At 51.4% G+C, this 115343-nt stretch carries 105 protein-coding genes, 1 tRNA gene and 4 pseudogenes (2 of these 110 running past the window's edge); 54 read left to right on the forward strand and 56 right to left on the reverse strand.

The features are described from left to right. The 4 genes from LIX00_RS25055 to LIX00_RS25070 form a co-directional block, all read right to left on the reverse strand. Window positions 1-895 carry the 5' portion of a Gfo/Idh/MocA family protein gene (locus LIX00_RS25055; protein WP_227357405.1) on the reverse strand. It extends 104 nt beyond the left edge of the window, so only the first 895 of its 999 coding nucleotides appear in the window; it begins with the start codon at window positions 893-895; its stop codon lies off the left edge, out of view. A 103-nt stretch (window positions 896-998) separates the two neighbouring features. After that, the gene (locus LIX00_RS25060) at window positions 999-2276 is read right to left on the reverse strand and encodes a Cdc6/Cdc18 family protein (protein WP_227357406.1); all 1278 of its coding nucleotides are present in this window, start codon (window positions 2274-2276) and stop codon (window positions 999-1001) included. Between the two features lie 277 nt (window positions 2277-2553). Beyond that, window positions 2554-3258: a PIG-L deacetylase family protein gene (locus LIX00_RS25065; RefSeq protein WP_227357407.1), complete on the reverse strand. Its 705-nt coding sequence runs from the start codon at window positions 3256-3258 to the stop codon at window positions 2554-2556. A gap of 123 nt (window positions 3259-3381) precedes the next feature. Continuing rightward, window positions 3382-4185: a sugar phosphate isomerase/epimerase family protein gene (locus LIX00_RS25070; RefSeq protein WP_227357408.1), complete on the reverse strand. Its 804-nt coding sequence runs from the start codon at window positions 4183-4185 to the stop codon at window positions 3382-3384. A 106-nt stretch (window positions 4186-4291) separates the two neighbouring features. Between LIX00_RS25070 and LIX00_RS25075 the strand changes: the two genes are divergently transcribed. From LIX00_RS25075 to LIX00_RS25105, 7 genes are all read left to right on the forward strand, one after another. Further along, on the forward strand, window positions 4292-5299 hold the full coding sequence (locus LIX00_RS25075; RefSeq protein ID WP_227357409.1) for a Gfo/Idh/MocA family protein: 1008 nt from the start codon (window positions 4292-4294) through the stop codon (window positions 5297-5299). Window positions 5300-5396: 97 nt separating this feature from the next. Beyond that, window positions 5397-6533 (forward strand): ABC transporter ATP-binding protein, encoded by a 1137-nt coding sequence (locus tag LIX00_RS25080; protein ID WP_227357410.1) that lies wholly within the window; start codon window positions 5397-5399, stop codon window positions 6531-6533. A gap of 165 nt (window positions 6534-6698) precedes the next feature. Continuing rightward, window positions 6699-7943 carry a sugar ABC transporter substrate-binding protein gene (locus LIX00_RS25085; RefSeq protein WP_227357411.1) on the forward strand — a complete coding sequence of 415 codons (1245 nt, stop codon included), beginning with the start codon at window positions 6699-6701 and terminating at the stop codon, window positions 7941-7943. Between the two features lie 2 nt (window positions 7944-7945). Next, the gene (locus tag LIX00_RS25090; protein ID WP_227357412.1) at window positions 7946-8884 is read left to right on the forward strand and encodes a carbohydrate ABC transporter permease; all 939 of its coding nucleotides are present in this window, start codon (window positions 7946-7948) and stop codon (window positions 8882-8884) included. After that, complete coding sequence (locus LIX00_RS25095; RefSeq protein ID WP_227357413.1) at window positions 8865-9755, forward strand: carbohydrate ABC transporter permease; 891 nt, start codon at window positions 8865-8867, stop codon at window positions 9753-9755. The genes LIX00_RS25090 and LIX00_RS25095 overlap by 20 nt, the downstream gene beginning before the upstream one ends. Further along, window positions 9756-9983 (forward strand): hypothetical protein, encoded by a 228-nt coding sequence (locus tag LIX00_RS25100; protein WP_227357414.1) that lies wholly within the window; start codon window positions 9756-9758, stop codon window positions 9981-9983. It begins immediately after the preceding gene. Between the two features lie 177 nt (window positions 9984-10160). After that, window positions 10161-11594 carry a M81 family metallopeptidase gene (locus LIX00_RS25105; protein WP_227357415.1) on the forward strand — a complete coding sequence of 478 codons (1434 nt, stop codon included), beginning with the start codon at window positions 10161-10163 and terminating at the stop codon, window positions 11592-11594. Window positions 11595-13249: 1655 nt separating this feature from the next. Here LIX00_RS25105 and LIX00_RS25115 read toward each other — a convergent pair. Continuing rightward, on the reverse strand, window positions 13250-14368 hold the full coding sequence (locus LIX00_RS25115; protein WP_227357416.1) for a mechanosensitive ion channel family protein: 1119 nt from the start codon (window positions 14366-14368) through the stop codon (window positions 13250-13252). Window positions 14369-14754: 386 nt separating this feature from the next. On the opposite strand from LIX00_RS25115, the gene LIX00_RS25120 reads away from it, so the two are divergent. The 4 genes and pseudogenes from LIX00_RS25120 (at window position 14755) to LIX00_RS25140 (ending at window position 19584) form a co-directional block, all read left to right on the forward strand. Continuing rightward, complete coding sequence (locus LIX00_RS25120; protein WP_227357417.1) at window positions 14755-15810, forward strand: LEA/WHy family protein; 1056 nt, start codon at window positions 14755-14757, stop codon at window positions 15808-15810. 560 nt (window positions 15811-16370) lie between these two features. Beyond that, window positions 16371-16973: a hypothetical protein gene (locus LIX00_RS25130; protein ID WP_227357418.1), complete on the forward strand. Its 603-nt coding sequence runs from the start codon at window positions 16371-16373 to the stop codon at window positions 16971-16973. Between the two features lie 200 nt (window positions 16974-17173). Next, a complete protein-coding gene (locus LIX00_RS25135; protein WP_227357419.1) occupies window positions 17174-18013 on the forward strand; it encodes a M14 family metallopeptidase in 840 nt (279 codons plus the stop codon). Window positions 18014-18320: 307 nt separating this feature from the next. Then, window positions 18321-19584: pseudogene (locus LIX00_RS25140) on the forward strand (RNA-guided endonuclease InsQ/TnpB family protein). Between the two features lies 1 nt (window position 19585). On the opposite strand, the gene LIX00_RS25145 reads toward LIX00_RS25140, so the two are convergent. Next, window positions 19586-20392, reverse strand: coding sequence for a DsbA family protein (locus tag LIX00_RS25145; protein ID WP_227357420.1), 807 nt, complete (start codon window positions 20390-20392; stop codon window positions 19586-19588). Window positions 20393-21616: 1224 nt separating this feature from the next. Here LIX00_RS25145 and LIX00_RS25150 point away from each other — a divergent pair. From LIX00_RS25150 to LIX00_RS25160, 3 genes are all read left to right on the forward strand, one after another. After that, window positions 21617-21865 (forward strand): hypothetical protein, encoded by a 249-nt coding sequence (locus LIX00_RS25150; protein WP_227357421.1) that lies wholly within the window; start codon window positions 21617-21619, stop codon window positions 21863-21865. Between the two features lie 261 nt (window positions 21866-22126). Then, on the forward strand, window positions 22127-22696 hold the full coding sequence (locus tag LIX00_RS25155; RefSeq protein WP_227357422.1) for a hypothetical protein: 570 nt from the start codon (window positions 22127-22129) through the stop codon (window positions 22694-22696). Window positions 22697-23043: 347 nt separating this feature from the next. Beyond that, window positions 23044-23802: a M99 family carboxypeptidase catalytic domain-containing protein gene (locus LIX00_RS25160; protein WP_227357423.1), complete on the forward strand. Its 759-nt coding sequence runs from the start codon at window positions 23044-23046 to the stop codon at window positions 23800-23802. A 336-nt stretch (window positions 23803-24138) separates the two neighbouring features. On the opposite strand, the gene LIX00_RS25165 is transcribed toward LIX00_RS25160, so the two are convergent. Continuing rightward, window positions 24139-25104, reverse strand: coding sequence for a DsbA family protein (locus LIX00_RS25165; protein ID WP_227357424.1), 966 nt, complete (start codon window positions 25102-25104; stop codon window positions 24139-24141). Between the two features lie 811 nt (window positions 25105-25915). Here LIX00_RS25165 and LIX00_RS25170 point away from each other — a divergent pair. The 3 genes from LIX00_RS25170 (at window position 25916) to LIX00_RS25180 (ending at window position 28382) form a co-directional block, all read left to right on the forward strand. Next, a complete protein-coding gene (locus LIX00_RS25170; RefSeq protein WP_227357425.1) occupies window positions 25916-26191 on the forward strand; it encodes a DUF8044 family membrane protein in 276 nt (91 codons plus the stop codon). 51 nt (window positions 26192-26242) lie between these two features. Continuing rightward, the gene (locus LIX00_RS25175; protein WP_227357426.1) at window positions 26243-27256 is read left to right on the forward strand and encodes a DUF4350 domain-containing protein; all 1014 of its coding nucleotides are present in this window, start codon (window positions 26243-26245) and stop codon (window positions 27254-27256) included. A gap of 118 nt (window positions 27257-27374) precedes the next feature. Next, window positions 27375-28382, forward strand: coding sequence for an AAA family ATPase (locus tag LIX00_RS25180; protein ID WP_227357427.1), 1008 nt, complete (start codon window positions 27375-27377; stop codon window positions 28380-28382). A gap of 413 nt (window positions 28383-28795) precedes the next feature. Here LIX00_RS25180 and LIX00_RS25185 read toward each other — a convergent pair whose 3' ends face one another. Beyond that, window positions 28796-31921, reverse strand: coding sequence for a hypothetical protein (locus LIX00_RS25185; RefSeq protein WP_227357428.1), 3126 nt, complete (start codon window positions 31919-31921; stop codon window positions 28796-28798). A gap of 427 nt (window positions 31922-32348) precedes the next feature. Between LIX00_RS25185 and LIX00_RS25190 the strand changes: the two genes are divergently transcribed. The 8 genes from LIX00_RS25190 to LIX00_RS25225 all read left to right on the forward strand — a co-directional run bounded on the left by LIX00_RS25190 (window position 32349) and on the right by LIX00_RS25225 (window position 43532). Continuing rightward, a complete protein-coding gene (locus LIX00_RS25190) occupies window positions 32349-33647 on the forward strand; it encodes an outer membrane protein assembly factor BamB family protein (protein WP_227357429.1) in 1299 nt (432 codons plus the stop codon). Window positions 33648-34610: 963 nt separating this feature from the next. Then, window positions 34611-36236: an ABC transporter substrate-binding protein gene (locus LIX00_RS25195; RefSeq protein WP_227357430.1), complete on the forward strand. Its 1626-nt coding sequence runs from the start codon at window positions 34611-34613 to the stop codon at window positions 36234-36236. Between the two features lie 33 nt (window positions 36237-36269). Further along, on the forward strand, window positions 36270-37268 hold the full coding sequence (locus tag LIX00_RS25200) for an ABC transporter permease (RefSeq protein WP_227357431.1): 999 nt from the start codon (window positions 36270-36272) through the stop codon (window positions 37266-37268). Between the two features lie 2 nt (window positions 37269-37270). Next, window positions 37271-38260 (forward strand): ABC transporter permease, encoded by a 990-nt coding sequence (locus LIX00_RS25205; RefSeq protein ID WP_227357432.1) that lies wholly within the window; start codon window positions 37271-37273, stop codon window positions 38258-38260. A gap of 1 nt (window position 38261) precedes the next feature. Beyond that, window positions 38262-39386, forward strand: coding sequence for an ABC transporter ATP-binding protein (locus LIX00_RS25210; protein WP_227357433.1), 1125 nt, complete (start codon window positions 38262-38264; stop codon window positions 39384-39386). 1 nt (window position 39387) lies between these two features. Beyond that, the gene (locus LIX00_RS25215; protein WP_227357434.1) at window positions 39388-40689 is read left to right on the forward strand and encodes an ABC transporter ATP-binding protein; all 1302 of its coding nucleotides are present in this window, start codon (window positions 39388-39390) and stop codon (window positions 40687-40689) included. A gap of 1035 nt (window positions 40690-41724) precedes the next feature. Beyond that, on the forward strand, window positions 41725-42735 hold the full coding sequence (locus LIX00_RS25220) for an MSCRAMM family adhesin SdrC (RefSeq protein WP_227357435.1): 1011 nt from the start codon (window positions 41725-41727) through the stop codon (window positions 42733-42735). Window positions 42736-43139: 404 nt separating this feature from the next. Continuing rightward, window positions 43140-43532 (forward strand): protein kinase domain-containing protein, encoded by a 393-nt coding sequence (locus LIX00_RS25225; protein ID WP_227357436.1) that lies wholly within the window; start codon window positions 43140-43142, stop codon window positions 43530-43532. A gap of 124 nt (window positions 43533-43656) precedes the next feature. Here the strand turns inward: LIX00_RS25225 and LIX00_RS26595 are convergent, their stop codons facing one another. Together LIX00_RS26595 and LIX00_RS25230 are read right to left on the reverse strand one after the other, a co-directional pair. Further along, on the reverse strand, window positions 43657-43791 hold the full coding sequence (locus LIX00_RS26595) for a DUF8070 family membrane protein (protein WP_497007359.1): 135 nt from the start codon (window positions 43789-43791) through the stop codon (window positions 43657-43659). Between the two features lie 96 nt (window positions 43792-43887). Further along, on the reverse strand, window positions 43888-44064 hold the full coding sequence (locus LIX00_RS25230) for a DUF8156 family protein (protein ID WP_227357437.1): 177 nt from the start codon (window positions 44062-44064) through the stop codon (window positions 43888-43890). A gap of 549 nt (window positions 44065-44613) precedes the next feature. On the opposite strand from LIX00_RS25230, the gene LIX00_RS25235 reads away from it, so the two are divergent. From LIX00_RS25235 to LIX00_RS25255, 5 genes are all read left to right on the forward strand, one after another. Further along, window positions 44614-45150: a DsbA family protein gene (locus LIX00_RS25235; protein WP_227357438.1), complete on the forward strand. Its 537-nt coding sequence runs from the start codon at window positions 44614-44616 to the stop codon at window positions 45148-45150. A 470-nt stretch (window positions 45151-45620) separates the two neighbouring features. After that, entirely contained in the window at window positions 45621-46103 is a 483-nt protein-coding gene (locus LIX00_RS25240; protein WP_227357439.1) for a DUF3995 domain-containing protein, read from the forward strand. An 862-nt stretch (window positions 46104-46965) separates the two neighbouring features. Beyond that, entirely contained in the window at window positions 46966-47610 is a 645-nt protein-coding gene (locus tag LIX00_RS25245; RefSeq protein ID WP_227357440.1) for an SDR family oxidoreductase, read from the forward strand. Window positions 47611-48098: 488 nt separating this feature from the next. Then, window positions 48099-48374: a hypothetical protein gene (locus LIX00_RS25250; protein ID WP_227357441.1), complete on the forward strand. Its 276-nt coding sequence runs from the start codon at window positions 48099-48101 to the stop codon at window positions 48372-48374. Beyond that, window positions 48371-48811, forward strand: coding sequence for a type II toxin-antitoxin system VapC family toxin (locus LIX00_RS25255; protein ID WP_227357442.1), 441 nt, complete (start codon window positions 48371-48373; stop codon window positions 48809-48811). Before LIX00_RS25250 ends, LIX00_RS25255 begins: the two co-directional genes overlap by 4 nt. 15 nt (window positions 48812-48826) lie before the next feature. On the opposite strand, the gene LIX00_RS25260 is transcribed toward LIX00_RS25255, so the two are convergent. Next, window positions 48827-48979 carry a hypothetical protein gene (locus LIX00_RS25260; RefSeq protein WP_227357443.1) on the reverse strand — a complete coding sequence of 51 codons (153 nt, stop codon included), beginning with the start codon at window positions 48977-48979 and terminating at the stop codon, window positions 48827-48829. 649 nt (window positions 48980-49628) lie between these two features. Between LIX00_RS25260 and LIX00_RS25265 the strand changes: the two genes are divergently transcribed. From LIX00_RS25265 to LIX00_RS25285, 5 genes and pseudogenes are all read left to right on the forward strand, one after another. Continuing rightward, window positions 49629-50078 (forward strand): TRAM domain-containing protein, encoded by a 450-nt coding sequence (locus tag LIX00_RS25265; protein WP_227357444.1) that lies wholly within the window; start codon window positions 49629-49631, stop codon window positions 50076-50078. Between the two features lie 420 nt (window positions 50079-50498). Beyond that, window positions 50499-50728 (forward strand): annotated as a pseudogene (locus tag LIX00_RS25270) (ferritin-like domain-containing protein); the annotation flags it as partial. 305 nt (window positions 50729-51033) lie between these two features. Next, the gene (locus LIX00_RS25275; RefSeq protein WP_227357445.1) at window positions 51034-52218 is read left to right on the forward strand and encodes an extracellular solute-binding protein; all 1185 of its coding nucleotides are present in this window, start codon (window positions 51034-51036) and stop codon (window positions 52216-52218) included. Window positions 52219-52230: 12 nt separating this feature from the next. Next, window positions 52231-53865: an ABC transporter permease gene (locus LIX00_RS25280; protein WP_227357446.1), complete on the forward strand. Its 1635-nt coding sequence runs from the start codon at window positions 52231-52233 to the stop codon at window positions 53863-53865. Then, complete coding sequence (locus tag LIX00_RS25285; RefSeq protein ID WP_227357447.1) at window positions 53855-54991, forward strand: ABC transporter ATP-binding protein; 1137 nt, start codon at window positions 53855-53857, stop codon at window positions 54989-54991. The genes LIX00_RS25280 and LIX00_RS25285 overlap by 11 nt, the downstream gene beginning before the upstream one ends. Before the next feature lie 713 nt (window positions 54992-55704). Here LIX00_RS25285 and LIX00_RS25290 read toward each other — a convergent pair. The 5 genes and pseudogenes from LIX00_RS25290 to LIX00_RS25310 form a co-directional block, all read right to left on the reverse strand. Beyond that, window positions 55705-56493: a DUF7260 family protein gene (locus tag LIX00_RS25290; RefSeq protein ID WP_227357448.1), complete on the reverse strand. Its 789-nt coding sequence runs from the start codon at window positions 56491-56493 to the stop codon at window positions 55705-55707. A 1-nt stretch (window position 56494) separates the two neighbouring features. After that, window positions 56495-57415 (reverse strand): DUF7551 domain-containing protein, encoded by a 921-nt coding sequence (locus LIX00_RS25295; protein ID WP_227357449.1) that lies wholly within the window; start codon window positions 57413-57415, stop codon window positions 56495-56497. 65 nt (window positions 57416-57480) lie between these two features. Then, complete coding sequence (locus LIX00_RS25300; protein ID WP_227357450.1) at window positions 57481-58215, reverse strand: dolichyl-phosphate hexose transferase; 735 nt, start codon at window positions 58213-58215, stop codon at window positions 57481-57483. A gap of 121 nt (window positions 58216-58336) precedes the next feature. After that, window positions 58337-58663, reverse strand: a pseudogene (locus tag LIX00_RS25305) (GMC oxidoreductase); the annotation flags it as partial. An 861-nt stretch (window positions 58664-59524) separates the two neighbouring features. Beyond that, on the reverse strand, window positions 59525-60169 hold the full coding sequence (locus tag LIX00_RS25310; protein WP_227357451.1) for a helix-turn-helix domain-containing protein: 645 nt from the start codon (window positions 60167-60169) through the stop codon (window positions 59525-59527). 323 nt (window positions 60170-60492) lie between these two features. Between LIX00_RS25310 and LIX00_RS25315 the strand changes: the two genes are divergently transcribed. Next, window positions 60493-60906 (forward strand): SRPBCC domain-containing protein, encoded by a 414-nt coding sequence (locus LIX00_RS25315; protein ID WP_438267126.1) that lies wholly within the window; start codon window positions 60493-60495, stop codon window positions 60904-60906. Between the two features lie 109 nt (window positions 60907-61015). After that, entirely contained in the window at window positions 61016-62128 is a 1113-nt protein-coding gene (locus LIX00_RS25320; RefSeq protein WP_227357452.1) for a flavin-containing monooxygenase, read from the forward strand. A gap of 94 nt (window positions 62129-62222) precedes the next feature. Here LIX00_RS25320 and LIX00_RS26445 read toward each other — a convergent pair whose 3' ends face one another. The 6 genes from LIX00_RS26445 to LIX00_RS26450 are packed head-to-tail and all read right to left on the reverse strand — an operon-like array spanning window position 62223 to window position 64788. Next, window positions 62223-62339 carry an SRPBCC family protein gene (locus tag LIX00_RS26445; protein ID WP_438267127.1) on the reverse strand — a complete coding sequence of 39 codons (117 nt, stop codon included), beginning with the start codon at window positions 62337-62339 and terminating at the stop codon, window positions 62223-62225. Beyond that, window positions 62339-62815: an SRPBCC family protein gene (locus tag LIX00_RS25330; RefSeq protein ID WP_227357453.1), complete on the reverse strand. Its 477-nt coding sequence runs from the start codon at window positions 62813-62815 to the stop codon at window positions 62339-62341. Before LIX00_RS25330 ends, LIX00_RS26445 begins: the two co-directional genes overlap by 1 nt. Next, complete coding sequence (locus tag LIX00_RS25335; protein WP_227357454.1) at window positions 62812-63429, reverse strand: dihydrofolate reductase family protein; 618 nt, start codon at window positions 63427-63429, stop codon at window positions 62812-62814. The genes LIX00_RS25330 and LIX00_RS25335 overlap by 4 nt, the downstream gene beginning before the upstream one ends. Further along, window positions 63422-63991: a dihydrofolate reductase family protein gene (locus LIX00_RS25340; RefSeq protein ID WP_227357455.1), complete on the reverse strand. Its 570-nt coding sequence runs from the start codon at window positions 63989-63991 to the stop codon at window positions 63422-63424. Before LIX00_RS25340 ends, LIX00_RS25335 begins: the two co-directional genes overlap by 8 nt. Window positions 63992-63994: 3 nt before the next feature. Further along, the gene (locus tag LIX00_RS25345; protein ID WP_227357456.1) at window positions 63995-64594 is read right to left on the reverse strand and encodes a dihydrofolate reductase family protein; all 600 of its coding nucleotides are present in this window, start codon (window positions 64592-64594) and stop codon (window positions 63995-63997) included. Beyond that, a complete protein-coding gene (locus tag LIX00_RS26450; protein WP_438267128.1) occupies window positions 64591-64788 on the reverse strand; it encodes an ArsR/SmtB family transcription factor in 198 nt (65 codons plus the stop codon). The genes LIX00_RS25345 and LIX00_RS26450 overlap by 4 nt, the downstream gene beginning before the upstream one ends. Before the next feature lie 835 nt (window positions 64789-65623). On the opposite strand from LIX00_RS26450, the gene LIX00_RS25355 reads away from it, so the two are divergent. Next, complete coding sequence (locus LIX00_RS25355) at window positions 65624-66022, forward strand: hypothetical protein (protein ID WP_227357457.1); 399 nt, start codon at window positions 65624-65626, stop codon at window positions 66020-66022. Window positions 66023-66105: 83 nt separating this feature from the next. Here LIX00_RS25355 and LIX00_RS25360 read toward each other — a convergent pair whose 3' ends face one another. The 4 genes from LIX00_RS25360 to LIX00_RS25375 all read right to left on the reverse strand — a co-directional run bounded on the left by LIX00_RS25360 (window position 66106) and on the right by LIX00_RS25375 (window position 71486). Beyond that, window positions 66106-67113, reverse strand: a complete 1008-nt coding sequence (locus LIX00_RS25360) for a cytochrome b/b6 domain-containing protein (protein WP_227357458.1) — start codon at window positions 67111-67113, stop codon at window positions 66106-66108. Continuing rightward, complete coding sequence (locus tag LIX00_RS25365) at window positions 67110-67562, reverse strand: hypothetical protein (protein WP_227357459.1); 453 nt, start codon at window positions 67560-67562, stop codon at window positions 67110-67112. The genes LIX00_RS25360 and LIX00_RS25365 overlap by 4 nt, the downstream gene beginning before the upstream one ends. Next, window positions 67562-68206 (reverse strand): 4Fe-4S dicluster domain-containing protein, encoded by a 645-nt coding sequence (locus LIX00_RS25370; RefSeq protein WP_227357671.1) that lies wholly within the window; start codon window positions 68204-68206, stop codon window positions 67562-67564. The genes LIX00_RS25365 and LIX00_RS25370 overlap by 1 nt, the downstream gene beginning before the upstream one ends. 61 nt (window positions 68207-68267) lie before the next feature. Next, entirely contained in the window at window positions 68268-71486 is a 3219-nt protein-coding gene (locus tag LIX00_RS25375; protein WP_255679377.1) for a molybdopterin oxidoreductase family protein, read from the reverse strand. A 235-nt stretch (window positions 71487-71721) separates the two neighbouring features. On the opposite strand from LIX00_RS25375, the gene LIX00_RS25380 reads away from it, so the two are divergent. Together LIX00_RS25380 and LIX00_RS25385 are read left to right on the forward strand one after the other, a co-directional pair. Further along, window positions 71722-73839 (forward strand): 4Fe-4S dicluster domain-containing protein, encoded by a 2118-nt coding sequence (locus tag LIX00_RS25380; RefSeq protein WP_227357461.1) that lies wholly within the window; start codon window positions 71722-71724, stop codon window positions 73837-73839. A gap of 1 nt (window position 73840) precedes the next feature. Next, a complete protein-coding gene (locus LIX00_RS25385) occupies window positions 73841-74467 on the forward strand; it encodes a TorD/DmsD family molecular chaperone (protein WP_227357462.1) in 627 nt (208 codons plus the stop codon). A gap of 97 nt (window positions 74468-74564) precedes the next feature. Here LIX00_RS25385 and LIX00_RS25390 read toward each other — a convergent pair whose 3' ends face one another. Together LIX00_RS25390 and LIX00_RS25395 are read right to left on the reverse strand one after the other, a co-directional pair. Further along, window positions 74565-74801 (reverse strand): hypothetical protein, encoded by a 237-nt coding sequence (locus LIX00_RS25390; RefSeq protein WP_227357463.1) that lies wholly within the window; start codon window positions 74799-74801, stop codon window positions 74565-74567. Then, the gene (locus tag LIX00_RS25395; RefSeq protein ID WP_227357464.1) at window positions 74794-75090 is read right to left on the reverse strand and encodes a hypothetical protein; all 297 of its coding nucleotides are present in this window, start codon (window positions 75088-75090) and stop codon (window positions 74794-74796) included. The genes LIX00_RS25390 and LIX00_RS25395 overlap by 8 nt, the downstream gene beginning before the upstream one ends. A gap of 594 nt (window positions 75091-75684) precedes the next feature. On the opposite strand from LIX00_RS25395, the gene LIX00_RS25400 reads away from it, so the two are divergent. Beyond that, entirely contained in the window at window positions 75685-76722 is a 1038-nt protein-coding gene (locus tag LIX00_RS25400) for a DUF7405 family protein (protein WP_227357465.1), read from the forward strand. A 45-nt stretch (window positions 76723-76767) separates the two neighbouring features. Here the strand turns inward: LIX00_RS25400 and LIX00_RS25405 are convergent, their stop codons facing one another. The 7 genes and pseudogenes from LIX00_RS25405 to LIX00_RS25435 all read right to left on the reverse strand — a co-directional run bounded on the left by LIX00_RS25405 (window position 76768) and on the right by LIX00_RS25435 (window position 81995). Continuing rightward, a complete protein-coding gene (locus LIX00_RS25405) occupies window positions 76768-76938 on the reverse strand; it encodes a hypothetical protein (RefSeq protein WP_227357466.1) in 171 nt (56 codons plus the stop codon). Window positions 76939-77081: 143 nt separating this feature from the next. Next, entirely contained in the window at window positions 77082-77363 is a 282-nt protein-coding gene (locus LIX00_RS25410) for a hypothetical protein (protein WP_368410789.1), read from the reverse strand. A 211-nt stretch (window positions 77364-77574) separates the two neighbouring features. Next, window positions 77575-77856: a hypothetical protein gene (locus tag LIX00_RS25415; protein WP_227357468.1), complete on the reverse strand. Its 282-nt coding sequence runs from the start codon at window positions 77854-77856 to the stop codon at window positions 77575-77577. Window positions 77857-77929: 73 nt separating this feature from the next. After that, a complete protein-coding gene (locus LIX00_RS25420; protein WP_368410790.1) occupies window positions 77930-78691 on the reverse strand; it encodes a DUF7124 domain-containing protein in 762 nt (253 codons plus the stop codon). A 23-nt stretch (window positions 78692-78714) separates the two neighbouring features. Continuing rightward, entirely contained in the window at window positions 78715-80493 is a 1779-nt protein-coding gene (locus LIX00_RS25425) for an aldehyde ferredoxin oxidoreductase family protein (protein ID WP_227357470.1), read from the reverse strand. A gap of 61 nt (window positions 80494-80554) precedes the next feature. Beyond that, window positions 80555-80956, reverse strand: a pseudogene (locus tag LIX00_RS25430) (YjiH family protein); the annotation flags it as partial. 490 nt (window positions 80957-81446) lie between these two features. Beyond that, on the reverse strand, window positions 81447-81995 hold the full coding sequence (locus tag LIX00_RS25435) for a DUF8170 family protein (RefSeq protein ID WP_227357472.1): 549 nt from the start codon (window positions 81993-81995) through the stop codon (window positions 81447-81449). A gap of 127 nt (window positions 81996-82122) precedes the next feature. Between LIX00_RS25435 and LIX00_RS25440 the strand changes: the two genes are divergently transcribed. Beyond that, window positions 82123-82554 carry a helix-turn-helix transcriptional regulator gene (locus tag LIX00_RS25440; RefSeq protein ID WP_227357473.1) on the forward strand — a complete coding sequence of 144 codons (432 nt, stop codon included), beginning with the start codon at window positions 82123-82125 and terminating at the stop codon, window positions 82552-82554. A 1137-nt stretch (window positions 82555-83691) separates the two neighbouring features. Here the strand turns inward: LIX00_RS25440 and LIX00_RS25445 are convergent. The 3 genes from LIX00_RS25445 to LIX00_RS25455 form a co-directional block, all read right to left on the reverse strand. Next, the gene (locus LIX00_RS25445; protein WP_227357474.1) at window positions 83692-84081 is read right to left on the reverse strand and encodes a DUF7344 domain-containing protein; all 390 of its coding nucleotides are present in this window, start codon (window positions 84079-84081) and stop codon (window positions 83692-83694) included. 79 nt (window positions 84082-84160) lie between these two features. Then, on the reverse strand, window positions 84161-86680 hold the full coding sequence (locus tag LIX00_RS25450) for a bacterio-opsin activator domain-containing protein (RefSeq protein ID WP_227357475.1): 2520 nt from the start codon (window positions 86678-86680) through the stop codon (window positions 84161-84163). Window positions 86681-87168: 488 nt separating this feature from the next. Beyond that, window positions 87169-87504 carry a hypothetical protein gene (locus LIX00_RS25455; protein ID WP_227357476.1) on the reverse strand — a complete coding sequence of 112 codons (336 nt, stop codon included), beginning with the start codon at window positions 87502-87504 and terminating at the stop codon, window positions 87169-87171. Between the two features lie 744 nt (window positions 87505-88248). On the opposite strand from LIX00_RS25455, the gene LIX00_RS26600 reads away from it, so the two are divergent. Together LIX00_RS26600 and LIX00_RS25460 are read left to right on the forward strand one after the other, a co-directional pair. Continuing rightward, entirely contained in the window at window positions 88249-88638 is a 390-nt protein-coding gene (locus tag LIX00_RS26600; RefSeq protein ID WP_497007360.1) for a DUF8008 family protein, read from the forward strand. A 72-nt stretch (window positions 88639-88710) separates the two neighbouring features. Then, the gene (locus LIX00_RS25460; RefSeq protein ID WP_227357477.1) at window positions 88711-89373 is read left to right on the forward strand and encodes a nucleotidyltransferase domain-containing protein; all 663 of its coding nucleotides are present in this window, start codon (window positions 88711-88713) and stop codon (window positions 89371-89373) included. Between the two features lie 201 nt (window positions 89374-89574). Here the strand turns inward: LIX00_RS25460 and LIX00_RS25465 are convergent, their stop codons facing one another. The 4 genes from LIX00_RS25465 to ddfA all read right to left on the reverse strand — a co-directional run bounded on the left by LIX00_RS25465 (window position 89575) and on the right by ddfA (window position 91801). Continuing rightward, window positions 89575-89727, reverse strand: coding sequence for a DUF1328 domain-containing protein (locus tag LIX00_RS25465; protein WP_227357478.1), 153 nt, complete (start codon window positions 89725-89727; stop codon window positions 89575-89577). A 557-nt stretch (window positions 89728-90284) separates the two neighbouring features. Beyond that, window positions 90285-90614 carry a DUF7344 domain-containing protein gene (locus LIX00_RS25470; RefSeq protein ID WP_227357479.1) on the reverse strand — a complete coding sequence of 110 codons (330 nt, stop codon included), beginning with the start codon at window positions 90612-90614 and terminating at the stop codon, window positions 90285-90287. Window positions 90615-90696: 82 nt separating this feature from the next. Beyond that, complete coding sequence (locus LIX00_RS25475; protein WP_227357480.1) at window positions 90697-91368, reverse strand: helix-turn-helix domain-containing protein; 672 nt, start codon at window positions 91366-91368, stop codon at window positions 90697-90699. 148 nt (window positions 91369-91516) lie between these two features. Continuing rightward, complete coding sequence (ddfA, locus tag LIX00_RS25480; protein WP_227357481.1) at window positions 91517-91801, reverse strand: DdfA family disk-determining factor; 285 nt, start codon at window positions 91799-91801, stop codon at window positions 91517-91519. A gap of 1136 nt (window positions 91802-92937) precedes the next feature. Here ddfA and LIX00_RS26605 point away from each other — a divergent pair. The 4 genes from LIX00_RS26605 to LIX00_RS25495 all read left to right on the forward strand — a co-directional run bounded on the left by LIX00_RS26605 (window position 92938) and on the right by LIX00_RS25495 (window position 95809). Further along, entirely contained in the window at window positions 92938-93303 is a 366-nt protein-coding gene (locus LIX00_RS26605; RefSeq protein WP_497007365.1) for a hypothetical protein, read from the forward strand. A 202-nt stretch (window positions 93304-93505) separates the two neighbouring features. Continuing rightward, complete coding sequence (locus tag LIX00_RS25485) at window positions 93506-93745, forward strand: amphi-Trp domain-containing protein (RefSeq protein ID WP_227357482.1); 240 nt, start codon at window positions 93506-93508, stop codon at window positions 93743-93745. A 54-nt stretch (window positions 93746-93799) separates the two neighbouring features. Next, entirely contained in the window at window positions 93800-94846 is a 1047-nt protein-coding gene (locus tag LIX00_RS25490) for a YihY/virulence factor BrkB family protein (RefSeq protein WP_227357483.1), read from the forward strand. 81 nt (window positions 94847-94927) lie between these two features. Beyond that, complete coding sequence (locus LIX00_RS25495) at window positions 94928-95809, forward strand: mechanosensitive ion channel family protein (RefSeq protein ID WP_227357672.1); 882 nt, start codon at window positions 94928-94930, stop codon at window positions 95807-95809. Between the two features lie 70 nt (window positions 95810-95879). Here LIX00_RS25495 and LIX00_RS26055 read toward each other — a convergent pair whose 3' ends face one another. Beyond that, entirely contained in the window at window positions 95880-96002 is a 123-nt protein-coding gene (locus tag LIX00_RS26055) for a hypothetical protein (RefSeq protein ID WP_255679378.1), read from the reverse strand. A gap of 146 nt (window positions 96003-96148) precedes the next feature. Here LIX00_RS26055 and LIX00_RS25500 point away from each other — a divergent pair, with 146 nt between their 5' ends. After that, window positions 96149-96313 carry a glycine zipper domain-containing protein gene (locus LIX00_RS25500; RefSeq protein ID WP_227357484.1) on the forward strand — a complete coding sequence of 55 codons (165 nt, stop codon included), beginning with the start codon at window positions 96149-96151 and terminating at the stop codon, window positions 96311-96313. A gap of 445 nt (window positions 96314-96758) precedes the next feature. Here the strand turns inward: LIX00_RS25500 and LIX00_RS25505 are convergent, their stop codons facing one another. Both LIX00_RS25505 and LIX00_RS25510 read right to left on the reverse strand, forming a co-directional pair. Then, on the reverse strand, window positions 96759-97037 hold the full coding sequence (locus LIX00_RS25505; protein ID WP_227357485.1) for a helix-turn-helix transcriptional regulator: 279 nt from the start codon (window positions 97035-97037) through the stop codon (window positions 96759-96761). 109 nt (window positions 97038-97146) lie between these two features. Beyond that, a tRNA-Leu gene (locus tag LIX00_RS25510) sits at window positions 97147-97231 on the reverse strand. A gap of 565 nt (window positions 97232-97796) precedes the next feature. Between LIX00_RS25510 and LIX00_RS25515 the strand changes: the two genes are divergently transcribed. The 3 genes from LIX00_RS25515 to LIX00_RS25525 all read left to right on the forward strand — a co-directional run bounded on the left by LIX00_RS25515 (window position 97797) and on the right by LIX00_RS25525 (window position 101374). Next, on the forward strand, window positions 97797-98417 hold the full coding sequence (locus LIX00_RS25515) for a thermonuclease family protein (protein WP_227357486.1): 621 nt from the start codon (window positions 97797-97799) through the stop codon (window positions 98415-98417). Between the two features lie 1719 nt (window positions 98418-100136). Next, window positions 100137-100736: a DUF5789 family protein gene (locus LIX00_RS25520; protein ID WP_227357487.1), complete on the forward strand. Its 600-nt coding sequence runs from the start codon at window positions 100137-100139 to the stop codon at window positions 100734-100736. Window positions 100737-100900: 164 nt separating this feature from the next. Further along, window positions 100901-101374: a DUF7992 family protein gene (locus LIX00_RS25525; RefSeq protein WP_227357488.1), complete on the forward strand. Its 474-nt coding sequence runs from the start codon at window positions 100901-100903 to the stop codon at window positions 101372-101374. 229 nt (window positions 101375-101603) lie between these two features. Here LIX00_RS25525 and LIX00_RS25530 read toward each other — a convergent pair whose 3' ends face one another. From LIX00_RS25530 to LIX00_RS25540, 4 genes are all read right to left on the reverse strand, one after another. Beyond that, entirely contained in the window at window positions 101604-102035 is a 432-nt protein-coding gene (locus tag LIX00_RS25530; protein ID WP_227357489.1) for a DNA polymerase domain-containing protein, read from the reverse strand. A gap of 175 nt (window positions 102036-102210) precedes the next feature. Continuing rightward, window positions 102211-102492: a DUF7344 domain-containing protein gene (locus LIX00_RS26455; protein ID WP_438267131.1), complete on the reverse strand. Its 282-nt coding sequence runs from the start codon at window positions 102490-102492 to the stop codon at window positions 102211-102213. Between the two features lie 107 nt (window positions 102493-102599). Next, entirely contained in the window at window positions 102600-103130 is a 531-nt protein-coding gene (locus LIX00_RS25535; RefSeq protein WP_227357490.1) for a hypothetical protein, read from the reverse strand. Between the two features lie 4 nt (window positions 103131-103134). Continuing rightward, the gene (locus tag LIX00_RS25540; protein ID WP_227357491.1) at window positions 103135-103383 is read right to left on the reverse strand and encodes a DUF8156 family protein; all 249 of its coding nucleotides are present in this window, start codon (window positions 103381-103383) and stop codon (window positions 103135-103137) included. Window positions 103384-104191: 808 nt separating this feature from the next. On the opposite strand from LIX00_RS25540, the gene LIX00_RS25545 reads away from it, so the two are divergent. Next, window positions 104192-104587: a HalOD1 output domain-containing protein gene (locus tag LIX00_RS25545; RefSeq protein WP_227357492.1), complete on the forward strand. Its 396-nt coding sequence runs from the start codon at window positions 104192-104194 to the stop codon at window positions 104585-104587. Window positions 104588-105115: 528 nt separating this feature from the next. Here the strand turns inward: LIX00_RS25545 and LIX00_RS25550 are convergent. The 7 genes from LIX00_RS25550 to LIX00_RS25575 form a co-directional block, all read right to left on the reverse strand. Further along, a complete protein-coding gene (locus LIX00_RS25550) occupies window positions 105116-105412 on the reverse strand; it encodes a HalOD1 output domain-containing protein (RefSeq protein WP_227357493.1) in 297 nt (98 codons plus the stop codon). Window positions 105413-105418: 6 nt separating this feature from the next. Next, entirely contained in the window at window positions 105419-106609 is a 1191-nt protein-coding gene (locus LIX00_RS25555) for a DUF7344 domain-containing protein (protein ID WP_227357494.1), read from the reverse strand. Between the two features lie 771 nt (window positions 106610-107380). Then, the gene (locus LIX00_RS25560; RefSeq protein ID WP_227357495.1) at window positions 107381-108052 is read right to left on the reverse strand and encodes an ABC transporter ATP-binding protein; all 672 of its coding nucleotides are present in this window, start codon (window positions 108050-108052) and stop codon (window positions 107381-107383) included. Window positions 108053-108163: 111 nt separating this feature from the next. Further along, the gene (locus LIX00_RS25565) at window positions 108164-111310 is read right to left on the reverse strand and encodes an ABC transporter permease (protein WP_227357496.1); all 3147 of its coding nucleotides are present in this window, start codon (window positions 111308-111310) and stop codon (window positions 108164-108166) included. Between the two features lie 228 nt (window positions 111311-111538). Next, the gene (locus LIX00_RS25570) at window positions 111539-112432 is read right to left on the reverse strand and encodes a DUF7982 domain-containing protein (RefSeq protein WP_227357497.1); all 894 of its coding nucleotides are present in this window, start codon (window positions 112430-112432) and stop codon (window positions 111539-111541) included. Continuing rightward, window positions 112425-112886 (reverse strand): DUF8163 family membrane protein, encoded by a 462-nt coding sequence (locus LIX00_RS26610; RefSeq protein ID WP_497007361.1) that lies wholly within the window; start codon window positions 112884-112886, stop codon window positions 112425-112427. The genes LIX00_RS25570 and LIX00_RS26610 overlap by 8 nt, the downstream gene beginning before the upstream one ends. Then, on the reverse strand, window positions 112883-114343 hold the full coding sequence (locus LIX00_RS25575) for a DUF58 domain-containing protein (RefSeq protein ID WP_227357498.1): 1461 nt from the start codon (window positions 114341-114343) through the stop codon (window positions 112883-112885). Before LIX00_RS25575 ends, LIX00_RS26610 begins: the two co-directional genes overlap by 4 nt. Window positions 114344-114560: 217 nt before the next feature. On the opposite strand from LIX00_RS25575, the gene LIX00_RS25580 reads away from it, so the two are divergent. Then, window positions 114561-115343 carry the 5' portion of an MSCRAMM family protein gene (locus LIX00_RS25580; protein ID WP_227357499.1) on the forward strand. The gene runs 1344 nt beyond the window's last position, so the window shows 783 of its 2127 coding nt (coding positions 1-783); it begins with the start codon at window positions 114561-114563; the stop codon falls past the right edge of the window.

Genomic DNA, 115343 nt, shown 5'->3' on the forward strand with positions numbered 1-115343 from the left:
TTGGGTCGTATCCGTTCTCAGCACAGTCAATGAAGTGTTCGAGTTCCTTCGTGTACGGACTCTTTGCCAGCGGACTGACAGGGGCATTCGTTCCCTTTGCGCCACCAGAGATACGGACTGCATTCTCATCTCGTGCGTCGAACTCTAACAAGCCCTCGTCTCCGGCGAATTCATAGCTGGTAATAAAGGGTGATCCTTCTGGGTAACCCCATGACGCCTCAACATGAGCAGCCGTTCCATCTTCAAAGCGCAATAGCACCGAAGAATGCTCATTCAGGTGGCCATCGTCCCACTCAACTGTGCGGGCGAACACGTGATCAACCTCCCCAACGACCCAGCGAAGATAGTCGAAGTCATGAATTGCCATGTCAAGTAGTACGCCTCCACTCTGTTCTTTGTCACTGAACCATGAGTTAGTGCCATATCGCGGTGGCGATGAGAGGCGTTCGGTGTGTAGTGTACCTACTGTACCGACTTCACCGGCGTCGATACGTCGTTTCGCCTCAACATACTCGGGAAAGTATCGAAGCACATGGCCGGTCATAAAGGTGATGTTAGTATTGCCCACTATGTCGACGATTGCGTCCGCGTCTTCTGCAGTGCGAGCAAGTGGTTTTTCACAGAACGTATTCAGTTCGTGCTCGACGGCCGCTTCGACGAATGGTCGGTGCGTCGGCGTCGGAGTACAAATATCAACGGCCGTGATGTCGGCTTCGGCCATCATCTTCTCAGCATCGTTGTAGACGTCGGCATCCGCTGTGTTTTCCGCCGCGAAGGTCTCTCGGTCATCATCAAGCGATGCGACCGCAACCACCTCGGCATCCGCGATTTCTTGGTAACTGGTAGCGTGAGTCATGGCCATAAAGCCACTACCCACTAACCCAATTCGTTGCATTCAGCTCTAACGTGCGGAACTATCAGTATTAAAACTTCCCCAGCAAGGAATCGTGTATAAACAACTATAGGTCGGGTGATCCGTTGAACCCTCGCTGTATCCTTTAGATATTCGACCAAGTAGTTGTAGTCGTACCCGACGTAATGCCGATCCGAGCAAACCGGTCGCTATTCTCAAACGCTGAACGGATAACCGATGGGTCTTCAAGGAGGCGATGCCGGAGATAGCTCCCACGGGCCCGTCCACCACCTGTCCGAGTGATTTCGAGCACTTCAAGGAACTCCCACTCTCGCAGGAGGTCGTGGATGCGCCGCTTCGAGAGCGTCTCTAAGCCCGACTCGGCGCAGATATCCTCGTAGGCAGCATACACCTCTGGTGTTTTAAACGTCCGCGTCTTCTCGACAAGTGCTAACGAGACGACTGCGAGTAGCGTCGCTTTTTGCTGAACCGTCGATCCAGCGAGGAGTGCGTTGACTCGGTCACGCTCGGCTAAGTTGTTGGCGCTGTGTACGTGCTGGATAGTGATTTTGTCTGCTTCGTTCATCGTGGCAAGTTCACCAGCGTGGCGAAGCAGGTTAATCGCCTTTCGCGCGTCACCGTGCTCGTCTGCAGCGAGAGCTGCACACTCCGATACCACGTCGTCGGAGAGGACACCGCTGTTGAAGGCGTTTGACCGACTTCGAATTATCGTACGGAGAGCGTCGCGGTCATACGGTGTGAAGATGATTTCGCGCTCTTGGAGGCTACTTTTGACACGCTCTTCGAGCCGATTCCGATATTTGATTTTATTGCTGATGCCGATAATGCCAACTGAACAGCGCTCAAGTTTGTTGGCTTCAGTCGCACGCGATAGCTGCATAAGGAAGTCCGTTCCCTCTAGCCGGTCGAGTTCGTCGAGCACGATAAGCACGGCGTCAAAGCGTGCATCGAGAGCTTCCCAGAGAAGGCTGTAATAGCGCGAGCGTCCAAGTCCAGTTTTAGGAACGACGAATCCAGTCACTTCTGAGTCATTCAGTCCTCGTACTGTTGCTCTAATCGCACGAGTCTCGGTATTCTCTTGGGAACAGTCGACGATAACGCGGCCCACCGAGACATTGTTTTCCGCCGCTTCGACGAGTCGACGCGTCGTGTATCGGGCACACAGTGACTTACCGGTGCCTGTTTTCCCGTATAAAAAAACATTGCTTGGTGCTTCCCCGATGATAGCAGGATTGAGGGAGCTTGCCAGACGGCGAATCTCCTCATTGCGAGCAACAATGTGGTCAGGACCAGGGACATACCCGACATCGAGAAACTGTTTCTTTGAGAAGACGTGATCCTGTACGCTAAATGTATCTCCAAGAGCGCTTGCGTTTTCGATTGGTTCGTTGGTCCCTGTCATACTTTGATGGTACATAGACATCCATGATAAAGTTTGACAAAACAAACATTTCTATGATAAATCTAACGGGATTTCGGTCGTATAAGCCCGCTCCAGCCATTTCAGGATGGTACCCCCGCCCCCCATTTCACCTGTATCGGGTTACAATCCTATGATTGTAAAGAAAACAGAGGGACATTGTCACCTCACTTTAGATACATATTGTGAAAGCTAGGCAAGTCGCTCGCTGACTACATAGAATATACTAGCGCCGAACATTATAGCGAAAAAGGACTAACTATACTGAGCCAAGAAACTCAGTGGCGCTCTTATGGAGCGGAACGAAGCCTTCGGCGAATTTAACGCCTCGAGTACGACCAAGCACTCGGGCCTCGGCGCGTACGTCCTCAATGAGTCCGTCGAACTCTGCATCAATACCACCGTGCTCTTTGAGCCATTCGACCTGGGATTCGTGTTTGAGAATCGCCTCTTCTTTCGTCGACTGATAGTTACCGATGTCAATGTACGTCTCAGGCTCGAACGAGGAGGTCGGCTTGCCGAAATAATAGACGTTCTGTGGTTCCCACGGTTCTGACTCCGTCTCTAGCAGTGGGAGCGAGCACATGTAGTATGCATCGCTTACCAGCCGAGAGGTTGTTCGGTGGTCAGGATGCATATCGTCGCGGAAGTGCGTGAGTACGATGTCTGGTCGGTGTTCTCTGAGCACGTCCACTAATTGAAGTCGGTTTTCCATCGAATATGTGATGCGACCGTCTTCAAAATCGAGAAATAGTGCTTTAGCCCCGAGCGTTTCAGCAGCGGCTTCAGCTTCATCTTCGCGCGTAGCTGCCAGTTGTGCTTCGGTTGTGTCGAAGCCACCATATTCGCCACGGGTCATGTAGACTATCGTCACGTCGTCGCCACGGTCAGCGTGCTTAGCGAGCGTCCCGCCACAGAAGATATCCGCGTCATCAGGATGTGCAACTATTGCTGTGAGATGCATACGCAAGGAAATTCAAGCCAAGTGGATAATAAACATTGCGCCGACTGGTTGCTGGCACAACATTTGATATCATCATGACCCATACATAAACGAGAGGTAGGAGTCGATACCATGCTACTCGCGCTACGAGAACAGATGGTTCAGGTCGGAACAGACGCGCGGTGGCATTCGTTCAGGTGCCGTTCGGTATGGTGGCACTTCGGCGGTCACCCATCCGTCGTAACCAATGGCTGTCAGCGCCTCATTGACGGCCGTCCAGTCGACATCACCTTCCAATGGGTAGGTGAAGGCGTCTATTGTATCGACATCGGTTCGGTAATCCTTTACGTGGATACGCTCGATTCGTTCGCCAAGGATTCGAATCCATTGCTCCGGGTGGCCAAACCGTTTGACGTTTCCTACATCGAAGTACGCTCCGACCGGCCCGGATTCCGATGCTTGGTCGATGAATTCGGCAAACTCCAACGGTGAGAGCAGAAAGTCGTTCCAGACATTTTCTACGCAAACGACCACGTCGTACTTAGACCCAATTACGGCGAGGTGTCGAACTGAGTCTAGTGCACGGTCGTATGCCTTGTCGTACGGTGTCTCTTCATTGACGATAGCTGGAACGATAAGCACGGCTCCAGCATCGAGTGTATCTGCAACTTCGATCATCCGTTCACCAGCTTCGATGCCAGCTTTGCGTGTCTCTTCATTTGTACTTGATAACTGCTGCTCCCAGTGAAGCGTTGTTGAGACGGCAGGCACATCGAGACCCAGTCCAGCAATTTGGTCGGCGAACTCATCGACTGCCTCGTCATCCCATAGCGGTCCGTCGCTGGTTAAGTTCGGTTCAATACCGTCATACCCGGCATCTGCGAGTAGTTCGGCATTTGTTTGGAGACTATTCTCAGGAAACCCCATTTGATTGAGTGCAAATTTCATGTACACCAACGTGGCTTCTACACTGGTTTATAGATTTGTGTGACAACCACTTTCTCCATGCAGAAGCGGATACTTTTAACATCTCCTAAACGAGATATGTGATAACGTGACGCTCTCGATAGGGTTCATTGGCGCCGGAGGTATCGCCTCGGTTCACTTGGAAACGCTTGACAATGCGATAGATGGGGAGTTGAAAACCCACAATGGAGACCCTATCGACGTAGAGCTGGCAGCCATCGCCGACATAGATGAGAGCCGAGCACGGGAGGCTGCTGCCTCTCGCAATGCCGCGACCTATACTGATGGAATAGAACTTCTTCAGTCCGAGTCAATCGACGCAGTCGTGGTGGCTGTTCCGCCGTTTGCCCATGGCGATTATGAACGGACAGCGGCGAAGTACGGCGTCGATCTCTTCGTTGAGAAACCAGTTGACCTTTCCATCGACACAGCACGCGAGACGGCACGACAAATTGAGGAATCGAATATCCTCGCACAGGTTGGCTATGTCTGCCGCTATGGACGGATAACAGAGCAAGCACTGGAGCTGCTCGATGGCCGTCAAATCGGTCACATTGATAGCACGTACTGGGCTCCGATTCCCGAAACATCGTGGTGGCGAGAGCAGACGCGCTCGGGCGGACAGATTGTCGAACAGGCGACACACGTCTACGATCTGCACCGATATCTTGCAGGTGAAGTAACGGACGTGACTGGAAGCGGAACTGAGCAGTTGCTCGCCGACGAAATCGACTTTCAGGACACAACGTCGGTGACGCTCGACCATGAGTCGGGTATCGTCTCACATATTTCCTCGACCTGCACCTCCCCTACCTTCCGTTTCGAGGTGCGTATCGTCGCTGAGGATGCATACCTCGAACTTGACTACTTTGATCACTCGCTTTCGGGCATCGTCGACGGTGACTCAGTTCAATTTGAGACCGATGACGACTGGTATTTTCGAGAGTTCAATGCGTTCATTCGTGCAGTGGCCGAGCGTGACAGAACTCGGAGCAAGACGCCAACAGGTGTTGACGTGCGATCGGACTTCGAAGACGCCGTAAAAACGCTTGATCTCACACTTACCGCACGCGAAGCCGCTGAATCATACGAATGATATTGTACGGATAGTCTATGGTGATGATCGCCTCAACTCATGAAGTCACCTGTAAATTTATAATGGTTGATCGCAATTCGGCATGTAGTGACTTTGCATGGGTAAGTTAGACATCCGCAATTTACGGAAAGAGTTCGCGGACGAGAACCAATCGATCATTGCCGTTGACGATCTGAATATCGACGTTAAAGATGGGGAGTTCCTCATTTTTGTCGGTCCATCAGGATGCGGAAAATCGACGACACTTCGTTGCATTGCCGGACTAGAATCGGTCACCAGCGGCGAGATCATTCTCAACGGTGACTCTATCACGAATCAACCGCCTACCGAGCGCGACATCGCGATGGTCTTTCAGAACTACGCGCTGTACCCGCATATGTCCGCCCGACAAAACATTGGCTTTGGGCTTAAAATGTCGACGAATATGTCGGGAGATGAGATCGAGCAGCGCGTAGAGCAGGTGGCAGAGATGATGGGAATAAATGATTTGCTTGACAAAAAGCCCGGAGAGCTCTCGGGCGGTCAACAACAACGCGTCGCACTTGGACGCGCCATTGTACGGGAACCAGAAGTATTCCTGATGGACGAACCGTTGTCGAACCTTGATGCGAAACTTCGGACGACAATGCGTACTGAGCTTCAGAATCTCCAGCAGGAACTCGGAATCACCACAATCTACGTTACGCACGATCAGACCGAAGCGATGACGATGGGCGATCGAATCGCTATCCTCGACGGTGGTGAGCTTCAGCAACTTGGGACGCCGTTAGAGTGTTATTATGAGCCAGCCAACCGGTTTGTCGCGGGGTTCATTGGCTCGCCGTCGATGAACTTTTTCGAGGTTGAGTACACCGATGGCAAACTGATTCATGATGGCTTCCAGCAAGAACTGTCACAGAAAACCCGCGAAGAACTTGTCGGACACGAAGGCCCATTGACGCTCGGTATTCGTCCCGAAAGCCTTGAAATAGCTTCAAACAACGAACCCGGTTCGATTTCAGCTCCGGTTTCTGTAACGGAACCAATGGGAGAGATTACCTACGTTTACGTCGATATTGGCAACAAACCGTGTACAGTGACGCTCACCGGAGAGCAGATAGTCGAGACCGGAACAACGCTCAACCTTCACATCCCTGAAGAAAAGATGCATCTCTTCGATGCTGAAACCGGCGAGACAATCAAATCGCGAAACGTTTCCGCTGCTACCAACGTCGACATCAACGCTCGCGCCTGAATTCGACAATTCGCACATATTGATGTTATGTGTGCTTTGATCCAAAACTGGCAAGACTCTGTCTAGATATGTTATAACGTACCGAAGGTTTATTGTACAGTACCTATATCTTTCCTCAAGGGTAGCATGAGCAACAGACATCTTACTCGACGACAGATCATCACCATGGCCGGTGCGGCCGGTGCAGCAAGTCTAGCTGGCTGTTCGGGCAGTGGTAATGGTAACGGCAATGGCTCCGGTAATGGAGGCGGAAACGGTGAAGCATCGGCGACGCTATGGGCGTGGAACGATCCTGGGCTTTCACCAATACGTAAAAAACAGGCAAAGGATCTTTCAAAAAAGAGCGACAAAATTGCCGACATCAGCTGGGAGTACTATCCGTTCGAGAACTACCTCGCGAAGGCAACAACGGCCATCCCTGCCGGAAATGCCCCAGATAGCCTGGCGCTTTCGGTCCTCTGGGTTCCACGGTTTGCAGACAAAGGTGTTGCACTCAACCTCGAGGAGAATGGTTTCAAGGCAGACGACTATGTTTCGGCTGCAAGGAGCAACGCCAGTTACAATGATACACTGTGGGCAGTGCCATGGTACGCGGACTGCCGCTTAGTCGCAATTAACAAAAAAATGTTCAAGGAGGCAGGGCTGAAAGTCCCCGACCCAACGCGTCGTCCCAGCTGGGAGGAATTCGGCTCTTGGGTTGATACCCTAGCCAAAAAGCATGGAACCGGTTATTCGATGTCGGCAGGCGAAGGGTTTGACTGCTTCGCGCTTTCAAACGGAAGCGGCTATCTCAACGACGACGGGACGAAGGCGATTATCAACAACGATGCTGCACTTGAGGCAGCGAACTTCCTGCAACCCAAGATTGTCGAGGACAAGTCGATCATTGCACGTAACCCAGGCGGAACGATGGCTATTGAGGACCTCCTCGCTGGAGAGTCGGCGATGTGTTTCGCTGGGTCATGGCACTATCCGCGTCTGCGAGACAGTGGACTTGACTGGCAATATATCCCATACCCCAGTGGCCCGAAGGTAAATAAAAGCCACACGTGGAGTGCTGGAGTGTTCTATAGCGTTCCAAGTCGCGGCGGTGCGAACAAGGACCTCGGACTCGAATGGCTAAACTACATTAACTCGATGGAAGTTCAAAAATCTGTGACAAAATCCATGGGTGGCTTTCCTGGCCGTAAGGACGCATATGAAACGGACACGTTCAAACAATTCATCAAAGACAATCCAAAACTGAAGCCGGTCGCTCAAGAGATGGAGAATACGGTTTCGTTCCCAAGCCATCCGGAAGTGTCGAAGATGTGGGATAGTGTGCATACGCAGGCGCAGGCAATGTGGCAGGGGAAGAATCCAAAACAGGCGCTTGATAAGGCAGCTAAAGACATCAACGCATTGCTCTAACCATGGCACAATCGCAAGGATTACAGCGCATTCGACGCCGCTTTACGGGATATTTGTCAGTCTCTAATATCGGGGCGAATGACACCGACTTATCATGGTATGCCATTGTGCTGCCGAAGGTGATCCTCTTTGCAGCGATCCTCCTCGTGCCGTTTCTCGGGGCGTTCTACATCAGTCTTCATGAATGGGGTCCATTAGCACAATCGCATCCATTCATCGGTCTCGACAACTATGTACGGTTGGTCAATGACCCAATCTTTTGGAACGCAATCATCAACACTGCAGGATACAGCTTCGCGCTGCTTATCTTTGACGTACCTATCGCACTCGGGTTAGCGTTGTTATTGAACATGAATCTCCGTGGGACAAAGTTCTACTCTGGTGCGATTTTCCTTCCTGTCGTAACGTCATGGGTCGTCGTCTCACTTATCTGGTCATGGCTCTACAATCCTGAGTACGGTTTATTGAACACTGCCTTGGGAGCTATCGGACTACCGCAATTGTCATGGCTTCAGAGTTCAGACACGGCGTTGGCATCGATCGCACTCATGAGCATCTGGAAACACATTGGTTTCAACATGGTTATCTTCCTTGCTGGGCTGAAAGGTATCCCTGACGATTTTTATGAAGCAGCGATTGTCGACGGGGCGAATCGCTGGGAGCGGTTCCGTTACATCACACTGCCACTGTTGAAGCCGACGACATTCTTCGTGGTCGTCGTGACACTCATTTTCTCGTTCCGCGTTTATACACAAGTATATGTAATGACGCAGGGCGGGCCGGTGCGATCAACCTACACTATTGTCTATTATTTCTGGCAGACAGGGTTCCAGCAGTTCGAGATGGGATATGCAAGTGCGATCGCAGTTGTGCTTTTCCTCATCGTTTTCGGGTTGAGCACCCTGCAACAGCGTACCTGGGGTGATAACGTTGAGTACTGACGAATTTGAGTTCGACGACAATCGACCAAGCGTTGAACAAGAGAAATCACGGTACGATCTGCTCGCGAAGGGCGTCGCCCATCTGATCCTGATCGCTGCAAGTGCGGTTATGACGATCCCATTCATTTGGGCGTTTCTCACCTCTCTTAAGCCGGAAAACAAGATATTCACCACTATCACGCAAATAATCCCAGCAAATCCGACGTTTGCAAACTACGTCAACGTCTGGATGCAAAACCCACTCGACCGCTGGGTCCTCAATAGTCTCGTGTTAGCAGTCGGTGTCGTGTTCTTTACGTTAGTGCTAGATACGCTCGCAGGATTTGCCCTCGCGAAGGGTGACTTTAAGGGCAAATCACTCGTCTACACTCTCGTCATCGGGACGCTTGTCATTCCACCACAAGTGGTGCTCGTCCCACTGTATTTGGAGATGAACGCGATAAATTGGTCGAACACGTACTGGGCAATTATGGTGTTGTATATCGCTAATCCCTTTGGAACATTCATGATGCGTCAGTTCTTCCTTGGTATTCCAGACTCACTTCTTGAGGCAGCGCGGATGGACGGCTGTAGCACAATTCAAATCTATACGCGCATTATGCTGCCACTGGCGAAGCCGGCACTCTCCTCATTAGGTGTGTTCACCTTTATCTTTGTCTGGGGAGCATTCCTCTGGCCGCTGGTCATTCTCAATGATTCGGCGATGTATCCCCTTCAGGTCGGTATTGGGCTGCTCACCGGACGGTACAGCTCGCAGTGGGGACAGCTACTTGCGGCGGTCATCCTCGCCGCATTGCCCGTCATTGCCGCGTATCTGCTTGCACAGCGGACCTTCATGGAAGGTATCGCCCTCACAGGAGGGAAAGGATAGATGCTCCTTGATATTCTCTCTATCGTGTTGCGTCTCGGCTACGCTGGTAAGAACGAGCCAGTTGTCGGTGGTGCGCTCGTCTTCCTTGTCGCCGCGATCGGTGTGCTATACATGTCCTTTGTTCGTGATGAGATGGATGCTGGTCCGTTGATGAAAATTGGGGGTATCCTCCTCCTTGGGATGGCGGTCTTAGCATACTTCTGGCCGATGCGCCCGTGGCCGCACTAAAAAGTACGGACGTTGTTTTAACAAATATACGTATTAAACCACTGATTTAAATATCTTAATAGCCTATCTTACAGTTAGTAGATGTGCTCCCTTGACGCTACGTCGACAACCGAGATCTATAATTAAGAGGGTTCAGTGAGGGAATTGTTCATAACAATTGGCCGCATAATAACTTTCATGAGAATCGCAGTCGGGACGATGAGCCATGAGACTAACACGTTTGCAGCAGGTTCAACCAAACTCGAAGCGTTTTCGACCGCAATTGATGCCGACCTATTGAAAACCAATGAAGTCGGCCGCTCACTTAGCGGCATCGTTGACACGCTTGAAGAGGAGGCTGTCGAAATAGTGCCAACGGTTGGCGCGAGTGCCCTTCCGTCAGCGACCGTCAAACGAGAAGCATTTGACTGGGTGAAACAACGCCTACTTGATCGACTCACCAGCGAAGACGTAGACGGAGTCTGTCTCGATCTCCACGGTTCAATGTTTGTCGAAGGCGAACCTGATCCGGAGGGGGAACTCCTCTCAGCAGTTCGCAATGCTGTTGGCAATGACGTACCAATAACCTCGGCGCTCGATATGCACGCGACCATCACCGAACGAATGGTCGAACAGCTTGATGGCATCGCAGGCTACCGAACTGCTCCACATACCGATGTCTATGAAACGGGGGTACGAGCGGCAAATCTCCTGCTTGCGGCTGTTCGTGGCGAAGCCTCGCTTGTTATGGGGTGGAAACAACTCCCCATGATATTGGCTGGAGAGAAATCCGAGTCCGAGGCCGAACCGATGCGCACGCTCGTCGATCTGCTTCGTAAGGCGGATAGAATTGACGGTGTATACGATGCAAATTACTTTTTGGGGTTCCCATGGGCCGACACGCCCCATATGGGATGTCACTCGCTCGTAACTGGGGGTGTATCGGCGTCAGCTGTCGTCGACGAGACCGCAGCTGAGCTCGCGCAAGAGTTCTGGCAGCGACGACATGATTTTGCATTCACCACAGAGGCACACACGCCATCTACCGCGTTGGATGAAGCAGCAAAGATAAGCGTGCGACCGGTCGTTATCGCCGATACTGGCGACATCCCCGGCGCGGGTGCAGGCGAGAACACAACAAACCTCCTCTCGGAGATTTTAAACCGAACTGACCTCGGAACACCACTGATCGCTATAATTGCTGACGCCGATAGCTATGACATCTGTTATGAAGCAAGCGTAGGAACCACAATCTCCCTTTCACTTGGTCATGTCTATCCCGACAGAACACCGCTCGAAGTTACGGGAACTGTGGTCAAGCACCTCAAAACTGACGCTGTCAGGACCTCTCTTATATCGCTCGACGGCGGCGCAGACGTGGTAATCAGCGATAGTCGGACAAACGTCCACCGTGACCCTGAATTCGTTCGGCGACTCGGAATTGACTTGACGACGCGAGATGTTGTCGTCCTGAAGAGCGGATATCTGAGCCCGGCTTGGAAAGATGTTGCTGCGAAACGACTCTTCGCGTTGACACCTGGCGAAACCAACCAGCGACTTACTCAACTACCGTATAAGCGTATTCCGCGTCCTATCTATCCATTAGACAATGACACGACATGGCCGTCATGAAGTGAGCGTCCACAGCTAGTTGTGAGCCTTGTAAGAAACCAGCCGATCCAATACCGCTTGGGCGTCTGTTGGAGCTGAGAAGCTAGTGACGAGACTACGGAAGGAGATTCAGAACCCGGATAACTATCAACGCGACGAAAAGAAGTCCGCTAACCGCTAGCGCTGAATTGGAAAGCCAACGGTTCTGATCTTCAACTGGAACTCGGTCGGAATGAAGAAGCAACAGGAGAACAACTGCGAGAAACGGCATAAATACCGCGCCGAGTGAAAAACCATAAGCAAACGCCGTGACCGTCTCTTGCGTAAGGACCTCATACTAATCCCAGTTGCAAACTTTCCTCATTTGGTCAAATAAACGACTAACACGCCATCTGGGTGACAAAGAAACAGAAATAAGGACAAAATGAGAATTAAGCTGTTCGTCCGACTTCTATAAACTTTAACCCTATCTTAGGCAAGGTATAGTGTGATTTAAAATAATTTGACAAAAACCAAATTAACTTGCACCGTAGTACAGAGATATCAGAAGTAATACGCACTAAGGTGGATTTGCTAGGAGAATACTTAGTAGTAAACCGCAATCTAATCAACCGTAGATACGAGTATGTATAAATGAAAAGACAGTCGACAAAGATATTATGATTATTTATATATAATATACCATGTTCCTAATATATTGTCTCTTAAACAGTAAGTAACTGCTTAACAAATCTGGATCGAATTCTCAGAACAAGCGCTTGAGAACCTCACCGAAATATCTGACAAGGCGTCTCTCTGTGGAAATGTAATTGCAGCGAGGGAATCATCTCGAAGAATATGGTTGTCTCGTCTGCACTGACTAGAGTGATGCCTAGCATCGCTAATAATTTTCTAATGTTGAATAAAACTACAATTAATATGCGGTTGATTTTCATATAGCATAATTACCGTTGAGAGACTTACTCGTAGCAGCGTCCTTTACGACTGTGAATACGTATGATAGGGTTCTTTTCTTGCTAAACCATGGCTGCTTTCCATCGATTATTGTTACTCGCTGCAACCAAAAACAAGAATACAGCGCTCACGAATAGTAACATACCATGCCAGATACGCTCAGTACACAAGTCCGAGCTCTCCATGAGGCACAGCCCACGAAATACGGGCTACTCTCTACGTATCATCAGGAGGTGCACCGGGCACTCGAAACATGCCAGCGTAACTATCCATGTGTGAGACAACTCTATGAGGCTCTTGACGAGCCCGAGCTCAACCAACGGATGCTTGGGAATATCCTTTCACTCCTTGTCCAACTCGACATTCTCGGTATCTACAGTGAACGAAATAACAGTAATCGGTATGATCTCACACAGTATGATCAGGCGGCGATGCAAAAACTCACATACGTTCTCGAAACAGAAACCGATCGATAGCCGCGCCTTGCCATGTGAAAAATGATCGAATTATGCTTTGTCGCTGGCTACATATCCATTACAGAACTCGGTCAAAATGGAAATCCCTATGACCAAGTTGAACCGTGGGTCTCTGGGTGTAAGTCAATCATTTGCTATGTATCGTGGCAGTAGGGAAACGGACTCACCGATGCGATGGGCATCTCGTTCTCTACACCGGCGTTGTGGGGATCCCCCGTTTAAAAACGCAGAAAAACTTTAAGATATTCACTCTTGATTCGGGATTTTGATTGATGATCTGCCATCAACTACCCGAAATCCGCCTGACTCCTCTCGAGCCGATACCTCTTGTTGTGGGTATGGTATTTTGATGCCCTCACGGTCATACGCAAGTTTAACTGCTCGAACGACAGCTGTAACTGCACGCCATTTCCGCCGACTACTTGGTTTTTCGATCCAAAATCGTAGCTCAAGGAGTACTGCAGAATCGCCAAATTGCTTTAGCACCACGTCAGGGCTGGGTACAGCCAATATTTCATCGACTTCCTTCATTGCATCGTTCGCAACAGCGATGGCTTGGTCAGGATCGGTCGCATAATCTACCCCCACTTCAATATCGAGTCTAAGCCGTCCCTTCCGTCCAATATTAATAATCGTACCGCTACTCACAACATCATTAGGAAGCATAACATACTTTCCAGCAAACGTCTCTATTCGAGTTGTGAAAATTGTAATATCGGTTACAATTCCCTCATGTTCATCAATTTGTACCCAATCCCCGATTTCAAAGGGTCGAGAGAACATTAGCTGAAAGCCAGCAAGTAGCGCGCTAAGTGTTTCGTTTGCAGCTAACCCAATAGCGGCTCCGAGAAGACCGGCTCCAATAAACAGCCCCTGTAAATTAATTTTCCAAACACTCATCACCGCAAGAACACCAACAACATAAACCGCGATATCGGAAAGTCGTGCGACTACTTCCCCTTGGTGACGGGTGATTTCTTCTGTCTTTTCCAAGAGGCGATCAATGATTCGATTGACCATTCCGGCGCTAACGTACGCTGCTGCACTGACTCCAAGCGTTAGCACTATCCGAATGGCGATTTGCCTGATTTTGTCGAGAGCCTTAACACTCGCTACCGCATTTTGGGTTTGGTCCCAGATAACCACGAAGAGGCTGCCGCCTGTTACCAATAGAAGTAGACTCACAACCAGTAACCCAATATTCACAAGCCGATGTGGATACCTCCGTTTGGCGAGCCGTGAGAATCGCCAAAGCACCCACTCACCAAGGATAATTCCAATTGTAACGATGAGTGAGAGCAGAAACTGCCCTTCTCGACCTAGAAAAATGCTGGTGAACCATTGAGGTAGAGATGTGGGAATCATAACCCTCCCTCTTCCACCAAGAAGCCATTACTATTTTCATCGAAATAACTACCGCTCAATGGTAGTAGTTCTCCCTCAGTGCGTGCCATGTAATAACCTTGGAGGCACTATCACCACAAGAGCGTATCGATAGTATGTTTCAGTATAATTAACTCTGTCTTAACATAATGAGGTAATCATAAATTTAGTGGACTCAGTTTGACCAAGCACAAACACTCAGTTGCCGACGTCATAGTTGTTCATTCCCACTTACTGTCAATAGAGGTCTTGGAGATTGGTAATTATCCAAAAAGGGCCAATGGAATCATATGCCATGAAACTCACCACTCCTCTATCAGTCGAAAATTACCTCTATCCCCGACTAGTTCCACTATAGAATGACACAAATGACGACATATAAGAAATTCATTATTGGGATCATTGTTGTGGTAGTTCTCATTGCTGGAAGTGGCCTTCTAGCGATTAGTAGCGGTCAAGTTCCAAAGCCTTCTGCTGGTGTTCAAGATTTTGGCGATTGGGGAGCCGTCACTGACCAGCAAACCGAGATCATTACGACGTTTTGGACGAATAACCCCTACCCTATTGATCTCACGACTGGAAAAGCACTCCACCTTCGCTATTCACTCACTCTCAATGGAGTTACTGTGGCTGAAGGAACTCGGGACAGAGTCGATCTTCCTAAAGGAAATACGACGCAAACTCAATCCACGTATCTTCAAAATAACCAAATGAAGCTTTGGTGGGTGAATTTTCTCAGAGCAAATGAAACAATCCACGCAACTGGACATGGCCACGTTCGAATTACTACACCGGTTACGGATTGGACCCACCAGAAATCGACGAATCATACTCAATTTGAAAATCAGACCCCGATTTCTGGCTCTCTCACGCAAGCTACTCAGCGACTTAAAGGAAGATACGTACGCACTCAGTATCTCAATATCGGCCCTGTTCGTCAGAATGTCACGGTCGGAGCAGAGGTACAAGAGGCAGAAGCAATGTGGGGTCGTGTGAATCAGAATCAGACGACTTTGTTAGTTCGGTTTCGGGTTCACAATCCAAGCGAGACGATCCCCATTATCGTAGATCCAACAGGGCTTAGAATGCGTGCTAACGTGAATGGTGTGAGGATGTTTCGTTCAGGGAGTGGTGTCCTTTCAGCGAACACGGCTGAACAGACGCTTCTTCTCCCAGGTGAAACTCGCGACATCGTTATTCCCGTCACGATGGACAATGACAATGTTGATGACTGGTTTCGGACACACGTCCAAAACGGCGAACAATCTACTATTGTCGTTCGTCTGCAACTCGTTGTTGACCCACTTGGAGTCGGGAAGCCGATTCGAGTTCCTAGTGGAGACGGTATTACTTATCGATGCCAAATGCAAACCGCAATTCTCGAAGATAACCAAGTGGCAGCAACAACGTGTGGAGAACGTTGATCCTCAATATCGTCAATCTTCTACCTCTGGTAACTCCCACGACGACCGGTGACGCTGAAGACGGAGCTCTCCCGCCTTTGCGTCTTGCGAAAGTAGATCGAACCACAGGAATTCTTGCTCGGAATTGATCTGAAGTGGTATCCAGAAGTTCGTCCTGCGACCTAATTGCGGTGCTTGCCAGACCAAGCCATGTTCGCGCTTGTCGGAGTAGTCGAACTTCGCCGCCCGATTGACGGCACACATCGTGTTTGCACCAGCTTCGGAGGCATCGTGGAGTGCATCTCGGTAGGTGTTCAAGAGCCGCTGGAAACGTTACTCTTTGCTCCTAGTGGGCGTAGCGAGCATGGCTTACTGTGAGAGCCCCCGCGGTCAGCTTTCCTCCCTTCCTTGCCGAAGATGAATAGAGAAAATAGATAATGTCAATCTAATCCACGTTTGATAGTCATATAAAGCGATGTTCTATATTGGAAAACTATTTATTCCTCCACTTTGTAGTTTAATATACGTACGACTGGAAACAAAGACTCGCTCATTGAATGCCAGTCAATGGAGGAATACTTGTGACATTTAATCAAATTCAAAAGCGCTTCCCGACAAAAGTGAGTGATTTGAGAATGGCCGCACGAACTGCTCGTCTTGTTCTTTCTATTCCTCAATACACAATCTGCTTCGTGGTTTCGGCTTTCCTTGGACTCTCAGTCTTTGTCCTCTCACAAAATTTAGAACTAGTACAAACGACGCTATTTGGTGGCTATTTGACAATCAAGCAACAAATTATAGTATTCTCTCAGTTATATCCTATTATAGGGACTGCTTTCACCCCGATAAAAGAGATCTTCCTCTTACTCAGTGCTGGATTATTTGGCATTAATTTCTCAATGGTCGTTTACTACTTTCGAGAACATTCAGCGAACTTACAAAGTGGGACCAGTAGTGCTGTGGGTGTAATTTTTGGAACGCTTGGTGCAGGGTGTGCGGCATGTGGCTCTGTTGTCCTTACAGGGCTACTTTCCTTTGTCGGCGCAACCAGTGTGCTCACTCTTCTACCATTTGACGGACTTTCATTCTCAGCTTTTGCACTGGTCGTATTTTTGCTCTCGATATATTGGCTATCCGCTGGAATGCGAACAAGCAAAATCAACGGCTGTCCGGTCGATATCTGACTCATTTCAGATTTTCCTAATTAATCGGTGAAATCATTACTGAATTGTTCACTTCTATCAACAGTTTACTTCCAGACAATCTATATCGAAAAATTAAAATCACTGATGCTCATTGCTGTTACCGAAGCACACGATAGAAAATCCGTTAATTTCGGAAAATCATGCTAGGAAGTAGATTAACAAATCTGGTGAAGGCGAGAATGAAACAAGACGATCAAGAAACTTCCATTTCAGACCACTCCCGTCGCTCCTTTTTACGGAAAACCGGCACAACGGCTGCTGTATCCGCACTAGGAGTTTCGCAAATCGGTACGGTAATGGGAGATAAGGATGAGTTCTGCCCAATAAGACAATCGCACTCACAGGAAACGATTCTTGAGGGAACAGAGGAAGAAGTCAAGATCTATACCACTGAATCTCGTATTCCGGGACCAACAGCAGTGGTAGTTGGTGGCACCCATGGCATTGAACCAGCAGGCTGGAAAACTGCGCATGCAGTTCAAAATTGGGCAATCGACTCTGGGAAACTCATTGTGCTTCCGGAAATAAATCCGGTTGCCATTCAAAGAGAAACATATGTGAATGAAAATGGGGATTTGAATGATCATTTCCCACCTGGGAGTCAACCAACAACAAAACTTGCACGAGCGCTATGGCAGACTATAGAAGCGGCTGATCCAGATGTCTTCTTCAGTCTTCATAGTTCTCAAGGGATCCTTCATGAGCTTGCGGGTCCCCCTGGTGTTGGCCAAGCAATTTATCCAACATATATTGCTGGAGCACGCGCCAATGCCTATAACACTGTCCAATATATGAATAATCGTTTTAACTCGCATCGATCAATCTACGATTTTAAAGTCGGGAATACGCTCTATGGTATTCGGCCGCGCCTCACGCATAAGGTCGCAGCAGATCTCAAGATACCTGGATTCCTTATCGAAACCACGCGATATGGCACAGCACTAGAGACACGGGTGCAATGGGAGAAGGCGATTGTAGCTCATCTCCTCAGACAAAATGGTATGAAGGTAGATTATTAAATTGACAAACCTCCCTTTTAGCTGAATGCAGGCGCTAAGCTCCCTTCCTCAGGGAGCGCCGAATGGCGCGAGCAGGGAGGGGATACAGCGCCTCATCATATGTTCATACACTGTTCTATTGTTGGGCCCACAGCCCCACGTGATTGGTATGTTTAAGTCGGGACAAATACATATAGTACATACGGTGGAACGAACTACAATCTCAATCTGAGAGGACCAACTCAAATGGGTGCAAAAGCACTATCTTAACCTCTCGTCGTTCATCCGCGAGAAATTGAACAAGCATATCGAGAAGAACGAGTAGCGAATGTACTACGCTCACAAATATCGTCTCGAACCACCAGACGCTCACCGCGAAGAGTTAGACCGTCACCGCGATATTTGTAGGCAACAGTACAATCATTGTCTCTACCGACTTGGCGAGTACCGTGAAAACAACAGAAAACTGCCGTCGATGTCGTCACTTCGGTCTGAACTCCCCGACCTCAAGCAGTGGTGGGACGGCCCTTCCGATGTGTACTCCCAGACGCTCCAAGTCTTCGTAGAGCAGCTATTCGACAACCTGAAAGGACTTTCCAAACTTAAGGATAACGGCTACAGCGTCGGCCAACTCAAGTGGAAGCCCCCTCGGGAATTTCGCAGTTTCACGTACAGTCAGTCACAGTCAGTCTGGCTTCAAGCTCGACAAGAAGGGCGGTCAGATGGTACTGTCACTTTCGAAACTCGCGGATCTTCCGATACGACTCCACCGCGCGATTCCTGACAACGCGGAACTCAAGCAGGTCACGCTCAAGAAAGAGCCAACCGGTGTGTGGTTCGCTACCTTCGGCGTCGAAGCTGACCGTGAACCACCCAAGAAACCCGACGAACTCACCGACGTAGTTGGTATCGACGTTGGAATTTTAACGTACGCCCACGACACTGACGAGACTGCCGTTGAATCGCTCAACCTAACGGGCGAACATGAGCTGTTGGAAAGTGAGCAACGGAAACTCTCGCGGAAGGAACAGAGGTCGGATAACTACGAGAAACAACGCCGTCGCGTTACGGAGTGTCACACCAACCTCTGACGAAAGCGCCGTGGCTTCTTTCACAAGCTCTCGAACTACTATACGAAAGAGTATGACCTCGTAGCCGTTGAAGACTTGAACATCGCTGGAATGATGCAATTTGATTCGAATTCACGCAACTGAGCATCCGTCGCATGGCGAACTTTTCTGCAGATGCTCGAATACAAGTGTGAACATGAAGGAACGCACTACGTTCCAGTGAATCCCCGAGGGACGACCAAAGAATGTACGGCATGCGGTGTCTCGTCTGACAAACCGTTGTGGGTCCGTGAACATTCGAGTCCACCGTGTGGATTCACGGCGGATAGGAATTAGAACGCGGTGTATAACATCCTCGTCCGAGGGTTGAAGAAAGCGGATATAGGAGTAGGATGCTCCGAATCAATGCCTGTGGAGACTGCGCTCCCTACGGGAACTGCTGTAGTTCCTGCAAAGCGCGTCTTGGAAGCAGGAGGCCCACCCTCAAGCGCGCGTCGAATGGCGAGCGGTAGGTTGGGGTAGTTCACAGTCCGAGCATATTTTTGAATACACTGTAGCTCTGTCTTCCAACAATTTTCGTCACATACTCATTCGATCGGAAGGCGACAAACGTTGGCGTTCCCTTAAGGTTTGCGTCCTTTGCAGCTGCATAATCCTCTTTGACCTGTTTCTTTTGCGCTTTCGATTGAGCGTCGTGGATGATTTCCTCTCCGCGTACCTGGGTCTCTTGCTCAAGGAATGCTTTCGTTTTCGAAAATATGTTATCACTATTGAATTGGCTTTGGTTGTCGAAATAATAGGATTTTAGATCCCAGAATGCTTCTTCATCTCGAATATGCGTGGCTTCAAGGGCATAGATCGCGCTAGCTCCCCACTGATCGACGACTGGTATTGTTCGTAAAACGAAGGAGAGCTCACCAGAATCAATGTGGTTCCGCTTGAGTTTTGGATACGTATTTTTCTCAAAATGCACGCAGGTAGGGCAAGAAGGATCCTCAAAAGCAATGAGAGTTGCATTTGCGCTAAATGGAGTAGGTCCACGCGTTGGCTCGTCAAAAATTCCAGTCGTCGTCGGATGGTCTGGTGCTGATTGAGTAGTCGTGGTCGTTTCCTCAGAAGTGGTGGTTGTTTGCTCCGTCTGCTGTTGAGACGTTCTACTTGTTTTTTGCTCTATTGTGGTTTCCGTTGTTGGCGTTGTCGTCGATTCTGTTGGCTGGGATGTAGATGTGTGGGTAGAGCGTGTAGTATCTGACTTATCTGATTGTGAAGTACAACCTGCTAATAAGAGACCTGCAGGGACTGCTGTCCGAAGGAGGGTACGTCGATTCATCGTTGCTAGTTTTTCTCTCTTCGTATTTAGAGCTACTGTTTAGGCGTCCATTATTAGCAAACTAGGAAATTCTAATTATAATGCATGTACTCACATCGACTGCTTACATAAGAAATATCATAAATAAAAATAAAAGCAATAAACTACTCTTAACCACCGTTGTGGGATCATGAATGAGATCTGAGTCAACAGAGCAGAAACGCAGAAAATACGTTTAACGTTGAATCCTCTACTCAAATACATAATAGAAAAATTTTCAATATATCAGCGGTCAGAATGGGCATGAATATGCTTCTCCTGTATGGATCTCAATTGATGAATGTGACACATGAATTTGCTATGAGGGCTGGAGTAATGGCGTCAGAAGGTCTGTTTCTGCCTATCTTGCACGTTGTCCAATTCGATGGCACAGTGTTGTTTTTCTGGCTACCTCTTGTAATTGTTGGATGGGTCAAATTGCAACTGAAGAAACATATCATACGAGGTGTTTCGTCTATGTCTTTCAATTCTACCTGTTCTATTGTGAGACCATTCAGTGATTTCGGTTCAAATTACCTCCATACCAACAACGCTCTTTATTACAAGAGTTTTTTGGCACCAATTTGTGCGGCTCACAATAACTCTGATCACTTCAAACAGGTTTATGCCCCTGCAACTAATCTCAGTCTGTGTTACAATGTTAGGGTTGTCATGCTTTGAGAAAGTAATGAAATTTTGACTAAGATTAATATTTTATTACCTTAGTATATACTATCTGAGCAATCAGCAATATCCGATTTAGAGGAAGAAACCAGATAAATGATGATCACCACAAAGCATTTACCAGCAGCTAATTCATCATCTTTTGACGAGGTTGCCTCTGACAGGATATGGATCCGGCTCTAGAACCACGATCCCCGCCTCGTCACCCTGTTGTCACAAAATGAGCCAAAATTCATGCATAGCGGTGCCCGAAAAACTCGGAGATTCTTTGCCCATCCCGAGCTAGTAAATATCCTGGATTTTCTCTTATGTGACACGGTTTAACCATCTGTGAGTGGCGTTTATGTGGGTGACAGAGCGGAGTACTACGAGTGGAGACCGTTTACGCTCCTTGTGAGAGTAGATTATTTTAACTCCGAATAGAACAGCATGTACTATGTGATTAAAGTACTATGGTACAATAGATAATGAATAAATTCGAGGATAAAAAATTTAAGCATCTAATAGCAACCTATGGATGTGATGCGGACAAACAAAAATCCACCCGGAGAATTATCAGAAAGACAACTGCTAAATGAATTTGTAGAATTAACCAGAGAAACTTCCGAATCACTGGATGGATATGAAGAGGCATTTCGTCAAAAACGTGAAGCAGAATTACTAGCAGAAATTGGAGAACGCCTTGAAACTCTAGAAGCAATTAAAGCATTACTTGACGTCGATTCGGAAAACGTAGCGAATAGGAGAAAAAGCTCAGAAAACCCTGTATGATAGCATGGTTACATAAATCTAAATAGTCCAATAGTTTCCATCTAGAGGTGAAAATAATGTTACGATGAAGGATAACGTTTTTATCCCTCTGGCGTTTATCTACCTTCGTAATTAAGGTCAAAAAGAGGTGCTGATCAAATTTTGACTCGGAAATATACCAGAAAAAATTTGAAACAATGCCACCCCGATAAAATAAATATATCTTATACTAATAAATAAAAACCTAGTCTAACGATCGGGTTCATCAAACCTAACCAGAAAATGATCGAAGAAGATGGGTTCTGTCCACGAACGGGAGCAAAACTTTCGCAATCCGCTCACTATACTGAAAACGGTAAACAACGAGTTGCAGTAGCTGATGCGTTTGGTGTGAGTGGTACAGATGAGGGTGAACTTACGAAGGGTGCGGTTCGATCATCAAAAGTAGCCTTATTCAATTATTTTCGCCGTTGCCATCAAGAACACTGTGATGATAATAAGACATTATATCGAAAAACAGCTTTGGTACTGAATCGACTTAAAAAGGCAGCGACAGGATCTCAACATAAAGACCTTTTTATATGGTACGCACTGCAGCTTCGGCTCTATCGCCGTGGATTTTCTGTCGAGTGGATGCATACCCATTCGGCGCTTCGCTGTCCCCATTGTCATAGCCCACTCAAATATACGAAAACTGAGAGCGATATCATAGAAGGTTATTGCCTTTCAAACTGCACCAATGAGAAAGAAAACAAAATCGAGGATATCAGACAAATCATCGCTGATCTTTATAATAATGCCTTCGACGAACCAATTACGTCTGAACAAATCCTTCAGTTCAAACGCGATTGAAACCGAAGATAGTAAAATTAACTCACTAATTCCTCTTCAGTATCATGATAGTATGTAACTCAATAATTATTCTTGATTGCTAATTTGCGTGGCTATTCCCCTTCGCCAGATTTATTCTCATCCACCTTTAGTAGGCGATTTATACTTTGGTCGTAAGTGGAGTCTGACGAAGAAATAGCTCTCTTTCATATATTGTATATTCTATATTCACCCCCAGAATCTGTATCATCCCCCCCATAACAAAATGGGGACTTGGATATTGATTAATTGCAATGCCAAGTATGAAGTCTGGTAAGAATACCAGTGAAAGAAGCGACTCGAGTTCACGACGTTCCTTCCTTCGACAAATGGGTGGAGCATTGGCTATTACTCCACTAGCAGTGACGACTCAGGGGAAAAGCCGAGCCGAAACGCGAACAACATACAAAATCCGTGAGGGAACCCCTGACGAAACAACCGTCTATAAGATTGATTCTGGTAAACCCGGGCCAACGGGCGTTGTTGTGGGCGGTCTTCACGGGATTGAAGAAGCAGGGTATATTGCTGCAAACGATGTTACTGAGTGGTCGATTGATCAAGGTAGCTTAGTGGTCATCCCGGAAGCGAATCAAACCGCCATCAAACAAGACACATATTCAAATGACAATGGGAACCTGAATCGGAAATTCCCCCCTGGAAAAGAACCTACAACCCCACTTGCGCGTGAAATCTGGAATGTGGTCGCCGGTTCAGATCCCGATATCGTACTTTCGTTACACAGCTCGAAAGGGATTTATCGGTCTGATGTTGGACCGGACGGTGTGGGACAGGCGATTTACCCAACAATTGCTCATGGAGCAAAAGAAGATGCTGTAATGACTGCTAAGTATATGAATCGGTATCACCTTGACCAGTCATTGCCTGACCACTATCGATTCCGACGTGGTAATTTGATTGACGCTGACCGGCCTCTTCTTACACATAAGGTTGCAGGGGATCTACACGAGGTCGGATTTATTGTGGAAGTAACGCGATACGGAACTTCTACAGATTTGCGAGTCCGATGGACGCTTAATATTATCCGTCACCTTCTCCGTCGACATGGAATTAATCGGGTCTATCGATAGTCCGCAGAAGATCAACTTTCGGTTGTGGTACTGGAACCCTCTTTTTGGGGAAGTGGTCCAATCCCGTGTTAGAATTTTCATAGTATTTTCATTGTTTACTATTTCTGATCATGGGCGAGGTAGTTAGAAAGCTAGTGACGGCAGTGGTGATAGGATTCAAGAACCTTGGTATGCAACCAGTTTTACAAACGAGTCGGTTATTAATATGGAGAGTAATTGACAACTCAATGTAATCACTCTGTAGTTAATGTCCACTATGCAATAAAAATCTAAAATTCTCTGTGACTTGGAAACTCTACCGTTCTGGGCGAGAAAGGACTTTCAGCCTTTTTATTTCTAACCTAGATTCGCAGGATCTACTTTTTCACCATTTAGATAGATCTCTGCACCTTTCGTCACATTGAAGGAGGTGATATCTCCAGTGAAGGTATAGCTGTCTTTCCATGGGCCTACGCCACCGTTCACTTCTGACCCAGAGACAGTATCAGCCGGATTTATAGAAGCACCGTTTGCCTCGCTTTTTTCAACTGATCCTGAAACAACGAAGTCATAGTTTGTCCAGGTTTCCGTTTTGCTTCCGTCAATGGTGATTGTCGACGTTGACGATGTGGATGACAACCGAGATTCAATCCAATTGAGGAGGGTTTCCGGTTCATGGTGTGGGGGAGTTGTCTCACCGTTTAGTTCAAGGGTAGGTGTAAACGAGACACCGACACTTCCCGCATCATTCGCGGTCTCTTTGACAGCAGTATCGTACTGGCCGTCCTTTGCCCGATCGATAATCGTAGATCGGTTACTGACATTGGCTTCTTGGAGATGATTTTCCATCTCGCTATGTGTGACCGTCCCCGAAACGAGACTATCGAACATCATCTCAAAGAATCCCCAATAGTCGGTGGGTTGGACGTCCCAAGCACTCAACGCTACCTCCGAAATACGTGGGTCACTACTCGAGATATAGTATGTCGAGGATCCGTGAGACGTAGTTCCTGGTGGCTGATACGCAAGCGCGCGGAATTCCAAATTTAGCCTACCGGAATCCACGAACTTGTCCAATACATCCTTGAGATTGTTGTTCACAAAGTCCTGAGTGTATGGGCACTTGAAGTTCCCATACAACGTTGCAGTTGGGTTGCTCGCATCCGTCCCCATCGTCGCATATTCAAGGTCGCTTGTTTGGTCTGGTATAGGTGCCTCACTCACAGAACGAGTGGCACTTGCATTCCCAGCCAAACTGATCCCCAGTGCTGAGGCAGAGATTGTTTTTATGAATGTTCGCCGTGTTGAGGTCTGTCGCGCCATCACCTTACCCAAAAAACACGATGGACAAAATCCCCCCTCATTGTTTCGAAGTTTGAAAAGTTGGTCACTGTTTCTCGACTGTTGCGAACCATATGCAACCATAAGATTAATAAGGCACAAGTCTGGCTTTCAACAGACCAGCTGGAAACCAACACCTAAACTAAATGCGGTAAATTTGATATATTGGCAAGCCAAAATAGGGGGTGAGAATTGAGAAATCTCCAGTGAAACCCTTTCAGTTGTCTCTAAGCGAGGATCACTATCATAGCGAACTGCCTTGCCTACTCTACTCTCACTAGTCGCTCCATTGGGGGTGATGACAGAGCGACTGATTTTGGCGATGAACAGAAAACTTATATGCAACGGAGTTTGTGGTAGAATTGCTTCAATTCATGAAGCATGGGCAGTTCTGGTGTGCGCAACACCGATCTGCCCCCTGTCATGCTTACTACTACAATTGAAGATCCAAATCAATAAACCGTAGTTATGGAGGCTGAAACCCCTCGATTACAAACGTGCACAGAAGACTCCATCAACGAGAGCATTACTCAATGAGTTAAGGATACTCCCAAGGGGGATGGAAGGAGAGCCAAATTTTACTCAGTAGCTTTGAGTCAGGATACTGAGGACTCGTGGACAGCCCTCCGTTTTCCACGAGGCATGTAATGTACTCAAGTTCAGCAAAATATACCTGCCGGTTTCTTCATCTTTTACATTTTCTACGTGTTTTGTCTTTGGACTTGGACGAGGTAAATATTGGGAATTATGAAACCGATACTTTGGTAAGCGTGCTATTCGTTATTCGAATTAAATGCCGACACAACAGGGACGCAAATTCATCCACTACCAACTTACGTGGATGCTAGGAGCTCTCGTTATTCTCACGCTGTTACAAGCAGCAACACTGGAACTCTTCTTTGTAGTCACTCTTATTGGTTTTCTCATCATGATTGAATTGACTGCTCCAGTCTACATAACACCAGAATGGAGACAGCGTCTTAAGTGGCTCATTGGACTCGGCCTTTTAATCTTCGCGTATGTCGTTGTAAAGCGAGTGCTTGCAATTTTACCACCAGGAGTATTCTAATACATGCGATCTCCACGAAATTGGAGTAGACCGCATCAATTACTAGCTGTCATGACCTTCGTTTCCATCACGGCATTAATTATTGCTGCTAGTACCTCTGCAGCATCATTTGGTGCTTATAATTCTGGTTGGGATGGTGGTTCGGCGCTGCGGACAGAGGCAAAAGCCACGGGAGCAACGCCGAAAGTTCTCCAAGAGACTGAAGATTACAAGAAGGTCCCCGCAAATGAGAGCATTGCTTTCATTCTCTCTCCTGACAGTTCTTATAGATTCAAATCACAACAACACATCCAGAAGTATGTCCAAAATGGTGGGACGCTTGTTGTCGCTGAAGATTTTGGGAGACATTCGGACTCTATTCTTCAAGCACTTGGCATTCAGGCTCATTTTGATGGACGTACTGTATACGACAAGCGATACAACTATCGCTCTCCGGCGATGCCCCTTGCCCGCAACCTCTCAAATCATTCCCTTGCGACTAATGTATCTGCACTCACGTTAAATCACGGCACCGTAATCCGGACACAAAACGGTACAAGTATCGCTGAGACGTCTGGATATGCTTTTATAGATTCCAATCAGAATGCAGAACTTGATGGAAACGAGACAATTTCAAACTACTCGGTCGTAACGGCGCACGCTGTTGGTCAGGGCCGTGTCATCCTCGTTAGTGATCCGAGTATATTCATCAACGCAATGCTTGATCGGCCAGGGAATGAAGAATTTGTTCAAAATCTGGTTAGGGACAAGAGCTATGTTCTACTCGATTACTCACATTCCGCACAGATTCCACCGTTAATGGCGGCAGTACTAATCATTCGTGACTCCGCGATAGCGCAGATACTTATTGGCGGAGGTCTTCTCTTTGAGCTCGCCATTTGGATTTCCAATCCTAGGTTATTCTCACGGCTATTACCCGGCTACTCTACGAATGAACAAACTCATAAACAATTAATGGATCGGGACGCAATGTTTTCCTATCTCAAACGAAAGCATCCGAATTGGGAAGAGGAACGGATAGAGCGAGTCGTTACGGCGCTTCAAAATCGCGATCGCCAAGATTGACATCCTCGCCGGGCTAAAGGATGGAGCTCTCTCCTCACATCTCCGCAATTTAAATAGCTGCCTGATTCTTGATTGGCGAACCAATTGATTTAAGAATTTTGCGTAAGAAACTCCAATGATGACTACCCCCGCAGATTTTCATGATCAGATTCTTGATGAAGTTGGGACGATACTCCTTGGCAATGAAGAGATCGTCGAAGGACTTACTATCTCTCTTCTTACGAAAGGTCACGTTTTGTTGGAGGGTGTTCCTGGTGTCGCAAAAACTACGATTGCAAATGCCTTTGCGCAAGCGACAGGGGTCAATGCAACACGCATCCAAATGACTCCTGATCTCCTCCCAGCTGACATTACTGGCACTCACATTTATCGAGAACCGATCGGGGAATTCGAACTCCAGAAGGGGCCGATTTTCTCGAATTTAGTAATTGCCGACGAAATTAACCGAGCGACGCCAAAGACACAAAGTGCACTGTTAGAGGCGATGGAAGAGCGAACAGTAACAATTGAGGGGGATAGCCTCCCTCTGCCGTCGCCGTTTATGGTAGTCGCAACGCAAAACCCCATCGAGATGGAGGGAACATATCAACTTCCAGAGGCACAACGAGATCGATTTCAGCTCAAGCTAACTGTGGATATTCCGGATGAAGAGACAGAGCTTGCATTAATCGATCAATTTAATGACCAACCGGACATCGATATATCTCAGATCTCACAAGCAATCACTGCCGAAGAGTTGGTATCTGCACAAACAGTAGTGGCCAACGTTTACGTCGCAGAGGCATCGAAACGCTATCTTCGAGAATTAGTCGCAGCTACACGGACACACACTGCTATTGAACACGGAGGATCTCCCCGAGCTACCTTAGCACTATTGAAGACAGCGAAAGCACGAGCCGCTCTCCAAGGACGAACATACGTCATTCCGGACGATATCAAACACCTTGCGTTACCCGTTTTGCGACATCGACTCATACTCAACTCCGAAGCAGAGTTAAGCGATCAGTCAATCGATTCTGTTCTTGATGACGTATTTAGCCAAGTCACAGCACCGAGCGGCACAACAGAGTCACAAATCAAACCTCCGCAAGCGGCGAGTGATGGCGGTGCTGAAAACCCGTTGTAAACCAACTGTCAAACGACCAAAGATGGAGTTTGCCGTATTCAATATTTCTTCGGGTGCGTTCTGTAATTAGATAGAACTGGGTTGCGCTACTAACGCGGAGATTGTATCTTGAATCACCGAGTACATAGTATCACCTAGGTAACTTCCCTCGAAACTACGCCGATACCGATTGGGAAGAAGACTCTCAATGAGTGGTATTGTGTTTGTCGCACTCTGACCCCACTACACAATTTTCGAAGACCACCGGTCGATGGATATTCAGTAGAAGATAAGACGACTAAGAGGAAATACCTATATATTTCTGAATTCGCTTGCTACTCTGTCGGTAATGGTGATCATAGAGTTTAACATACGAGATGTATGGGTGATGGAGTTCCAGAATTCAAAGGTTGGTTCTAATACTGGATAGGTATCTATATGGAACCTTCAAAAACAGCGTAACCTATTACTTCCGCGTTCTGGTGTCTCGTTTCATCATCTACACTTTGTTCTTCTTCGATTTTAACCTCAACGCCAGTGCTTGACAGATTCCGATAACGTAGATTTGATGTGTTAACACCATTGTAAGTTTGTATATCAGCAATAAACTGAGGAGATTTGTAGTTTTGTTGGAAAGGGATGTGATACCATTGATGTGTGACGTTTTCTTCGGTACGCTGTACCTCAAACGGAACACGGTTAAACTGCCCGCTGGCTTGTTGAAACGCAACGTAGCCAAGAGTCTCTCTTGTATGCCACGGATCAGAACCCTCTTCTTGAAGCCCTACCGCGAACGAATCGCTAGAAATATTTCTAATCCTTGATACAGTTGGCTGAGGACCATTGAACGTTTGTGGTTGTGCTAGGATAACTGGTCTCTCTGTACCGAAGAAGTCACCCAGAGGAATAGAAGAGAAATTATGAGATACTGACTCGGTTCCTGCCTTTATTCGGAAGATAGAACCGTCATCTAACTGTAACTCTTGCTCAATTTGTTCTACAGCAAGTGTGTGGAACGTCTCACTCTGGTGCCAACCGTCAAGATAATTCCATTCTTCAAGTTTGTACTCGAAGTGACCGTCAGCAACATTCCGGAGGCGGACGTGACATGGTTGGCCACCATTATGCGAGAGAGGCTTTCCAATAACGACGTGCGTTGATTGTATACTTGAATTAACTTGATGCCATGAATCTCTGTCCTGTTGAGGGCTAGATATCGTATTAGTTAAGAGAGTGGGCTCCCCGAAAACTGCATATCCAACTGTTTCTTGTGTATGATTTGTTTCGCTATCATAACTCCGAGCTTCTTCAACTTTGACCTCAACACTTGTGCTTGTTAGATTCCGATATCGAAGACTTGCCGGATCAAGGCCATTAGTTGTTTGCAAACTAGCGATAAATTTCGGATTTCTATATTGTTGTTCAAACTCAATTTGAGTCCATTGGTCAGTCACCGTCTCTGCGGTTTGATGAACTTCAAACGGTCTATCATCAAGATACCCTGTTTCCGGCTGAAGTGCAATATAACCGACCGTCTCTATCCGATGATCACCCTGGTCTTCTGCTTCTTGGATTTTCCCTTCAAATGAATCACTCGAGACATTGGCGACTCGCGAGACAACTGGGTCTAACCCATTGAATGATTGCGTTTGAGTGAGAACAATCGGTTTTATCGTACCGAAGAAGTCTTCGAAGGATCTAGTTGTGAAGGTTTCATCAGTAGAGATAGTTCCTGCTTTCATTCGGTATGGGTAACCAGAGTCCAACTCTAATTTGTATTCAGCCGGTGTTACAGCGAGTGTGCTGAATGTTTCGTTTGTATGAGAGCCATCAAGGTATCCCCATTCTTCGAGCTTATACTGGAAGTCGCCATCCATACTATTCTGTAGACGAACATGGGCTGGTTGACTACCATTATACGAGAGCGGTTTTGCAACGACAACTCCTGTGGGTTGGTTATCCGACTTAGTCTGATGCCATTCATCGCGAGTCGATTGGTTAGTGGACAGTGTGTTTGTTGAGAGGAGCTTGCCTGGTGTGAATGAAGTTCCGTCTACACTCCATGTCGCGGGGCCACTTCCTTTAGCCGAAACGATTCCACCAGTAACATAGAAAGCATATACCTCTCCCGCTGGAACTGTCCCTGTAGCTTTCTGTGAATCTGGTGGGCGTGCTGGAGAGTCATTCGCTCCCCAGTCCATTGTCACGGTCGCACCATCATCGCCCGCCGGGAGAACGGACGTACCAGCGGTAATCTGGTATGAAGAAGTGGATTCGTTACCGGTGTTATCAATACGAATTAGTTGCGCCGATTGCTGTGGAACTTCTCCAAGGGACGGTGGATTTGGCAATGGCGGTTGTGTATTCGGTGGAGTAGGATCGCCGTTAGTGGTTACTCGATCTCTCACATATGAAGAGTCTGTCTGTGGGCCATCACCACCCAGGACACCTGACACCTCCCCCCATTCCTCAGGTGTTTGCTCTATCGAGACAGCGTATTGATAATCATGGTCATTCCGGACGTGGATGTTCTGGAGCTGAAGATATTTGAGGTTTGCAACAGTACCATCATTCATGTGTCCGTTTAGGGTATAAATCGCATCATGGTATTTCTCTGAATCATAACTTATTCGGACGTTTTGAACATTGAGTCGTTCACATGGAGTTGCAGCTGTGATCGGCCCACCACAGCTCGAATCTAAATAGCGATGATAGAAGTCACTATCAGCGATCGTAAGTGTTCCATCATAACTGTTGATACCGTTATCTGGATCCGCTGGATCAACCGCCTCTACACTCACGCCACGCTGAAGTGATCCACCCGACCATGCTTGTATTGGATGCTGATCGTCTTTAATTGAGACACAGTTCCGCACCTCTGAATTTCCGCCGAGACGAATACCAACCTGCGTGTTCCGGAAGAAACTATTATAGATCCGGAGCGGACCCTCTGGTTTTTTGGCGTAAATCGTATTCTCTGCCCAAAGCTCAAACCAACAACGGTTAAATACAAGTTCACCCTTCCCAGATTCCACTAAAATAGCACGGCGGTTGCTTGCTTCGGTGGGTTCACACGCACCTTCGTGGAAATAACAGTCTTGGAGTAGTCCACGAGTACCCTCGGCTGCCGATAGCCGGAAATAGGTTCGAGCATCGCTTGAGTCATTAGACCCAACGTTCGAGTCCGTAGCTGCTCGAACTTTTCCTCGAGTAATTAATCTCTTGAGTTCCCAGTCTCCAGAACTGTAGTTCATTCGTACGAAAGGCGGAATCTCCGTATCTCGCATATCAAGTTCAAATCCATCCAGCACGAATCCATACGAGTATACGTCGAACCATCGAACGTTGTCTCCCGATTGACCGGGAATAAGACGTGCACCGTCTGGTGCGATAAGTTGGAGATTATTGAGACCAGACGGAACAACGAGTTCATTGAGTTTGTACGTCCCTGGTGGGAACACAATAGTAGTATTATCACCAACGATCCGATCAAGCACAGAGTCGATAGCTGTATTCCCAGTATTATCCGCACCTTCGTCTACTATGTTATACGTAGGCATCTAAATACACCCTCCTTGTGATTGAGTTTGATCGACTGAAGACGAACGATTCCCTTGGTTAAGAATTAGCTTTTCGAGAATTTTGAAAAATGGCCGATCAAGTCCATTGTTGAGACATCGTTCGGCCTGAATTGCTATATGATTTCTGACAGTATTTACAGCGATCATCGTCTCCGTTGCGTTTCGTTCTTTTTTGCGTAGGTGTTTATAACTATCTACAATTATTTGTACAGTCTTCATTCTTACTGGTAGAACAAAAATGTTTCAGGCCCATATGTTTTACCATATGTATCAAAAATCAAATCGATAGATTAATGGGATAGCATTATTTTTTATAGTGTAATATATGAGCGATCGCTCCTCAGGGAAAAATCGTAGAAACAGCCGGCGAACGTTTTTAAAGGCTGTTGGGATCTCAATGGGCACAATGAGTGTGGAGGTTACGAATACTGCAGCTCAAGAGAGAACTGCGAAAGACACTACTGACACCAACAGATGGACAACAGCCAGATCGAATTCGAAGCGAACTGGCGCGATTAATGCGGATGGGCCAACCCCGTTTGCAACGACGAGCTGGAAAATGGATTTGGACGGCAGTATGTTCTCCAAGGAACCAGTAGTAGCCAATGGGCTCGTTTATCTTCCGGTGACGACGGACAACACTTCAAGTGAAAGTGAAGGGTACATCGGTGCTTACAATATAGAGACTGGCGATCAAGTATGGAAGGAATCCGATCTCCCTTCACCGAAAACACCGACCATTAGCGACGAAATGCTATATTTTGCTACAAATATATCAGAGACTGATGAAGATAACAGAGGAGGTCTCTATGCACTAGATATCGAAAACGGTGAAACCAGATGGAGCCGAACAAATTTTCTCAAGTGGACTTCCCCAATCGTCACGGTAGATCGAATATACACATCGAATAAGGAAGGTGCATACGCACTCAATAGTAGGACTGGTGAGACGATTTGGAAAACCGACGGTGTTGGCATGCTATCAGACGGTAGCGACGGAGCTCTAAGCTATCACGACGGAACGATATTTTTCAGCGATGGAACAGCTTTGAATGCAAATGATGGCTCGGTCAAATGGAGAATCACTGATCAGGAAACTACTTTCAACAATCACGTTATCGATAATGGCCTCGTATATTATATTAGAAGAGAGTTTATTGAAGGTGATGATGATATTGTCACTGTCGAAGCGCGAGCAGCAGATAGTGGGCGAGTTGAATGGTCGTATTCCCCAGAAACTGGACAGGTGGTAGACAGACGATTTGCAGTCGCAAATGGTCATGTCCTCCTCTACGATTCGAACGAAGATAGCGTTCTAACAGCCCTTGACGCTGAGACTGGTGCGAGAATTTGGAGAAAAGAACTTGCTGGAGAGTTCTTTAGCAATATCACAGTAGCGAATGAGACGATCTATATCGGCGGTCGATACATGTTACCCTCCAAGCCTGGAATAGGGCGAGCAGCTGTCTATGCACTCGATCTCACAACCGGTGATCGTGAATGGACATATTTGTTAGACCCAGCTAATCTCGTTACGAATCCAGAAGGGCCACCAGCAGCTGGAACGCCTGTTGTGGCAGCTGATAAGATTTATACATCCACATATCCGGCTGGTTCATTGCTTGACCATCAATATATTCAGTATTCGAATTTCTTTGTTCTTGAATCATCCACCACCCGACCAGATGCTGACATGAGGATCTAAGAATCATCCCAACTATTCTTCGGTATATCCATTGAGTATATTGACCAACTGAGGCAGAGCTCTGCGGTTTTATCGAGGGTTCTCCCACACCGCCGACATTCAACCTCTACGTCTTATTGCTCGCTAGACAGGAAGAATCGATGGATCCTTGGCAGGATATTCACAACATTTCCACTGACCCTGGCTAATAGGCTTGTGAATTCCGACTCCTAACAAAAGAATCGATGATCGATACGAAATATTTTCCCCAAGTATTTCACTAGAAGTTAGCTCCTAATTACGATTCTCTTTTTAATGGTAATATTCACGACTAACAGGGAAGGAAGACCATCTTATTTATTAGAAAGATCTATTCGTTCGAGTTTTCCTCCGCATTCGGGGCAGACAATATGCTTTGTCAAAGCGTTGGCTGTTGCACTACATGATTTGCATTGATAGAGTGGTTCTTCCTTTTTCGTAGATCGGTACCGCATGATGATCGTTTCTAGAATCGACATTTTCACTCGTCTGCAACTAGCACTTCGCGACCCAAAGCATATGTAGTTACTTACCGTTTCGATTATCTCTAGATTATACGTGTTGAATGTTTCATGAGGGATCACTGGTAGAGGTCGTCCACTTTGTCGAGCTTCCATTCCTTCTGTAGATGGGTGCGGCGAGTGTGGGCCTTTGCGTTTTTGGATTCAGGTTTCCTATAGATCAGTTGTTTTGGTAGTCTTTTCATCGATGTGAGTTAGCCATAAGTGATAAGCGTGTAAATGCCGTTATCGGTCAGTCTTTTTCTATTCTCCGCGGACCCAAATCCTTCGTTCCATCTCTATTTTACATAAAACATCCTCCAAAGCAGTATTTTCCACATTATATTTTGGAGAATGGTATTCCATCCGACTAAATCAGAATTCTTTTATATGGGTTGTTACCTGGATAGGTATATGCCAGCGTTTACCTATGAGGTGAAATAGAATGGCAAACAGCGAACGAACCCCAGATAAGATTAAACGACGGCGTCTTCTCCAGGGATTCGGCGCAATAGGAATTGCTTCACTTGCCGGCTGCAGCGGTAGTAATAACAAAAACAATAACAAAAACGGCTCGAATCAAGGGGGCCAACAATCACAGAGCAGCAAACTAACGCTTGCACAAGTGAAAAGCCCACTTGAATTTGACCCCATTGTCCTTAACGATGTCCCATCTACACAGGTGGCGGATCGCGTGTTCGAGGGTCTTTACACGTATGATAGCGGAATCAACGTCGTTCCGCAGATGGCGACCGGCAAACCGGAAGTCAAAAACAACGGAAAGACGTACATCGTAAAGCTGAAACAGGGACCAAAGTTCCAGAACGGTGATCCCGTTACGCCCGAGGACGTGAAGTACTCGTTCGAAGCGCCGGTTAAAGAGGAGACGGAGAACGCCGCGGAGCTGAACATGATCGATTCGATCACGAAGGTCGACGATCGGACGGTCAAGTTTGATCTCAAGTATCCGTACGGTCCGTTCATGAACTCGCTGACGTGGTCGATCGTTCCTAAAAAAGTTCGTGAGAAGGACAAGAAGAAGTTCAACAAGAAAAAACCGGTCGGCTCCGGCCCGTTCAAATTCGATAGCTGGCAGGAAGGGAAATTCGCGAGGATTAAACGATGGGATGGCTACTGGGGCGATCCGAAGCCGAACCTCGCAGAAGTCGAGTACAAACCCATTGAAGAGCCGACGACGCGCTTGACGAGTCTACAGACCGGCGAGAGCGACGTCATCGAGGAGATTCCGCCCAAGCTCTGGCAACAGGTAAAGAGCATGGGCGACGCCAGTATCGAGTCGGTCATCGGGATGGGGTACTTCTACCTCGCATTCAACTGCAAGGCCGGCCCAACAGCCGACCCGAAGGTGCGCGAGGCCATCGACTACTGCTTCGACATGGATCAGGCGATCTCGAACTTCGTCGAGCCGAGCGGGGTCCGCCAGTACAGCCCACTGCCGAAACAGATCGCCGAAAAGTGGGGGATGCCGCTGAACAAGTGGAAGCAGATCCCGCACGACAAAAATATCGACAAGGCGAAGACAATCCTCGATGATTCTGACTCGGTTCCAGACAATTGGAATGCAAACATCATCGTCCCGCCGGACGACAAGCGCGAACAGCTCGGCGTCACTGTCGCCAACGGGCTGAAGGAGGCAGGATACAATGGGAACGTTCAGCGACTCGACTGGGGCGCGTTCCTCAACAAGTACGTCTCGGGGAAGCCGAGCGACTATAACATGTACACCTTGGGATGGTCAGGCACGCCCGACCCGGACGCGTTCACTTATTACTTCTTCACGAAGGAGGCGCACGGAACGACGGACGGCACCTTCTACAACGGTGTGAGCGAGCAGATTGTGAACGCACGGCAGTCGGCCGACCGCGCCGAGCGAAAGAAGCTGTACACGAACGCCATCACGCAGTTGTTGGAAGACCGGGCACATATCCCGGCCTACAACATGAAGAACAGCTACGGTATGAAGAAGGAGGTGAAGGGATTCAAGGCGCATCCCGTCTCGAGCTTCGTCCTCTCGACGGACTACACGAACGCGTCGATCGGATCGAAGTAAGCCCTCCCCCATCTCTCTTCGATAAAAATACATATGGCACTCTTCCGCTATACAATTCGACGGTTACTACAGGCCATTCCCGTCCTCCTCGGAATCGTCACGATAACGTTCCTGCTGACGAACGCGATACCGGGCGATCCCGTCCAGATAATGCTCGGCCCGTCGCCGAGCGCGGAGATGGTCGAGCAGATACGTGCTCAGTACGGGTTAGACGAGCCGCTCCCGGTGCGATACGTGAACTACCTCGTCTCGGTCGCGCAAGGGAACTTCGGCCAGAGTATCTACTACGGAACGCCTGTGCTGACGAAGATAATGGAGCGGCTGCCGGTGACGCTCCTCCTCATGCTCTCCAGTTTCGCGTTCGCACTCGTGGCCGCCATCCCACTCGGAGTCATTTCCGCCAGGCGACGCAATCAGCCGACGGATCACGTCTCGCGGGTCGTTGCGCTCGTCGGCGTCAGCACGCCGTCGTTCTGGATCGGACTGATGCTGATCATCATCTTCGCGTACCATCTAAAATGGTTCCCGGCGACGGGCCTCGTCCTCCCGTGGGCCGCTCCGAGTTCGGTCGACGGGGCGTCGTCGCAGCTCGACGTATTGCGGTTGACGGCGATGCACCTCCTCCTGCCGACGCTCTCGCTCGGAACGCTCCAGATGGCCGCCATCATGCGCATCGAGCGGTCGTCGATGCTCGAAGTGCTTCAGCAGGAGTACGTGAAATTGGCGCGGGCGTACGGTGTTTCGGAACAAAAGATTGTCCGAAAACACGCGTTTCAAAATGCACAGCTTCCTGTCATCACGGTCGTCGGGTTGCAACTCACATCGGCGCTCGGCGGTGCAGTGTTAACCGAGACAGTGTTCAACATCAACGGGATGGGGCGGCTCATCATCACGGCGATCAATAATCAGGACTATCCGTTGGTCATGGGGACGACCATCTTCTTCGGCGTGACGTTCGTCGTCGGGGTCATCCTCACCGACCTGTCGTATGCATTCATCGACCCCCGCGTGACCTACGATGAGGTGGACTGACGATGGGAACGACAGAAACTCAAACAGACGAACTTCGTGAACCGCAGACGAACGACCGATACGAGGGTGGCGACCGAGTCGAGGCCAACGTCGGCTGGCGATACACCGTCGAACAGATCCGCCGCGATACGACGGCCCGAATTGGGCTCTACATTATTGGCTTTATCTCGGCGATGGCGGTGTTCGCCTACATCGACGCAAAGCTTTTCGACTACGCCATCGCGTCTCGATTCTGGTACAACCCGGTGAACGACCCGGCGAACGCCAGAATCCTGCTACCGCCGGTTGGGATGGAGAATACATTCGGCAGCGGAATATGGAAGTATCCACTGGGAACCGACCACCGCGGGCGGGACATCCTCGTCCGCCTCGTCTATGGGTCGCGGATAGCGATGCAGGTCGGCATCGTCTCAACCGGGTTCGGACTAGTATGCGGAACGCTCGCCGGAGCCGTCGCGGGCTACTACGGTGGATGGATCGACGATACACTAATGCGAGTGGTTGAGACGCTATACGCGATTCCCTTCCTCGTGTTGGTCATCGCGTTCATGGCCGCATTCGGACGTGACCTCACCTTCGCGATGATCGGCGTCGGCATCACGACGATTCCGGTGTTCGCCCGGCTGATTCGGTCGCGCGTGGTCAGCGTCCGTGAAGAAGAGTACATCGAGGCGGCCCGGGCCGCCGGCGTCCGCGACCGGAACATCATCCTCAGACACGTCATCCCGAACAGTTTCGCGCCCGTCCTCGTCCAGGCAACGTTGCAGGTCGGCATCAGCATCCTCATCGTGGCCGGACTCTCGTTCCTGGGTTTCGGCGCGCAGCCGCCGACGCCGTCGTGGGGACAGATGCTAAGTCAGTCACGAGGCTACATGCTCCCCGACCCGTGGTTTAGTCTGTGGCCAGGAATTGCCATCCTCGTCACGGTGATGGGATTCAATCTACTTGGTGACGGTCTGCGAGATGCGCTCGATCCTCGAATCAAAAACTAATATGACAGACACACTACTCCAAATAGAAGATCTGAAGACGCAGTTTTTCACCGAAGAGGGCGTCGTTCGCGCGGTTGACGGCATCTCCTTCGACGTAAACAAAGGGGAAATCGTCGGCCTCGTCGGTGAATCGGGGGCCGGAAAGAGCGTTGCTGCCCAAAGCATCCTCCGACTGATCGACCACCCCGGTGAAATCGTCGGCGGGGAGGTGCGATTTAAAGACAATATACTATTCGGTCTTGAAGAAAACCCAAACGGTGACCTCCATCCCCGAGACGAGATGCTCTCGAACGAAGAGATGCGCCGCCGAATCCGCGGCAACGAGATCGCCATCATCTTCCAAGACCCCATGGAGAGTCTGAATCCAGTGTTCACCGTCGGGAGCCAACTCCGGGAGTTTATCGAACTCAATCGCGACCTCTCGAAACAGGAGGCAAAAGCGGAGGCGATCCACATGCTCCGCGAGGTCGGTATTCCCGAACCGGAAGTGCGCTACGACAACTACCCGCACCAGTTCTCGGGCGGAATGCGCCAACGCGTGCTCATCGCCATGGCGCTCGCGTGCGAACCGAGCCTCATCATCGCGGACGAGCCGACGACCGCGCTCGACGTAACCGTCGAAGGGCAAATCCTTTCACTCGTTGATGACTTGCAGGAGAAGTATGATACGAGTTTTATTTGGGTCACCCACGACATGGGCGTCGTCGCCGAACTGTGTGACCGCGTCAACGTGATGTACCTCGGCGAAATTGTCGAACAAGCAACGGTCGACGACCTCTTCTACGACACGAAACACCCCTACACGGAGGCGCTGTTGGACTCGATGCCACGCCCTGACCAGACTATTGATGAACTGAACCCCGTTCATGGCGTGATGCCGGAAGCCATCGACCCGCCGCGGGGCTGCCGGTTCCACACGCGCTGTCCGGACGCCCGGGAGATCTGCACGCAAGTCCACCCCGATTGTCGCGAGGTGTCGGACGCGGACGAACGCTCGCACCGCGCCGCCTGCCTGAAACACGACGAGTTCGATGTCGGCTACTGGGTCAGCGAACCCATCGACGTTCGCGCGAAAACTGGCATCTCCGGTGATATCGTGAGTAACACTTCCGAGCGAGGTGACTGATATGAGTGACTCAATTACTGCCGATCGAATCGAGGCGGACGAAACGAGAGCTGGAGAACCGCTTCTCGAAGTTGAGGGGCTCACGAAACATTTCTCCAGTGGTGGCGGATTTCTGTCAGGGCTATTCGGTGAAGAGCAACGGGTTCGCGCCGTCGAAGATGTCTCTTTTGAGATACAGAAAGGAGAGACGCTTGGACTCGTTGGCGAGTCTGGATGTGGAAAGAGCACGCTGGCCCGGACGCTTCTGCGACTTATTGAGCCGACTGAGGGCACTGTCTACTTCAAGGGGCAAAATCTGACTGAGTTAGACAGCGAGGGACTACGGGCGCAGCGTAAGGACATGCAGATGATCTTCCAGGACCCGCAGTCATCGCTCGATCCACGGATGAAAATTGGCCCAATCGTCGAGGAGCCGATGAAAGCCCACGGGTTGTACGACGCAGATGAACGAGAGGTTCGAGCCCGTGAGTTGCTTGAAAAAGTCGGTCTCGATCCACAGCACTACAACCGCTATCCACACGCCTTCTCGGGCGGGCAACGGCAGCGCGTGAATCTCGCACGTGCACTGAGCGTAAATCCGGACTTCATCGTCTGTGACGAACCTGTTACGGCACTCGACGTCTCGATTCAAGCCCAGGTTCTGAATACGATGAACAGTCTCCAAGAAGAGTTCGGGTTGACGTACCTGTTTATTGCCCATGACTTGAGCGTCATTCGCCATATCAGCGACCGCGTAGCAGTAATGTATCTCGGGCAGCTGGTGGAACTTGCGGACAAAGAAGAGCTATTCGAGAACCCACAGCACCCCTACACGGAGGCACTCCTCGAATCGATTCCAGTTCCTGATCCGCGAGCGACTGGGACTCGTGGTGTGCTTGAGGGCGATGTTCCGAGTCCTATTGATCCACCGAGTGGGTGTCGGTTCCGCACGCGATGTCCGAAGCTCATTGCACCCTCCGAGTATGATCTCTCACCTGACGAATGGAAGAATACACGTCAATTCCTCCGTGAAGTCCAGCGGCGGTCGTTCGAACGAACCGATAAAGCTACCATTGAGTCTCGGTTCTTCGACAACGCAAAACCAGACGGCGAGGCAGGCCGTATCGTCGATGATGCAATCGATCAACTCACGAATGAAGAGTGGGAGCGCGCGTCGGAACTTCTGACGGCGTCGTTCGCAGAACAGAGTATCTGTGCCCGGCAGATACCTGAGTACGAGGTGCCGACGGAGTACGGCACGTCGCCCCACGACGCGGCATGTCACCGCCACCGCGACGACGTCATCGAAGGCCGTCAACAGTGACATCCTCCCGCGCCTCAAGACGCGGGCCTCCCACACGCCGGTCGTTATTGCTATGTTACTTACATCCGTAGCTAGACTCGCTGACAAGGCAATACAGGGAACGGCATGCCGTGGTGGAGTAATCTCCTCAGTAGCTGGTAGAAACCCTGTACTGAAAATAGCGGTTGTGCGCCCATTTTGAACGCCTCTAAGTGGACAAGGGTTTAATGACCGTATGTCGTCTTTACATTCATATTTGTAGATACACATAATCGTATTCGTATACTTGACAACTATACGGGTTACAAGCGAGATTCCGAGCGGAATCCGTATGCTGACTCGATGTGGGCCGGTGACCTGTTTGAGCTCAGTGCTTTCTTTCCGACGGTGACGCTAACTTGTTTTTCCAGCGAAGACCCAATCATAGTACTGTCTCCTGCGTCGCTGAACAGCAAAGGAAAGGGCTTGTCTTAGCAAGCCCACTCTATCTGGGTCCCTACCGCCAATATTCTGTGAGAGCGTTCGCTGGTCGGTGATATTCGAGACCGTCAGTTGGCGTACCATGGAGAAAAGGGTTGAAGCGTGGGTTAGTTCGGCAGTTCTTTTTGTCCCATCCTTACGCACGGCCAGCATGGGAAGTCACCGAGGCCGTCATAGTTGCACTCTGCTGGTTCAGCTTCATCTTCGTTCTTTGAGGGGAAAGGCGTTGAGCGTCCCCTCGTCGGTTGCGTTCTCGACGGCGGCCATGTGCTTGCAGACCGAGTTACGGTGATGCGGACAGGTACACGCCAGTGCATCGCCGACCACATCGTCACGCTGGACGACGTACTGTGGGGATTCTGTAATTATATTATTAACGACGGTTTTTCCTCGACGACTTGCATTTCTCTGCAAACATTATGACGGGGAAAGCGGGATAGGATCAACAGCATCTACTTTGCCGAAAACGAAGGGAACTCTGGCTATTTCAAATGATTACTGAGGATCAGTTTCGGTCACAAAGCGGTCCCAGGGAGGTCGACAGATTTAAGATGGATTGTAATCGCTCTATTACTTATGTTGCATCTCAATTGGAAACAATATATATTTGACTATAAAGAACGGCTTCTCGTTCTTTTTGTTGCTTTACAGGTTGTTTCGGCAATTTTTATCGTTCCTGTAGCAGCTACCTCAACGGCAGAAGAGAGTAACAACGCTTGCAATTTGGTCGAACTAATGGATTGGATTGACCCTGGAAATAGCATCCAAATAATATCGGTTTCGAGCTCAGAAAATACGATAGCCAATAAATCATCTCAAGATACTGATGGGCTTTCGTCCGACAAAGAACGGCAACTTGGAACGGATCCAAACAATATCGATACGGATTGTGATGGCATTTCGGATGATGAGGAGACGAACGGAGGCCAGCCGGTTGATACAGATCAAGATGGGAAGATCGATGCCCTTGACAGCGATTCAGATAACGATGGAATCTCAGACGAAGCGGAAACCGACGAAGACTGTGAGGTGGATGGAATACCAAACTATCGGGACAGTGATTCAGATGGCGACGGAAGAACGGATACAGCAGAACGCGCAAACGGAACTGACTCACTTGAGAGAGATCGCCCCGTAGATAACATAACAGATCCGAATAATATAAGTGGGCATGATCCAGCCGAGTCTCCGACTAATGGATCGAACACAGGCAAAGATGACGGTAGTAACCACTCTTCTGGCGAAAACGCGTCAGGTGGGAAGGAAGACAATAACGGCGAAGACGGCGGTCATACATCAACTACTACCGACGAAAATCCTACAAATACACCCACTACTACTTCGGTTACTAGTAGTTCTAAAACTTCACGTACGCACACAGAGATAACTGAAACGAATACTCAATCTTCGACTGGAACAACTAGCTCAACCGCCACTGGAACTATCATGAAGACATCGCAACGCACCAGTTCACCGGATATTCTTAGCGTCGACACGCTTCCCGACATCAATTCACCATTCATCGCACTCATTGGATTGCTCTGTGCGCTTGGTGGATTGATAGCCTTTCATCGTCATGGAAGCTGAGTGTCGATTTTTACGATCCGAGTTTGTTTCAACGATGAACCAGTAGTCGCTGAACAGGATACTGCCTTGAGTGCACCAACTCATGCCCTGCTGTTGTAATAGATAGTTTCCAGCCGTGCTATTTGTAGGCGCCCCAGCTGGGATCGTGATCGCGTCCGTTGTTGAGTCGTACCAGACCGCTGACGGGGCGCGTCGTCTGTAAGCGACAGTTGACCGAGCCAAGGCTTACCGATATATTCTAGACAGCAGTCGAACGCTGGGCTAATCAAAGTGATCGAGAGGGTGTTGTTCCTATTTTAGAGTATGGTGAGAGCTAGCTTGAGCGGCCACACTACGAAGACGACTCACTCATGAATTGTGATCGGTCGCTTGCAGGGCGGATTGATGCCCTCTCGACTGCCACCATGACGATTCATAGAGCACACGAGGATAGGGTCGTCCACGTCGGACTCAGACCTACGATGATTCTGCTTGCCGATAAGACAGTCCACGTAGGAGATTGGGAACGTGCGAGGGTCTTCGCTGAACACCGTGACACGTCCGACTATGATGCTCCTGAACAGATTACAGGAGAATCAGTCGATGAGCGGACTGATGTGTATAGGCTTGGTGCAATTGCACACTTTGTTGTGACCAGTCAGCCACCGGGGGATGAACCGCCGAGTAAACTAAATTCAGAGGTTTCACAACAATTTGATATGGTGTGTAAAACGGCGATGGCGACCGATCCTGCTGATCGATATCAATCGGTAATGAAGTTCGATGATATGCTCCGGTGGGCTGTCTTCCGGGGCTGAGCTGCTTTTCTATCTCCTACTTTCGAATGAAAATGGATTGTAGGTCAGATATTTGGCTCTGGTGAAATACTCTTGGTTAATTACTATCGTTCCTGAAACAGCGGTAAATCGGTAGGCTTGGTTCTCACTGTAGTCCTAACTGGAAGGCCGTGAGAACCATAACAGACCAGAGGATGAGTCCGATCCCATAGAAAATGAGAACGGCGCGCGTGCTGCACCTCCCCATAGACGGTTGCGACTGTATATCTTCAGTCAGCATCCCACTGAGGGCCGAAGCGTCAGGGGGTGGTAGTCGTCAGAGTTGACAAGGAGTTGCGTGAGCTACTTACCGGGCGACAGCGGATCAAGGTTGAGGTTATTTACTTTTCGTGAGGACGTTACCATCGACGTCGTCTATCTTGGTTAGATCGTCCTCACTGTGATCGAGTCGCTCTTCAAAATCCTCAATCTGCTTCTGTTGTTCGAGGAGCATAGAGACGAGTGCCGGAATTTCGACGAACCGATGGTTCTGCAGCCTACTCGCGTCACTCATTGCCAATCGAATTTGCACATTCCAGATAGATATAGTGCAGAAGAAGGAGCCGAGTACTAGAGTAATTCTTTGTCCTTTCCATACCGTATTTAATAACTGAATTATAACCATTACATAATTATTTGGCCAAAATTTTAGCCGACATACATAAATGCAATGCGAGGAATAATGATAACGATGAATCGACGGACCCTCCTCAAAACGACACTCCCCGCAGGTCTCTTACTGGCTGGTTGTACCTCTCAGTCAGATGAGTCCGAAACCACAAGCCCTACCCAGATATCAACAACCGCAACAACAACGAATACAGTGTCAACAAATAAGACGACACGCTTGCAAACGCAGTCAACAACCACTCAACAAACAGAATCCACAACAAAACTAGAATCAACTAGTACAACGCAATCTACGACAGAGCAGGAACCAACTACTACAACACCATCTACAACAGAACCAGAAACAACGACCACAACCCCATCGACGACGGAACCAGAGACAACTACCACAACGGTTTCTCACTCGGCACCGAACCACCCATCGACGAAGGGAGTGTTCAATGAACCAACGCGTGGACCGACGCCATTTAGTTCAGATGCAACTCTTATTGCATTCGAGGACCCATCTTGCCATAATTGTGTCGATTTCGAACAGAAAATATACCCAAGGCTCAAGCGCAACCACATTGATTCAGAAGAACTTTCGTTCGTATTACGAACGGTCCCTGTCGTCGAGGAGTGGGGAGTCCGCGCTATCTACGCACTTGAAGCGACCCACGCTCGGGATGAGCAAGCGTTCTGGGATCTGAAAGAATACTACTTCAGTAATCAGGATCAATTCAACACCGGAAACGTACTCTCGAAAACGAAATTGTTCATAGATTATAACACACGGTTAAATGGACGAGCCATCGTTCGCGATGCAAAATCAAAGGCATATAACAAACAGGTTCGAGAGGACCGTTCTGTGGCGAAGGCCGCAAACATTCCTGGGACTCCGACGTTTTTCGCATTCAGATCTGAAGAGTACGTAACGAAAATCGTCGGGACGCAAAGTTACGGTATCTTTAAAAATATCCTTGGACTCTAAGAGTAGCGTGTTTATCAGATTTTGTTATATTTAGTTATCATATCTGGTATTATCTATTCCTGGACACTCTTCACATATCATATTACTTTGATAAGGAACCCATGCATCTAAAAATCAATTGCCACTTTGTGAAATACAGTCGAATGTCACGCCGTAGTTAGCCTCACTGTATTCGTAAAACTGCCCAATGTAAATCAGTTCATGGCGAACGGTCGACCTGGATTGTTCCCAGCCGTGTTGTTCGTAGGCCGTCCAGGTCAGCGAGATTGTAATCTCCTCTATTGACGGGCCGTACTTCGTGACCCCCTGCCTGTCGTTATGCTCGGGGTGAGACCTCCCAGTCGAAGCAATTGATTGCGGGTCAGGGAAATGCTCGGCGGCGGTGGAAACCTTTTGCTTAGCGTTCGATCAAACGGTAAAGCCAACTAGGCAGATACTTTGTGTAAAGCGACCTGTGAAACTTTAGAGATATGGAGAAAGCACTCGACGATGTGGTGCCACTTGCATGGGCTGGATATGTGGCCAGCGCATGGATGATTGTGTTTGCCGTACTGAGTTTCTACTGGGCACTCGGTGGAACAGCAGGAATCAACACTGTTTCACTCGGCCAAGAGCTAACGGGTGAACTGTCGTTCATCACAATCCTCTGGCTTACTGGCATTCTGAAACTCGGCGGCGGAGTACTTGCACTCGCACTCGTTCAGCCATGGGGTCAGCTGCTTCCCCGACGGCTGGTACTTCTCTCCGCATGGGGTGTGAGCGTACTTCTGGTACTCCATGGTAGTGATTTCATGATTCAGGGTGCACTCACGGAGGATAGACTCATTGGTCTTCCCGCTCCTGCAACGTGGACGACGGCCCATTGGCAAACGTTTGTATGGGGGCCATGGTGGCTTCTTGGTGGTATTGCGTTCTATGTGGCGACATGGAACTACCAGCGACGCTCGCGGTAACGAGATCTAAATAAAAGCTCTATATGAGAGTTAGTTCGGCAGTTCCTTTCGTCCCGTTTGCACGCATGACCAGCACGGGAAGGCCGTCAGTGTGCCGTCATCATTCGCGTTTTCGACGGTGGCCATATGCTTACAGAATGCGTTGCGGTGGACGTGATACAGACACGTACAGGCCATTAGATCGTACGTTACGGCATCCAATATGATGACGTAGAGGTGGCTTCGACCCACATTGATTCAACACAGATCAAAAGAATCTTAGTTTGAGGATCTATAATTTGGCATGGATCGATTTTCTCTCTACCATGTTTCTACGCTCGTTGCTGGCGCAGCACTAGGCATTCCTGCATTGACATCTACGACTATTGGTGAGCAAAGTTTCTTATTATTACTTCAGACAATTGGTGGGTGTGGCTTGGCGGTTGCGGTGATTTATGGACAATTTATAAAATATCCAGCTGAGTCCACTGTTGAGAAGTAGACAGTCTGGACAATCGTCATTGGGATACTACTTATCCTTCTTGCAGGTACTATTCGGTTAGCTAACTGAACTTCAAAGTAGACGATTGGACACGTATACGACCGAGAGTCCGCCGATCAGTGGCGTTCCCCATCACAGCTGAAACCTACGAAATGATACAGATCGCTAACTTGTACGTCACCCGTCACCTAAATTCAATAACAAAAATAGGATAAGTAGCGAGTTGACGACGAGAAGAGCACTCAACGTCGATTCTATCGTTGAGCAGTGATTTCACTTATTTTTGCAAGGAGAATATGCGCATTGAGCCAGTCGTTTCGCTGATACAGCTTTCGGTGGCCACAGCATCTATTGATATAACTCGTGTTGATATGGTACACCATGCAAGTCGCAGTTATCGGTGCAAACGGTGGAATCGGCCGCGAGTTAGTTCCTCGACTTTTGGATGCTGGACACGACCCAATTGGGGTAATACGAGACGAATCACAGTTTGATGCTGTCCGCGAACACGGCGGAGAACCACGTTTTGGCGATCTCAAAGGGGAGTTTGCGCCGGCACTCCAAGGGGCCGACGCTGTTGTTTTCACAGCTGGCTCCGGCGGGGGAACTGGCTGGGACCAGACGCTTATGATCGACCTTTGGGGAGCGCGACGGAGTATCGACGCGTGCGTCGAGCATGGAATCGATCGGTTTGTTATGATAAGTTCATACAATGCAGGCGATCCAATGGCTGGGCCGGAGGCAATCCGTCCGTATCTGGTGGCCAAGCGATGTGCTGACGACTATCTCGATTGGTCGCCACTCGATGCCACGATTCTTCGGCCGACAACACTTACTAGTGAAGAGGGAACAGGGCGTATTTCGGCAACCTTCGAAGATCGTGGCGAGGATGGAGAAGAGATTCCGCGCGCCGACGTCGCTCAGACAGCCGTTGTCTGTCTAGAAAACGAAGTAACAGTCGGCGAAACGGTCAGACTATTCGGCGGCGACACCCCTATTGAGAAGGCTCTCAGTCCTGATGACTGATTGTCATAGACTCTGTCTCGATCCCCCTCATTGATTCTGTGTGACTTTCCAGTCAATCGCACCGACCAGCAAGTCCGGAAAGTACGTAGTTGCAATGACCGCCGCATAGCGTTGTGCGCGGTCGAACAACTCGCGCCCAGTCGTTAATGTGTCGTGGTTACCGCTTGGAGCAACCCCACACTCGGTGAGTGTTCGCTGGGCGGCCACATCGAGTAGCGTTGTTTGGAGTGACATAACTGAGAAAAGAAAGAGACGGGATTAGGCTGGCAGTTTCTTGTGAGCCGCTCGAACACACGGCTAATACGGGAAGCTACCAAGGCCGTCACAATCGCACTCTGCTGGTTCGGTATCGTCGTCGTCCGATGGGAACGCCGTCAGGGTGCCGTCGTCCGTCGCGGTTTCAACGGTAGTCATGTGTTTGCAGTAGGCAGCGTAATGCTACTACTGAACAGAGTAGCATTTATTGCTGAGTAGAAGAATCTACTAGTATGGCAACGTCAGTGAAAATGGATGAAGGAACGAAGTCTGATTTGGAGAAACTCCAAGCAGAAATTCGCCTAAAAGCGGGAAAACAGGTAACACAGCAAGAGATCCTCGCCCGAATCGTTGCACAAGCGGTTGACTCGAAGGCAGATCTCATCGATTCATTTCGTGATGAAATGCCAGCAATTGATCCGAGTGAGCGAGAAGCGTTCCACCAAGGAATGATCTCTTCTGGCGTAAAAACATCGGAATCAGATATCGACGAAGAGTTGTACGGATGAGCGTTCTTATCGACACGGGTGTTTTTTACGCACATCATGATAAAGACGCAGAACGCCATGATACTGCTGTTTCTGCGATGAACACAGTACTTACTGGTGAACATGGACAACCGTACACCAGTGACTATGTCTACGACGAAACGGTCACATTAACTCGAATGCGGACTGATTCATTTGAGGCTGCAAAAACCGTCTCCGACCGTATTCTTGGACGTGAGTCATTCCCAGAGCTATTCGAGATAATCCAGATGGGACACGACGACTTTAATGCGACAGTAGATACATGGATTCAATATCAAGACCACGATCTAAGCGTTACTGACGCAAGTCTAGTGACGCTCTGTGAACGATATGATATTGATTCTATCCTCAGTTTTGACTCAGATTTCGATGGAATCGTCCATCGAACAGATCCATCTCATATATCTACGGAATAAGAAGGGCGAAGAGAGTTAGTTCGGCAGTACCTTCCGTCCCGTTTGCACGCATTGCCAGCATGGGAAGTCACCGAGACCATCGCAGTCACAGTCTTCGGGTTCCGTATCGTCTTCGGGCGGGAAGGCGTTGAGCGTTCCCTCTTCGGTCGCGTGTTCGACGGCAGCCATGTGTTTGCAGAACGCGTTGCGGTGAAATATGGTGCGGGCAGGTGCAAGCCATTGCGTTATCAGTCACGTCGTCCAGCGTGACGACGTATTGACGCTCAGCGGGGTTGTCGTGGCTCTCGTTAGTGACGTCTACGAGTCCGGGGCATCGACGTCGGAGGCGAATTGTTTGACCTGTGCGGTTCTGTGCCGTCTCGATAGTATCAGGGTCTGTGATGGTTGAGAGGGTAATTCTGGTCGTGTCCAGTGTGAGTATGTCTGATCGGAGGTTCACGGCAGACTCAACACTTTCAGGATACTACCCTTACCTATTTGCATCCTATTATATGTACCAAGACACAGCTCCAGGCGAGATTGCAAGCGGAAGTTGACACCACTCTCAGGCTGGCCCAGCAGGCCGACACCATCACCGAGTTTGAGACGTGGAAACGGAAAGAGGAACGGAAACAGGAACAAACGCGCAACACGAGGGACAGCGACGCTAGCTCGCCGCCGCTCGGCCGAACTAACGAGTACCACAACACTGATCGCCTGCGGTCGATAGCGATAGCTTTCTCACTCAGATTGTCGAGACACCTCTCACACCCGTATTGCCATCTCTAGCGACGGAGACAAACAGAGTCTTGTATTTACAGCCTAATTTCATAGGTAGATGGAAATCCCGGACGAACTACGTTGTCTCTTTAGCAGCAAGATCGAAGTAGAGGATGGGTCATACACGCTCACAGTGCCGAGCCGAGAAATTATGGATGGTGACATTCACCCAGATGCCTCATACCGCGTGGCGATATTGAAACAGCCGTCAGCAGTGGAGAGCACAGCCCAAGAGACATCATCTTCGACAGTATCAACGACACCCGACGAGCCGAATCCAGACCGACAGTCAAGTCACTCGACAGCCCCAGTCGAAGAAGGCGACCGCCGGACGGTCGAAATCGAAGGGGTTGGCGAGAAAGGCGATGGCATCGCTCGCGTCGACCGTGGCTATGTGATTATCGTGCCCGACACGGAGAAACGTGACCGTGTCACCGTCGAGATCAATAACGTCACGCCCACCGTGGCCTTTGCTGAGGTCGTTGAACGAAAAGACTACTACGAGTAGTCTCCGAACGTATTCTCCATCGTTTGACTACACTAGTCGTGCCGTCCATAACGGGGAAACAGTTGGGTCACAGTCAAATGTATGAAATAGGGTAGACAGAGTATCGCCGAGTGCTGAAGAGCCCGCTCTCACATTCAGTTCACCTACCGACAACGCGACAAGAGTGATATTACTCAGCGAAAAGTCGTCCAGCCGCGAAACCCAATTTTCCAGAAAACGTCGCTCTCGATGTCACGAAACACCCCTTCGAACGGAGTGATATCACTACCATCGATCTTCTTCGCGTCCACACGATTTCACCGAATTCCTCCGGTCGATACAATCGAAGACGGTTCTCACGGAGAGAGACGCACCCGCCGACGAGTTACGTCCCACACCTCGTGCTGACGGCCCCGCCAATCACCACGACGGCACAGGTCCGAAGACGAGGACATCTATGACATTCGCACCTCCTTCGAGCACGATCTTGAGATCTATGGCGATATCATTGAGAGCTACCGTGAACACATCGAACCCGCCGATGGGCTCGGTGATTTTGCCACGGGTGAAATGCTTCGCGAGCAACTCGAGGATCTCGAAGAACACGCGCGCATGTCATCGATCACTACCACGAAGACGACACTCTGGTGCTCGAGTCGGCGATACACTAATTGTGGTTCCGTTATCTGAAGTTGGAATCTAGATAAATATCCCTGATCTATTCAATAGGTACTACTTCGCCTGTGAAGGCGGCTGAGGTCTGTTTGATCGGTTTGCGGAGTTAAGCGAGAAAGCTCCGCCCTTCAGGGCGGGGGTAGTTCACAACGACTTATCTCATTGGCTGTGAAGGATAGTGGCAAGGATAGTATTGAGCTCATTGAGTTTCTGGAACTACATGAGAAAAGCCTAATAATAGAATTAGGCTCACCTAAACTATTATGGTTGCGGGTAGCGTCCAGAGATGGAGGAGAAATAAATGACTCATGAGAGGGCCGAGACTAGTGATCGGCAGGGTACCAGCCGTCGAACGTTTCTCCAAGCGTATGCAGCCGGTGGGTTTGTTTCGGTGATGCATCGCCCATGGAGTGTTCAGGAAACTCAACCGGCAGCGAATGAGTGTAAATATCTCAATAGGGTTCGCTCTGAAACGTTTCAGGGCTCTGGAGCACAAGTCAGGGATCGGCCACCGCTTCGCGGAACCTGTATCGAAGCTCTACCGGATCTCTCCGGAGAGCTCACGATTTATCTTGGTGGTGGAGAAGGCGGAATATATATGAATTTGATGAGTCTCTTCGAAGACATTTATCCAGAGTTTTCCCCTCGTATTCGCCTTGCGCCGTCACCGCAACTCGCAAATACCATCATCGAAGAGACCAGAGGTGGGGCCAGCCCAGCAGATGTGTTCTGGGCAGTCGATGCGGGCTCCTTAGGCGTCGTCGCCAAAGCTGGCGCGACCAGTACGCTTCCGAAGGAAGTGGTCAACACCGTCCCAAAAACGTTCCATCCGAACGACCAGTGGGTCGGTATCGCCGGTCGTGCACGGAGCATTCCGTACAATACGGAACAATTCTCTGACGCGGATATCCCGACCGATATTTTCGCATTTCCAAGAGAGGAGCGCTTCAGTGGCGTTATGGGGTGGGCGCCAACATACGAGGCGTTTCAGGCGTTTGTCACGGCGATGCGTGTGCTAAATGGGGAGCAGAAAACGAAGCAATGGCTCAGAGGGATGCTCGATCAAGAACCAACTGAGTATCCCGACGAATTCCTTGTCTCGAATGCAGTCGCTGATGGCGAAATTGATGCAGGATTCGCGAACCACTACTACGCCCTTCGCGTCAAAACCGCGCGTCCGAAGGCTCCGATCGAACTGGCGTTCACAAACAACGATGCTGGAGCATTGATCAACGTTGCTGGTGTAGAGGTCATTCAAGGAACGAAAAAGAAAGCCTTGGCAGTGGCGTTTATTCGCCACCTTCTCTCGGTCGAGGCGCAAGAATACTTTGCCACTCGAGCGTTCGACTATCCGATGATTCCTGGCGTCCCGCCCGTCGGTGATCTCCCCCGAATTAACGAATTAAATCCACCGAACATCGATCTCGCGAAGCTTGCAGATCTGCAGCCAACACTCGCGCTGATGCGAGAGGTTGGTGTTCTCTAAAATCAACCAGATATGGTGACACGTTATGATCTAAAATGGATTACGACACGCATTACAGGCGGAGAGACTGACCGACGACCTCCACTTGGATTGACGTTGTTGAGCGGCGCCATCGCTGCGACCGTCCTCTCTCCGATCGTTTGGCTCCTCCTTCGGACGATCAATATGGGTATTGAGCGTGCTCTCGAACTACTCGTTCATCCATCAACGATTCAGGTACTCCTCAACAGCATCGCACTCGTCATTGCGGTCACCACCACCTCAGTTCTTCTCGGCGTCCCCCTTGCTGTGCTGACCGTGCAGACCTCGCTTCCGTTCCGACGAGTATGGACAATTCTCATTGCGCTTCCACTCGTCATCCCAAGTTATATCGGTGCCTTCGCCTATGTCTCGGCGTTCGGCCCACGAGGCGACCTCGCGGACATCCTCTCTCCGCTTGGTATCGAGGAGATACCATCCATATATGGGTTTGGCGGGGCCGTTCTGGTTCTCACATTGTACGTGTATCCGTATGTGTTTCTCACTACGCGTGCAGCATTGCTATCCTTCGACATGACGCTTTTCGACGCAGCCCGCACACTGAATCAGACACCGTGGGGTGCCTTCAGACGAATTACTGTACCTCAAATTATGCCGGGTATAGCCGCCGGCGCACTTTTAGTCGCTCTCTACACCCTCTCGGATTTTGGTACACCCGCGATCATGCACGCAGATGTCCTCACAAGTGTAATTTATGTCGAATACAACACCTTTGCTCGCGATGCGGCTGCCTTGCTCTCGCTGCAGTTACTGGCCCTGACAGTACTTATCCTCGCAATCGAGTCACGAATCCAACCAGGAAATCGCACAGCTTACGTCAGCCGTGGCGTCCGTGGAATGAGTGAGATATCCCTCGGAAGATGGACAGCGCCAGCACTCATGCTCTGTTCAACCGTTGCCTTGTTGACAATCGGTATTCCACTTGGCATTCTATTCGTGTGGCTCTTCCGCACTTCCCCAGGTGATGGCGGTATTGGTAGTGGGTTCGCATTTCAATGGGCCTACGGCTGGAACTCAGTCTACGTGTCTGTCCTCGCTGCAATCGTTGCCATCGTTCTGGCGATACCAGTTGCCTACCTATCAGCACGCTCCCAGTCGTGGCTTGCAACGGTGTTCAACCGGGCGACCTATGTTGGATACGCCGTACCGGGAATCGTCCTCGGCCTATCGCTAGTTTACTTTGGGGTGACCTATGCACCGACGTTCTATCAAACACTGCCGCTCTTGATCTTTGCATACGTTGTCCGTTTTCTCCCACAAGCGGTGGGCACGACACAAACCTCCGTGTTACAAGTCGATCCAACGCTCGTCGAAGCCGCCCGCACTTTGGGACATTCATCGACAGGTGCATTCCGGCGAGTGACACTGCCACTGATCGTGCCGGGCGTCGTTGCCGGCGCAACACTCGTGTTCCTCACGACGATGAAAGAACTGCCAGCGACGCTCCTGCTCCACCCAACAGGGTTTGACACGCTCGTGACGTATATCTGGCTCGTTCAGAGTGCTGGCTACTATGACCAAGCCGCACTTCCGGCGCTCGTGCTTGTCGGTGTTTCAGGGCTCTCGATGCTCATCCTTCTCACACAGGAGGCTACCGATGCCGAATAATAACCAGAGGAACAGCGAAAGCATTGACGTGCCGAGCACTCCCCTCTCGGAAGGTGATCCAACTCGGTCACCGATACTTCGCCTCCATGAAGTAACCAAAACGTACGGTGAGGAGCGGGCAGTTAGAGATCTTTCAGTGACGGTTTACGAAGGGGAAGTACTCACGCTGCTCGGGCCGTCAGGATGTGGGAAAACGACGACGTTGCGTCTCCTAGCCGGTCTGGATCGTCCGACAAGCGGTACTATCTATCTTGGCGAGTCATGCATCGCTAGCGATGAGACGTTCGTTCCGGCCGAAAAACGAGGGATCGGACTTGTCTTTCAGGATTTCGCTCTCTTTCCCCATCTGACTATCGCTGAGAACATTGGCTTCGGACTACATAATTTGGACACCGATGCGAAGGAACGACGTATCAACGATTTACTCGATCTTATCAACTTGCCTGAATTCCACGATCGAATGCCCGACCAACTCTCGGGTGGCCAACAACAGCGCGTTGCCCTTGCACGGGCACTTGCACCGAAGCCGACAATTCTCTTGCTCGACGAACCATTCTCAAATTTGGATGTTCGCCTTCGTATTGATATGCGCGAAGAGATTCGTCGCATCCTGAAAACGACTGGCGTCACCGCTATTTCAGTCACGCATGACCAAGAAGAAGCGCTCTCGATCGGTGACCGCGTCGCCGTGATGAACAATGGCAATGTCGAACAAATTGACCGACCTGAAGCAGTGTTTCAGCACCCTCAATCGCGATTTATAGCCGAATTCCTCGGCCAAGCTAATTTCCTATCGGGACGCGTCCACAACATGCATGTTGAAACTGGAGTTGGAGTAATCGAGACCAACCGTATCGACGGACATCAAAATGGGGCGATCGATATCCTCGTGCGACCGGATGATCTCCGAGCAATACCAACAAACGAAGAGGATGCCGATGGGTATATCATCCACCGGCAGTACAGTGGCACCGCATTCATTTACCGAATACAACTCACGAACCGAAATATAGTGCATTGTATGCACAATCACTCTGAACGGTATGAAATCAACACACCAGTTCGCGTTAATCTCATCGCCAACCACACGCTTACTGCCTTCCCACAACTTGAGAAAACGAAGTGAGCAATTTTTAAGAGATGTTCGCAATGACCGTAGAAATCGTCACCTGAGTCTGCCGACAGAAGATCAGGGCCACGATTCGACGGCGTTGTCAGCCGCAATCCACCCATCGGTGTTCCCGTCTTCGAGAAAGACGACTCGACCGGGACAGGTTTCACAGACAGTGACATCGGTCTGGAGAGCTGGTGGTTGTTCCGTTGTCGAGTTCCGATTGGGAACTGGTAGGCATTGCCGGATTTTGGCAGAACTAAAATAAAATGGGTCGGTTTTAGAAAGCGGCACCAAAAGGTGAGTGATACGGCTACGAGTGAGCCAAGTCCCGACGACAGTGAGTTAACATCTTTTCGGAGTTGTTCATCGATGCCAAACAAGAACGTTCCGTATCACTACTATTGAGGTATTTCTCCTGCTCGAACTTGCGTCTGCTTCGAATTATTGGACGTAGTTCTAAGTGTTTCTATTTATCTAACTTAGGAAACTTACTATTTAGTGACTAGTAACGTCGGAGAGAGATAGCTCCCTTTGGCTACTTTACCTCCGACTCGCTGTCAACACCGTGGTCAGCCGTATCCGATGCTGCCTGCGAGTTGGATTCTGTCTCGTCAGTGGCGTCGCCATTCTCATCTTCATCGTCCTCGTTTGCACCGAAAATTTCGAGGTAAAATCGGGCTCACAAACGAACCCGTTTGTGACGGATTCCTCGTTTCATCGTCCAATCACGCCCTCTGGGCTAGATGATTCCGAACAGTTCGTTGACATCGCTTGCACGTTGCATCGAGACGGGTGACCGTCACAAGGACAGGGTGATCGACTGGAAAATCCTCATAGAGGTACGGGATAAGACTTTGGTGCCGAAGGCCAGCTTCGCCATCATGGCTCGTGGTCGCCTGAAGGAACTCCTGGCGCTGCTGGGCGAGTTCCTCACAGCGGGTACAATGGTTCGCAAGTGTCTCGTGTCGGTGTTGCAGCGTCTCGAAGTCGAGTGCGGTCAGCGGTGTTTCATTGGCGTCGACCATCCACGTAGTGATGACTTCGACGGATTCGCTGGCGGCTTTGAGATGCGACTCTTCTCGCGCAAGTGCTCGACGTAACACCTTTGCTTCGGTTCGTCGAGCGGTGGCCTTTGTGATGATCGTTTGTTTGAGAGCTGCGGAAAACGATATCTCGGACGTCGGTACTAGTGCAAGTGCAATCGAGTTCGTGAGTTCGTTTTGGATGGTCGCCAGCAAGGATCCAGACGTATCTGTGTCGGCGGCGCTATGCGGTTGGACTGTTTCGGCGAAAGCGGTACGAACCGCAAGAGAGCGATCGCCGGTCGATGTCTCACTATGGGTTCGTGTACCTGCAGTAGTCGTGATCCCAGATGCGGACGACGGTGTCGGATCTGTCGAGATATCCGCCACTCGATCGATGAACATCTCGAACGCCTCGAGCTTCGCGTCAACTGCTTCTTGTTCGGTTTGTACTCGTGTTCGAGCGTGATCGATGTGGGTTTTGACCGGCATCTTACACCTTGGAGTGGATGGGGGCACTGACGAGCCCGGTTGGTTCTGCTTCCCTTGCGTGAACGAGTGTGACTTTCCAGTCTCCTCCGTTGTCGACGACTTGTAACGAGGACGGAGGCCAGTCTGGCTGCCGACGATAGAGATCGAGTACAAATGGGAGAACGGGAAGCCGTCCATACTGTGGGGAGAGCGCGTAATCTGATATCTTGACGACGACGGATCGGGCACCGGCGTCGAGATCAATCGACCACGGTGACCGCGTGTAGCTCCCGAGCAACCCGCGTTCCTGCAGCAACGTGAGGGACGCTGTGAGTGACTTATCGGTGGCGTCGTGAGAGCCCAGTCGAGCCGAGGCCTGGGCGAGAATGTCGGCTTGTTCGGTAGGCGTTAACCGTGTGTCAAGTTCTGTCGACATACTTTCGAGGAGGCAGAGACAGAGGTGATCAGGATTAGCAATGGTTTCCGCCAGATCGAAGTAGGTGTCCATGACAGCTGTTTCGACGGTGTCGTAGCCGGTATCTGAGAGTGTCTCGAAGACAGCTGCAGTGACATGGTGACAGAATTCGATGAGGTCTTGAGATGATGGGTTGTGGACCGCAGTGTTGAGGACAGGATCCGTAAGCGTCCAGTCGTTATCGTCCCGAGAGTGGTTCATCGGGCAATTATTCGACGTGGGTGAGTCGGTGACTTGACAGGCGATCACGTCGTAGTACGGGAGCTGTGGGTCGTACTGACGGAGTGCTGCTCGGTACTGTTCGGTCGCTCGGGCGGCACTCTGGGCGGTTGCACGTCCATCGAAGCGTTTTTCGGCCGCTGGAATCGGTCGCTCACCTGTGCGCCCACAGATAAGGTAGTACTCGCCGTCAGCACTCGCAAGCGTTTCGATATGTTCGCGAATTTTGCGGAGTGTTGTGCCGACCATACGGTTCACCAATGAGTACTCCCGACTCTCGTGGGTGCGTTACCCTGTATCGCGGTTTTCATGGCTCAATCACCGTGAATGCCTAGCTGCTCTTCGTGGCACACTTTGACGATGGACTTTACTATCGCTGCACCTCCGCCAAGCGGATCAAGTTTTGATGCACCTGCACGCTCGCGGTATTCGATCGGGAGTTCGCGAATTTGATACCCCCGCATGAGCGCTCGAATGAAAAGTTCGGCGGAAAGCCCCGTATTTTCGGTCCAGGTGATTGACTCACTGACGTCGCGCCGATATGCGCGCATCCCAGTTGTCGTATCGTGGATACGCCTACCTATGAGAGCGCTCGCAACGAGTGCGAAGGCAATATTCCCGTATCGATTCAGCGTCGGCATCGCGTTTGCGCCGTGGGAGAGATGGTCATCACTAACTACGTCGTAGCCGTGATTGATTGCGGTCTGGAATTTGGGAAGGTGTTCCATCGGGTAGGTGTCATCACAATCCGTCGTGATGACCACTGGCCGATCGGGTGTGAGTAACGCCTCCCGTACAGCCACTCCGTACCCCTGAGGCTCCTGTTTTATTACCGTTGCACCGAGGTCTCTCGCGATCTCTGGCGTTCGATCTGATGAGCCATCGACACAGGTGATTTCGGCATTCCCGTCTGTGACCGTCTGTATCTCGGTGATTACAGACTTGATGGCCGCTTCCTCGTTATATGTGCCCATCACGACACTGACGTCCGAAAACGTGACCTCGGAGCCCTGATCTGACCGTTTGGACTCCTCAATCTGAAGGCTCATTATCTCAGTATATGTTTGCTAGTACTTGAATTTTTAGGTCGGCCTAAAACAGTGGCGAGTCGAAGTCCTTGATCTCCTGTCCTGAATTCAAAGGTCACAACCCTGCATACGAGGCGATCCCTTACAGCACCTTATCGATGTGATCGGCCGCTTTGAGGGCGAGCGTCGCGATCGTGAGCGTCGGATTCATCGCTCCACTAGTGACGAACACGCTGCTCCCTACGATCCAAAGATTGTCGAGATCGTGGGTGCGCATCCGCGGTGTGACGACGCTCTCATTTGGATTGGTACTCGTTCGCATTGTTCTCATATGATGAAATGCAGGGCCTGTTTCTTCGAGGCCAACCTGCCACGTAATCTCTGTATCTAGTTCGTTCAGTATGATCTCCTGAATCTGGTTCGCCCGACTGATCGCCGCCTTTGTTCGATCATCAACGTGCCAGTGGAGCGTCGACCCACCGACGCCCTTCACATGCGTATGATTGAGGGGGTAAAACCAAGTCCCCCGAGGACGAGTACGCATCGCGTTCGCCCCTCATATCCCAGACTGAAAGCGGATCCTGTTCGGGTCGGATTGCCCGTTCCATCTGTTCGAGCCGCTCTTCGAAGGTGAACCGTTTTCCGGCCTCCAGCACGACAACATCGTGACCGCTGGAGCGGGATCGCCAGAGACAGTACGTTTCGATAATATTACGAGACGATCTGTAAATCGAGAGAGGCAAGAGGGCATACTTTCTCGGTATCCATCTGAAGCTGGCTAGTCTGCCGGAGTAAGCTGCTGTCTTCGGCGTCTAAACAAGGCCCAACGTTGCAATCGACCACATCGAAGCACTATCAAAGGAGGACTGGCGAAGTCCACTGAGTACTTTGGGGTGCCATGGAACATCGGCTCACAACTGGGAAGAGTTCAGCCTAATGAAGATGTAAAACGATGCACACCCCAATCAGTCTCTCGCTCTAATGCCGCCACACACCGCGTCGATTAGTTGTAATCCTCCCACTTAGATCAGCCGCTCTCCTCTCAGGCCGACCAATCTACGACCGCAATTCCCTCACAGACGACCTCAGAATCACGGTACTCACTCACTGCTCGAATGGGTTTCTTTTGCGCTTCATCAATATATGACGTCGAGCTTCACTGACGGCACTCAATCCACCCGATACTTGTACGACACTCCTACTTCTTGTTCACGTAACGTGGATAATCGATCCGTGTGGGGTCGTCCATACATAATACTCCCAACCTCACTGCTTGGTACCGTAGTGTGTTTGTGAGTAGTGAGGAGAGGCGGCCCCTACGTGATCGTCCTCAGTCGGCACCTAATGCGTGCCTCAGCAGATTGCGCTCCGCTCGTTGCAGGTGCTCCGACACCGTCGATTGATCCAAATCGAGTTCGGCCGCGATTTCCTCGGTTGGAACTTGCCGTGGAATCTCGTAATAACCCATCTCGTGGGCGGTGCGAACGACCTCGCGCTGGCGGTCGGTCAGGGCATCCAGTACACCAGTGGGGCCGTGATAGTCGGTCATGGCTCGCAGATCCATCGGGATACCCGCATCAATGTACTGACTCACCACATAGGAGAGTGCCTCCTGGGTGCCGACGAACGAGATGTCCAGCCCGTGACCATTTACGGTTATCTCCTCGTTTGACACATTTAGTTCGTGAAGAGGGGGGAGCTCATTCGTCAAGTCGGGAATCTCCAGTTTTATGAGATAGCTGATGTCGGCCGTGGCTTGATTAGTACGTTCCCACCACGCAACATACTCAAGGGCAGACAGCTGTTCTTCGTCGAACGGCCGTTCGACCTGTATCGCCACGATTCCGCCGGGTCCAGTACAAACTGTTGGACGCCACTCCTTGACGCCTGTGTCACGGCACAGCGAGATGAACTCTTCGAGGCTTGGGTGTGAGAACTCCGCCGTGGGGATCCGGACGACGGCTTCACGCTTCATTACCATTACTCCGTTCGGGAGGGGCATAGCCGTTTCGAGACCGACGCTGCCGGCGCATTCTTCGAATACGTCAATATATACGGTTCCAGTATAAGGGATGTTGTTTCCTTCCACTCGGTCGTCGTACCGACAGTCGAGATGATTGGATCGCTGACAACGACGAACGACATCGAGCGGCGAGATGACCGCCAGAAATACCTTTCAGGTGGTCACCGACCCCACCGAAGTCGCCATCCACCAGATAAACATCCGCGATGCGGTTCCCGAGGACGGCCTGACCGACTCGCTCGAGAAGCTCGCCGACATTGTGAGGGCCTGGAACGATGACCGAAACCGGCGAGACGAGTCTGATCATCCAGCGAACGTTCGACGTGCCACGCGAACGCGTGTGGGCGGCGTGGACTTCATCTGAGGAAGTCCAGCACTGGTGGGGGCCGGACGGAGTCACCACAACCACCGAGGAGCTGGACGTGCGGCCGGGTGGTGTCTGGCGATTCGTAATGACCGGCCCCGAGGGTGACGAATACCAGAACACAATCGTCTATGACGAGGTCGTGGAGCCCGAGCGCTTGGTCTACATCCATCGCAGCAGCGAAGAAGGCAAATCACAGTTCCAGGTGTCGGTAAGCCTTGACGAACAAGAAGACGGTAAGACGGAACTCACAATGCAGATGCGCTTCGAGATTGGCGACCGAATGCGAAGAGAAGGAAGAATTTGGCGCCATCGAGGGCGCTGATGACATCCGTCGTGCTCATCGTGTTCGATCTCGTACTCGGGGGAGTCGTTGTCGTGTTGCTCCACCGCGCGACAGATAGCGAGACCACGCTGAGGGTACGGGGGTATCAATGACGAAGAAAACCTCACAGCACGTCGAGATCGTCGTGATCGGTGGAGGGCAGGCTGGGTTGACGATGGGCTACTACCTCGCACAACACGACCACTCATTCATGATTCTCGACGCTGGGAGTCGTGTGGGCGACGCCTGGCGCAACCGCTGGAATTCCCTCCGGCTGTTCATCCCGGCCGGCCTCAGTAGCCTACCAGGGTTGCCGTTTCCCGCTGCTAACGCCTACTTTCCGACCAAAGATGAGATGGCCGACTACCTCGAAGCGTATGCCGACCGGTTCGACCTGCCAGTACAACTCGACACGACCGTCGAGTCACTTACTCGGAGCGGCGATCGCTACCTGCTGGAGGTCGAGACGCAGCGCATCACGGCGGATCACGTCGTAGTGGCGACCGGGCCGTATCACCATCCACACGTCCCTGCGTTCGCCCCGCAACTTGCCCCGTCGATCACCCAGCTTCACTCGAGCGAGTATCAGAGCCCCGACCAGCTACCCGAGGGGGACGTTCTCGTCGTCGGGGCTGGCAACTCGGGAGCCGAAATCGCCATCGAACTCGCCGCTGATCGATGTGTGTGGCTCTCTGGGCGAGATACCGGTCACCTCCCGCAATGGGATTCTGATGACCTCCCCCGCTGGTTGTTCTGGTTCGACGGGCGCATCTTCCGGTGGCTGTTCAGCGACCTACTGACGGTTGATACCTGGATCGGCCGAAAGCTGAAAGCGCGCGGTCAGGCAGGTGGCGACCCGTTAATTCGTCTCACACCCGATGATCTCGAACAGGCAGGCGTCGAGCGGGTCCCCCGGGTGGAGGGGGTGGAAGACGGTACGCCGCGTCTCGACAATGGACGACACCTCGACGTGGACGTCGTGGTCTGGGCAACGGGTTTCCGCCCGGACTTGAGTTGGATCGAGGTTCCGGGGCTGCGCCGTGATGCGGACGGCTCCCCAATCCACGACCGAGGCGTAGTGGAGGATGAACCGGGTCTGTACTTCCTCGGCCTGCCCTACCAGCGTTCGCTCCTCTCGGCCACGCTCGTCGGCGTCGGTGCTGATGCCCGGTTTATCGCTGCCCACATACGAACGCCGGCCGATGCCGGAGAGATGCAATAACCACCATACGAAAATCGGAATGCATGTCGATGCGGAAGGTGCCACCGGGCCGTACGTCCAGCTCGCAGCGCGGCACGGTGAAGCCCTCGGGCCCCTACCACTGGGAAACCTGCTTCGGATCCGTCCACGCCGCCCACACTCGCTCGCGTGGGGCATCGAATGTTCGCGTGATGGTCACGTCGTACTCGGACGGGTTGAAGTCGGTCTTCATCACACGCCCTCCACCAGCTCGGCGAGATTCCCAAGCGAGTCGTTCCACCCTTCGTTGGCATCGCTCGGGGGAATGGACTTAGGGATTCCCTCCTGGCAGACAGTGATTTCGGTTCCCACGGGAACCTCCTTAAAGGTAACCGTCACTGTCATTACGCCGGCCATCTCGGGGTCGTCGGTCTCGAATTGATCCGTGTAGACGATGCGTTCTCCGGGAATCAGTTCCCGGTAGGTGCCGCCGAAGGTCGAGCCGTACTCAGCGAGCTCGTCGGTCTCCCCCGTGAATGTCATGCGGTACGTCCCACCCTCCTCGGGTTCGAGGTGGTGAACCTTGGCGCTGAAGCCGGTCGGTGGTAACCACTGCGAGAGTTCGTCGGGATCCACGAACGCCTGGTATACCCGCTCCGGCGGCGCCTCGATTACACGATTCACCGTGATGCTCCGGTTCTCGGTCGTCGGTTCAGCGTCGTCGCTCATTTGTCCTCCTCCTCCTTGGACGGCTCGTAGGTGAGCACGACAACCCCCGAGCCGATCGTCTCCGTGTCGACGAGGTTCATCGTCGTCGATTCGTTAGCATCCTCGAAGAGGCGCTTCCCGCTGCCCTGGACCACCGGGTGAATCATGAGGCGATACTCGTCGACCAGGTCCTGCTGCATCAACGTCTCCAGCAGCTCTCCACTCCCGACCATCAGGATGTCCCGACCGGGCTGTCGTTTCAGCGCGGCGACTTTGTCGGTGACGTTCCCTGTAATTAGGCGTGCGTTCCACTCCATCTCGTCCGTATCCAGCGACGTCGATGCGACGTGTTTTGGGACGCTGTTTATCCAATCAGCGTACCCCACGTCGTCCGTCATGGACGGCCAGACGGCGGCTAGGCCCTGGTACGTCACGCGTCCCAGCAGCAGTGCGTCGAACTGAGTGTTGTGGCCTTTCGAGTAGCGTATCAGTTCATTCGGATCCTCCCAGAACTGCATCTGCCACTCCGCTTGCTTATCGAAGATGCCATCGAGTGTGACCTTGTTTTCGACGACGAGTTTCCTTCCGTTCGTCTGCTCACGGGTGCTCTTTTCGGTCGTCTCGGTCTTACTCATCGGCTTCCTCCACATCCGTTTCTGCCGGCTCGTAGGTGAGCGACACGACACCCGTGTCGAACGTCTTCGAATCGACCAAATTCAGAGCAGTCCGTTCGCCACCTTCCTCGAAGAGGCGCTTGCCGCTCCCGAGTACAAGGGGATGAACCATGAGCACGAGCTCATCGAGGAGGCCGTAGTCCAGTAGCGACCGGACGAGCGTGCGGCTGCCGACGATCCCGATTCCCTCACCTTCTCGTTGCTTCAGTTCGGCTATCTCTTCCTCGACGTTTCCGGCAATGAGCGTCGAGTTATTCCATTCGACTTCCTCTAGTGTCGTCGAAACAACGTATTTGGGCACATTGTTGATGAACTTCGCGATCGGATTGTCGTCGGGTTGAGTGGGCCAGAAGGCGACGAGTTCCTCGTAGGTCACCCGTCCCAACAGTAACGCATCCGACGACGCCATCCCCGCTGCGTTCGCCTCCTCTAGCTCCTGGGTTGAATAGGCTGGAGACCACTCCTCCGGCGATTCCATAACGCCGTCTAGCGACACGGATTCGGTTGCGACTATCTTCCGCATCGTTCAGACCTCCTCCACGAGGTGATTCTCCTCGGCCGGCTTGTAAGTGAGCACGACGACGCCTGAACTGAACGCCTCCGTGTCGACGAGACTCATCGTCATCGGCTCATTCGCGCCCGTGAAGAGGCGCTTGCCGCTGCCCTGGACCACCGGGTGGACCATGAGGCGGTACTCATCGACGAGGTCGTGTTCCACCAGCGTGTCCACAAGTTCGCCGCTACCGTTGACGAGAATGTCCTTTCCGTCCTCCTGCTTCAGCGCGGCGACCTCCTCGGTGACATCACCGTCGATAATCGTTGAGTTGTTCCACTCGGCCTCCTCGAGACTCGTCGAGACGATGTACTTCGGGAGACTATTCATTCGATCGGCGAAGCCCGTCTCGTCCGTCCGGTCAGGCCAGGCTTCCGCGAACGATTCATAGGTAGTCCGGCCCAGCAGGAGCGCACCCGATGCGAACAGTTCGTCGTGCTTATACTCCTGTTGCTCCTCGCTGAAGAACGCGAAAGACCACTCCTCCGGCGCCTCCATGACCCCGTCGAGGGTCAAGAACTCGGAAACGATCAGGTTTCTCTGTGATTCATTGTCAATGTTGCTGTTGATCATTCTTCGTCTTCCTCCAGGTGGATGGCCAGCGCGTTGAACCGGTCTTCCCAGAAGACACGGTATCGGGTGAGCCATCCAAACGCGGCTGAAAGGGGTGCGGCATTCAGGTGGCAGCGGCGAACGCGACCGTCCTTCTCGATCTCAATCAAGCCGGCATCCTCTAGCACGTGGAGGTGCTTCGAGACGGCGGCCATGGAAACGTCGTGCGGCCTCGGCCAATGTACTGACACTTCAGCGCTCGTGGGCTACCTGTTCGAGGATATCCCGACGGACCGGGTGTGCCAGCACCTGGAAGACCGCATCGAGATCGAGATCGTCCGGCATTCGTTCAACCATCCAGCTGAATGGACAACGGAAGAGTACTTAACCTTTTGGTTAAATGAGTTCGTTGGGCTGCCTATCGGTTGTTCAGAGGGTGGAAACACGTTCGCAAAAATCACCGTGATGGACTCGGTCGTACTCCGAGACGATAACGAACGAGAGCGGGCAAGCGCTTGAACAGTTGTAAGAAAACGTATGGATCGAGGCAAACCGGACACGGTCGACGAGCTCGTGCACGACAGGTACGTCGTTTACTCATTCACGATCGGGCGCTAGGAGCTTGATGAACAGATCGACGATACGCTTGCTTCGCTCCCTGAGAAAGGGGCCTTAGCGCCGGAGTTCCGACAAAGATGCATTGGTGACCATGTCGGACTGCGCATGAAGACTTGAATGGACGTGCAGGAGAGGGAGTGATTCCCAAAAAGCAACCGAAGGCTCAACGTGGATCTGGTTTCGAAGGGAATAGCGGTCTGTTGGTGGTCTTTCGGAAGAGGAAGTTTCGGTGCCGCTATCGTGTTCGGTGGTAGTGTACTGGCGGCGATAGGATCCAGCGGTCGTGATGCTCAAAGGTACTTCGACGGTGATTTGCACTGGAGCATTGCTAGGCGCGGGACGAGAAGCAGTAGTGATTCATCAGGTGAATTCGACCGAATCTCGTGGCAGCGACGCAATTATCAAGAGCCATGGCCCCGTCACTTGGTAGATATGCGCATGGAACTGCGGGTGTGTAAGCAGTGTTACGAGGGAACTCACGGAAATCCCGAGAAGACGGCCGTTACTCGGGATATGGTAAAGTGCGCCGAACGCATCCGTGAGTTTAAGGATCTCATTGGCATCGATTCGCTATACATCACGCGAGTCGCGGAGGGTGACCCCGGCGGCGAGGAAGTTCTTCCAGCAATCGTTGCTAGCATCGAGAACGATCGCATCAACCTAACCGATACCCAACTCGTGATGGAAGACGACCAACAGAACATGCTCGTTTACCCGGAGCCCAAAGATATCCTCGAGGTGTTAACGCGCAATCTCGACCAGATCCGCCAGCAGACACGACAGGACGTGAGCGTCGAACTCTCTGAGGAATCTCATGAATTGGTAAGCTAGTAGATTGATGGAGCCGATGCGTCGACCGTGAGCAGAAGATGTGCATCACGGGGTGCGACTTCGTGTTCACGAGGGGGTGGAAACTAGTCGTCCCCTTGTCCGTCGGCCATGGGCGTCTCACGGCGCTCTTTCCGAACCTGTTGCTCATAGCGACGCCGTAGGACATTACCGTACATTGAGAGGACGAGCCCGACAAACAGCACTAAAATACCGATATTTATGCCAATTGTCAGCAAGACGTTCGTCGGACCCCCACCGACTGCGAGTTCGCGAGGCACCGGGTACCCTTCATCGAAGATGCTTCCGATAAGGACGCTCACGATGCCGACGACGACGAACACGCCCATAAGATTCGCTATCCACTTCCAACTCGGTGAGAGGGCTAGACGGTCGATACCCGTTTTATCGCGCGTTCCTTCGGGGGAGTCGCCGTGGTACGATGGTGTAATATCCTGGGGGATGAACGCCTTCAGTTCAACGGGGTAGAACGCTGGGTGAAAGCCGTGTTCGTAAATATGGAACATCACGCCCATCAACATGATAACGCCGAGGAGGCCGTGGAAGACGACGAAGGCCATCGCTGCGGTTTTCGTGGCCATGATTTGAATCAGCCCCGTCTTACTCCAAATAAGAAGTCCCGAAATCATTAGCAAGAACAACTCGATGGAGAATATCCAGATAACGCCTTTCCCGACATATGTGAGTAGTGGCGCATCTTCAGCGGTATAGCCGGAGAATTGTCGAGCGTTGGGGTGGCGTTCGTCGGCACGACCCAGCGCAAATCTCACGTCCTGTATCATCGCGTCTATGTCCACTTTACTCGGGATGACTTCCCGAAAACTCCCGCGGCCGCCGGGTGTGAGAACCATTAGTGCGATCCAAAACGATGTTAGCGCGACGAGCGTCATGCCAGCGAGTCGGTGAACCGCAAGGACACCGGTACTACCGCCCATCAACTCGATTAACCACCAGAGTTCGTCGTTGAACATCACCGCATAACCGGTGAAAAACAGCGCAAACACGTCGAGTGCGAGGAGTGAGTGAAAGATGGTCGTCACACGGGCGAACTTACCGTGGTCAAGATTCGTCATCGGCGATCACCACCCTCATGAGAGGATTTTTCGCGGCCGACGCCGCTCCCATCCGTAGCGACGGTATCGCCGGCCTCGGAACTCGTCGGCGATTGCATTCGATTTGCTAGACGTCGGAACGCCGCCCAGTGGAGGAACACCATTCCGAGTATGAACACACCCATGATGACGTCTGCCGCGTGCGTGATAGCGATGAGCGCATCGAGCCACGGGACGGTATTTCCCGCCACCCAGTCGGATCCGACGCCGCCGCCAGCGACGGTCGGCTGCACCCGGAAGAGGGTTTCGTAGAACACTTCGTTTCCGGCCCAACCGCCGACCCACCAGTAGGCAAGGGTGGTAACGCCGATGCCGATCAATGCGCTGATAAAAATCGCCGTCCGACCGGAGAGACCACCGTCCCCGTCCGTCCCGTCGTTATCGTCGAACCCGTTGTTCTGGTCGCTCATTATTTGAACACCTCCGCATCACTGCCGAAGATGATCTCCATCGCTTCGTCGTTGAAGAATGGTTCTGCACCCCGGCGGTCAAGTTCGGTGGCGATTTCGTCGGCCGTACCGACGAGGATAGCATCAGTACTGCACTCCTCGGCGCAGGCGGGTCCCTTACCCACCTCCTGCTGTCGTTCCTCGCACATGGTACATTTATCCATGATACTGCCGTTACCGACGAGCTTAGCACTTCCATCGTCGGAACTTGGGAACTGAGGCGCACCGAATGGGCAGGCAGACAGGCAGTATTGACAACCGATACAGAGATCGTCGCGAACCTCCACGAAACCATCGTCCTTTTTGATGAGTGAGTCAGTCGGACAGACCGAGACGCACGGGGCGTTTTCACAGTGATAACACTGCATTGGAATACTGGTCTCACCCGGCTTCTTGCCCTGCTGGAGTGCTTTCGCACTGTTACTGTTGAGCCCCTCCGCGGCCTCTTGCCCTTCCATCATCGTGGCGATGCTGATGCGCTGTTCGTCGGCGGGAACGTCCCATGTCCGTTTACACGCGACCACGCATCCACCGCAGTCGATACAGGCCTCGACGTCCGGAAAGATTCGGACACCGTCCCCTGTGCTCATCACCCCTTCTCGCATGACCTCCTTGTCGGAATCGGGTTTGCCGTCATTAGATTGGTCTTTTGACATTTTTACCACCTCATTGCACGGTTGAGTGGTCGCGGACGTCGAAGTCCTTCTGCGACCCAATACCCTCGCGGTCCTGCGGGAACTCCACGTCGAATCCGACAATCTTCCCGTCTTTCAACATTTCGAGGTCCCTGAGTTTGCTCTTCGTCGCCGGTTGCACCTTCACCATCGCAGCCTTCGTCTCTTGCATCTGGGTTTCGGCGTCGTACCCCCGTGACGTGATGATGTTTACGCTGTCCCCGATGGCGAACGGCGCGAGACCGTCCGGGTATCTATCCTCCAAGCTCTTCCCATGGTAGACGCCCCCCCAGTGGAACGGGAGGAACACCTCCTTCTCGCTCGGTCGGTGTGTCACCCGCGCCTTCACGAGCACTGACCCGCGGTCAGTTGTCGAGACGATCACGAGGTCTCCGCCGTCGATGTCCATTCGTTCGGCCATCTTCGGGTGTATCTCGGCGTACATATGGGGTTGAAGATCTGCGAGGAAGATGTTCGAACGCGACTCTGAACCGCCGCCCTGATGTTCGACCTGCCGCCCGGTGGTCATGATGATATCCATTCCCTGCTTGTGAGCTGCGGCGGTCGCCTGCTGTTGAATCGCTGCGTTGTTCTGGTCGAGCCCGAAAAAGTTCTGCTGGGCGCCGTTCGCGGGCCACTTCTTGACGAGATCCGGTCGTGGACTCTCGATGGGTTCTCGGTGAACTGGTACCACATCGAGGAAGTTCCACGCCACTGCACGAGCCTTGCCTCGTCCAGTCGGTGCGTCCGGTTGCTTGTGATCGTACTGTTCGTAGTCGGCAGGGTTGATATCGGAGACGGCCTTCTTTGGCTTGAGCGTTCCATTCTGCTGCATTTGCTTTAGCTTCCTCGCGGCGTCGTACACTGACTTATCCGCCCGAAGCGCGAACTCGTACGGCACTGAGAGCGCGTCAGGATTGGTAATATCCTCCGGCCAAACCGTCGAGAAGCCGGGATATTCGGGGATACCCTGAATTTGCCCTTGCCCGTTCCACCAGTCGGGATTGTAGGGGGCGCGCAGTAGATCCAGTCCCTTTTCCCCGTGCCGTTTGACCGTCTCGTTGAACGGGTACTGCTTTTGGGACGGTGCTTCCCCAGTCTTCACCTCCTGTTGCCACTGTTGTTTGGTCGGTGCTTTTGCCCCCCACCGAGCGCGGAAGTCCTGTCCGCCCTTTCGTGGGTCAAGATCATCCCGCCAGATGATGGGCGTTCCTGGGTGACCCTCACCCCAACACGGCCACGGCAACTGCCAGTATTCGCCCTCAACCGGCCCGGATTTCGCCTCGAGATCCTCGGTGCTGAACGCATAGTCGTACTCGTACTGGCGCTGGAGTCGCTGGGGATCCTGTTGGTAGCCGATGGTACGGACGCCGAGGTTGATCTCCTTCAGACACTGCTCATAGGTGTTCTTCCCGTTAAATAATTCAGAGCCACCCCCCCAGTCGAAGTGCTCGCCGAAACCAAGTTCGGCGGCCAACTCCTGAATTATCTGCATGTCCGGCTTCGAGTTATGGCTCGGCGGTCGAACCGGGTTGCGCCACTGAACGGATCGATGAGAGTTGGTTACCGTGCCGTGGTGTTCGTACTGACTCGACGCGGGGAGAATGATGACGCCGTCCTTTCTGTCGGACATCACCGACGCTAGCGAAGGGAACATATCGACGACGACCAACAAGTCGAGGTTCTCCATCGCCTCTTTTTGTTTGTCCATCTCGCTGATGGAGTTGACCGAGTGACCGTGGAAAATCGCAGCTCGAACCCGCGTCGGCTGATAGAGTTGCGAAGTGTTCAACCGCTTTTCCTTCGGGAGCGCAGCCTCGAACCAGCGGGCGACAGTCAGTCCGTACTGGAACATCATCGACCTGTTAGAGACTTCAGTTCCGCCGATGTTCTCGAACGCGGAGACCGCCTCTGGAGCCTGGTCTTGGAACTTCTGCTTGGACATCTTATCGTACCGCTGATACAGGTCCTTAAAGGACGTACTCCCGCTCGTCCACGGACTCTGGTTCCAGACGTCTGCCCAATACGCCCAAGAGGCGGGTGAAGAAACGCTGTAATAGCCCGGCAGTATATGGCTGTTTGGACCGAGATCGGTCGCGCCTTGCACGTTCGAGTGGCCGCGCATGACCTGCAAGCCGCCACCGCTCCGCGCCGCCGACCCGGATGCGAGGCTCAAAAGAGCGTACGCCCGGATATTCTGAGTTCCGTTATTGTGCTGGGTACCACCCATCGCCCACTCGATTTGAACGTTCGGTTTATTTTGAATGATGAGGTCGCCGAGTTCCCTAATATCTGCCTTATCGATCCACGTTATGTCGGCGACAGTGTCGAGGTCGTACTCGCTAAGTTCGACGTCCACGTCCGGCCACCCTTGCACCCGCTCGTTTAGCATTTGTTGGTCGAGTTCACCCTGCTCTTTCAGATATCGGATGAGCCCCATAATTAGGGCGACGTCAGTGCCGGGACGGATGCGATAGAAGTGATCGGCGTGGGCAGACGTCTTGGTGTATCGGGCGTCGACCGAGACGATGGTTCCGCCGCGGCGTTGACCTTCGAGGATATGTTGCATCGCAATGGGGTGGGCTTCGGCGGGATTTTGGCCGATGATGATATCGAGGTCGTAGTTTCGATAATCGTTGATGGTGTTCGTCATCGCGCCGTATCCCCATGTGTTCGCCAGCCCCGAGACCGTCGTTGAGTGACAGATCCGGGCTTGGTGATCCACGTTGGTCGTTCCGAAGAAGGCGGTGAGTTTTCGAAAGGCGTAGGCTTCCTCGTTCGAGTGGTGGGCGCTACCAAGCCACATTACGCTGTCCGGGCCGCTTTCCTTGCGATATTTCTTTAGCTTACTGCCGACTTCCTTCATCGCCTCATCCCACGATACCTTCTTCCATTCACCGTTTTCGAGCTTCAGCGGGTGCTTAAGTCGCTTTGGGGAGTGTTCACTCCCATAAATACCCGCGCCCTTCGAGCAGAGCGATCCGTTGTTGACAGGGTGCTCATGCCACGGCTCTTGGCCGACGAACGCGTCGCCCCGTCGTTCTCCCTTGAATCCACAGCCGACGGCGCAGAAGTTGCAGATCGTTTTGACCGTCTCGGTCTGTCCTAACGCACCTTCCGGTTCTTGCTCGCCGGTCTCGCTCTGAGCCAGTATTTGTCCGGTTGCGCCACCGCCGAGCGCAACCGCCCCTGCGAGCGCGCTCGCTTTCATGAATGACCGTCGGTCGAGATCGAGTGAAACCGGTTCTGTAGGTTCCGTGCTCATGGAATTGTATCACCTGGCACGCGCTATGTGAGCACGTGTCATTGTCCCTACGTCCTCTTTCGATACTATCTATCATTAACGTTCGGGTGTCGAGGGAACTCGTAGTTACTCTCGAATACACCGTGCTATATGGTGCCTCTTCGCAAGAACTATGTTCGAGACAACGGTATCAGTAGAGGAAATGAACACCGGGGCGTTCGTCTGTTCCTGCGCCGGAACGTGTGGAGTAGACTTAGACAGTGTCCGGGAGGGAGTCAAAGGGGTCGACGTGGTCGCGAGTTCGAGCTTGCTTTGCGAAGATGGGCTAAAGGCGATGGCGCAGGTCATCGACGAATACGAACTTGACCAGCTTTTGATCACCGCGTCGGAGCCGAAGTGCAAGCGAAAATTCCGCCAGCTCGGCGTCGAGAAGGGACTCCATCCCGAGGCGACTTCGTTCGTGAATCACCGCGAAGAGGCCGGTTGGGTACATGACGAACCCGCCGCGACGGCCAAAACCGCGCGACTCATCAACGCCACCTATGCCGGTCTCCACGAGGAAGCCACCACACGGAACGTCTCGCGAGAGGCGGGAAAGTCGGTCGCCGTGGTCGGCGACAGCAATGCTGCAGCGGCACTCGCGGCCACCGCAGACGTGACGCTCATCGCGAACGGAGCGGACTTTACAGACTCCGACGCTGATCTCGACGCGGTTGCCGTTGAACGCGGTCGCGTACTCGGCGTTGAGGGGAGATACGGCGACTTCGAACTGCAACTCGAAGCCCGCGTTACCGAGGACTGCGTCGGGTGTATGAAGTGCGTCCGCGAAGGACCTGATGGGGAGGTAACGATGTATCCGGTCGATATCGAACCGGGCGCGGAAGACGGGGCTTGGATCGAGTGCTGTCCGACCGATGCCATCACGTTAGAGGGCGTCGAGCGAACATTGGAAGCCGACCAAGTCGTCTACCCCGACGCGGATTCGCGAACGCAGGGTGGTCGCCTTGGCTTCCACACCGGCCCGTTCGACGCGGCCACCGCCGCTACGGTCGAGAGCCTCCTCGGCGGCATCGAGCAATCGAAACACCTCGATTTCGAGATGGACGTGTGCGCCTCGGGAGCGTCGAGTCAGATGGGCTGTAACGAGTGCGTCGACGCCTGTCCGCACGGTGCAGTCGAACGTCCTAAAATCGACGACGTGTCGTTCGACGAGGTTGCCTGTCAGAACTGCGGGGCTTGTACGAGTGCGTGCCCAACCGGAGCGGTCGAACTTCGCGAGCCGTCGAACGAGCGAATCGCCCGAGAAGTCGAAGCACTGCTCGAACCGCGGGAGAGGGGCGGATGGCTATTCGGCGGCGACGACCCGCTGGGTGAACAGGTTATCGCGTTCGTTTGCTCGGAGCGCGCGTCGAGCGCGCTCCGCGAGTATGGTCGTAAAGCAGCGGGAGATTCCGATGAGTTCGAATATCATCCCGTGCTCCCAGTATCGGTACCCTGTACGGATGCGATCGGGGAAGCCCACGTGATGCATGCGCTGGCCGCAGGAGCCGACGGGGTGGCGCTGCTCGGGTGCGGCGAAGCATGCAGTCATTCAGGTTCGAAACCGAAGGCAGATCTCGTCGCGCGGCTCAATCGCGCGACGGCCGATTTGGGACTCAGTGACCGCGTCGCGTTCCTCGCACCCAATCCGAACGCCCCCGACGCGTTCGTCGAATCGCTCTCGGAGTTCGTCGAGAATCTTGACGAATCACCGATACCCGTAGGCGATCACGTTGCAACGGGCCACTTGGTTGATGCCGACCGACCAAATCCGTCGTACGACAGCCACGGCTGGACGCTCGAGAGCGTCCGGGTAATCCTGAACCACGTCGAACCCGAGCGCGAAGTGATTCGTGGCCTGAAAGACTTTGGACGGATGAAAGTGAACGATGACTGCGTCCTGACGCCGACCTGCTCGAACCTTTGCCCGACCGACGCAATTCGGCGTCTCGAAGGGAGTCTCCAGTTTAACCATGAGTTGTGCGTTAATTGCGGTCTCTGTGAGGAGGGGTGTCCGGAAGCGGCCATCGAAATGATGGATGGACTCGATCTCTCATTACTCCCCGAGAACCGTGAGGGCGACGATCCTGCGTGGATGACGGTTCGCGAGGGCGAGATGCGAACGTGTATCCGCTGCGGTGACTCATTCACTAGCGAGGCCTCGGCCCGGAAGATCGAAGACGAGGTCGGCGAAATGGTCGCTGGACTCTCACCGGACTCCGAGCACAGCGTCTTCGAGTACTGCGGCAAGTGTCGCACGAGCCTTTTATTCGAGGGATAACATGGACGACTACGAAATCTACGACGCCCGACTCGAACTCCTTGATTACGCCATCGACACCTTTTGGGACGTGCCGGGGAAATCGTTCGTCGACAACTTGCTCAGCGGTGAGATTCGAATTCCCGACAAGGAGGTCAATCCCGCGCTAGACGAGGGATTCGCCGAGTTGGAGGGATTCATCGCAGAGAACGACGGCCGGTCGGTCGAAAACGTGCAAGAAGAATTATCAAGCGAGTACACTCACTTGTTTGTCGGCCCACGCCCTCCGGTACTTGCCCACGAGACGTACTATCGGGACGACGCCGATTTCCTCGGCAAAGGCCTCGCTGACGTGCAAGCGAGCTACGCAGCGGCGGGGTGGAAACCGCCGGCGGAGTACCCCGAAGAGAGTGACTTCGTCGTGGTCGAGTTAGCCTTCCTTCGATACCTCATCGAGCGACAGCGTCGGGGCGACGACGAAACGTTTGGCTTCGAACGGGTCTTCCTCGACGAGCACTTGCTCACATGGGTTGATATGTTCGCCGCGGACGTACTGAAGAATACTGACGAGTCGTTCTATCGCGCAGGGGCCAAAGTAGTCGAAGGATTCGCGGAGTTCGAGGACGAGTTGGTCGCGCAGATGGTCTAGCCTGGTTTCTGCAATGGCGAGAACTGACGGCAGTACCCCATCGAACAAGGGGATGGTGCCCGGTTCAATAGATCCTCGGCCGACCCATCAGATGGGGTCATTCCCTGACGAATAAGATTGCCCCAAGGAGTGCAACCAACGATGCACCCGCTAGCGCGAGCGCGATGGGCGTCGCTATCGCTATCGCCTGTTCCATTCGAAAGTACCAGCGCCACGTCTGTTGGGTCTCGGCGACGAATCCAACGAGACCAACCCCAGCTACGACGACGACGAGCGTGCCGAGTAGCACGAGGGGGATCGCCTGCGCTGCTTGCCTGAGTTTCACTTCACGCATCACTCCATCGCCTCCGAGCGACGACGAATAGGACGAACAGCGGAACAAGCACGACAAGCAGATACTGCACAAAAAGGCCGACGTAGCTAAGCGTCGATTCAAGGTGAATCGACCAGTGCCACGTCCCTTTCACCTCCGCGATGATGGCGATAGTTCCGATTATCAACAAGGAAAAACCCAAGAGTGCTGTCAGCGCATACACCGCCGTTCGGAGGGCGCCTACAAGTTGGTGACGGGTAGAACGGTCGTGTACGCGATGGTGATCCTGTTGGTCGTGTTCGCCTTCCATGTGCTATCCCCAGTACGTCCGATATGCATCGTAGAGGATGATACCGAAAACGAGTACACCGACCGCTACGACCACCGTCGCAATGTTGAGCGAGAGTGGATGGTGCCCTCCGGTACCACCGTGAATCGGACTAATTATATCCAATATTGATGTCCTTTGGGGTACAGTCGCTTAAACGCTTTTGCCCGGTGATTTACTCGAAAGGAGCGCAAGGTAACGGAAGACGATCGTTCAAGAGATCGGTTGGGCTCAGTTCGCAGCTGCGGTCCTCCAATTAGACCCACTCTCCATCACCAGCGCGTGGTTCCCGATTTTTGGATTCGTATCCTCACTCGAATGATTCGTCGGGAAATCCTTTTATCAATCGGGACGCTAGCCCTGTTGACGATTATCATGGGAACGCGACGCCGCCTGCTCCAGAAGTTAGCGGGGGCGGTTGCTGGGATAGGACTCGCCGGGTGTTCCGCACTCATGGAGGACGACCCTCGAAAGCGTGCGACACCGCTTGACCTTCCGGCCAACCCGAACGCCGACCGAGTTCCAAGCCGTCAACACGCCTGGAACGCCTTTTCCCGCTCGGATTCCGCAGGTAACTTGCTTTTACCGCGTCACCATCTCATCCTGCTTCTCTCCCTCTCTTCGGAGCCGTCGGTCGACGCCGCCCGTCGCGTCGAGCGTGCGATGCGGACGTTGGAGTCCGCGTACGACTGGTCGTCGGACGGTCTGTTCCATGTTCTCGCATGGGGGACGGAGTACTTCGCTCGTTTGGACGCCCTCGATTCGGCTCCGATTCATCGCCCGACGGTCATTTCGCGAACCGACAATCCGAAGCTACTCGATTTCGATGCCGCATTGGTGCTCGCCAGCGACGCACCCTCGCACCTTCGGGCCGCCGAATCGGCCATGTTCGGCGGGAATGAAAAACTCGGCAGCGTCGAAGTCGTTGATCGCCTACGCGACGTGTTCGACGTCGACGAACGACGCACGGGGTTCAGGGGAAGGGGGCTGCCAGTCGAACACACCGACGCTGAGGGGATCCCGAACAATCCGCCACTCTCCGAAAAAGACCGAATGTTCATGGGGTTTCGATCTGGCCTGCGAGGAACCCAGGCGAGTGAGGATCGTATTACCATCGAGTCAGGTGCGTTCACGGGCGGGACGACCATGCATCTCAGCCACCTTGAGCAGTCGCTGGACGAGTGGTTCGACGCGCTCGACGAGAGCGAGCGCGTCGCACGAATGTTTTCTCCTGAGTTTTCACAGACCGATGTAGCGGGATTCACCGACGCTGTGCCGTTCGCCGACGCGGTGCGCGAACACGCTCGCGAGTACAACGTGGTTGGACACCAGGAGAAAGTCGCTCAGACGCGGCGGGACGGCAAGCCGGTTATTCTGCGACGCGATTTCAACACCGTGGACGGTGGTCACGCGGGCGTCCACTTCCTCGCGCTCCAACGGTCGCTCTCGGATTTCGAACGAACCCGAAAGGCGATGAACGGCTGGTACCTTCGAGACGATAGTCCGTCGATCACCGAGCGAAAGAACAACGGTATTCTGAATTTCATCACTGTCGTTTCTCGAGCCAACTTCTACGTCCCACCGCGCGAGAAACGGGCGTTCCCGCGGCTCTAAGCGCACCGAATAAAATCGCAAATAATCCCCATTTCCGAGGCGTGGTCAATCTTCGAGCTCTTCGATAAGTCGTTCTAGTTCTTCAGGGAACTCGATCTCTCCGTCGACCTCGCCGTGGTTAATCTCGTGCGGACCGGTGCCGTGATCCCAGATTTCATGTCCCCCGTACGTCTCGAATCCGACGCTTGGTCGCCAACCGGAGTCTTTGTGCGTCATGTGGTGACACTCATCGTGGAACGACTTATGCATTCCCCTGTCACCCGGTTGCGAGCCAATTCACGGTTTTACGTCGATCGACCTCGCTCGCCTCTAGGCATGGGTGAGGACTTGATCACCGCACAAAAAGCCCACGCAGACGGTCACGGGAGATCGTCTTTCTGCGGTGCGTTCGGCGGGCGGATAGTATCGTCGTCCCGAAACGCGCCCGAGAACAGTTCGACGTGGAGTTCAAGGAGTTCAGCCTCTGACAATCCCGTTTCGTCTGCCTGTTGGCTCAACAACGTCGCTAATTCGTCGCTCGGTTCGTGGCGAACGGTTCGGTCCTCGATTTCGAACGTCACGTTGGTTGCGCCGGAGACGAGGTGTTCGATTTCGAGCAGTGCCTGTTCGGCCTTGGTTTCGAGCGCCTGGGTTTCGTCCATCAGGCGTCGATTCCCCCACTCCTGGGCGGCAGCGACGAATCTATCACCAACCTCGAATTCGACAGTCAAAACGAGACCCCCGCCTGTTCGTCGGCAAACGCTAGTTCCCAGAGAGTCGGTTCTTCGCACACCGGACACCACTGTCGATTTGTGCTCCCTTCCAAGTCTATGAAATCGCCAAGTTGGCCGCAGTTCTCACACTCGTAGTAGGTCATCGTTCCGGTGGGAACCGTTCGGGCGTCGGAGATGTTTCTTCAAGCGCACCGTACAGGGCGATTAGCAAACCGAGGAAGACGAAGAGAACTGCCAGACCGACGAATCCACTGAACGAGGACTGGCCGACGAAGTCACCACCGGTCCAGATCGACGGAATGGTATTGAAGATTCGGAACACACTCAGTACGACCCATCCGCCGAAGAGCAGGATGGCGGCCAACAGTACGGGCGATTGCTTGCCAGCGGTTTGTAGACTCATGGGTTCTTCCCGTGGCACGAGGTAACACGCCAAGTGCCAAAAAACTACTCCGCAATTTCGGCGGCGATCGCTTCCGATCTGCTGATGGATGTCATTCCGTGAGTTCCCAGTCAGCTTTTTCGGCGGCCTTCGCTAACGGAACGAATTCCCAGTCCGCGGCGGCTGCAATTTCTTCGTCCTCTGATTTGATTCCCACGAGAACCATTCGTTCGGCGAAGAACATCGAATGGCGGTCGATGCTTGCGAGACGCTCCGCAGGCGTCGTCCCGCCCCCGTTGAAGAAGTCGAGATCAATTTGATTGGTGCGCTGAAATTTGTTGATGACGTGCGCAGGAACTCCACCCACGAGGCCGATCCAGTCTGCCCACTCAGCGGCGTCGACGACGACTGCGCGGAAATTGACGACTCGTTGTGCCGCCTCGTAGGTGAACGCCAACGTCATGTCGTCTACCTCTCCACCATGGGGGGCAACGGTCGACGGGTCTTCGGTCAGTTCATTCGACTGCTCGCCGGCGGTTACATCCGTACGTTCATTAGACGCTTCGGTGTCCCCAGCGGTCGGGGAACCATCCGTCTGGCTACCGGCGTTGCTAATATCTCCGGCGCCGGCTCCGCCAGATTCGACCGGAACGCCGACCGGTTTATCCTCGTTTTCACGCGGCACGCGTGGGAGCGAATTCGAACTCGTATTTGCAGTCACTGAATCGTCGGTTTCGCCATTCGTGGTCGTGTCGGATTCCGAGTTCGACGTTGCAGTCGTGGTCTTTGAGTCATCTGTCGGGTCGCCTTTTTCGCGCCAAAACCAATCCCCCGGTTTCGGAGCCTCTTCGGCGGTGGCCTCGTCCGCCTTCATCTCATCGAGGTCTATTCTATCTGTCATTGTCCAATCGAATGTTCGGCAATCGGTGTCTGATCATCGACGGCGTCAGTTAAGTCGAGTCGGTCGAGAAGCGTTCGGGTCGGATATCCTGCGTCACTCCAGTCTCGTACTGCATAGTAGCGCTCTCGCAGTGATTCAAACGCGGCAGGATCGATGCTGTGGCCGTCTGTCGGACCGCCGGAGAGCGGTTCTGTGAACACCTCCGGGAGGGAATCGTCCTCCTTCGAGAACCCTTCTCGAACGTTAAATAATCGAATCAGCGTCCACACCCGTTCGCCGACGAGCCAAAGCTCGCCGGGGTCGTACTCTCGGCCCACGGCCGCCAGCCACTCCGCGCCGAGGTCGTCCCAGAGAACCTCCCCTATAAAGTCGTCCGCGATAAGACTCCAGAGGACAGATCGGATGTTCTGCTCGGTTACGACGATCCGAACTCGATCCTCGTCAGTCCAATCCTCGCCGAACACTTCCGTTTCCACAGGACGCGCACGTCGATGACACCCTCCTCGATCGCTCGTTGCGTATGCGAGCGCCATCCCCTTCGCCCCACGAGGATCGTATGCAGGCAATTCCATCGCCTTCACCGTTGGGACGAGATTTTCTCCCCCGAACGTAGCGATGGCCGCCGCAACACCATCTGCCAGCGCGTCGCCCAGCGGTGTCGCCCTCGTCGCGATTTCCTCGATGAGCGTCCGTGCGGCCTCCGCATCCCCGAACCCAAATTCCCGATCAATGACGTCGTTTTGACTGGCTCGAATCGCCCACGCGACCGCATTTCCCGCACTGATGACGTCGACACCGAGCCGATCGCAGGTTTCGCCCACTGCCACTATCATATCGAACTCATCAATGCCGAGTTCGGCACCGAGACTCATCGCCGTCGCACCGCGGGGGACGTACGTCCCTTCGTCGGTTTCGATTCGGAATCCACCCGGAATACTGCCGTTCTTGTGTTCGCGCTCGGTGGCCGCCTCGTGCGCTGCCTCAATGCCGATATCGTCGGTCTTCTCGAACTGTCCCTGTTGCCAGCCCCGAGTCGAGAGAACGCCGACTTCGTTCGCGAAGTCTACAGTCTCTAACGTTCCGCTCACCCGTTGCCACTTTCCGACATCGTCTTCCCGGTATCGATCGACGTACTCCGCCCGCAACTCGGGGAGGTCGTCTGGTCTATCTCCTTTCGCGACGATTGCTTTGAGCCGTTTTGCACCCATGACCGCACCGGCACCGCCCCGTCCGGCGTGATGCTCGGCTCCATCGGACGCGATAGTCGCAAATCCAATACGGTGTTCACCAGCCGATCCGATGCACGCGACTGCGGCGTCCGGAAATGCATGGCACGCTTCCACTGCGTCCATTCCCCATACGTCTCCAGCCGGTGTAATAGTCGCATTTCCGTCCTCAAGTTCGATGATAGCCGGTTCGTCGGCGTGACCGCTGACAAGCAGTCCGAGGTGGTCGCCGAGCGCGCCCGCGAGATTGCCTGCGAACGTCCCACCGCTGTAGGAGTCGAGGAACGCCCCTGTCAGTGGCGACTTCGTTATCGCGGCGTATCGAGGGTCGTCGGGTAAGAGCCCCGACAGTGGCCCCGTCATAAATAGTAACACATTATTCGGCCCAAGTGGGTCTGTTCCGGCGTCGAGTTCCTTATATAGATACCGAGCACCGAGCCCTTTCCCCCCGATGAATCGACGTTGCCAGTGAGCAGGCACTTGCTCACTCTTGATCGCGCCGGTCGACAAATTCACCCGAAGCATTCTCTCGGGGGTGCCCGTTGTCATCTCATAGCATATTGGGGACGACAATGTTAAGAATTGCCCTAACAGTGTAGGTAAACAGTCCAATGACGCCAAAAGGAATGATAACGCCGACGCTGTACACGAGTGATCCCCACATCAAGCCGCCGGTGCCGGATGTATGGAGCATCTCAGGGCCAAGTTTGAATAACATGATCGGTGCCAGAAGGAGTCCGGCTATTCGAAGTCCCCAAAAGACGTTCAATATCTCGAAATAGGAGAGGTCATACCCTGCAAATCTACCGTCACCGAGCATTGCGAGCGTTGTGATGACACCGCCGGTGATGATAGCTAGCAAATAAACACCAATTGCGGTCGGGAACGTCTCGGTGATGAAACTGACGGCGATATCGAACAGTACCGTGATTTCTCCTTGGTATGGAACCGGGAGGAGAAAGAACACCCCACCGATAAGAAATGTGACGACGAACTTTAAGACTGGTTGCATGGCGAAATCATTGAGATCAATGTCGTCAATGCTTCGCTGCGATGGTTCAGTGTTCGTTGTGTAAAGGATGCTTTCTTTGGAAGCCGTTGGTTAACTATTTGCACGAGCATAGTTATTAAAACACCCTCCTAATGGAGCTGCACTTTTACTTATTAAATTGCAAGACGCGGCTCGTACTAAGATCCGATGTCGAGCCCCTAGTGAAGCCACGAACGCGGTTGTGGACACCTCGAATTGACACAGGTTGGGGCGGATGTTTTACGGCTACGCGTAAGTACGGCAGTTGTATCGGCGGCTATCAGCTACAACCCAGCGGGAGGGGGAGAGCGGGTACCGGCCACCGCGTTTGTTGTCGGAACCTTGTGATGAATCACTAGTCACAAGGCGGGACTGTCAACGTCCGTGTCTGTTTGTTCGACGTAGTACAACGGATTCGAATCACGTGGCATCGGGAGGTGAATACCCTACACGCTCGGTATCCACAGCCAGGTTACGGAAGTGATTCGGTAGCTTCGAGAAGATCTTCATCCGTTCGCCATCGATACAACCGACCCTCTTTGTCGAAGAGGTCAAAGACGCCGTCTTGCATCCATCCAAACGGATGTTCTTCATCATCATATTCACGTTTGAGAACGTGACTTTTCGAAAAGTACTCTGTAGTGCCGACGAGCAGGCCTTGTTCGACGAGGAAGTCGCTTGGATCCTTCTCGGCGACGCCGACGAGGTACGTAACGAGGTCGGCAATGAGACAAAATTTCTGGATGCTGTTATCCCATTCACCACGGATATCGACCATCCGGAACGCGTAGGCGTCCTCACGACGGTTCAAGCGGTCGGTGACGAGGTTGAGTCGGCGAATCGGCTCGCGATCGTAGTTCCCGAGGACGAAGTATGAACGGTCATTTTCGTAGACTGGTGTGAGCTCACTCAGCGTTTGAATTATCTCTTCGTTGTCGGCCAGCGAGATCTCATCGTGGTCGAGTTGAGTAGTTGCGCTCGTGAGAATGTCATCTGGAATCGACGACTCTCCGTCGGGCATATGGGACTCATATTACGAAGACAGTAAAGAGTTTACTAAGTAATTTACTGGTGAAAAAGAGGTTGTTTACCCTGGGGTAATTTACTCTAGGGTAAACTACTTGTGGAGTCAGTCCGTAGTTAGTATCATGAGCACTGATTTGGGAACGAGTGAGAGCGCAGACGCCCGCGAACTAGTGCACTTCGTGACCCAACAAACGCGGTTTGCGCTCGTCACCAATATTCTGCAGCATCCACAGCAACTCCCGTCGATGTACGAGCTAGAGCAGCTCAACCCGAGCGTTAGCGATGCCACCGTTTACAAACACATCCAGAAGCTGATCGACGTTGGAATCGTGAAAGAGGTTGCACTTCCCGACGACCAGCGCCGACAAGGGTATCCTTGGAAGTTCTATGGACTGACCGATGAAGGCCGTGAATTCCTCGAGGCGCACAACCTCCTCGAAGCCGAGGAAACGCTCCAACGTATCTACGAGACGATTTCTGACAAACCCGATAAAATGGTCAAGTACGAAAACGCCCCTCGTCCTGGTACTCTAGTGACCGACGACGATTCATGAGTGATGTGACCTATACTCGCTGCTATGGCAGATCTCGCAGAAATCCCTGCTCTGCAGTTGCTTACAGCAACTGGCTAGCTACTGATCCCTGAATCAGTGGATGCAGCGCTCGAAGAAGGCGGGACCCCACCTGATAGTAGTTTATAGTGCATACCCGCGTCTTCAGGCGCGAGTCGAACGATAGGCCGGGGCGATACACCGCCGTCGGTTGCCGGGCGGGATATCCAACGGGGGTACGTTTAAGCGTCTGTACTACGTGTTTAGACGTGCTACTCCGACGGAGAGAGGCATACCAGAGAACACACGTCTGTCGATGACTCGGTCGGAGATGGGGCCTATGTGACCGGGCCATAGCCCTATCACGGGAGGTAAACCGAGAGGTTCCCCCGGTGTGTCGCCGGTTCCTGTGAGAGTGCGGGTTAGAACCGCGAAGGCCACTGGCCGATATCCCATGGTGGGATGCCACGCCGTAAACGGCGTGGAGGAGGTCACTCACTAACCTATCTACTTGCGATAAAAGGGTGACTCATACCATCTCGAACCACTACCTCTTAGCTCACTCCAATACGAGATATACGAACGTCGGCAGCTAATTCAGAACGTAGTATTACTAGAGCTTTGATCTCCAGCAGGCATCATCGTTTGAGCAACAGTGAAGCAATATTATTTCGCAATTCTCGCTTCTTCAGTCTACCGTTTCAATTTCCATACGCCAACAAATGAAGGCAGGGCCGAAACTTATACGAATAATATGGATTCAGTATGCTTAAGATCACGGTAGCTACTATTGGTGAATTTGTAATACTATTGATTACCTTGGGCGCCGTAGGAAGAGATACGGCTGAAGCCTACTAGTTATTAGCAATTGAAGATAACAGTAGTTGTTCACAATGGGGAGGAACATAATATGACCATCAACATCGACGTCTGGAAGTATGGAAACCCACAACACGAACCGCAGTCTACTCGCTTCGACGAACGGTCTACATATGGTGTACCGCAACATGAAGTAGCAACTCCGGTCAACGTAGAACTCCGAGAGTCCATTTCATATCTCCGTTTTTGGCAACAGCACACGTTGAATCGGCGACAGTCAATTGAAACAAAGCGGCTAATTTCCACTCTTTACAAATAGGATCAAAAGAGACAGATAGTATTTTCACGCTGAATTTCTGCGAATTTTACAATGGCTACAACTCGTTCGATTTCTCTTTTATCCCGATAGTGAACAGTCTCGCTTCGTTCGTCGTATTCGAGAATGCCATGCTTCTCCAGTCTGGGAAGATGAGTGTGGAGGAGTTGTATTCTGAGTCGGTCAGTATCCCCAGCTACCTGTATATCGAACTGCGTGCGAAGATGCGTGACGAGTTCGTCAACGGTAGCAACCGCTTGTGGCTGTCCATGAAAGTGATAGAGAATATGGCGGCGGTACTCGTTGCTCAGCAGGTCGAGGATGGCATCGAGACTCTGTGTCGGTATACTCAGATCGTCCACAGCTGGTGTTTCTGGTCGCTCCCTGCTAGTCATATTGAGTTTTGGTAACAGGCCAGTACCAACAAGTAGTTGGGCTCAATATTGAGGTGGACCTGACGGAGAGCACTGATGGTTAGTGCGGATGTAACTCCCTGTCGGGAGAAAAGATAGAGGTGAGTAGTTTCTGCAGTGCAGACTGCATGTGCTGGTGGAACGTCGGGGATGCGATATCGAGTGTGTTTGCGAGCGTTTCACCGGTACTGTCGCGCGGATAGCCGAAGTATCCACTATGGAATCCCATCTTCAGAATTTCAAGCTGGCGGTCAGTAAGCGTCGTCTTGAGTTCGTTCAGAAAGCTAGTTCGAGAGTGGACTGGCCGCGTCCGCTGTCGCTTAGCGTGAAGTGATGCATTCGGATAGATGGTTTGGACGGCTTTAACGAACGATCGAATGTTGACGTCGGCCGGTACTTCGATCGTGAGCGTCCCCACCCCATGAGAAGCCATCCCACTTCGGATGTATGCTCCTCGTTCGATAAGTAACTGCGAGGCCGTTTCGGTGCCCTGAAACACGAATTCGAAGGAACTGTTGGATTCCGTCTCGGCGATCAGCCGTGCTTGATCGACTCTCGGTGCTTTCCATGCTCGCTCAAGGAGTTGGCCAGGGGTCACATCAGTAGCGGAGACGTAGAACAGTAACGTCCCGTCCGACGATGGAACAACGCCGTCAAGGGTGATGGTACAGTCCAGTTCGTCAGAAGCGGTGAAGAAGAAGGCGTCAGTCTTAGAGAGCGAAAATTCGAGTTCCAGAACTCGATCCGTATGAAGGAGCTTCCTATTCTCAGCGGCGTTGATCGCGTGGCCAATCGTCTCGCCTAGCTCTGCAAAGATTACTTGTTCGCGCTCTCCGACCAGTGCTGACTGTGACGCGTACACGACCAGTACACCGTAGATCGTGTCACCGTAGCTGAGTGGAATACAGACGGCAGCCCGATACTCCCGTGCCAATGCGTCTTCTCGCACAGCTTCGGGGAACATTTCGCTCGTCGAGATATCTTCCACGACAGCGAGAGTACCGGTTTCAAGCGTTGATGCCGCAGGTCCTTGTTCCGTTGCGGGCGCAGCGGCATCGACCGCTTGAAGATACTGATCGTCAATCCCGACTGCGGTTCGGATGTTCAACCCTTGTTCTGCGGTTGAGAGATCGGCGATGAGCGCCCCGAGATAGCCGTCCGAGCCAGCGAACCGCTCACAGACTGTCCGCTCGATCTCCTCGCGCGTCGGTGCAGCGATGAGCGTTTGGTTGATGTCACGGATGATCGCATTGAGGCGGTTCAGGGTTTCTAACTCGTCGCGTTGACGAGCTACGGCGTGTTCACGCTCGGCGCGTGTCAATGCGGCTTCCGTGTTTGCAGCGAGGACGCGCATGAGATCGTAGTCGATGCGATCGAAGTCGTGAACCGAGGTCGATGCCGTGATGAAGACACCGTGCTCTCCGAGTGAGGTAATAATCGCACTTCGAATTGGCGTCTCCTGTGGTTGCTGAGTCTCGATCTCTTGGAGATCGTGAATTACTCGCGATTCACCGGTCTCAAAGACGTCCCAAACAAGCGAATCCTCGGGGGTGATTGTCGGGGGAGAACCGTCGAAGACGGTGTTCACTGCTTCGGAAGTGCCGACTGGTTCGAGTGCCGTTTCGTTTTCTGCGTGGAGGTGTAGGCCGGTGAGTGGCAACTCCAGCACTTCGGTTGCCGTTCGCACCGCTTCGGCGCAGATCTCCTGCCGGGACGAGGTCGTAAACATTCGCTGGGTTGTCGTATGTAACGTTTGGAGCGCGTCCTCCCGTCGTTTTCGATCACTGATATCACGGAAAATACCTTGAATCACACGGCGATTCTCCAGTGTGGTGACGTTCGAATTGATGGTGACCGGGATCTGCTGGCCATCGGCATCGACAATTTTCAGATCGTGAGTTTGTTCGAACGGGCCACCTCGCCGCCGATGACCCTGAAAGAGCTCTTCGTAACGTTCGGCTTCCTCCGAGGGATGGAGGTCGGTCTGATGCATACCCTCGATTTCGTCCGCCGGTTTTCCAAGAAACTCAACGGCGGCCTGGTTCGCTTCTTGGATGATGCCCGTTTCAGCATCGGCGACGAAAATTGCATCCGGGGCTGCGTCGACGAGCGTCTGATACTTCTCAGTCGCTGCTTCTAGTTGCTCACGCTGTTGCTTCTGTGCCGAGATATCGCGGACTATTGCCGTAAAGAGGCGCTGATCACGATACGTATGTTCTCGAAACGAGACGGAAAGCGAGACTTCAGTACCGTCCTTGCGACGCCCAACACGCTCAAGATCAGTATGTTCGGCTGCCGTCTCGGTGTCGCGCATATTTTGGTGCAATTCGGCGAGATACGTGTCACGATACCGTTCGGGAAAGAGGTCATCAACTGATCGACCAACGAGTTCATCAACGTCATAGCCGAAGATGGTGCCTGCTGCTTCGTTTGCAAAGCAAATCTTTGCCGTATCATCGAGGGTGAGTAATCCGTCAAGTGCGTCGTGAACGAGCTGTTCGAAAAACGTGTCTTCGGCAGATGACTCGGTGTGCTCGTGAAAAAGGGGATGTGAGTCGTCTGAGTCGGATGATGGGGGCATAAGTGTGGGGGTCTTGAGGCTACAGTACTGAATACGTTTTTCACAAACATTAGGCAGGATCCCCCGTGAATTGGACACAGCCGGCAACATCTGTCGCAAAATCCTCTTTCTGCCACATCCTTAATTGTAATGGTATTGAAACATATCCGCGAAAGCATGTCACGGTTGTTTAGCTTAACCGAGACGCTAAGCCCCCTTCCTCAACGAGCGCTGAAGGCGCGAGTAGGGAGGGGATACAGTGCACGTGAACGTGATGTTAGCGAATTGAGACAGGGCCGGATCAATCGCAAACGACGAACAGTGCTGGGAGCGATCTTTCTCGCCGGGATAGTTGGCATCAGGAGTAGCACCGCCCTGGCCGATTCTTACGAACACAACAACTGACAACCTGCTTATTTCTTGATGGCTGAATGGCTAGCGAGGTTTTCGACGATGTCCGTCGCTGGCACCATCACATAAAAAGGTTGCACCGGTGGGCTAACACCGAATTATCGAGGGACAACGCGATCGTTCTCGATTTCGTTCTCCTGTTCGACGTCCTCGGCGGAGTTCGAAGCGATCGCGATGCCGGTCTGGCTGTTCTCGTTGGACTGTTCGCTTGCCTGCACAGCAGTGGCGTCACCGCCCCACGCCGCCACGGCGGTGTTGTCGTCCTGGACGTTGACGTTCGTCTGCGAGACCCACTGTTCCTGGTCGACTTCAGCCTCTGCTTCCTGTTCGAACTCGTTTTCCTGTTCCTGCGCGACGACGCTCCCGGCGAAACCGCCTACGAGCACCGAGGAGACGAGCGCCAGCGCGAGCAACAATCGAAGTGCTTTCTTCATGGTTAGCAGTCCTCTGGTGATTCCGCGACGGGCGGGGAACAATCATTAGCGATGTTCCTATTCGCAACTGGTACGTCCCGCCCGGAACCACCCGAAAGTCGCTGTCGATGGACGGCTACATTAACCGGCTAGATCGTTATCATCGTTTGAACGGGCTTAACAGTTCACTGTGATTTCTAATGTTTTATGATAGTAATTAAAATGATCTCGTTTCGAATCAACCTATGTATACGACGGGCTAGTTAGAGTATCGACGGTTACGGACGAATTAACGCGAGATTTTCGTCGAGATCGACCTTCGGGTGGACTGCGTGTAGTCCTCCTGCTTTTTCGAATCACGATTCGTGATCATTAGTTCACGTGGATCGACCGCTCTACGCTCTAATCAGTCAATCCACGACCGCTGTACCTCACAAATCGCCTCTGGATCTCGGTACTCATCCACCGCTTAAATCAACGCTTCTGCGCGTCATGCTGGCATACTCCGTTGGCGACACTCGATGCCCCGATACGTGTACGCATCTTTACCAGCGACCTTCCCAACGGATTTCGTCACGGCACCAGCAGCCGAATCACGAAATGGAACGAATGTAATCCTGTTGTAGTGGGCTTCGTGTTCGAGTCGAATCATCACTTGAAACTCGTTGTCAGTAGTATCTACTAATCAATGGCTTTTCGAGGAGTGAGAATGCGCAACTAGAGCCATCTTTTGGAAGCATCTCGCTGGCCCGCTATGACAACGAGATGCTCGCGTCCGTCATTAATCGAAAGCCCGACGAGCTTGCGGGGAAGGAGTGGCGTGAACGTGATGAGGCCGGTCGGTATTGGCTTTGGCCGAAAGGAAGCGGCGAAATCCGTGCCTACTTGGACGCGTCAGACCTCGCTGAGTGGATTCGGCTGAAAGAGGCCGGTGTGAGCAAGAAGTACAGTCAGGAGCTCGCTCACCGGGCGATGGACGCAATGCACGAACTCTCGAATGGCCGTCTTAGAAAGATTAAGCGCCAGCGATTCAAGGATGGACCGAGCTACCAAGAGACTCGTAAGTACGGCAGTTGTATCGGCGGCTATCGGCTACAAGCCAGCGGGCAGGGGAGAGCGGGTACCGGCTACCGCGTTTGTGGTCGGGAAGTGTAGAACACCGAAGGGCCTTCGCTTGAGCAAGAAATTTAGAGGCTTGGTGACTGGACAGGAGCGTGATCAGGAATAGTGCTCGATTTTCCGTTCCCGGAAGAGCGAGTGTTCCGGTATCAAGCGATGCAAGATATTTTCCATCATCTCGTAAATGAACCCCATCAAGGCTTCACCCAGAAAGAACTCGCAGAGATAATAGCGACAGATATTTCAACGATTTCTCGGTCAGTCGATCTACTCGAACAACTGGGTGTCGTTACACTGGAAACAGGACGTCCTGCTCAAATCCAGATCTATCATGACCATCTTCAAAAATCTGATCCACTCCTGTCGATCTCCCAAGATGAGTTTCGGAAACCTATCAAAGCATTTCTCACCGAACTACAGCAACAAGTTGCCGAATCAGATGACGTCGAAACCCTCGTGGCTGTCATCCTTTTCGGCAGTGTAGCTCGCGGGACAGCCGACCGAAGCAGTGACATCGATATATTGGTCATCATCGACGGAAATCACACCTACGGACGACGGATTGCCAATCAAGTAGCACGAAGTATTGAGGAACAATCGTATGATGGTGATCGCTATGAGTTCGAGGTGCTTGTCGAAACGCCAGAGAGCGCAACACAGTATGGCGCAAAACTTCGGGAGATCTTCGACGAAGGACTCATTTTGCACCAAAGTGAGGACTTTCGACACGTTCGAGCGGCAGTGTATGCTGATGAGCCGGAGGACGTCTAATCCATGCCGATTGAACTGACGACATCGAACCATTGCTCACCGAGGCCGAAGAAGCATTCCGATAGGACGGACAGCAACCAGAAGAAGGACTTGATATCTCTGATGCCGGCCTCATCCAGCTCCGCAAAGAATGTCGATCCCTCTCAGGGGCAGATAGACTGCTGTCGGATGGGTACTACACACTGACTATCAAAGCGGATCTCACAGCACCATTGAGAGGATTGCCAACACGAGGAAGACGACGATCAACCATTTTGCAACGCGCATCGACATCCCCGCGATACCTTGTTGACCGAGGACTCCAGCGATAATCGCGAGCACGACGAACCCGATCGCTAATTCGAGGAGTGCCATGATTTAGTATAGGCTTTCCATTTACTAAGGTGCATTGGCAGTGGATCCGAATTAGGAGCAAATACTCAATCTGTATGTTTTGAGAGAAACCTTTACGAGCGTCAACCTTAACCAACGCTAGGAGGAGAACTACCGGGGTTGTTGGTTAAGACCCCTATCCGCGATGGCTCTAGTGAGAGAACCAATTCGAAATCATCCCCGATCGAGCCCTAGAATTCACACAGGGAAGGTGGGAGTAATAGATTGGCTACGGTGGAGTGCGTCAGTTTCTGCGAAAGGGAGGGGATCGCGTTCGCGATCCCCCCCCTCTATTACAACGGTGTAACAGGCGACAATAGCCGTGGGAAGAATCCGCCCTAATACGGAACTCTATACAACCGCGGTCGTGGACGCCCCGAAGTGACACAGTTTGGGACAGACGCCGGACGGCGACTCGTAAGTACTGCAGTTGTATTGACATCTATCGGCTAGAAGCCAGCGGGAAGGGGAGAGGTGGTACTGGCTACCGTGTTTATGGACGGAGAGAAGGAAGACGATAGCGACACACCGAGGATAATTCACAGTGAGCCGTTATTCGGGGGCAGAACCTCGAGAAAATCTTCGAGTTTTGTCCCGTCGCAATAGCGAACGTCCTTATTTCGTCGATCATAATCGATGACCCCATAATCAGCGAGTTTCGGAAGATGGGTATAAATAAGTGAGATCCGCACCTGCTCAGTTGTCGTTGTTTTCTCACTCTTCTTGTGGATGTGCGTAACAAGCTCATCAAGGTCCGCAACATCAGCGTCCTTCGTTTGGAGATGGGAGAGAAGGTGGCGTCGATAGCGACTCGATAAAATCTGACAAACCTCACTCAGTGAAAGTGAGGGACGTTCATACTGTGCCATACCGTTAGACGTACCAGAACAAATTATACAAACACTAGGGCTGTTCGAACAGGAGATTTTTGCTTGACCATGACAGAACGCCTTACTCAGGTGGCGTCGTCTCAGAAGCGTTAAGAAGCGTATGCTCAAGCAACGCCTCGTTCCCACGTCGAATTAGATCGGAGAGCGACTGTTGGCTGATATCGAATTCCGCCGCCACCTCTGAAAGGGTGACTTGCCGAGGTGTCTGAAAGTAGCCCCGTTGAAGGGCCAACAACAGCGCGTCACGTTGTTTTTCGGTGAGGACACTATCCAGGAGATAATCACCAGCTTCAGTAAGTGTCCGCATTTGCCCAAGTGTGTACTGAATATCATTCTCGCGGCAATGGTTATGGAATGTGGTGAGTTCGTCTTGATTAGGAAAGAGGATCTCGAACTCCCACGCTTGGGAGTTATAGCCATATGCGCTCCGAATGATCGTCTCGGCGGCAGTAAACCCCTCAAAAAATTCACCTTCAGGCGCGTCCCAATTCAGGAGATACAGTCGGCGATCGTCAATCTCCTCCACCTCAACGAGTTCTTTAACTTGCTCATGGGTGCGGACACGCCGTTCAAAATCGTCGAGATCGGTATTCCAGGCCCAGAACAAGGGAATAGCGTTCGTTCCGACAGGGACGATTCGCTCGAATTCGATCTGGGTTTCTGTCCCGGCGGTGAGTAAGCGACCAAGCGGAAACTCCGTCGCTTGGAGCGAGAGTTCCACAATAGTTGCCATCAATTCATCTACTGTACAATCTGGCCCATTATAGTATCTCTGGGAGAACGTGGTGCAATGCAATTCTATTACAGCGGCAGGCTGTCGATAGTGGGTACTTTGATCACTGGACAAGAAAAGCCGCTACTCCCTGAGTCCTTCTTCGTCTCTATCGATCTTCAGCCTCAACCTCAACTGCACCATCACTCGATACTGTCACCCAGTATCCCGCGTACTGAAACGAGATTTTGCCGTCTGGACGAGAGGACCCGTCTCCTCGAGGCGCAAAAAGTGACTCAAGCGCATCCGGGTCAATCGCATTGTATAACGGTTTGAGTTCATCTACTGACTGTCCGCCTTCTTCTGAAACTATAGTGACGATTCGTTCAGTGAGTGACCCTGACATTCCAGTTGTTGCTAATCCATTTCTCGTAGTAGATGAATCAATTACCATGTTCCCCTCCTGTAAGAACACTCACCTTGCCAAGTTGCCAAGGTGCTCTTTATGGGCTGTTCCTACTAACTCGGTCAACTGGAGCAACCAGTAAATAACTAACGGGACAGTATTGTACTTTAACGCCCAAAATTGGTGATCACGAGGATGTACCATTAAGGCTGAAGGCAGTATTTAGAGCGAGAAGTAAGGGCAATGATGGGGACGCTCACAACCTGGCAAAGACAACAACATCTGGCTGATGGCGTGTGACAGTGTGCTTGTGTTTAAGTGCGAGGTGAGGGTGGTTGTGAGCGCCCATCTCAATCATGGGACGGTACCCTAAAACGCATACCGGAAACACAAACCATGATTGTAGTCATGGGCATGCACCGGGCAACTACCCAGTTACTGTTCCTGTTTTTACCCAATTATGAGCAAGGAGTGGCGTAAGCACAGATGTTTGATAGCGAATCTTAGCTTTTGCACCCTGTTTGTAAACCGCATCGGACAGCACGGGATGCCGTCGAGACCGTCGCAGTCACAGTCTCCTGTTTCGGAATCGTCTTCGTCCTTGGACGGGAAGGCGTCGAGCGTGCTGGCCTCTGTTGCGGTTTCGACGGCGGCCATGTGCTTGCAAAACGCGTTGTGGTGGATTGATGTGGGCAGGTGCAAGCCATCAGCTTACTGGTCACGTTGTCGATAGAGACGACGTGTTGGTGGTCTGCTAGATTTTGGTGGCTCTCATTGGTGACGTTGATAAGTCCAGGGGCATCGACGTCGAAGGAAAACTATTCGGCCTGTGCGCGTTTCTGTGTCGTCTGGCCGTTTGGCTGATTTCTAGTGATACGCTATTGCTCCCACCTTGGAGACGGTCTGATAAGTATTATCAGTAGAGTCGACATCATCATGTAAATATCAATATACTCATTCGACAAACAGCGAGTACGCCCTCAATCTCAGATCGCTTGAAACTTGAAGCGAATACCACCTCTCGCTCGGGGATTTACGGTGCTTGGGACTGACTTGTTGGTCCTTCGGGAAGATTTGGAGATCGATGATGATGAGCTAGCGTCTGGGCTGACTCTCAAGGTCGAGAGGGCAAGCCGGTCTCGGTTAATCATCCAGACGGCGAACAACGGTGGATACTCGACTGTATCGTTCGGGCCACAGATGGGTGGAATGGATATGTGCTGGAGCGGTACTACCGTGAGATCAAAACTGGCAATGCGTCGTTCGAGCGGTCGCAGGTTTCGGTGATGAAGGAATTGGCAAAACAAGAGCGAGTGTTGAAGATTCGGGATCTGGTGGATTCCAGAGGAGGAATGAATAGATTCCCCGATTTACGAACCACGTCGAAGTATGTAGTGGCAGACAGGACACTGTCGTTCGAGTTCATCGATCACACAATCAGTTGTATTACCGGTCCATCCACAGTTAGGGCATTGAGTGAGGTCGGGACTCATTTCATACCTCAAGGGCCCCCTGTATCAACTACTTTGGGAACGGAATCGGTGTCGTGATCACGCCCAGTCTACTAGAGTGTCCTGCAGAATATCCGTGTGATTTGATAGCTAACCATTCCTTGATCTATACTGGCGATGTTAGTGACGTGGATTCCAATACAAATCATCACACGCGAGCCATCACCTATTGGCAGTCCTCATTTTCACCTGAACTCATTGCCAAAACACCTATACAAACGGTTTGAGAAGAATACTCTCGATGGCTGAAAAAACACTCCACGAGGAGAAAATCTCGCGAGAAGAAGTCGCCGATCGATTGCAAGCAATTGCACACGAACTTCGGGAAGGTGGAGACGCCAATATCGATGTTGGTAACAAAACGGTGACCCTCTCACCATCGAGTTCTGTGGGCTATGAAATTGGTACTCGTGAATCGTCGTCTGTACTCCGTGGAAGTCGCGAATCAGTGACCATTAAACTGGATTGGAAACCCGAATAGAGAGCGATCATGTATTGTCGGTAGAACTTTGAGACCAAACCACCTTTATCGATTATGTCTCCATCAGTTCAAAATGGTATCACAGTAGTTCGATCGGTTCGAACCGAGATACAGCAAAAGCATGTCACCTTTCTCGCAGGGAGTATCGCATATCATGCCTTCATTTCTCTTTTGCCTCTTCTACTCCTTGCATTTCTAGTGTTTGCAGCGATTGGCAGCAACGATTTGCAAACCCAAGTAATTCGGTTTGCAGATTCGCTTTCTAAACCGATTGGTGACCTTGCCGAAACAACTCTTGAAAGTGAACAGGGACGAGCGAGCGCTTCCATCGTTGGGATACTAACGCTCACATGGGGGGCGTTGAAGCTATTCCGTGGACTGGACACTGCTTTCTCCGAGATCTATGCAGCCGAAATAGATGAGTCCATTCTCGATCAGGTACGTGATGGGCTTATCGTCTTATTCGCGATCGGATTTGCAGTGATCGCAACGATTGTTGCAGGCGCACTACTTGCTCTCTTTCCTGCAGTTCCGTTTATTGAATTGCTCAATCCGATCGTATTGATCGTGGCACTCGTCATTGCATTTTTCCCGATGTATTATCTCTTTCCTAGCGTCGAAACCACTCCCCGTGGTGTCCTTCCGGGGACAATATTTGCAGCAGTGGGATGGACGGCACTCCAGGGGCTGTTTCAGATCTATGTGCAGGTGGTTGGATCAAGTGCCTCAGATGTGCTTGGTGCAGTGCTTCTCTTAATCACGTGGCTCTATTTTAGCGGATTAGTATTGCTCATCGGGGCAGTGCTGAACGCCGTCCTTGCAAAACAAACAGAAACACCAGATGAACGGGAAAAACCTCAACAGCGATCACTTACCCGTGATGAGGCTGCTCGGTATTTTCGTCTCTTTCGCGAACGGGTGTTCGGGCGATATGAACGAATGCAAGCTGTAGAGATGCCAATCGAAGAGTCATTCTTGAAGTCGATTGCAGATCGACCCTCGACGATCGAGTTGATCGAGAAAACGACATCTACTGACGATGGCAAGCAGTACGAAATTCGAGTCCGGTGGCACGAGAGCAACGATGAACATGGAAAATAATATGGGCAAAACATTCATTAAATGGCTCTTCGATTTTCGATCCGAATTATGGTACTGAATTTTGTGCTGAATGGCAGTTCGATGATTCCTCTCCAAGCGAGTGACACACTAACGACCGCATCAATCATCAGTAATTATGTGGTTCCAGCGGTGCTGTTTCTCGTAACACTCGTGGTCGTGTATTTGCTCGGCCGCAGTGTCCTCATTCCTCTGATTGCCCGAGCGCTTAAGCAGCAAGGGCATGATCCAGCCGTGCAAAGTCTGGGCGAGAATGTTGCCGGCGTACTCGTGTGGGCACTTGCAATCGCGGCAGCGTTCACGGTCGCTGGATTTGGCAGTGTGATTGCCGCGTTCGGTGTCTTCGCTGGTGCCATTGTACTCGCCATCGGCTTTGCCGCACAGGAACTGCTTGCCAACTTCGTCGCAGGTATTTTCATCCTTAAAGACCGTCCGTTTACGGTGGGTGATTGGATCGAATGGAGCGACGGCGAGGGGCGGGTCGAAGATATCGATCTCCGTGTGACACGTGTTCGAACATTCGATAATGAACGCATTACAGTTCCGAATGGCGACTTGGCGAATAATGCAGTGAAGAATCCGGTTGCCTATGAGAAACTCCGACAGAAATTCGTCTTTGGCATTGGCTACGACGATGACATTGATCATGCGAAGGACGTGATTCTCGATGAGGCACGGCAACATGAGGAGATTCTTGCGGATCCTGCTCCAGATGTTCGGGTGACAGAGCTCGCGGACTCCTATGTTGGCCTCCAAACCCGGTTCTGGATTGGCGATCCTGCCCGATCGAACTTCACTCGAATTCGTTCTGAATTGGTACAAGCGGTGAAAGAACGGCTTGATGCTGAAGCTATCGATATGCCGTATCCATATCGAACGCTAGAGGGATCACTCAATATCACTAACACACAGATGACAACCGAAAAACCACTGTTTGATGAGTAAGATCGGAAGGTAACCTCAAACCCCATTTCGGCCATATCACGTGATATAGATACAGGCCATTAGCTCACCATCACGTCGGCCCCACGTCGTCCAGCGTGACGACGTAGTGGTGGTCAGCGGGGTTGTCGTGCCTCTCATTGGTCACGTCAACCTGTCTAGGGGCTTCGAGGCGGAAGCCGAACTGTTTCCCCATTGCGCGCGTTCCTGTCTCGTCTCGTCAGCGTCACGGGTTGCGGATGGGTTTGTACTTGTTATCGTTTCAGCTACGCATAGATTTGTGTGACTCTCTGGCCGATGGATACTGCCTGTTTATTAGGAAGCAAGACAAATTTGAACCCTATGTCTTCAGGTCAAAATGAAAATAGATCAGAGAAGAAGATGGGTACTGGAATTGCAGTTGGGATCGCGCTTGGAGCCGGTATTGGAGCTGCGATGGATAACGCAGCAATAGGAATCGGAATTGGGCTGACTCTGGGAATTGCAATGGGATTAGCATGGCGGTGAAGACGACAATGGAATGAATTCTACGTTAATGTAGTACGTGATATTTAAGGAATCGACGTACTACATAGTATGTGAATTGAAGACGGTAGATAGTGAACTGACGGCTACCATGACAGTCGAGAGAGAACGCGATTCATTTACAGAGGAAACGACTGACGACGATATTCTCACGGTGATACGCACGTCGGAGTTTCTGGCGGTGACCGCTCAGTGGGTGGCAGGTACAGTTGGGATAGATCGGCGGCCAGTGCATCAACGGCTTGAAAAACTGCAGGGTGAGTTGGAACATGGAAATTGAGTTCGCGAGTGGTTATCTGGTGGATTCCGGAGGAATAGGTACAATAGTCACCTTAGTTAGCAAGTGTCGGCTTTTCACGTCTCTGTTTTCAGCTTAGTTTAGAGTTGATTATGTAGAGTCGTCATTATTCACGTCTGTTGTACGTAATTAGTCGAAGGCAAGAGAATAGCATCGTTTTCGTGCATCGGCAAACGAGAAGCGTGAGTCAACGAGATCATGTTCTTCGAGTCGAGTCAATGCGTAGCGAACCGTGCGTGGCGGGAGCAAGGTTTCATCGGCAAGTTCAGCCTGCGTGAGCGCATCGTCGTTGTATTCGAGTACTTTCGCAACCAGTTTTGCACTTGGTGGGAGCTCGGAAAGCACGTCAATCGGCGGTTTTATTTGTGGATTGTCTGTGTCTTCTGGAGCTTGTACACGTTGTTGCATTAGACGACAAATGTGGCTAGTAACTCAAGACACCGTTGATCTGGCAGAGACGTCTGTCGGGTTGAAACTGTTCTCCTCCGGCTATGGTTTTGGTTGAGTGTGATCCGAGTGCGAGGGATGGGATTCGAACCCATGGACGCCTACGCGAGCGGGTCTTAAGCCCACCGCCGTTGGCCTGGCTTGGCGACCCTCGCTCATCAGCCGATTACTTCGTTCGGAATAAGTGGTTTACTAATTATGGGAGGACGCTAAGAGATGGCTTCGTGTTGAGAGGAGTAGAGCACCAGTCTAGAAAACATAGTTTTATCTATTTCAACAGCATTTATAAACAACGTGATCTATCCGAAGATACCACTTGCGGTTGCACTTGCTCTAATGCTCGTCGTAGCAGGATGTAGTACTACTAGCGAAACTACAACAACATCGACAACGCCCGTAACCGACACTACGCAGTCATCAGCGGTAACGCAAACATCTACAACGAAAACTCCTACCCGAACACAGACCACGACAACGTTAATAGCAACATCGTCAACAGCGACACAAACTAGTACATCCACAATTCAAACCACGACAGCGCAACCAACAACAATCACAACATCGGCGCCAACATCAACTCCAACACAAACCACAGCGTCGAATCAGACACCAACGCAGACAACTACACCAGAACCAACACCGACAACACAAGCAGCTCGAGGGCCAGAGAGCGGGACTGAATGGACAGTCACTGTCACCCGAGTCATTGATGGGGACACGATGGAAGTCGAGTTTCCGAACGGCGAAACCGACACTCTCCGCCTTTTGGGAGTTGACACACCGGAAACAACATTGAGCCGGACGAATCCTAGTGAGTTCGAGGGAATCCCAGATTCGACGGCTGGACGCGACCATCTCTACGAATGGGGCGAGCGGGCAAGCCAGTTTGCGACTGACAAATTGGATGGGAAGACAGTCCGGATAGAGACCGATCCGGAAGCCGACCGCCGAGGGAGTTTTGGGCGGCTCTTGGTCTATATCTACGTCGATGGTGAGAACTTCAACCGGCAGCTATTGACGGATGGCTATGCTCGGTTGTACGAGAGTTCGTTCTCGAAACGGAGCGACTTCGAGACTGCCGAAGCGAACGCCCAGCAGAACGAGGTTGGATTGTGGGACTTCGACGAGCCAACCTCGACGCCCGAACCAACTCCGACGGCCACTGAAACGACCGAGGCGCCGTCTGATGGAGTGGATATCCCACCACTGCCGTCGGATGGCGACTACGACTGTAGTCACTTCGATACACAGGAACAGGCCCAAGCCGTGCTTGAGCAGGATCCGAGTGACCCTCATCGGCTTGACGGCGACGATGACGGCGTTGCCTGTGAATCACTCTAAACGATTTCGACGTTATTTGTACAGCTTCGTTGATTCCTCAGAAGTAGAGTCGAGATAATATCGCTATTTTTGAGAACAGATCATCAAATGACCAACCCACTCTATTTTTCGCTACTGTAACAGTATTCTCAATCTCGGTCAGGGCGCTAGAATTCACAGGAATGACCTAGTGATAGTACCGAGACTGGAGGTTAGTTGTCGGTGGGTCTGGAGCCCTGTCTGGAAGCGCTGAATAATCTTTGACTGGTGTTCTGGACATGCAATGGGTACGATTGCCCCGTCTTGGACTGGGACTATGGATTGGGCTGCAGAGTATGACGCGAACCGACAGCCAGGACATGAGATACCACCAGCAGGGTGGTGATGGAGAAGCGTTGCTGTGTCACCAGAGGTGAGCCCACAAATCGAACTGAACTGCTCAAGATGGTCATCACAACTGAGCACAGGAATTCGAAGCTGATCCAGGAGGAGAAATGACACTGCTTGCTGGCTAGCAGGGTCGAGAGCAGACTGACACGCATCACAATCAATCGCCGGGAGATCGTCGGTGATTTCCGACTGTGATTGCTGAATATCTGCGGGTTGCATTATGTAGTATAGTAGGCTCCAATACGGATAAGTAATTGGGACGTTTGCCAGGGAAATACGTGAGGGCTGATACGGGATAAAGTTATGGGATTTGAGAGGTGTTCGAGCTAGTATAATATACTAACCTCATTATCAACGCTAAATCAATTAGGGTGAACAGATGGCCCGAAAGCAGCGCCATGGGCTAGACTGCAAACGAGAGTGAGCGCGACGAGCAGGGACGGTTTGCGGAGGAAACGAGTGATGAGGATGTTCTTCGGGTGGTTCGTGAGTTCGAGTTTCCGGCAGTGACCGCTCGGTGGGTCGCAGATACGGTTGCAATGAACCGGCGGCTAGTGCATCAGCGACTCGAGGAGCTTCACGAGCGAGGTAAGTTGGAACATGGGAAATTGAGTCCACGGGTTGTGATCTGGTGGATTCCAGAGAGCAAAGAGAGAGTTAGAAAGCAGTAGGTTACCAACTAAGCTGGTCTTCCGTAGAAGATGACTGTCAGAACATCACATCAATTTAGACGCTAAACCAGAGACCTAAAAGGAGAAATACGACGGTAAATGCGCCAGCAAATAGAACGACGCTACTCCAGTTGATTGACCCCGTACTGATATACGAGACAGCAGCGAGCACGAACCCACCAGCAACTTGGACAGTTCCGATACCTCCCACTCCGGTGGTGGACAATTGTAAGTATGAAGCCCTAGCTCTGGGTACTTTTGATCGGTGCACCATCCAGGCTCGCTCTCGCAGCATATCCGCTCGTTGGCAAACCGGCACTGTTCGCCTTCTTATTTCTTGCATTCATCTACTTTCTCATGGTCTGGTTTCAAGCAGGTGGGGAGAGCGCGACGCACTATTTACTCAACCACGACCAAGAACGCATTGCAATCGCTCTTTTATCGATTGCTGTCAGGAACGACGTGCTAAATAGAGAGGATATACTCAGCAGAGTGTGGGAAAAATAGTTCACCTGAAATTCCGGCTCTCGATCAACATTTTAGAAAGATATAGAAGTCAGACTGTCTCACTGGATAGCTTCCTAACGAGCAAAAACTCGATTTTAATGGCTGGCGTAAATGTTTTGGGAGTACCTATTATTGACCACAGAGTTATCCGGCTGAAGAGCTAAATTATAATATGGCAGATAATAAGCGCGGCCGAGACAAGCAAGCACACGACGTTGAAAGACGCCAGCAAGAGCGTGAGATCGCCACAGAACTAGAGCGCGCGGACGAACTAGAGCCACCGGTGGAAGCGGAGGAACTCGCCGATTTTGAGGCGGAACTCGAAGAGCTAACATTCCCGGCGACGGGGATTGAGGTCGTCGCGGCGATCGGCGACCGTGAGATCGAATCGGACGAGGGGAGCTACAGTATCGAGGACCTAGTACCAGAGACAGACAAAGAGACGTTCGACTCTCCAGCTGCCGTCCGGGTACAGGTACAGCGGCCGACAGTTGCCGCGGCCATGAAACGAGTCGTGGAAGCCAGCAAGACGCTTCCGAATACGGATTTCAGTTGGACACAGCGCAAGGCTTACGAGAAGACCTTCCAGGAACTCAAAACGATCGACGCCGATGACGACGATGAAGGGATCCAAGTCATCAGTGACTGGATCGTCGAGCGAATCCGCGACAAAGATACGCTCCCGACGTCCCGGGCGGTACGCCGAGAAGCGGCGAAGTTTTGTCGGGCGAACGGATATCAGGTCCGAAACGACGAGTGGCTCGGGATATAGACCGACGATCAAGGGCGATTGTTGCCATGACTGCTATCAAGCTCCAAGCGTGACCGATACGCGCCCTTTATCCAGTAATGGGATGTTCTCTTGCGAGAGGCGTCTCATTCCGTCTCATTTGGAACTTCTATGGGCTTTATTGTGTTACCAGTGAAACCACTGGTATGGCGCTCGATATAGAGGTCCCGGAACCACCAGACCTCTCGAACCGAGGAATGCCGCGCGAGTTCGAGTGGCAAGAAGAGACGCTCGGGTCAGAGGACTTCTACCGCGAGGACATTGAAGACCTGCTCCAGGAGGGTGCGTGGAAGGAGGGATTCAACGAGTGGACCGAGTACACAAATCTCGATGAAGAGCACGTTCGAATTGTCAGCGACCTCGGCCTGTTCCAAGCGTTCGACTTCTACTGGGACCCAACCGAAGACCGCCTTCGCTTCGACGCCCCAATGATTTCGGACGACTGGCGGGAGCGAGACGCGACTGAGGCGCTCGATTCGAGCACGGTTTCAATGATTGACGGTGAGTTAGAGGATCTCGGCCGAGCGGTACAGGAGGTACTGGAGGACTACCTCGAACGGAACGACGAAGCGTCCGACTATGGTTGGGGTGAGGAAACGTACGGCAAACGCGAGGAGTAATTCCAGTCACTTCAGCCTGCTCGACGGCGTCCAAGATACAGATTTTCTCAGTAGTAAGCAATCGGCCCTGCTCCTCGATTGCGGTCGGAACGTGCTGATTATGCGCTTTGTATCTTAGACGGTCGCTCCTGACCTACTCGGCTCTTTCACTATAGTGTGACTGGTGAAAATCCGCAGCAGTACCTGAATGTTATTTGAATGACGTCAAACTGGACTCGGTATACCGCCCTCACTCCTGTGCGATATCCGATTCACGCCATCCAAGCGGCGATACCACATTTGCTGCCGCACGAATCAACAACTTCCGGTAAAACCCAACATCGTACTCACTCGCCAATAGCACCCAATCCCTCGACTGCTTTGCATCGTCGACCACCACATACGACACGCTCTGACCAGGCGCACGCGCCAACCCTAAATTAGCTGCTCGTTCGAGTGCCGCCACACTCCGCGTCGATTGCGTGTAATCCTCCCGCTTTTTCGAGACACGATTCGTGATCACCAACTCATCCGGATCGACCGCACCCCGCTCAAGTCGATCAACCCACGTTCGCAATTCCTCACACACCACCTCTGTATCATGGCGCTCATCCACCACTCGAATCAACGCTTTCTGCGCATCATCGATATACGACGGTCTACTCCGTTGGCGATACTCCATACCCCAATACTTGTACGACACTCCACTTCTACTTCTTGTTCACGTAACGTGGATAATCGATCCGGGTGGAGTCGTCCATACATAACAAAATAATGCCAACACCACTGCTTGGTACCGTTGTGTATAAACGGTCCGTTTCTACGGTGCAAACAGTATAGTGTTTCCAATATTGAATTTACTTAGATTTTACAATAGCTACAACTCGTTCGATTTCTCTTTCATCCCGGTAGTGAACAGTCTCGCTACGTTCGTCGTATTCAAGAATGCCATGCTTCTCCAGTCTGGGAAGATGAGTGTGGAGGAGTTGTATTCTGAGTCGGTCGGTATCCCCAGCTACATGTGTATCGCACTGCGTGCGAAGATGCGTGACGAGTTCGTCAACGGTAGCAACCGCTTGTGGCTGCCCGTGGTTACGAACACAACAACGGACGACCTGCTTATTTCTTGATGACTGAATGGCTAGTGAGGTTTTCGACGAGGTCCGTCGCTGGCAATATCACATAAAAAAGGTTGCGCCGGTGGACTAACGCCGAATTATCGAGGGATAAGGCGATCGTTCTCGATTTAGTTCTCCTGTTCGACGTCCTCGGCGGAGTTCGAGGCGACCGCGACGCCGGTCTGCGAGTTACTGTTGGACTGGCTACTTGCCTGCACCGCCGTCGCGTCGCTCCACTTGCCGATCGAGACGGCAATCTGCATCTGCGAGAGTTCGCGTTTTGGAAGCGGGTCAATCCCCTTTTCAAGACAGTAGCGAAACTCCCGCGAAAAATCGACGTTGTAACACCGATACTTATCGGGCGAGCCCCACTTGCTCACCATTCGCACCACCGAGTTCACTGCCTTGAGGTCAACCACATCCACTCGAAGTACTTGTTCGGGGTCGTGCCGGAAGCTCACGCGTTCATCAACCACAGCGACCTTCACAACAGCGGGATGATCTCGGAGTGCAGTACGTGCCGTCGAAAAATCGCCGTCACCATGCACCGACACGTAAATTGTCGGCGTGTACGATTCATCAACTTCACACTCCACCCCCGTCTCGGTCACCGACCAGGTGAGCACGTCGCCGTCGGCGTAGTCGATTTTGTACACCATCGCCTCATCCCAGATCGTTCAAATCATCCTCGATGTGATCAAGCCGATCTTCCAAGTCGTCCAGTTGCTTTTGCTGTTCGAGCAGAATCGAGATCAATATCGGCGTCTCAATGGCCAGTGACTGGTGAACGGTGCTGGGGTCGGTATGCAACTGCGCATACTCAAGGAGCCGGTCAAACACTGCTTGATCAGTCGGTCGAAGCGCCCGACGATACTCGTCCCATTCTGCCTCAATGTGGCTGTCGTGGATCATTGCAGGTAGATACGACCACTGAGATACCCTTAGGCAAGCCAGGGTCGTTTCCAAAGATTCCAATACAGGAAATGTCGATGGAAATCAGTGTGGATGTCGGCCGCGCTGGTCGCCACATTGGAGAACGAATGTGAACTGCTCACTCGCTGATTTCGATCGGTTCACTGCATCGGTAGAAGCCCACTGAAAACTCGAAAAATCTCTGCCGATTTGGCCGGGATAAATCCCATATTCCGCTCGCCAAATCTCGACAAGGGCGAGATGATGTCGAACGAATTGGTCGAAGAATCTGTGGTGGAGTTTACACTGCTTCTAGGGGCAATTCGAAAGTGGTTGTAGAGGGTTCGATTCCGCCTCAACTGACGCAGTTGGACACGAATCTACCGCAGTCAATCACGATCAGAAAGCCCGACACTGATGGTGGAATCCAACACCCCTCATCCGTTTCCGATTTGGCTTTCCGAAAGTCCTGGTCTAGACAGACAGGGCACTGAATAAGAAAATTTACTCAATCCATCGCGAAGGAGGCTACGGAGGGAAAGTCAGCTCTCACGACCAGCCACGGCGACACGGTCGGGTGATGACGCCAGACTGTGACGTCGCGCTGGTCTCTGGTGAGAGCGTATCTTCATTAACGACATCGGGGATAATATAAGTTCGTCAGACATCTGTTGATTTTATTATACTATCTCATCAAATAACCCCATGCAACATTTATTGGTCTCGATTTTAGCGTTGTTTTCTTTTGATTGAGTAAATCCCGCAGTAAGTGGTCATTACTCAATTATTTGGAGAACGAATGGAAAGTATGAACAGCGACACAATGAAAACGAAAACAACCAGCTGGTTCGGTTCCACCACGGAGCACTCGAGACCGAGTCCACCATCCCAATACGCATTGGTCGCCTCGAAGACGATTGACCTCGAAGCATCGAATATGGAGCTTGTTACTGAAGTCGCTGATGCACTCATGAACGTGATTGAGCCGGCAGGTGGCCAAATCATACTCTCACTGTACGAATACGTGAACCCAGATGCACTCGAAGACATCATCACAGCAAGCACGGAGAAAAAGAGTGACATCGAAGTCCGATTCATGGTTGAGGACTATCTCATCACCGTCCGGAGCGACCATACCGTTCTTATCTACGAACCAATCAGAGTACAACGCGAAACTAGTGGAAATCGATGTCCGGCTAGTTGACCAAGAATAGCGATTCAATCTACTATTTACTACCTACGTTGAACCTCACAAACAAGATGGCCCTTGCTACTCAGATCCGTAATCAGTGAGTCGGAGTTTCCCCTCGACTTCGTACACATGGCCCTTATTGTACAAACGTTCGATGATATCTTTGGCAGTAGGCCGTTCGAGATCTTCTTTCTCAGCTAGAACGGTATAGGCTTGCTCGTAAGTAAGTAGAGATAAGCAGGCTAGAGCCTAGTGGACTGTCCTCTGAGTACTAGCAGGAGTAAGTCATATCTAGCGACGGTGGGACTGTCAAGCGAGCGCTGTTACAACGGAACTCTGGTGTGTCACCAGCAGGACTGGCAGGAGCTGAGGCTGACTGTCTGTCCGGTGGAAAAGCAGCTGAAACCTGGTGTGTTTCAGCTGGGTGGGCACCCCCTCAGGTTTCATTCTATCGAGATAGAGTGAGCCTAGGTGGACACCGAGTAATCTTAGAGACCTACCGATTGGGGAGTAGCGTGACTGTATTGGCGTACCGATACGTCATTCATGGTCATCGCCGGTCAGTGGCTCGATCTGTAGACTATCTGGGGACACCGTCACCCGACAGCCAATGTATTCGAAGGTAACGGTCGGGCCAGCGATGGCTTCGGGGGTGTTTTCAAAGAGTGAATCCAACGCAACTGGATCAGTCCAGTTAGAGAGTGATTCTATCTTTGTGGCAGGCTGATGCAGTGCGTCGGCCATCGCCGACACCACGGCCATACTTGGCGGCTGACTGTAGTGTTGTTTGAAGACCGGTTCTATGTTGACGTCGGGTGGATATGAGTGATCTTTCATTGATGATTAAAACAGCGATTGCGATTCAGAATCGTGATCTTCAGTCTGATCATCAAGTTTAGCGAATTGGGAGCGTATCATTTGCTGCAGCAAGACAACGAGTGTGTTATCAGCCCCTTCAGCGAAGATCGCTTGTTCTTTGTGGACGCCTGCATCGGACTTCTCCCCAAGTGTTCCGATCATAACGGCTTCACGGTCAGCGAATACGAGACGGCCAACATTCTCCCCATCGACCGGAAGGTTAAGCCAGTTCGTCTGTGGTTCCCACAAGGTAACCTCTGGAGCATGTTCCCGAACGAATCCTTGGACAGTCGGATCAGCAGTCCCAAGGTAGACGTCTACACCGCGGTCAGCAGCTTGCTTGATACGGGAAAAACACCCGGCTTCAAGGAGACCAGTCGCCGTGAACATCAGAAAGAGTTCTTCGTCGGCCTCCTCACAGAGTGATTGACCACACGAGACCGTCTTCTCTCGACCATCGATTGTCCAGATGTCTGCATCCTTTGGCGTGTCCGTCAGGGTCACTCTGAAATTTGAACCCAGCTCGGAGTGCATCCATGGAACACGAAGGAGTGGGTGACCCTCATAGACGACCGTTTCTTCGTCCGTATTATACTCAATGAGCCCTGCCTCCTGCAGATGTGGGAGATGAACGTGCTGGAGGGACTGGAGAACCTGCTCGACGTCCTCTGGTGGCCCGCCTCGTTGAGGTGAAGCGATGTCATGTGCCAGCGTCTGGAGTTTGATCGGATGATATTGATGGCTGAGTACGTCGAGAATGGTTCGACGACGGGCATCTGCGAGCGCCCGAAAGAGTGCATCGAGAGATGCGCTCTCCGCAGATACGTTATCCGTGATGGCTGCGAGGATACCGACATCCTGATAGGCTGGATGGTTGGTGAGTTCGACAGTGGTAGCAGTGGTATTTTGCCGAATCAATCCCGCGGTGTCCAACTTCGGCAAATGGACGTGATGGATGGCGGTCAGTGTCTGCTGGCGTTCTTCGTTGGTCACTTGCTCCAGTGAGTGGTTTTTGTTGGCTGCCAGGCTGGTAGCGAGTTCATCTCGCGTTATAGACGCAGGAGCGTGGTCGTGAATGTATCCTAGAAGGTGGCGTCGCTCGCTACTTGCTAAGCATGAAAAGAGGGCGTTCAGGGAGCCGCCTCCCTTTTCAAGTCTGCCGTTCTTCTGACTCATTCTTAAGTAGGTTGCGAAGAGTATGAATAAACGTTCGGGCTGAATAATCAGCTTGTATTTCGATACTGTACAAATTCGTCGGGAGTGGCGACGCGGAGCGGCCCGCTGTAGTCACTACAACTGTAGTTCTTAATTAGGGAGTCTGGAATTACGACCAAATCAACGGAGGAAGTGCGAGTTACGATCAGTCCATTCGACACTATTGGTGAGACGATTCGCGACACGGCTACTGCGGAGGCGAAACAACTCGCAGAGTTTCTTGAGAGGGTCGCTTGTACTCGGCTGGCAATCTTCTTAAACTGGTACGATTCCCTCCAGTGTTACTGTATCACGATTTTAATTGGCAATGGCGAGTGACATCCTCCCGCGCCTCAAGACGCGGGCCTCCCACACGCCGGTCGTGCTGAGTAGGGACGGTTACGGTTCGCACCCCGATGAGGTGCTGGCTATGCCACGCCACCGGTACTCCTATCGTGTCCGGGAAATGGACGGGACTTGGAGGTACCTGACTGTTTTGTGTCGGTTGGGTGTCCGAGGGCTTACTTGTTTGATTTCGGCGTTCGCTGTGGCAAACACCCAGTCAACTGCCAGGTTGCGGACTGGCAGAACCCGATGGGGGTACCATCGAATCGACACCGAGAGAACCCACGAAGAGCGCCGAAGACTGTACCGTACAGTGAAGTAACCAAAGACGGCGAGTCATCCACACCCTCAAGGGTGTGGTCTTCTCGCCTACAATCCTATAATCCAAGGTCAACTCGACTACTACAATTACGGCTCGACTTTTCGCTCAACGATGTCACCGTCTGCTAAGAACATAGTATCCTGATAGAGCGGGCTCAATTGCACGTCATGGCTAATTGTGACAAGTGCCGTGTCAGTACTCTCTTGGACATCAAACAGTAGTTCAAGCACTTTATCGGTCGTATCTGGATCGAGTTGCCCTGTCGGCTCGTCGGCAAGAATAATTGCCGGCCGGTTTGCAAGAGCACGAGCGATTGCAACTCGCTGTTTTTCACCACCACTTAACGTTGCAGGATATTGGTCAGTCAAATCCATAATGTCAAGTTGTGTGAAGAGGTTCTTAAGCCAAGATTCATCACGTTCTCCAGTATGATCCTGCGGTACTGCTGCGTTCTCCCACGCAGTGAGATCAGAGATCAACTGAAAATCTTGGAAAATAAACCCGATTGTATCTCGACGCAAGCGCGCTCGTTCTCGTTCCGGCAGCGTACTTGCATCAGAACCCATGACCTCCAGTGTGCCACTAGAAGGTGTGTCTAATAACCCAAGAATATTGAAGAGAGTCGTTTTCCCTGCCCCACTTGGTCCCTGAATAAGCAACCGTGCGTCAGCAGGAACTCTTAAAGAAACATTTGACAAGATTTCAGAAGAACCACGAGTAACGCTAATATCGGTCGCTTTGAGGACGGTCTCTTCCATTTAACAAGTCGTATGACTGCACCAAACAAAAAGTATGGTGCTGAATCTATGTCGAATTCGATCTCAATTGTCCTTTGTCACGTCATTAAAAATCAATTAGACGAAGAATCTTCAATCAGAAGTGGAGGGCTTATTCTGCTGTAAGTCTGTACTTTCTTCGGCTTTCTCGTCATTGTCTCGTTCTACCTTTGGATACTGCCCCTCACTGTCATCTACTGAAGTGTTGTGAATCGGCGCTTTCACATCGCTTTCTGATTGTAACTTGGTGGGCTCTGTCGTGAGGAACGGGAGGGCAGCTAGCATTGCACTGATGCAAGAAAGGAAGAGTGCACCAATTCCAGTGCTTGCAATAACGAACAACGACGTGGTGACTGATAGTTGGATTCCAAAGATTGTGAGCATACCTGTTATCGCCATACCAGACACAATGGCAAATGCACAGAGCAAGGCAGCGATCGTCGCAGGAATTGATAGTCGACACACATCGCTAAGGAGTAATCGAAGGACCTGCCAACGAGAAGCGCCTGTGGCACGATGGATGCCAACCGCTCGTCGACGGGCATGCACCACTTGTGCAAACGTTGCAGTCGTACTTCCGATGGTTGTGACACCAGCAAGGATAATCATGCCTGCTAAGAGCAATTTGAAGTTCCCAAATATCCGCATAACAGCTTGGCCAATCCCACTACCAGCAGAATACTGCGTATCTTGGGCGAGTGTTGAGCCAATCCGGTCGTCACCCAAGATAACATAAGAATCTGTGGCCAGCGTTTGACCCTCGGATACAACCCGAACAGAGTAGTCCCCTGGAGCAAGACGATCCGTTGAATCCGTCTTTCCTAATGTGACGGGCATTGTACTCATATTATATGGTTGGAGAGTCACCGTTCGAGTCGTCGTTTGAGCAGGTGTTACGAGTGATAAATTCCGTGTAAGCTTCGTCCCCCATGGGTTGATAACGGTGACCTTCGCTTCAGGTTGTGTGTAGACACTCGCCTTCTGTGGTATCACCTTCACATCAGCAAACAGTTGTCGTGAAGCATTCGGGGTGATCAGAATCTGTGTTGTATTACTTCGGCTACCTTTACGCGCTGTCAGATTATAGGTACCTGGTGTCTCTGGAAGCGTCACAAGTGCAATCCCCCGATCGTTTGTCTGGGTCGCTGTGTCCCCTATTTGGAGTGTTGCACCAGACACATTTGTGCCAGTCACCGTTTGTACGGGAATGGCAACGGTGGACCCTGGTGGTGCTTGCTGTGGTACAAGCGGAAGCACAAGCGGTGATTGTTGATACACTTGGATTGGCTGCGAGTATGACCCAGCATGCAACGTGTACTTGCCAGCAGTGTTGACACTGAGATTCATCCGAATTGTAGTTTCCTCGCCTGGTTGGAGTGTCACAGAGCGCTGCTGAGTTGCACTGCCAAGCGTGGCCGTCACTTGGCGAGTCTGCGTTTGAAAGCCGATATTCTGCAGCGTGATTGAGATCGGTGTCGGTTCGCCAACGATTGTTTCGTTTGGGGCAGAGACACCACTTGTAATCACTTGTTGCGTCCCTGCTCCGGTTGCCTGTCCCTTTTGAAGATCAGGGTTTCCACCCGACGTACGAATGAAATGGACAACGCCAGGCTTTGTCGAGAGATCATGAGCAGTTGCAAGGGGGAAAATCAGCTGATCATCTAAAACCCCCGGAGCACGATAGATACCCACAATTGTAACTCGGGTAACTGCGGGTGAGGTACTTCCCCCAAGGGTGATTGACTCGCCAACCTCAATACCGAGTGTTTGAGCGAGATCGTGCCCAATAACTGCCTCAGCCTTTGAACGCGGTGGATGTCCCTTGATCAAGGTTGCATCTGAAACGGCAGCAAATGCCGTATAATTCGCCCCACGAGCGAGGTATGGTTTTCCATTAGCGACCTGCGCAACGATAACCTCTGGGCTCGCATTGAGTCCTTGGTCTCGAAGTTCCGTTGCATATTGGCTTTCAATTCGACTCGCCATTGGATATGGTGCTCCAGGTTCCGTCACTGTCCCTGAGGAAGCTGTTGTGAGTGGAGCAAGCACACCGAGAAGTGATCCAGAGAGAAGCACAATCACTGCAAAGACAGTCAACGTAGTTGTAGCAGGGATTATGGCTCGCCAGTCGAGTAACTGCGGCCGAAGTCGAGATTCAAGAGATCCTAACCATGAATCGCGTATTTGTTTTGTTCCCGATGACTGTGCTATTTGAGACGGTGGAGTCGTTATCGTCGGCCACGCTGCTAAAATCCCTGCAAGAACACCAACAGCGACTAAACTGAGCAGCATTGGCACCAATATCCGTGCAACTGACGGTGTAACCGCTGGCTCCAGTGAAATCGATAGGCCGAGGAAAATCGCGATATTCACTGTTGCTCGTGTGACGATCACACCAAGTGCGTACCCAAGCAGCGAACCGACAAGGGCTAAGGTACCAGCTCGAATAGCAAAAATGCCAATAATTCGTCGTGAAGTGCCCCCAGTTGATCGGATCACTTCAATTGTCTTGAGGCGACTTCGGACACTCATCTTTGTCACGTTATACAATACGACGAGAATGAGCACAGCAGCACCAGCAGTTGCTGCAAAAAGGACGCGCAGGACTTCTTGCATCCCTCCGAGAAAGTAGGCGAAAAGCGAAGGACTCACTGTTCCTTGTTGCGGGAGGAGCTTCCATCCGCTGCTGTTTGACACATTTGTCCGAATTATCAACGCATCTGTGTCACCAAGCGATTGGACCGTAGAAGGATTAGCAACGTACCATGAATGGGGAAAGATTGAATCCGTCGAGGTGTAGGGTACGACTGGTACCGAGAGCGTTCGACCGTCATTCGTTTGGAGTTGTTGCTGCGTCGGTGTAGAAACGGTTCCCCGTAATCCATTCGCTGGCGGTCGGGGAATCGATGCTTTTCGCCATGAAACAGAGAGCTGTGTGAGTTCGGTCGGGGCGTTAGCTGGTACACCGACGATATATTGTTTTTCACCATTTCGTATTACCGTCGTAGTTGGGAATACAAGATCACTATTGGCCGCAGTCTGCTGGGCTTTGGTATATGAATCAGAGTGTTCAACAACCATTGAGTTGTCATAATTCCCTGCCAGTGCTGCTGATTGTGCACCCGCAGCGGACAGCAACAATGTTGTACCGACGAGAAACGCTGCTGTGACGGCAATAATAAGTACTGTTAACCAATCGCGGCGTGTCCACTGTGTCAAGAGTACCTTTTTGTATCCCATCTCTTTTTCCTTCTTCTAACATCATGAGTACAACCGGGAAAGTTACCAACTGCCTGAAGGCTAGAAATCACAACCTGACAATGGCAAATTTCAAGGTTTCCCTCTGGTCCGTTTCTCTAGATGACAAAGATCTCCAGAGGAGCCATTTTTGTTATTGAATGAACTATCAATCCAATTGCCACTTTCTATCTTACAGAAAAGAAGGAGAGAAATTAGCCGGAGAGTTGGCTAGGCGTTTGACCACGTACATGTGATCAGGTAGTCGAATCGATCATCTTCTACTTCGACTGTTTCGACGCTAATTGGCGTTTGCATGCTAACTGCAAAACCAGTCGCCAGAAAGGAAGGGATAGGATGATCAAACCGAGTCACTGATCCATAGGAACTCTCTGCAATACTAATTGTAACATGATCCTCTCCTTCCACGTAATCTGCGTTTGCTGCACCAACTAGCTCAAATCCTTGGGTGAGCGACTCTGTAAGCTGATCTGCAAGATTACCTGGCTCTGATGGCATTTCATCAGTCATGTGGTGGAACTCTTGCAGTAGCGCCGCTCCAGTTGGGTAGAGTAAAAGACCATGCTTCAATTCGTTCTCTGTCACCACAAGAGTAGAGGTAAGCTCGTCATCCGCTGGAAGTTGGTACTCCGTATGCTGCGGTCGGAACAAACGCACGTCGGCGAATGATGTCACTGACGATGTCGAAGATGGAATATAGATGGCTTCATCTTGGAGTCCTAATTCGGTACTCAGTGAAGAATTGCTCAGTGCAAAGGCCGAGTAAATTCGCTCACTAACAGACGCTGGGATCACACGTTCAGGCGTCAAAAAATAGGTGAGGACTGCACCAAAGAGACCACACCCTGCTAGTGCAAAAAGTACTTGCTGAGAGTCTGGAAAGATGATTGCTCCCACGGTACAAAGGAGACCAATCCCTACAAGGCCGATAGCGGTATATCGATATTCCTTTTGTTTTGAGTGATGATATGCATTGCGGAGCCGATCATTTTCTTCAGAAAGAATGTCTATTTGTGCGCGAAGCTCTTCACGATTTAAATCAGCAGAATTCGTATCAGGATGATCTTCCTGAGTATCGTCTGCAGTAAATTGTTGTTTACTCATGAGACTCCCCAACTACTCCCATAGCGACCCGTTCGTACCGATGCATTCCGTATGTTACTATTCCAAGAACGCAGATTAAAATAATACCGATTTGACTATGATTGACATCCAAAGATAAGCCAGCGAGTATACCACTAACGAGTATAATAACGCTGCCTAATATCGTGAGCGTTCGTGCAAGTGGTTGATCTAGACGAAGACCTGGCGCTATAAGTACTAATAGTAACCCTATTTCGGCAATCACAAGTTGGATTATTGTTCCAGAGGGGAAAAGTAGAGCGCCAAGTGCGATTTGCCCGTAGCCAACTGTATACAGGGATGGACAGGTATACCAGAAGAGAAGAAGCAATCCACCGGCAACAATGCCAGGAAACCCTTGCGCGATGGCTAGGATAAGTACTGTAACAACTACTCCACCTGCTTCTATCCACGCTGAAGTTCGGTTTAAATTCATTGTTCTGGGGGAGTAGGTGATCGCTGTCCGTGAGACGTCGCCGACGTAGTACGGAGGTGGTTTGCGGTATCTGTTGATCCAACTTCGAATGCAATTACCCCATCTAATTGAGTGAGTGATTGCCGGAACTGGTCAAAGTCGATATATCGTTGGTATGCGTCCTCGGCTTCTACAATACCCTTCTCCTCGAATAAAATATTCGGAATCAGAAAAACCGAAACAGAATCACTAAGCTGCCGTGCTAGTTTAACCGCCTCGTAAACTTCAACCCGGTCGACATCATCTGTGATCAGTACCGTCCTCGTAATGCCGTAGGTGGCTTTTAATTGAGAGCGAACGGTTCGATAGAGTGGGTCATCAGTTACATGACGGATACGCGCGCCCTGAGTGGTTAGTAAAGGAAATAATTTTTGTGCGAATTGCGACGACTCTGACTGAAGGCGAGTCGCTTTTTGATCCGAGGTTGTAAATTGCTTTACGGGCTGTTCGAACACTTTAGAATAACGAGTTGCACTTTCAGGCTGTGTACGGTCGTAGAGGTGCGTTCGTAGTCGAGAATAGTGTTCTTGGGTTGCACCTGGGGAAAAATTGGTTATTTGCTCTTCCTTTATTAGACTGAGGCCAAGCGGCTCTCCCCTTGAGTGGGCATCTGCAAGATATGCTAAGACAATTTGTCGCGCGTAATCGAATTTCGTAGCAGTCGCTGATCCAGTAAACATGGATTTACGCTGGTCTAAGAAAATGTATGATTGTAAATCGGTTTCTGCTTCGAACTCGCGAACATGAGGTTCTTGGAGACGTGCTGTTACTTTCCAGTCGATTTTTTGAATCGTATCCCCTGGAATATATTGTCGAACTTCCGCTGGGTCGAGCCCTGTTCCATGTTCTCCCTGTTGGTATTCACCCAGACTAGTTATCTGATTCTTCTCACCAGCATCGACATATATATCACCGAGTGGATCAGGTGTGACGGTGATAGTCGCTGTTTCTCCGTGTGTGAACGAAGAACGGAAAAACCCAGCGCGATCCGTAAAAGTCACTGTCGGTGGACGAAACAGGAGACGCTCAGCAATTGGGCAATGGGCAGTAACAGTCGTTTTTGCTTCCCGTTCGCCGTTTAGAATGTCAATTGTCTCATCTTCTGCAATTCCAGTAGCTGTCCGTGGTGGTTGCACAGCAATTTGAATATCCACAGGTGTCGGTGCTGAAAGAGTTCCCTGTATCGTGAGTTGGACATTTGAATTTACAGCTACTTGGGCCTGAGTCGGTGTTTGAGAAATATCCAAATCATCGGTTATTCTGACAACCGTCCAAAGGAAAAGCAATTGAGACGAAATGAGTGCGCTCCCGACTCCGGCAGCACCAATAAGAAGCAAACTATTGTTGAGTATCCATGCGCCTCCAGCGAGTAAACAAACTAGTCCGCATCCACCCCAATAGCGGCGCGTCACATCCATATTTGAATCAAATGGTGTGAGTACCTATAACGTTAATCCGTTGTCTCCAGTAATTAACATTCCATACTTTGGTGCATTCAATATCACGGATTTGGTAAAGTAATAATAAAAGAGAATATAAAGGTCAGTAGAGAGTTTTAATGTAAATGGTGGAAATTGAATATTATGGGGTAGAGGAGAGAAAGATTTTTTCGTAGGACAGACATAGTTTGGAAGTATGGTTCAAATTTCCTCGAATTCAAGAGTAGCCCTCCTGGTTCTTTTCCTGACTGTAGGTGGATTTTCAGCGCCTGTTATCGCTACTGCATCTTCAACGGATGGTCATTCAAACCATGGCCTTCTCACTCTTGGGGTTGAGGGAAATCCCCAGGAAAAGACCCCATCCAACAATTCAACTCAGGTTCGTCATAAGGACCCATCAAAAGTGCAGTCACAGGAAGAACTAGGAAATCTTGAACAGTGGTTGGCTGGTCAACTCGGATCGCGCTTAAAAAGTAGCACGGTGAAATTAAGCCAAGGGGAATACCAAGCCGCCGATTCAGTAGTGGGAGATCGATACAATAAGTTGCTGGGGAAGTACGTCGATGTGGCCGGTCGTACCAAGGGAACAAAAGATGACCAACGCATTAAAAAATTCAAGTCAGCCAAAAAGAATCAAGCAAAATATTCTTCGAAAGTAGCTAAATATCGTCGAACCTACAAGAAATATCAACGAGCAAAGAAAAACGGGAATGATCAAAAAGCTCGTAGTTTGGCTCGAAGGCTCAATAATCTCTCAACATCGATAAATCGCACCAGCGGAAATCTAACAAACAATTATCAAGACATCTCCAATTCGACGGACGCGGATCTCACGCAACAACGAGAAACAGTACAAAAGATAACGTCTAATGTTACTCACCAAACGGCAGAGGTCCGTTCCGCTGAATTCGTACAAACGGAGATTTCAGCCGAAATCGAATCGAGTGAGGTTTCATTTCGAGAACCAATTACGATAACT

It is taken from the genome of Haladaptatus salinisoli (genome assembly GCF_020614375.1).
Taxonomy (GTDB): domain Archaea; phylum Halobacteriota; class Halobacteria; order Halobacteriales; family Haladaptataceae; genus Haladaptatus; species Haladaptatus salinisoli.

What these genes read in the sequence shown, in the direction of transcription:
- LIX00_RS25275 (WP_227357445.1), top strand. Translation starts at nt 51,034, where the DNA reads ATGACTCATGAGAGGGCCGAGACTAGTGATCGGCAGGGTACCAGCCGT.
- LIX00_RS25410 (WP_368410789.1), bottom strand. Translation starts at nt 77,363, where the DNA reads ATGGACGAAACCCAGGCGCTCGAAACCAAGGCCGAACAGGCACTGCTC.
- LIX00_RS25565 (WP_227357496.1), bottom strand. Translation starts at nt 111,310, where the DNA reads ATGGGATACAAAAAGGTACTCTTGACACAGTGGACACGCCGCGATTGG.
- LIX00_RS25450 (WP_227357475.1), bottom strand. Translation starts at nt 86,680, where the DNA reads ATGCCCCCATCATCCGACTCAGACGACTCACATCCCCTTTTTCACGAG.
- LIX00_RS25175 (WP_227357426.1), top strand. Translation starts at nt 26,243, where the DNA reads ATGACCTTCGTTTCCATCACGGCATTAATTATTGCTGCTAGTACCTCT.
- LIX00_RS25300 (WP_227357450.1), bottom strand. Translation starts at nt 58,215, where the DNA reads ATGAGCCTTCAGATTGAGGAGTCCAAACGGTCAGATCAGGGCTCCGAG.
- LIX00_RS25365 (WP_227357459.1), bottom strand. Translation starts at nt 67,562, where the DNA reads ATGAGCGACCAGAACAACGGGTTCGACGATAACGACGGGACGGACGGG.
- LIX00_RS25215 (WP_227357434.1), top strand. Translation starts at nt 39,388, where the DNA reads ATGAGTGACTCAATTACTGCCGATCGAATCGAGGCGGACGAAACGAGA.
- LIX00_RS25425 (WP_227357470.1), bottom strand. Translation starts at nt 80,493, where the DNA reads ATGACAACGGGCACCCCCGAGAGAATGCTTCGGGTGAATTTGTCGACC.
- LIX00_RS25070 (WP_227357408.1), bottom strand. Translation starts at nt 4,185, where the DNA reads ATGAAATTTGCACTCAATCAAATGGGGTTTCCTGAGAATAGTCTCCAA.
- LIX00_RS25195 (WP_227357430.1), top strand. Translation starts at nt 34,611, where the DNA reads ATGGCAAACAGCGAACGAACCCCAGATAAGATTAAACGACGGCGTCTT.
- LIX00_RS25515 (WP_227357486.1), top strand. Translation starts at nt 97,797, where the DNA reads ATGGAAGTCGAGTTTCCGAACGGCGAAACCGACACTCTCCGCCTTTTG.
- LIX00_RS25525 (WP_227357488.1), top strand. Translation starts at nt 100,901, where the DNA reads ATGGCGCTCGATATAGAGGTCCCGGAACCACCAGACCTCTCGAACCGA.
- LIX00_RS25385 (WP_227357462.1), top strand. Translation starts at nt 73,841, where the DNA reads ATGGACGACTACGAAATCTACGACGCCCGACTCGAACTCCTTGATTAC.
- LIX00_RS25555 (WP_227357494.1), bottom strand. Translation starts at nt 106,609, where the DNA reads ATGAGTCAGAAGAACGGCAGACTTGAAAAGGGAGGCGGCTCCCTGAAC.
- LIX00_RS25255 (WP_227357442.1), top strand. Translation starts at nt 48,371, where the DNA reads ATGAGCGTTCTTATCGACACGGGTGTTTTTTACGCACATCATGATAAA.
- LIX00_RS25210 (WP_227357433.1), top strand. Translation starts at nt 38,262, where the DNA reads ATGACAGACACACTACTCCAAATAGAAGATCTGAAGACGCAGTTTTTC.
- LIX00_RS25490 (WP_227357483.1), top strand. Translation starts at nt 93,800, where the DNA reads ATGTCTCCATCAGTTCAAAATGGTATCACAGTAGTTCGATCGGTTCGA.
- LIX00_RS26595 (WP_497007359.1), bottom strand. Translation starts at nt 43,791, where the DNA reads ATGCTGACTGAAGATATACAGTCGCAACCGTCTATGGGGAGGTGCAGC.
- LIX00_RS25465 (WP_227357478.1), bottom strand. Translation starts at nt 89,727, where the DNA reads ATGGCACTCCTCGAATTAGCGATCGGGTTCGTCGTGCTCGCGATTATC.
- LIX00_RS25265 (WP_227357444.1), top strand. Translation starts at nt 49,629, where the DNA reads ATGGAAATCCCGGACGAACTACGTTGTCTCTTTAGCAGCAAGATCGAA.
- LIX00_RS25485 (WP_227357482.1), top strand. Translation starts at nt 93,506, where the DNA reads ATGGCTGAAAAAACACTCCACGAGGAGAAAATCTCGCGAGAAGAAGTC.
- LIX00_RS25375 (WP_255679377.1), bottom strand. Translation starts at nt 71,486, where the DNA reads ATGAAAGCGAGCGCGCTCGCAGGGGCGGTTGCGCTCGGCGGTGGCGCA.
- LIX00_RS25295 (WP_227357449.1), bottom strand. Translation starts at nt 57,415, where the DNA reads ATGGTCGGCACAACACTCCGCAAAATTCGCGAACATATCGAAACGCTT.
- LIX00_RS25335 (WP_227357454.1), bottom strand. Translation starts at nt 63,429, where the DNA reads ATGAGTAAGACCGAGACGACCGAAAAGAGCACCCGTGAGCAGACGAAC.
- LIX00_RS25355 (WP_227357457.1), top strand. Translation starts at nt 65,624, where the DNA reads ATGCGCATGGAACTGCGGGTGTGTAAGCAGTGTTACGAGGGAACTCAC.
- LIX00_RS25550 (WP_227357493.1), bottom strand. Translation starts at nt 105,412, where the DNA reads ATGAAAGATCACTCATATCCACCCGACGTCAACATAGAACCGGTCTTC.
- ddfA (WP_227357481.1), bottom strand. Translation starts at nt 91,801, where the DNA reads ATGGTAATTGATTCATCTACTACGAGAAATGGATTAGCAACAACTGGA.
- LIX00_RS25135 (WP_227357419.1), top strand. Translation starts at nt 17,174, where the DNA reads ATGAAACAAGACGATCAAGAAACTTCCATTTCAGACCACTCCCGTCGC.
- LIX00_RS25575 (WP_227357498.1), bottom strand. Translation starts at nt 114,343, where the DNA reads ATGGATGTGACGCGCCGCTATTGGGGTGGATGCGGACTAGTTTGTTTA.
- LIX00_RS25185 (WP_227357428.1), bottom strand. Translation starts at nt 31,921, where the DNA reads ATGCCTACGTATAACATAGTAGACGAAGGTGCGGATAATACTGGGAAT.
- LIX00_RS25530 (WP_227357489.1), bottom strand. Translation starts at nt 102,035, where the DNA reads ATGGAGTATCGCCAACGGAGTAGACCGTCGTATATCGATGATGCGCAG.
- LIX00_RS25090 (WP_227357412.1), top strand. Translation starts at nt 7,946, where the DNA reads ATGGCACAATCGCAAGGATTACAGCGCATTCGACGCCGCTTTACGGGA.
- LIX00_RS25340 (WP_227357455.1), bottom strand. Translation starts at nt 63,991, where the DNA reads ATGCGGAAGATAGTCGCAACCGAATCCGTGTCGCTAGACGGCGTTATG.
- LIX00_RS25225 (WP_227357436.1), top strand. Translation starts at nt 43,140, where the DNA reads ATGACGATTCATAGAGCACACGAGGATAGGGTCGTCCACGTCGGACTC.
- LIX00_RS25440 (WP_227357473.1), top strand. Translation starts at nt 82,123, where the DNA reads ATGAGCACTGATTTGGGAACGAGTGAGAGCGCAGACGCCCGCGAACTA.
- LIX00_RS25370 (WP_227357671.1), bottom strand. Translation starts at nt 68,206, where the DNA reads ATGCGAGAAGGGGTGATGAGCACAGGGGACGGTGTCCGAATCTTTCCG.
- LIX00_RS25405 (WP_227357466.1), bottom strand. Translation starts at nt 76,938, where the DNA reads ATGACGCACAAAGACTCCGGTTGGCGACCAAGCGTCGGATTCGAGACG.
- LIX00_RS25455 (WP_227357476.1), bottom strand. Translation starts at nt 87,504, where the DNA reads ATGAAGAAAGCACTTCGATTGTTGCTCGCGCTGGCGCTCGTCTCCTCG.
- LIX00_RS25290 (WP_227357448.1), bottom strand. Translation starts at nt 56,493, where the DNA reads ATGCCGGTCAAAACCCACATCGATCACGCTCGAACACGAGTACAAACC.
- LIX00_RS25445 (WP_227357474.1), bottom strand. Translation starts at nt 84,081, where the DNA reads ATGACTAGCAGGGAGCGACCAGAAACACCAGCTGTGGACGATCTGAGT.
- LIX00_RS25380 (WP_227357461.1), top strand. Translation starts at nt 71,722, where the DNA reads ATGAACACCGGGGCGTTCGTCTGTTCCTGCGCCGGAACGTGTGGAGTA.
- LIX00_RS25230 (WP_227357437.1), bottom strand. Translation starts at nt 44,064, where the DNA reads ATGAGTGACGCGAGTAGGCTGCAGAACCATCGGTTCGTCGAAATTCCG.
- LIX00_RS25315 (WP_438267126.1), top strand. Translation starts at nt 60,493, where the DNA reads ATGACCGAAACCGGCGAGACGAGTCTGATCATCCAGCGAACGTTCGAC.
- LIX00_RS25220 (WP_227357435.1), top strand. Translation starts at nt 41,725, where the DNA reads ATGTTGCATCTCAATTGGAAACAATATATATTTGACTATAAAGAACGG.
- LIX00_RS25505 (WP_227357485.1), bottom strand. Translation starts at nt 97,037, where the DNA reads ATGCAACAACGTGTACAAGCTCCAGAAGACACAGACAATCCACAAATA.
- LIX00_RS25180 (WP_227357427.1), top strand. Translation starts at nt 27,375, where the DNA reads ATGACTACCCCCGCAGATTTTCATGATCAGATTCTTGATGAAGTTGGG.
- LIX00_RS25500 (WP_227357484.1), top strand. Translation starts at nt 96,149, where the DNA reads ATGTCTTCAGGTCAAAATGAAAATAGATCAGAGAAGAAGATGGGTACT.
- LIX00_RS25150 (WP_227357421.1), top strand. Translation starts at nt 21,617, where the DNA reads ATGCGGACAAACAAAAATCCACCCGGAGAATTATCAGAAAGACAACTG.
- LIX00_RS25535 (WP_227357490.1), bottom strand. Translation starts at nt 103,130, where the DNA reads ATGGTGTACAAAATCGACTACGCCGACGGCGACGTGCTCACCTGGTCG.
- LIX00_RS25080 (WP_227357410.1), top strand. Translation starts at nt 5,397, where the DNA reads ATGGGTAAGTTAGACATCCGCAATTTACGGAAAGAGTTCGCGGACGAG.
- LIX00_RS25495 (WP_227357672.1), top strand. Translation starts at nt 94,928, where the DNA reads ATGATTCCTCTCCAAGCGAGTGACACACTAACGACCGCATCAATCATC.
- LIX00_RS25435 (WP_227357472.1), bottom strand. Translation starts at nt 81,995, where the DNA reads ATGCCCGACGGAGAGTCGTCGATTCCAGATGACATTCTCACGAGCGCA.
- LIX00_RS26450 (WP_438267128.1), bottom strand. Translation starts at nt 64,788, where the DNA reads ATGGCCGCCGTCTCGAAGCACCTCCACGTGCTAGAGGATGCCGGCTTG.
- LIX00_RS25155 (WP_227357422.1), top strand. Translation starts at nt 22,127, where the DNA reads ATGATCGAAGAAGATGGGTTCTGTCCACGAACGGGAGCAAAACTTTCG.
- LIX00_RS25245 (WP_227357440.1), top strand. Translation starts at nt 46,966, where the DNA reads ATGCAAGTCGCAGTTATCGGTGCAAACGGTGGAATCGGCCGCGAGTTA.
- LIX00_RS25250 (WP_227357441.1), top strand. Translation starts at nt 48,099, where the DNA reads ATGGCAACGTCAGTGAAAATGGATGAAGGAACGAAGTCTGATTTGGAG.
- LIX00_RS25170 (WP_227357425.1), top strand. Translation starts at nt 25,916, where the DNA reads ATGCCGACACAACAGGGACGCAAATTCATCCACTACCAACTTACGTGG.
- LIX00_RS25470 (WP_227357479.1), bottom strand. Translation starts at nt 90,614, where the DNA reads ATGGCACAGTATGAACGTCCCTCACTTTCACTGAGTGAGGTTTGTCAG.
- LIX00_RS25160 (WP_227357423.1), top strand. Translation starts at nt 23,044, where the DNA reads ATGGGTGGAGCATTGGCTATTACTCCACTAGCAGTGACGACTCAGGGG.
- LIX00_RS25570 (WP_227357497.1), bottom strand. Translation starts at nt 112,432, where the DNA reads ATGAGTAAACAACAATTTACTGCAGACGATACTCAGGAAGATCATCCT.
- LIX00_RS25540 (WP_227357491.1), bottom strand. Translation starts at nt 103,383, where the DNA reads ATGATCCACGACAGCCACATTGAGGCAGAATGGGACGAGTATCGTCGG.
- LIX00_RS25205 (WP_227357432.1), top strand. Translation starts at nt 37,271, where the DNA reads ATGGGAACGACAGAAACTCAAACAGACGAACTTCGTGAACCGCAGACG.
- LIX00_RS25360 (WP_227357458.1), bottom strand. Translation starts at nt 67,113, where the DNA reads ATGACGAATCTTGACCACGGTAAGTTCGCCCGTGTGACGACCATCTTT.
- LIX00_RS25240 (WP_227357439.1), top strand. Translation starts at nt 45,621, where the DNA reads ATGGAGAAAGCACTCGACGATGTGGTGCCACTTGCATGGGCTGGATAT.
- LIX00_RS25165 (WP_227357424.1), bottom strand. Translation starts at nt 25,104, where the DNA reads ATGGCGCGACAGACCTCAACACGGCGAACATTCATAAAAACAATCTCT.
- LIX00_RS25545 (WP_227357492.1), top strand. Translation starts at nt 104,192, where the DNA reads ATGAACAGCGACACAATGAAAACGAAAACAACCAGCTGGTTCGGTTCC.
- LIX00_RS25060 (WP_227357406.1), bottom strand. Translation starts at nt 2,276, where the DNA reads ATGACAGGGACCAACGAACCAATCGAAAACGCAAGCGCTCTTGGAGAT.
- LIX00_RS26610 (WP_497007361.1), bottom strand. Translation starts at nt 112,886, where the DNA reads ATGAATTTAAACCGAACTTCAGCGTGGATAGAAGCAGGTGGAGTAGTT.
- LIX00_RS25420 (WP_368410790.1), bottom strand. Translation starts at nt 78,691, where the DNA reads ATGAAGGCGGACGAGGCCACCGCCGAAGAGGCTCCGAAACCGGGGGAT.
- LIX00_RS25085 (WP_227357411.1), top strand. Translation starts at nt 6,699, where the DNA reads ATGGCCGGTGCGGCCGGTGCAGCAAGTCTAGCTGGCTGTTCGGGCAGT.
- LIX00_RS25190 (WP_227357429.1), top strand. Translation starts at nt 32,349, where the DNA reads ATGAGTGTGGAGGTTACGAATACTGCAGCTCAAGAGAGAACTGCGAAA.
- LIX00_RS25260 (WP_227357443.1), bottom strand. Translation starts at nt 48,979, where the DNA reads ATGGCTGCCGTCGAACACGCGACCGAAGAGGGAACGCTCAACGCCTTC.
- LIX00_RS25475 (WP_227357480.1), bottom strand. Translation starts at nt 91,368, where the DNA reads ATGGCAACTATTGTGGAACTCTCGCTCCAAGCGACGGAGTTTCCGCTT.
- LIX00_RS25330 (WP_227357453.1), bottom strand. Translation starts at nt 62,815, where the DNA reads ATGAGCGACGACGCTGAACCGACGACCGAGAACCGGAGCATCACGGTG.
- LIX00_RS25065 (WP_227357407.1), bottom strand. Translation starts at nt 3,258, where the DNA reads ATGCATCTCACAGCAATAGTTGCACATCCTGATGACGCGGATATCTTC.
- LIX00_RS25395 (WP_227357464.1), bottom strand. Translation starts at nt 75,090, where the DNA reads ATGGAAGGCGAACACGACCAACAGGATCACCATCGCGTACACGACCGT.
- LIX00_RS25285 (WP_227357447.1), top strand. Translation starts at nt 53,855, where the DNA reads ATGCCGAATAATAACCAGAGGAACAGCGAAAGCATTGACGTGCCGAGC.
- LIX00_RS25320 (WP_227357452.1), top strand. Translation starts at nt 61,016, where the DNA reads ATGACGAAGAAAACCTCACAGCACGTCGAGATCGTCGTGATCGGTGGA.
- LIX00_RS25100 (WP_227357414.1), top strand. Translation starts at nt 9,756, where the DNA reads ATGCTCCTTGATATTCTCTCTATCGTGTTGCGTCTCGGCTACGCTGGT.
- LIX00_RS26600 (WP_497007360.1), top strand. Translation starts at nt 88,249, where the DNA reads ATGCTCGCGTCCGTCATTAATCGAAAGCCCGACGAGCTTGCGGGGAAG.
- LIX00_RS25120 (WP_227357417.1), top strand. Translation starts at nt 14,755, where the DNA reads ATGACGACATATAAGAAATTCATTATTGGGATCATTGTTGTGGTAGTT.
- LIX00_RS25105 (WP_227357415.1), top strand. Translation starts at nt 10,161, where the DNA reads ATGAGAATCGCAGTCGGGACGATGAGCCATGAGACTAACACGTTTGCA.
- LIX00_RS25280 (WP_227357446.1), top strand. Translation starts at nt 52,231, where the DNA reads ATGGTGACACGTTATGATCTAAAATGGATTACGACACGCATTACAGGC.
- LIX00_RS25345 (WP_227357456.1), bottom strand. Translation starts at nt 64,594, where the DNA reads ATGATCAACAGCAACATTGACAATGAATCACAGAGAAACCTGATCGTT.
- LIX00_RS25390 (WP_227357463.1), bottom strand. Translation starts at nt 74,801, where the DNA reads ATGCGTGAAGTGAAACTCAGGCAAGCAGCGCAGGCGATCCCCCTCGTG.
- LIX00_RS25310 (WP_227357451.1), bottom strand. Translation starts at nt 60,169, where the DNA reads ATGAAGCGTGAAGCCGTCGTCCGGATCCCCACGGCGGAGTTCTCACAC.
- LIX00_RS25200 (WP_227357431.1), top strand. Translation starts at nt 36,270, where the DNA reads ATGGCACTCTTCCGCTATACAATTCGACGGTTACTACAGGCCATTCCC.
- LIX00_RS25115 (WP_227357416.1), bottom strand. Translation starts at nt 14,368, where the DNA reads ATGATTCCCACATCTCTACCTCAATGGTTCACCAGCATTTTTCTAGGT.
- LIX00_RS25560 (WP_227357495.1), bottom strand. Translation starts at nt 108,052, where the DNA reads ATGGAAGAGACCGTCCTCAAAGCGACCGATATTAGCGTTACTCGTGGT.
- LIX00_RS25145 (WP_227357420.1), bottom strand. Translation starts at nt 20,392, where the DNA reads ATGAATCGACGTACCCTCCTTCGGACAGCAGTCCCTGCAGGTCTCTTA.
- LIX00_RS26445 (WP_438267127.1), bottom strand. Translation starts at nt 62,339, where the DNA reads ATGAAGACCGACTTCAACCCGTCCGAGTACGACGTGACCATCACGCGA.
- LIX00_RS25520 (WP_227357487.1), top strand. Translation starts at nt 100,137, where the DNA reads ATGGCAGATAATAAGCGCGGCCGAGACAAGCAAGCACACGACGTTGAA.
- LIX00_RS26055 (WP_255679378.1), bottom strand. Translation starts at nt 96,002, where the DNA reads ATGGGGAAACAGTTCGGCTTCCGCCTCGAAGCCCCTAGACAGGTTGAC.